The sequence below is a fragment of the Altererythrobacter sp. Z27 genome (assembly GCF_052683155.1).
Window position 1 is genome coordinate 2,339,459 of sequence record NZ_JBQYMC010000001.1, and the last position, 110,778, is coordinate 2,450,236.

General features: G+C 61.6%; 116 protein-coding genes, 2 tRNA genes and 1 riboswitch (2 of these 119 only partly in view). Of the genes, 57 read left to right on the plus strand and 61 right to left on the minus strand.

What is annotated here, in order from left to right:
- The 7 genes from metH to gcvPB all read left to right on the plus strand — a co-directional run.
- A protein-coding gene (metH, locus tag ACUJ47_RS11380; RefSeq protein ID WP_445538511.1) for a methionine synthase crosses the window boundary here: on the plus strand, positions 1–316 show its 3' portion. It extends 2,312 nt beyond the left edge of the window; only the last 316 of its 2,628 coding nucleotides appear in the window; the start codon falls outside the window, past its left edge; the stop codon is at positions 314–316.
- A 41-nt stretch (positions 317–357) separates the two neighbouring features.
- Entirely contained in the window at positions 358–1,230 is an 873-nt protein-coding gene (locus ACUJ47_RS11385; protein WP_445538512.1) for a sulfite exporter TauE/SafE family protein, read from the plus strand.
- A 44-nt stretch (positions 1,231–1,274) separates the two neighbouring features.
- Entirely contained in the window at positions 1,275–2,459 is a 1,185-nt protein-coding gene (locus tag ACUJ47_RS11390; protein ID WP_445538513.1) for a serine hydrolase domain-containing protein, read from the plus strand.
- Between the two features lie 88 nt (positions 2,460–2,547).
- Positions 2,548–2,648: riboswitch (glycine riboswitch) on the plus strand.
- Between the two features lie 168 nt (positions 2,649–2,816).
- Positions 2,817–3,953 (plus strand): glycine cleavage system aminomethyltransferase GcvT, encoded by a 1,137-nt coding sequence (gcvT, locus tag ACUJ47_RS11395; RefSeq protein WP_445538892.1) that lies wholly within the window; start codon positions 2,817–2,819, stop codon positions 3,951–3,953.
- A 4-nt stretch (positions 3,954–3,957) separates the two neighbouring features.
- Positions 3,958–4,329, plus strand: coding sequence for a glycine cleavage system protein GcvH (gene gcvH, locus ACUJ47_RS11400; RefSeq protein ID WP_354144038.1), 372 nt, complete (start codon positions 3,958–3,960; stop codon positions 4,327–4,329).
- 22 nt (positions 4,330–4,351) lie between these two features.
- Positions 4,352–5,713, plus strand: coding sequence for an aminomethyl-transferring glycine dehydrogenase subunit GcvPA (gene gcvPA / locus ACUJ47_RS11405; protein ID WP_445538514.1), 1,362 nt, complete (start codon positions 4,352–4,354; stop codon positions 5,711–5,713).
- Positions 5,710–7,287, plus strand: coding sequence for an aminomethyl-transferring glycine dehydrogenase subunit GcvPB (gene gcvPB, locus ACUJ47_RS11410; RefSeq protein WP_445538515.1), 1,578 nt, complete (start codon positions 5,710–5,712; stop codon positions 7,285–7,287). The genes gcvPA and gcvPB overlap by 4 nt, the downstream gene beginning before the upstream one ends.
- Positions 7,288–7,302: 15 nt before the next feature.
- Here the strand turns inward: gcvPB and ACUJ47_RS11415 are convergent, their stop codons facing one another.
- Complete coding sequence (locus ACUJ47_RS11415) at positions 7,303–8,604, minus strand: lipopolysaccharide biosynthesis protein (protein ID WP_445538516.1); 1,302 nt, start codon at positions 8,602–8,604, stop codon at positions 7,303–7,305.
- 16 nt (positions 8,605–8,620) lie between these two features.
- Complete coding sequence (locus tag ACUJ47_RS11420; RefSeq protein ID WP_445538517.1) at positions 8,621–9,415, minus strand: NTP transferase domain-containing protein; 795 nt, start codon at positions 9,413–9,415, stop codon at positions 8,621–8,623.
- Positions 9,416–9,491: 76 nt separating this feature from the next.
- Between ACUJ47_RS11420 and ACUJ47_RS11425 the strand changes: the two genes are divergently transcribed.
- Positions 9,492–10,217, plus strand: a complete 726-nt coding sequence (locus ACUJ47_RS11425) for an Nmad3 family putative nucleotide modification protein (RefSeq protein WP_445538518.1) — start codon at positions 9,492–9,494, stop codon at positions 10,215–10,217.
- On the opposite strand, the gene mmsB is transcribed toward ACUJ47_RS11425, so the two are convergent.
- The 10 genes from mmsB to ACUJ47_RS11475 all read right to left on the minus strand — a co-directional run bounded on the left by mmsB (position 10,204) and on the right by ACUJ47_RS11475 (position 19,189).
- Entirely contained in the window at positions 10,204–11,070 is an 867-nt protein-coding gene (gene mmsB, locus ACUJ47_RS11430) for a 3-hydroxyisobutyrate dehydrogenase (RefSeq protein WP_445538519.1), read from the minus strand. The genes ACUJ47_RS11425 and mmsB overlap by 14 nt on opposite strands.
- Positions 11,070–11,417, minus strand: coding sequence for a hypothetical protein (locus ACUJ47_RS11435; protein WP_445538520.1), 348 nt, complete (start codon positions 11,415–11,417; stop codon positions 11,070–11,072). Before ACUJ47_RS11435 ends, mmsB begins: the two co-directional genes overlap by 1 nt.
- A gap of 1 nt (position 11,418) precedes the next feature.
- A complete protein-coding gene (locus ACUJ47_RS11440) occupies positions 11,419–12,213 on the minus strand; it encodes an enoyl-CoA hydratase-related protein (protein ID WP_445538521.1) in 795 nt (264 codons plus the stop codon).
- Positions 12,210–13,262: an enoyl-CoA hydratase/isomerase family protein gene (locus ACUJ47_RS11445; RefSeq protein WP_445538893.1), complete on the minus strand. Its 1,053-nt coding sequence runs from the start codon at positions 13,260–13,262 to the stop codon at positions 12,210–12,212. The genes ACUJ47_RS11440 and ACUJ47_RS11445 overlap by 4 nt, the downstream gene beginning before the upstream one ends.
- A 2-nt stretch (positions 13,263–13,264) precedes the next feature.
- A complete protein-coding gene (locus ACUJ47_RS11450) occupies positions 13,265–14,410 on the minus strand; it encodes an acyl-CoA dehydrogenase family protein (RefSeq protein WP_445538522.1) in 1,146 nt (381 codons plus the stop codon).
- Complete coding sequence (locus tag ACUJ47_RS11455) at positions 14,407–14,814, minus strand: RidA family protein (protein WP_445538523.1); 408 nt, start codon at positions 14,812–14,814, stop codon at positions 14,407–14,409. The genes ACUJ47_RS11450 and ACUJ47_RS11455 overlap by 4 nt, the downstream gene beginning before the upstream one ends.
- A 227-nt stretch (positions 14,815–15,041) precedes the next feature.
- On the minus strand, positions 15,042–15,692 hold the full coding sequence (locus ACUJ47_RS11460) for a PIG-L deacetylase family protein (protein WP_445538524.1): 651 nt from the start codon (positions 15,690–15,692) through the stop codon (positions 15,042–15,044).
- An 8-nt stretch (positions 15,693–15,700) separates the two neighbouring features.
- Positions 15,701–16,474, minus strand: coding sequence for a sugar phosphate nucleotidyltransferase (locus ACUJ47_RS11465; RefSeq protein ID WP_445538525.1), 774 nt, complete (start codon positions 16,472–16,474; stop codon positions 15,701–15,703).
- The gene (locus tag ACUJ47_RS11470) at positions 16,471–17,841 is read right to left on the minus strand and encodes a DUF4910 domain-containing protein (RefSeq protein WP_445538526.1); all 1,371 of its coding nucleotides are present in this window, start codon (positions 17,839–17,841) and stop codon (positions 16,471–16,473) included. Before ACUJ47_RS11470 ends, ACUJ47_RS11465 begins: the two co-directional genes overlap by 4 nt.
- A gap of 61 nt (positions 17,842–17,902) precedes the next feature.
- Positions 17,903–19,189 (minus strand): methyltransferase domain-containing protein, encoded by a 1,287-nt coding sequence (locus tag ACUJ47_RS11475; protein ID WP_445538527.1) that lies wholly within the window; start codon positions 19,187–19,189, stop codon positions 17,903–17,905.
- A gap of 657 nt (positions 19,190–19,846) precedes the next feature.
- On the opposite strand from ACUJ47_RS11475, the gene ACUJ47_RS11480 reads away from it, so the two are divergent.
- A complete protein-coding gene (locus ACUJ47_RS11480; RefSeq protein WP_445538528.1) occupies positions 19,847–20,986 on the plus strand; it encodes a glycosyltransferase family protein in 1,140 nt (379 codons plus the stop codon).
- Positions 20,987–21,104: 118 nt separating this feature from the next.
- Here ACUJ47_RS11480 and rfbC read toward each other — a convergent pair whose 3' ends face one another.
- Genes rfbC through ACUJ47_RS11500 form a run of 4 tightly spaced genes read right to left on the minus strand, consistent with a single transcriptional unit; the run spans position 21,105 to position 24,988 of the window.
- Entirely contained in the window at positions 21,105–21,659 is a 555-nt protein-coding gene (gene rfbC / locus ACUJ47_RS11485; RefSeq protein WP_445538529.1) for a dTDP-4-dehydrorhamnose 3,5-epimerase, read from the minus strand.
- Positions 21,656–22,999: an NAD(P)H-dependent oxidoreductase gene (locus ACUJ47_RS11490; RefSeq protein ID WP_445538530.1), complete on the minus strand. Its 1,344-nt coding sequence runs from the start codon at positions 22,997–22,999 to the stop codon at positions 21,656–21,658. Before ACUJ47_RS11490 ends, rfbC begins: the two co-directional genes overlap by 4 nt.
- Positions 23,000–23,018: 19 nt before the next feature.
- Positions 23,019–23,813: a glucose-1-phosphate cytidylyltransferase gene (rfbF, locus tag ACUJ47_RS11495; protein WP_445538531.1), complete on the minus strand. Its 795-nt coding sequence runs from the start codon at positions 23,811–23,813 to the stop codon at positions 23,019–23,021.
- Entirely contained in the window at positions 23,810–24,988 is a 1,179-nt protein-coding gene (locus ACUJ47_RS11500) for an NAD-dependent epimerase/dehydratase family protein (RefSeq protein WP_445538532.1), read from the minus strand. The genes rfbF and ACUJ47_RS11500 overlap by 4 nt, the downstream gene beginning before the upstream one ends.
- A 261-nt stretch (positions 24,989–25,249) precedes the next feature.
- On the opposite strand from ACUJ47_RS11500, the gene ACUJ47_RS11505 reads away from it, so the two are divergent.
- On the plus strand, positions 25,250–27,862 hold the full coding sequence (locus ACUJ47_RS11505) for an AMP-binding protein (RefSeq protein WP_445538533.1): 2,613 nt from the start codon (positions 25,250–25,252) through the stop codon (positions 27,860–27,862).
- 23 nt (positions 27,863–27,885) lie between these two features.
- On the opposite strand, the gene ACUJ47_RS11510 is transcribed toward ACUJ47_RS11505, so the two are convergent.
- Positions 27,886–28,956 carry a glycoside hydrolase family 5 protein gene (locus ACUJ47_RS11510; RefSeq protein ID WP_445538534.1) on the minus strand — a complete coding sequence of 357 codons (1,071 nt, stop codon included), beginning with the start codon at positions 28,954–28,956 and terminating at the stop codon, positions 27,886–27,888.
- 447 nt (positions 28,957–29,403) lie between these two features.
- Between ACUJ47_RS11510 and ACUJ47_RS11515 the strand changes: the two genes are divergently transcribed.
- Positions 29,404–30,891: an oligosaccharide flippase family protein gene (locus ACUJ47_RS11515; protein ID WP_445538535.1), complete on the plus strand. Its 1,488-nt coding sequence runs from the start codon at positions 29,404–29,406 to the stop codon at positions 30,889–30,891.
- Positions 30,892–31,060: 169 nt separating this feature from the next.
- A complete protein-coding gene (locus ACUJ47_RS11520; protein WP_445538536.1) occupies positions 31,061–31,303 on the plus strand; it encodes a hypothetical protein in 243 nt (80 codons plus the stop codon).
- A 37-nt stretch (positions 31,304–31,340) separates the two neighbouring features.
- Here ACUJ47_RS11520 and ACUJ47_RS11525 read toward each other — a convergent pair whose 3' ends face one another.
- The 4 genes from ACUJ47_RS11525 to ACUJ47_RS11540 all read right to left on the minus strand — a co-directional run bounded on the left by ACUJ47_RS11525 (position 31,341) and on the right by ACUJ47_RS11540 (position 34,827).
- Positions 31,341–31,691, minus strand: a complete 351-nt coding sequence (locus ACUJ47_RS11525) for a hypothetical protein (RefSeq protein WP_445538537.1) — start codon at positions 31,689–31,691, stop codon at positions 31,341–31,343.
- A 135-nt stretch (positions 31,692–31,826) separates the two neighbouring features.
- Complete coding sequence (locus ACUJ47_RS11530; RefSeq protein ID WP_445538538.1) at positions 31,827–32,330, minus strand: PilZ domain-containing protein; 504 nt, start codon at positions 32,328–32,330, stop codon at positions 31,827–31,829.
- 222 nt (positions 32,331–32,552) lie between these two features.
- Positions 32,553–33,872 carry an exopolysaccharide biosynthesis polyprenyl glycosylphosphotransferase gene (locus ACUJ47_RS11535; RefSeq protein WP_445538539.1) on the minus strand — a complete coding sequence of 440 codons (1,320 nt, stop codon included), beginning with the start codon at positions 33,870–33,872 and terminating at the stop codon, positions 32,553–32,555.
- Between the two features lie 247 nt (positions 33,873–34,119).
- Positions 34,120–34,827 carry a polysaccharide biosynthesis/export family protein gene (locus ACUJ47_RS11540; RefSeq protein ID WP_445538540.1) on the minus strand — a complete coding sequence of 236 codons (708 nt, stop codon included), beginning with the start codon at positions 34,825–34,827 and terminating at the stop codon, positions 34,120–34,122.
- A 170-nt stretch (positions 34,828–34,997) separates the two neighbouring features.
- On the opposite strand from ACUJ47_RS11540, the gene ACUJ47_RS11545 reads away from it, so the two are divergent.
- The 8 genes from ACUJ47_RS11545 (at position 34,998) to ACUJ47_RS11580 (ending at position 44,117) form a co-directional block, all read left to right on the plus strand.
- Entirely contained in the window at positions 34,998–36,155 is a 1,158-nt protein-coding gene (locus tag ACUJ47_RS11545) for a glycosyltransferase family 4 protein (protein ID WP_445538541.1), read from the plus strand.
- On the plus strand, positions 36,152–36,919 hold the full coding sequence (locus tag ACUJ47_RS11550; RefSeq protein WP_445538542.1) for a WecB/TagA/CpsF family glycosyltransferase: 768 nt from the start codon (positions 36,152–36,154) through the stop codon (positions 36,917–36,919). The genes ACUJ47_RS11545 and ACUJ47_RS11550 overlap by 4 nt, the downstream gene beginning before the upstream one ends.
- Positions 36,920–37,063: 144 nt before the next feature.
- The gene (locus tag ACUJ47_RS11555; RefSeq protein WP_445538543.1) at positions 37,064–38,527 is read left to right on the plus strand and encodes an AAA family ATPase; all 1,464 of its coding nucleotides are present in this window, start codon (positions 37,064–37,066) and stop codon (positions 38,525–38,527) included.
- Positions 38,520–39,932, plus strand: a complete 1,413-nt coding sequence (locus ACUJ47_RS11560) for a GumC family protein (RefSeq protein ID WP_445538544.1) — start codon at positions 38,520–38,522, stop codon at positions 39,930–39,932. Before ACUJ47_RS11555 ends, ACUJ47_RS11560 begins: the two co-directional genes overlap by 8 nt.
- A complete protein-coding gene (locus ACUJ47_RS11565; protein ID WP_445538545.1) occupies positions 39,929–40,660 on the plus strand; it encodes a tyrosine-protein kinase family protein in 732 nt (243 codons plus the stop codon). The genes ACUJ47_RS11560 and ACUJ47_RS11565 overlap by 4 nt, the downstream gene beginning before the upstream one ends.
- Positions 40,657–42,021, plus strand: a complete 1,365-nt coding sequence (locus tag ACUJ47_RS11570) for a hypothetical protein (RefSeq protein WP_445538546.1) — start codon at positions 40,657–40,659, stop codon at positions 42,019–42,021. Before ACUJ47_RS11565 ends, ACUJ47_RS11570 begins: the two co-directional genes overlap by 4 nt.
- A 12-nt stretch (positions 42,022–42,033) precedes the next feature.
- Positions 42,034–43,176: an NAD(P)/FAD-dependent oxidoreductase gene (locus tag ACUJ47_RS11575; protein ID WP_445538547.1), complete on the plus strand. Its 1,143-nt coding sequence runs from the start codon at positions 42,034–42,036 to the stop codon at positions 43,174–43,176.
- A 137-nt stretch (positions 43,177–43,313) separates the two neighbouring features.
- Positions 43,314–44,117 carry a FadR/GntR family transcriptional regulator gene (locus ACUJ47_RS11580; protein WP_445538548.1) on the plus strand — a complete coding sequence of 268 codons (804 nt, stop codon included), beginning with the start codon at positions 43,314–43,316 and terminating at the stop codon, positions 44,115–44,117.
- Positions 44,118–44,139: 22 nt separating this feature from the next.
- Here ACUJ47_RS11580 and ACUJ47_RS11585 read toward each other — a convergent pair whose 3' ends face one another.
- Positions 44,140–44,379 (minus strand): hypothetical protein, encoded by a 240-nt coding sequence (locus tag ACUJ47_RS11585; RefSeq protein ID WP_445538549.1) that lies wholly within the window; start codon positions 44,377–44,379, stop codon positions 44,140–44,142.
- Positions 44,380–44,569: 190 nt separating this feature from the next.
- Between ACUJ47_RS11585 and ACUJ47_RS11590 the strand changes: the two genes are divergently transcribed.
- The 4 genes from ACUJ47_RS11590 (at position 44,570) to ACUJ47_RS11605 (ending at position 48,313) form a co-directional block, all read left to right on the plus strand.
- A complete protein-coding gene (locus ACUJ47_RS11590; protein WP_445538894.1) occupies positions 44,570–45,712 on the plus strand; it encodes an acyl-CoA dehydrogenase family protein in 1,143 nt (380 codons plus the stop codon).
- Between the two features lie 15 nt (positions 45,713–45,727).
- The gene (locus ACUJ47_RS11595; RefSeq protein ID WP_445538550.1) at positions 45,728–46,474 is read left to right on the plus strand and encodes an SDR family NAD(P)-dependent oxidoreductase; all 747 of its coding nucleotides are present in this window, start codon (positions 45,728–45,730) and stop codon (positions 46,472–46,474) included.
- A 16-nt stretch (positions 46,475–46,490) separates the two neighbouring features.
- On the plus strand, positions 46,491–47,510 hold the full coding sequence (locus tag ACUJ47_RS11600) for an aldo/keto reductase (RefSeq protein ID WP_445538551.1): 1,020 nt from the start codon (positions 46,491–46,493) through the stop codon (positions 47,508–47,510).
- A gap of 101 nt (positions 47,511–47,611) precedes the next feature.
- Positions 47,612–48,313 carry a response regulator transcription factor gene (locus tag ACUJ47_RS11605; RefSeq protein WP_445538552.1) on the plus strand — a complete coding sequence of 234 codons (702 nt, stop codon included), beginning with the start codon at positions 47,612–47,614 and terminating at the stop codon, positions 48,311–48,313.
- A gap of 97 nt (positions 48,314–48,410) precedes the next feature.
- Here the strand turns inward: ACUJ47_RS11605 and ACUJ47_RS11610 are convergent, their stop codons facing one another.
- Together ACUJ47_RS11610 and ACUJ47_RS11615 are read right to left on the minus strand one after the other, a co-directional pair.
- Positions 48,411–51,095: a TonB-dependent receptor domain-containing protein gene (locus ACUJ47_RS11610; protein ID WP_445538553.1), complete on the minus strand. Its 2,685-nt coding sequence runs from the start codon at positions 51,093–51,095 to the stop codon at positions 48,411–48,413.
- Positions 51,096–51,210: 115 nt separating this feature from the next.
- Entirely contained in the window at positions 51,211–52,812 is a 1,602-nt protein-coding gene (locus ACUJ47_RS11615) for a hypothetical protein (protein ID WP_445538554.1), read from the minus strand.
- 349 nt (positions 52,813–53,161) lie between these two features.
- Between ACUJ47_RS11615 and ACUJ47_RS11620 the strand changes: the two genes are divergently transcribed.
- From ACUJ47_RS11620 to ACUJ47_RS11670, 11 genes are all read left to right on the plus strand, one after another.
- The gene (locus ACUJ47_RS11620) at positions 53,162–53,533 is read left to right on the plus strand and encodes a hypothetical protein (RefSeq protein WP_445538555.1); all 372 of its coding nucleotides are present in this window, start codon (positions 53,162–53,164) and stop codon (positions 53,531–53,533) included.
- Between the two features lie 186 nt (positions 53,534–53,719).
- The gene (locus ACUJ47_RS11625) at positions 53,720–54,379 is read left to right on the plus strand and encodes a lytic transglycosylase domain-containing protein (protein ID WP_445538556.1); all 660 of its coding nucleotides are present in this window, start codon (positions 53,720–53,722) and stop codon (positions 54,377–54,379) included.
- Positions 54,380–54,682: a TrbC/VirB2 family protein gene (locus ACUJ47_RS11630; RefSeq protein ID WP_445538557.1), complete on the plus strand. Its 303-nt coding sequence runs from the start codon at positions 54,380–54,382 to the stop codon at positions 54,680–54,682. It abuts the gene before it with no gap.
- Between the two features lie 7 nt (positions 54,683–54,689).
- Positions 54,690–54,974 (plus strand): type IV secretion system protein VirB3, encoded by a 285-nt coding sequence (locus ACUJ47_RS11635; protein WP_445538558.1) that lies wholly within the window; start codon positions 54,690–54,692, stop codon positions 54,972–54,974.
- Between the two features lie 18 nt (positions 54,975–54,992).
- Positions 54,993–57,419 (plus strand): VirB4 family type IV secretion/conjugal transfer ATPase, encoded by a 2,427-nt coding sequence (locus ACUJ47_RS11640; RefSeq protein ID WP_445538559.1) that lies wholly within the window; start codon positions 54,993–54,995, stop codon positions 57,417–57,419.
- Positions 57,416–58,588, plus strand: coding sequence for a type IV secretion system protein (locus ACUJ47_RS11645; protein WP_445538560.1), 1,173 nt, complete (start codon positions 57,416–57,418; stop codon positions 58,586–58,588). The genes ACUJ47_RS11640 and ACUJ47_RS11645 overlap by 4 nt, the downstream gene beginning before the upstream one ends.
- Positions 58,585–59,394 (plus strand): TrbG/VirB9 family P-type conjugative transfer protein, encoded by an 810-nt coding sequence (locus tag ACUJ47_RS11650; RefSeq protein WP_445538561.1) that lies wholly within the window; start codon positions 58,585–58,587, stop codon positions 59,392–59,394. Before ACUJ47_RS11645 ends, ACUJ47_RS11650 begins: the two co-directional genes overlap by 4 nt.
- Complete coding sequence (locus ACUJ47_RS11655) at positions 59,394–60,512, plus strand: TrbI/VirB10 family protein (protein ID WP_445538562.1); 1,119 nt, start codon at positions 59,394–59,396, stop codon at positions 60,510–60,512. The genes ACUJ47_RS11650 and ACUJ47_RS11655 overlap by 1 nt, the downstream gene beginning before the upstream one ends.
- Positions 60,513–60,523: 11 nt before the next feature.
- Complete coding sequence (gene virB11, locus ACUJ47_RS11660; RefSeq protein WP_445538563.1) at positions 60,524–61,522, plus strand: P-type DNA transfer ATPase VirB11; 999 nt, start codon at positions 60,524–60,526, stop codon at positions 61,520–61,522.
- 72 nt (positions 61,523–61,594) lie between these two features.
- The gene (locus ACUJ47_RS11665) at positions 61,595–63,748 is read left to right on the plus strand and encodes an RNA degradosome polyphosphate kinase (protein ID WP_445538564.1); all 2,154 of its coding nucleotides are present in this window, start codon (positions 61,595–61,597) and stop codon (positions 63,746–63,748) included.
- Positions 63,745–65,313: a Ppx/GppA phosphatase family protein gene (locus tag ACUJ47_RS11670; RefSeq protein WP_445538565.1), complete on the plus strand. Its 1,569-nt coding sequence runs from the start codon at positions 63,745–63,747 to the stop codon at positions 65,311–65,313. The genes ACUJ47_RS11665 and ACUJ47_RS11670 overlap by 4 nt, the downstream gene beginning before the upstream one ends.
- Positions 65,314–65,319: 6 nt before the next feature.
- On the opposite strand, the gene ACUJ47_RS11675 is transcribed toward ACUJ47_RS11670, so the two are convergent.
- Entirely contained in the window at positions 65,320–66,096 is a 777-nt protein-coding gene (locus tag ACUJ47_RS11675) for a queuosine precursor transporter (protein ID WP_445538566.1), read from the minus strand.
- Between the two features lie 61 nt (positions 66,097–66,157).
- Between ACUJ47_RS11675 and ACUJ47_RS11680 the strand changes: the two genes are divergently transcribed.
- Positions 66,158–66,234 (plus strand) — tRNA-Arg (locus ACUJ47_RS11680).
- Between the two features lie 173 nt (positions 66,235–66,407).
- On the opposite strand, the gene ACUJ47_RS11685 is transcribed toward ACUJ47_RS11680, so the two are convergent.
- The 10 genes from ACUJ47_RS11685 to leuC all read right to left on the minus strand — a co-directional run bounded on the left by ACUJ47_RS11685 (position 66,408) and on the right by leuC (position 73,147).
- Positions 66,408–67,190 (minus strand): NUDIX hydrolase, encoded by a 783-nt coding sequence (locus tag ACUJ47_RS11685; protein WP_445538567.1) that lies wholly within the window; start codon positions 67,188–67,190, stop codon positions 66,408–66,410.
- A gap of 395 nt (positions 67,191–67,585) precedes the next feature.
- Positions 67,586–67,915, minus strand: a complete 330-nt coding sequence (grxD, locus tag ACUJ47_RS11690; protein ID WP_445538568.1) for a Grx4 family monothiol glutaredoxin — start codon at positions 67,913–67,915, stop codon at positions 67,586–67,588.
- Positions 67,916–67,946: 31 nt separating this feature from the next.
- On the minus strand, positions 67,947–68,186 hold the full coding sequence (locus ACUJ47_RS11695) for a BolA/IbaG family iron-sulfur metabolism protein (protein ID WP_445538569.1): 240 nt from the start codon (positions 68,184–68,186) through the stop codon (positions 67,947–67,949).
- Between the two features lie 4 nt (positions 68,187–68,190).
- Positions 68,191–68,514 (minus strand): DUF1476 domain-containing protein, encoded by a 324-nt coding sequence (locus tag ACUJ47_RS11700; protein WP_445538570.1) that lies wholly within the window; start codon positions 68,512–68,514, stop codon positions 68,191–68,193.
- 27 nt (positions 68,515–68,541) lie between these two features.
- On the minus strand, positions 68,542–69,021 hold the full coding sequence (locus ACUJ47_RS11705; protein ID WP_445538895.1) for a cytochrome c: 480 nt from the start codon (positions 69,019–69,021) through the stop codon (positions 68,542–68,544).
- Between the two features lie 24 nt (positions 69,022–69,045).
- Positions 69,046–70,044, minus strand: a complete 999-nt coding sequence (locus ACUJ47_RS11710; protein WP_445538571.1) for an NADPH:quinone oxidoreductase family protein — start codon at positions 70,042–70,044, stop codon at positions 69,046–69,048.
- A complete protein-coding gene (leuD, locus tag ACUJ47_RS11715) occupies positions 70,041–70,658 on the minus strand; it encodes a 3-isopropylmalate dehydratase small subunit (RefSeq protein ID WP_445538572.1) in 618 nt (205 codons plus the stop codon). Before leuD ends, ACUJ47_RS11710 begins: the two co-directional genes overlap by 4 nt.
- Entirely contained in the window at positions 70,658–71,416 is a 759-nt protein-coding gene (locus ACUJ47_RS11720) for an N-acyl homoserine lactonase family protein (RefSeq protein ID WP_445538573.1), read from the minus strand. The genes leuD and ACUJ47_RS11720 overlap by 1 nt, the downstream gene beginning before the upstream one ends.
- Positions 71,417–71,521: 105 nt before the next feature.
- Entirely contained in the window at positions 71,522–71,674 is a 153-nt protein-coding gene (locus ACUJ47_RS11725) for an isopropylmalate isomerase (RefSeq protein ID WP_445538574.1), read from the minus strand.
- Between the two features lie 39 nt (positions 71,675–71,713).
- Positions 71,714–73,147 carry a 3-isopropylmalate dehydratase large subunit gene (leuC, locus tag ACUJ47_RS11730; protein WP_445538575.1) on the minus strand — a complete coding sequence of 478 codons (1,434 nt, stop codon included), beginning with the start codon at positions 73,145–73,147 and terminating at the stop codon, positions 71,714–71,716.
- A gap of 119 nt (positions 73,148–73,266) precedes the next feature.
- Between leuC and ACUJ47_RS11735 the strand changes: the two genes are divergently transcribed.
- Positions 73,267–73,665: an acyl-CoA thioesterase gene (locus tag ACUJ47_RS11735; RefSeq protein WP_445538576.1), complete on the plus strand. Its 399-nt coding sequence runs from the start codon at positions 73,267–73,269 to the stop codon at positions 73,663–73,665.
- Between the two features lie 32 nt (positions 73,666–73,697).
- The gene (locus ACUJ47_RS11740; RefSeq protein WP_445538577.1) at positions 73,698–74,204 is read left to right on the plus strand and encodes a sterol desaturase family protein; all 507 of its coding nucleotides are present in this window, start codon (positions 73,698–73,700) and stop codon (positions 74,202–74,204) included.
- Between the two features lies 1 nt (position 74,205).
- Here ACUJ47_RS11740 and ACUJ47_RS11745 read toward each other — a convergent pair whose 3' ends face one another.
- From ACUJ47_RS11745 to ACUJ47_RS11795, 11 genes are all read right to left on the minus strand, one after another.
- A complete protein-coding gene (locus tag ACUJ47_RS11745) occupies positions 74,206–74,973 on the minus strand; it encodes a DUF2189 domain-containing protein (protein ID WP_445538578.1) in 768 nt (255 codons plus the stop codon).
- A 108-nt stretch (positions 74,974–75,081) separates the two neighbouring features.
- Positions 75,082–75,429: a YbaN family protein gene (locus tag ACUJ47_RS11750; RefSeq protein ID WP_445538579.1), complete on the minus strand. Its 348-nt coding sequence runs from the start codon at positions 75,427–75,429 to the stop codon at positions 75,082–75,084.
- A 14-nt stretch (positions 75,430–75,443) separates the two neighbouring features.
- A complete protein-coding gene (locus tag ACUJ47_RS11755; RefSeq protein ID WP_445538580.1) occupies positions 75,444–75,851 on the minus strand; it encodes a SufE family protein in 408 nt (135 codons plus the stop codon).
- 24 nt (positions 75,852–75,875) lie between these two features.
- On the minus strand, positions 75,876–76,109 hold the full coding sequence (locus ACUJ47_RS11760; protein ID WP_354143988.1) for a hypothetical protein: 234 nt from the start codon (positions 76,107–76,109) through the stop codon (positions 75,876–75,878).
- A 29-nt stretch (positions 76,110–76,138) separates the two neighbouring features.
- A complete protein-coding gene (locus tag ACUJ47_RS11765) occupies positions 76,139–76,420 on the minus strand; it encodes a hypothetical protein (RefSeq protein WP_445538581.1) in 282 nt (93 codons plus the stop codon).
- Positions 76,417–76,704, minus strand: a complete 288-nt coding sequence (locus tag ACUJ47_RS11770; RefSeq protein ID WP_445538896.1) for a hypothetical protein — start codon at positions 76,702–76,704, stop codon at positions 76,417–76,419. The genes ACUJ47_RS11765 and ACUJ47_RS11770 overlap by 4 nt, the downstream gene beginning before the upstream one ends.
- A gap of 29 nt (positions 76,705–76,733) precedes the next feature.
- Positions 76,734–77,063 (minus strand): hypothetical protein, encoded by a 330-nt coding sequence (locus ACUJ47_RS11775; protein ID WP_445538582.1) that lies wholly within the window; start codon positions 77,061–77,063, stop codon positions 76,734–76,736.
- A 23-nt stretch (positions 77,064–77,086) separates the two neighbouring features.
- Positions 77,087–77,464: an envelope stress response membrane protein PspC gene (pspC, locus tag ACUJ47_RS11780; protein WP_354143985.1), complete on the minus strand. Its 378-nt coding sequence runs from the start codon at positions 77,462–77,464 to the stop codon at positions 77,087–77,089.
- The gene (pspB, locus tag ACUJ47_RS11785) at positions 77,461–77,757 is read right to left on the minus strand and encodes an envelope stress response membrane protein PspB (RefSeq protein WP_445538897.1); all 297 of its coding nucleotides are present in this window, start codon (positions 77,755–77,757) and stop codon (positions 77,461–77,463) included. The genes pspC and pspB overlap by 4 nt, the downstream gene beginning before the upstream one ends.
- 9 nt (positions 77,758–77,766) lie before the next feature.
- Positions 77,767–78,699 carry a phage shock protein PspA gene (gene pspA, locus ACUJ47_RS11790; RefSeq protein WP_445538583.1) on the minus strand — a complete coding sequence of 311 codons (933 nt, stop codon included), beginning with the start codon at positions 78,697–78,699 and terminating at the stop codon, positions 77,767–77,769.
- Positions 78,696–78,854, minus strand: coding sequence for a hypothetical protein (locus ACUJ47_RS11795; RefSeq protein WP_354143984.1), 159 nt, complete (start codon positions 78,852–78,854; stop codon positions 78,696–78,698). The genes pspA and ACUJ47_RS11795 overlap by 4 nt, the downstream gene beginning before the upstream one ends.
- 163 nt (positions 78,855–79,017) lie before the next feature.
- On the opposite strand from ACUJ47_RS11795, the gene pspF reads away from it, so the two are divergent.
- The 9 genes from pspF (at position 79,018) to rbfA (ending at position 88,600) form a co-directional block, all read left to right on the plus strand.
- Positions 79,018–80,085 (plus strand): phage shock protein operon transcriptional activator, encoded by a 1,068-nt coding sequence (gene pspF, locus ACUJ47_RS11800; RefSeq protein WP_445538584.1) that lies wholly within the window; start codon positions 79,018–79,020, stop codon positions 80,083–80,085.
- 142 nt (positions 80,086–80,227) lie between these two features.
- Entirely contained in the window at positions 80,228–81,091 is an 864-nt protein-coding gene (locus ACUJ47_RS11805; RefSeq protein WP_445538585.1) for a hypothetical protein, read from the plus strand.
- Between the two features lie 45 nt (positions 81,092–81,136).
- Positions 81,137–82,081, plus strand: coding sequence for a hypothetical protein (locus ACUJ47_RS11810; RefSeq protein ID WP_445538586.1), 945 nt, complete (start codon positions 81,137–81,139; stop codon positions 82,079–82,081).
- A 195-nt stretch (positions 82,082–82,276) separates the two neighbouring features.
- A complete protein-coding gene (gene rimP / locus ACUJ47_RS11815) occupies positions 82,277–82,837 on the plus strand; it encodes a ribosome maturation protein RimP (RefSeq protein ID WP_445538587.1) in 561 nt (186 codons plus the stop codon).
- Complete coding sequence (gene nusA, locus ACUJ47_RS11820; RefSeq protein ID WP_445538588.1) at positions 82,837–84,501, plus strand: transcription termination factor NusA; 1,665 nt, start codon at positions 82,837–82,839, stop codon at positions 84,499–84,501. The genes rimP and nusA overlap by 1 nt, the downstream gene beginning before the upstream one ends.
- Entirely contained in the window at positions 84,482–85,249 is a 768-nt protein-coding gene (locus ACUJ47_RS11825) for a DUF448 domain-containing protein (RefSeq protein ID WP_445538589.1), read from the plus strand. Before nusA ends, ACUJ47_RS11825 begins: the two co-directional genes overlap by 20 nt.
- Before the next feature lie 16 nt (positions 85,250–85,265).
- Positions 85,266–87,776, plus strand: coding sequence for a translation initiation factor IF-2 (infB, locus tag ACUJ47_RS11830; protein ID WP_445538590.1), 2,511 nt, complete (start codon positions 85,266–85,268; stop codon positions 87,774–87,776).
- Positions 87,773–88,192 (plus strand): PaaI family thioesterase, encoded by a 420-nt coding sequence (locus ACUJ47_RS11835; RefSeq protein ID WP_445538591.1) that lies wholly within the window; start codon positions 87,773–87,775, stop codon positions 88,190–88,192. The genes infB and ACUJ47_RS11835 overlap by 4 nt, the downstream gene beginning before the upstream one ends.
- Before the next feature lie 3 nt (positions 88,193–88,195).
- Entirely contained in the window at positions 88,196–88,600 is a 405-nt protein-coding gene (gene rbfA / locus ACUJ47_RS11840) for a 30S ribosome-binding factor RbfA (RefSeq protein WP_445538592.1), read from the plus strand.
- Between the two features lie 6 nt (positions 88,601–88,606).
- Here the strand turns inward: rbfA and ACUJ47_RS11845 are convergent, their stop codons facing one another.
- The gene (locus ACUJ47_RS11845; protein ID WP_445538593.1) at positions 88,607–89,182 is read right to left on the minus strand and encodes a YceI family protein; all 576 of its coding nucleotides are present in this window, start codon (positions 89,180–89,182) and stop codon (positions 88,607–88,609) included.
- A 161-nt stretch (positions 89,183–89,343) separates the two neighbouring features.
- Between ACUJ47_RS11845 and ACUJ47_RS11850 the strand changes: the two genes are divergently transcribed.
- Positions 89,344–90,183, plus strand: a complete 840-nt coding sequence (locus tag ACUJ47_RS11850; protein WP_445538594.1) for an enoyl-CoA hydratase — start codon at positions 89,344–89,346, stop codon at positions 90,181–90,183.
- On the opposite strand, the gene ACUJ47_RS11855 is transcribed toward ACUJ47_RS11850, so the two are convergent.
- Complete coding sequence (locus ACUJ47_RS11855; RefSeq protein WP_445538595.1) at positions 90,180–91,784, minus strand: AbgT family transporter; 1,605 nt, start codon at positions 91,782–91,784, stop codon at positions 90,180–90,182. The two genes, ACUJ47_RS11850 and ACUJ47_RS11855, sit on opposite strands and share 4 nt — an antisense overlap.
- Before the next feature lie 124 nt (positions 91,785–91,908).
- Here ACUJ47_RS11855 and ACUJ47_RS11860 point away from each other — a divergent pair, with 124 nt between their 5' ends.
- From ACUJ47_RS11860 to ACUJ47_RS11885, 6 genes are all read left to right on the plus strand, one after another.
- Entirely contained in the window at positions 91,909–92,487 is a 579-nt protein-coding gene (locus tag ACUJ47_RS11860) for a thymidine kinase (protein ID WP_445538898.1), read from the plus strand.
- A gap of 24 nt (positions 92,488–92,511) precedes the next feature.
- Positions 92,512–93,195 carry a site-2 protease family protein gene (locus ACUJ47_RS11865; RefSeq protein ID WP_445538596.1) on the plus strand — a complete coding sequence of 228 codons (684 nt, stop codon included), beginning with the start codon at positions 92,512–92,514 and terminating at the stop codon, positions 93,193–93,195.
- Positions 93,195–94,094, plus strand: coding sequence for a tRNA pseudouridine(55) synthase TruB (truB, locus tag ACUJ47_RS11870; RefSeq protein ID WP_445538597.1), 900 nt, complete (start codon positions 93,195–93,197; stop codon positions 94,092–94,094). Before ACUJ47_RS11865 ends, truB begins: the two co-directional genes overlap by 1 nt.
- A gap of 12 nt (positions 94,095–94,106) precedes the next feature.
- On the plus strand, positions 94,107–94,376 hold the full coding sequence (gene rpsO / locus ACUJ47_RS11875; RefSeq protein WP_354143969.1) for a 30S ribosomal protein S15: 270 nt from the start codon (positions 94,107–94,109) through the stop codon (positions 94,374–94,376).
- Between the two features lie 232 nt (positions 94,377–94,608).
- Positions 94,609–96,903 carry a polyribonucleotide nucleotidyltransferase gene (pnp, locus tag ACUJ47_RS11880; RefSeq protein ID WP_445538598.1) on the plus strand — a complete coding sequence of 765 codons (2,295 nt, stop codon included), beginning with the start codon at positions 94,609–94,611 and terminating at the stop codon, positions 96,901–96,903.
- A gap of 68 nt (positions 96,904–96,971) precedes the next feature.
- Positions 96,972–97,661, plus strand: coding sequence for a spermidine synthase (locus tag ACUJ47_RS11885; RefSeq protein ID WP_445538599.1), 690 nt, complete (start codon positions 96,972–96,974; stop codon positions 97,659–97,661).
- Between the two features lie 3 nt (positions 97,662–97,664).
- Here ACUJ47_RS11885 and ACUJ47_RS11890 read toward each other — a convergent pair whose 3' ends face one another.
- The 3 genes from ACUJ47_RS11890 to ACUJ47_RS11900 are packed head-to-tail and all read right to left on the minus strand — an operon-like array spanning position 97,665 to position 99,898.
- Positions 97,665–98,612, minus strand: coding sequence for a DUF481 domain-containing protein (locus ACUJ47_RS11890; RefSeq protein WP_445538600.1), 948 nt, complete (start codon positions 98,610–98,612; stop codon positions 97,665–97,667).
- Between the two features lie 11 nt (positions 98,613–98,623).
- Positions 98,624–99,154 (minus strand): DUF1993 domain-containing protein, encoded by a 531-nt coding sequence (locus ACUJ47_RS11895; RefSeq protein WP_445538601.1) that lies wholly within the window; start codon positions 99,152–99,154, stop codon positions 98,624–98,626.
- A gap of 60 nt (positions 99,155–99,214) precedes the next feature.
- Positions 99,215–99,898, minus strand: a complete 684-nt coding sequence (locus tag ACUJ47_RS11900) for a GcrA family cell cycle regulator (protein ID WP_445538602.1) — start codon at positions 99,896–99,898, stop codon at positions 99,215–99,217.
- Between the two features lie 102 nt (positions 99,899–100,000).
- On the opposite strand from ACUJ47_RS11900, the gene ACUJ47_RS11905 reads away from it, so the two are divergent.
- Positions 100,001–100,894, plus strand: coding sequence for an ABC transporter permease (locus tag ACUJ47_RS11905; protein WP_445538603.1), 894 nt, complete (start codon positions 100,001–100,003; stop codon positions 100,892–100,894).
- A gap of 9 nt (positions 100,895–100,903) precedes the next feature.
- Here ACUJ47_RS11905 and hspQ read toward each other — a convergent pair whose 3' ends face one another.
- Positions 100,904–101,284 (minus strand): heat shock protein HspQ, encoded by a 381-nt coding sequence (gene hspQ, locus ACUJ47_RS11910; protein ID WP_445538604.1) that lies wholly within the window; start codon positions 101,282–101,284, stop codon positions 100,904–100,906.
- Between the two features lie 159 nt (positions 101,285–101,443).
- On the opposite strand from hspQ, the gene ACUJ47_RS11915 reads away from it, so the two are divergent.
- Positions 101,444–101,533, plus strand: a tRNA-Ser gene (locus tag ACUJ47_RS11915).
- Between the two features lie 350 nt (positions 101,534–101,883).
- Here ACUJ47_RS11915 and terL read toward each other — a convergent pair.
- The 3 genes from terL to ACUJ47_RS11930 are packed head-to-tail and all read right to left on the minus strand — an operon-like array spanning position 101,884 to position 105,263.
- Positions 101,884–103,299, minus strand: coding sequence for a phage terminase large subunit (gene terL, locus ACUJ47_RS11920; RefSeq protein WP_445538605.1), 1,416 nt, complete (start codon positions 103,297–103,299; stop codon positions 101,884–101,886).
- Entirely contained in the window at positions 103,292–103,714 is a 423-nt protein-coding gene (locus ACUJ47_RS11925; protein WP_445538606.1) for a DUF5681 domain-containing protein, read from the minus strand. Before ACUJ47_RS11925 ends, terL begins: the two co-directional genes overlap by 8 nt.
- Positions 103,707–105,263: a site-specific DNA-methyltransferase gene (locus ACUJ47_RS11930; protein ID WP_445538607.1), complete on the minus strand. Its 1,557-nt coding sequence runs from the start codon at positions 105,261–105,263 to the stop codon at positions 103,707–103,709. Before ACUJ47_RS11930 ends, ACUJ47_RS11925 begins: the two co-directional genes overlap by 8 nt.
- A gap of 373 nt (positions 105,264–105,636) precedes the next feature.
- Between ACUJ47_RS11930 and ACUJ47_RS11935 the strand changes: the two genes are divergently transcribed.
- Positions 105,637–106,269 carry a tyrosine-type recombinase/integrase gene (locus ACUJ47_RS11935; protein WP_445538899.1) on the plus strand — a complete coding sequence of 211 codons (633 nt, stop codon included), beginning with the start codon at positions 105,637–105,639 and terminating at the stop codon, positions 106,267–106,269.
- A gap of 86 nt (positions 106,270–106,355) precedes the next feature.
- Here ACUJ47_RS11935 and ACUJ47_RS11940 read toward each other — a convergent pair whose 3' ends face one another.
- From ACUJ47_RS11940 to yczR, 6 genes are all read right to left on the minus strand, one after another.
- Complete coding sequence (locus ACUJ47_RS11940; RefSeq protein WP_445538608.1) at positions 106,356–106,838, minus strand: pyridoxamine 5'-phosphate oxidase family protein; 483 nt, start codon at positions 106,836–106,838, stop codon at positions 106,356–106,358.
- A 133-nt stretch (positions 106,839–106,971) separates the two neighbouring features.
- A complete protein-coding gene (locus tag ACUJ47_RS11945) occupies positions 106,972–107,409 on the minus strand; it encodes a DUF983 domain-containing protein (protein WP_445538609.1) in 438 nt (145 codons plus the stop codon).
- A 178-nt stretch (positions 107,410–107,587) separates the two neighbouring features.
- Positions 107,588–108,649 carry an ACR3 family arsenite efflux transporter gene (gene arsB, locus ACUJ47_RS11950; RefSeq protein WP_445538610.1) on the minus strand — a complete coding sequence of 354 codons (1,062 nt, stop codon included), beginning with the start codon at positions 108,647–108,649 and terminating at the stop codon, positions 107,588–107,590.
- Positions 108,650–108,657: 8 nt separating this feature from the next.
- Positions 108,658–109,128: an ArsI/CadI family heavy metal resistance metalloenzyme gene (locus ACUJ47_RS11955; protein WP_445538611.1), complete on the minus strand. Its 471-nt coding sequence runs from the start codon at positions 109,126–109,128 to the stop codon at positions 108,658–108,660.
- Positions 109,128–109,466 (minus strand): ArsR/SmtB family transcription factor, encoded by a 339-nt coding sequence (locus ACUJ47_RS11960; RefSeq protein WP_445538612.1) that lies wholly within the window; start codon positions 109,464–109,466, stop codon positions 109,128–109,130. The genes ACUJ47_RS11955 and ACUJ47_RS11960 overlap by 1 nt, the downstream gene beginning before the upstream one ends.
- A gap of 221 nt (positions 109,467–109,687) precedes the next feature.
- Positions 109,688–110,778, minus strand: partial view of a MocR-like transcription factor YczR gene (gene yczR, locus ACUJ47_RS11965; RefSeq protein ID WP_445538613.1) — the 3' portion only. The gene runs 355 nt beyond the window's last position; 1,091 of the gene's 1,446 nt are visible here — the last part of the coding sequence; the start codon falls outside the window, past its right edge; it ends in the stop codon at positions 109,688–109,690.

The following is a 110,778-nucleotide window of genomic DNA, read 5'->3' on the forward strand; positions in this document are numbered from 1 at the left end:
GCTGACCAATGAGGCCCTGATCAAGGAGCAGTATCGCGGGATCCGCCCCGCGCCGGGCTATCCCGCCTGCCCCGATCATTCGCTCAAGCCGATCCTGTTCGACCTGCTTGATGCGCCTGCCAATGCGGGCCTGACGCTGACCGAGAATTTCGCGATGCTGCCCACGGCGGCGGTGAGCGGCTTCTATTTCGGCCATCCCGAAAGCCAGTATTTCGGCGTGGCGCGGATCGGGCGCGACCAGCTTGAAGATTATGCCGCGCGTCGCGGAGTCGATCTTGCTACGGCGGAACGATGGCTGAGGCCGAATCTCGATTGAGCGCATTGCCGCCTGGGCGGCTGGTATGGTGTGGTGGGGCTTTGCTGCTCGCAGCCTATGCCGTGCTGCGGGGGCTGGTCTCATTCGATGGCGCGCTGCTGCGGCAATTGTGGTTCCTGCCCGGCGTCGGCGTGATCGGCGCGATCATCGCCAACACATCGGGCACAGGCGGCGGCGTGGTGTTCGTCCCGGTGTTCAACGCCTTGCGCGAACATGGGGTGATGACGCTCTCACCGCTCGAAGTGGTAGGCGTTTCCATGGCGATCCAGAGCTTCGGCATGACCATGGGCGCGCTCCGCTGGACCGACCGATTGTATCACCAGCCGCAGCCGGGCCCGCTCGAAGCGCGCGTGCAAGTGCGCGATTTCTTCCTCGTCGCGCTGGCGGTGCTGGCGCTGTCGCTGCCGAGCATGCTGTTCGTGCAGCGTGCGACCGAATTCGACCAGCAGGACGTGCTGCTCGCCTATAAGGGGTTCTCGATCCTGCTCGGCCTCGCGCTGATCGTCTCCACATGGACGGTCAATCTTGCCCGGCCGGAAAAGGGCAAGCTTGAGCGGATCGATCTCGTCGTGCTGCTGCTGCTCGCAGTCCCCGGGGGCGCGATCACCGCGCTGTTCTCGGTCGGGATCGGCGAACTCGTCGCGCTCTATCTCTTCATCCGCCATTATCCGGTGCTGCTTTGCACGGGCGCGGCCTGCCTGATCTCTTCGGTCAGCGTGATTGCGGGGTCGGTCTGGCATATCGAGGCGGGCACGATCCAATGGGAAGTCGTGTTGCTGGCTGCACCCGCAGCCGTGCTCGGCGGCTTCTTCGCACGCCCGATAGCATTGTGGCTCGGCGCGCGGCGGCTCAAGACGCTCGATGGCGCATGGATCGTCCTCTCGGCTTTCTACCTCCTGTGGCTGAACCGCTAGGTCAGGGGATTGACCTTGCGCCCGCTCCGGCGAACAACTGCAACATGATCCGCATCGCTCTCGCCGCTTTATTGGTATGCATGCCGGCAATGGCCAGCGCAGACGATCCACCCGTTCCCGCGACTGTCGTGGTCGCGTTCGACAGCGAGACTATCCGTCCGCTGATCGTCGAGGGCGTGGCTGACCGCGCGAGCGGCCGACAGGTCGAAGCCAACGACCCGGTTCGCATTGCCAGCATTTCCAAGCTGATCATGGCGCTTGCGACCCTGCGACTGGTCAACGACGGCAAGGTCAGCCTCGATGCCGACGTTTCGGACTATCTCGGCTGGAAACTGCGTTCGCCGCATTTCCCCGACGCCAAGGTCACGCTTGCGCAATTGCTGAGCCACCGCTCGGGCCTGCGCGACCGGGTCGATTACATCATCCCGCTGGGCGAGAGCTTGCGGGAGAGGGTTTCCGATCCCGACGCCTGGTTTGCCGATGCGCCGCCGGGCGAAGCTCCGTTCGAATATGCCAATCTCGGCTCGCCGGTGGTGGCGACGGTGCTCGAAGCGGCGACGGGCGAGCGTTACGACCGTCTGGTCGAGCGCACCGTTTTCGCTCCGCTGGGGATCGAGGCCTGCCTCAATTGGGTAGGATGTAGCCCGGAGCGGGTGCAGCGCGCAGTGGTGCTCTATCGCGACACCGGCGAAGTGGCGCGCGATGACGCCGCAGACCTGCCGCCCAATTGCGCGATCCCGGTGGCAGAGGGCGTCGAATGCAGCCTCGACGATTACGTTCCCGGTACCAATGCCTCGATCCTCTCGCCGCAGGGCGGGGTGCGGATCGGGATGATGGACCTCGCCAGGATCGGGCAGGAACTGATGCGCGAGCGATCGCAAGTGTTCCCGAACGAGATGATGCTTCCCGCCGGGGAAGCCCTGTTTGCGGAGCAAAGCCCGGGGCAGGATTTCTTCTGCCGCTACGGCTTCCACATGCAGGTGATCGATGAAAGTGACAGCACCTGCAAGGACACGCTTTTCGGTGACGGGCAGGCGCGGCTTGGCCATGCGGGGGAAGCCTATGGCCTGCGTGCAGGCCTGTGGTTCACCATGGAGGGCAGGCAGGGCGTGGCCTATTTCACCACTGCTGTCCCGCCACGCCCCAGCACCGAGGATGAAGGCGGCTTCGATCCGCGCGAAATCGAGCTGATGGCGCGCGCGCAGGCCCTGCTGGCAGCCAATCGTTGAGAAAGCGCTGCATCGCACCATTGCTTGATTGACGCAGGAGTCTGAATCGCGCAGGGCGAAACGGTCGGCCGGGGAAGCGATTCTGCGGCAGGCGCGCGCGGGAGAGTCCGCGGGGCATGGCAACATGCTCCCGGCGCCGAAGGAGCAACCGCCCCGGAAACTCTCAGGCCACCGGACCGCGCGGGCCATCGACACTCTGGAAAGCGTTCGTGCCGGTTCCCTTGCGGGCCTGTGGGAACCACCGAAGGGGAAGGCTGCGCGGCCCGCCGGGGCGTTCGGCTAAGCTCTCAGGTCACCCGACAGAGGGGGTACGGAACGAGGCTTCACAGCGAAGCTTTGCGCCTTCTGTGCGGGGACATTGATTTGAGCGACGAAGAAACCATCGAAGAACTGCCGCTGGAGCTTTTGCCGCTCGACGCCTGGCATCGCGCGCGCGGCGCGCGCATGGTGCCATTCGCCGGCTATGAAATGCCGATCCAGTATGAGGGCATCGTCGCCGAGCACGAATGGACGCGTAATTCCGCCGGGCTTTTCGACGTCACGCATATGGGCCAGCTGCTGCTGTCCGGCCCCGATCTCGACGCTGCAGTCGAAGCCGTGCTGCCGATCGACCTTTCGACCCTCAAGACCGGCATGCAGCGTTACTCGCTGCTGCTCGACGAGAATGGCGGCGTGCTCGACGATCTGATGGTCTCGCGCTGGCCGGACCAGCTCTATCTCGTCGTCAATGGCGCGACCAAGTGGGACGATATCGGCCATTTGCGCGAGTACCTGCCTGACGAAGTCACCCTCAACCACCTCGACGAACAGGCGCTGCTGGCGCTGCAAGGCCCGAAGGCGGTGGATGCCCTGGCGCGGCATGCAAAGGGCGAGCACCCGCTTGCGGCGCTCACCTTCATGAAGTTCGGCCGCTTCACGATTGCCGGGCACGAGGTAACCATCGCCCGCGCAGGCTACACCGGCGAGGACGGTTTCGAGATTTCGCTTCCGGCCAAGGCGGCGGTCGAAATCGCCGAGCTGCTGTCCGGCGAACCCGAAGTGAAGCCGATCGGCCTTGGCGCGCGCGACAGCCTGCGACTCGAGGCGGGCCTGCCCCTCTACGGGCATGACCTTTCGCCCGAGACCAGCCCGATCGAAGCGGGCCTGCTGTTCGGCATCAACAAGCGTCGGCGACAGGAAGGCGGGTTTCCGGGTGCCGAGCGTATCATCGGCGAGATCGCCGAAGGCACGGCTCGACGCTGGGTCGGCCTTGCGCTCGACGGCCGGCTTCCCGCGCGCGAAGGCGCCGAAGTCTTCGCCGGGAACGACAAGGCCGGTACGGTCACCAGCGGGGGCTTCTCGCCCACGCTCGGCCGCCCGATCGCCATGGCCTATGTCGACAGCGCGCATGCCGCCCAAGGCACGGCGCTAGAAATCGAAGTGCGTGGCAAGCGCCTTGCTGCCACCGTCACGCCGATGCCCTTTGTCCCGCACCGCTACTACCGAGGGAGTTGAAGCAATGCCGCGTTACTTCACCGATGAACACGAATGGATCGATGTCGACGGCGTGACCGCCACAGTCGGCATCACCGATTATGCGCAAGGCCAGCTGGGCGACATCGTTTTCGTCGAACTGCCCGCAATCGGGACGAACCTCGACAAGGGCGGCGATGCCGCGGTGGTCGAGAGCGTCAAGGCGGCGAGCGACGTCTATGCGCCGATCAGCGGCAAGGTGACCGAAGCCAATTCGGATCTCGAGGAAGACCCGGCGCTGGTCAACACCGACCCCGAAGAGGGCGGCTGGTTCTTCAAGATGACCGTGGGCGACGCCAGCGAGCTGGAAGGCCTGATGGACGAGGCGGGCTACAAGGCCTTCGTCGACGGCCTCTAAGTCCAACAGGGAATTCGAACCGATGCGCTACCTGCCCCTGACCGATACCGACCGCGGCGAGATGCTTGGCCGGATCGGCGTCTCATCGATCGACGAGCTGTTCGTCGATGTGCCTGCCGAGGCTCGCCTCGACGGTCCGATTGCCGGCCTGCCCATGCATATGAGCGAGATGGCGGTCGAACGGCACATGCGGGCGCTGTCGAACAAGAATTTGGCGGCGGGAGATGCGCCTTTCTTCATCGGGGCAGGGGCCTATCGCCACCATATCCCGGCGAGCGTCGACCACATCATCCAGCGCGGCGAATTCCTCACTTCCTACACGCCCTACCAGCCCGAAATCGCGCAGGGCACGCTGCAGATGCTGTTCGAGTTCCAGACGCAGGTCGCGCGGCTCTATGGCTGCGCGGTCGCCAATGCTTCGCTTTACGACGGTTCGACCGCGTGCTGGGAAGCGGTGGCGATGGCGGCGCGCATCACCCGGCGCAAGAAGGCGGTGCTTTCCGGCGCGCTGCACCCGCACTACGCCGAAGTGGTCCGGACCATGGCGAAATTCACCGGCGACGAAATTGCCGATGCCGAGCCTGCGATCCAGCCCACGCCCGACAATGACGGCCTGATCGCGCGGATCGACGAGAACACCAGCTGCGTGGTGGTGCAATATCCCGACATACTGGGCCGCATCGCCGATCTTTCCGAGATCGCCGAAGCGGCACACGCCAAGGGCGCGCTATTGGTGGTGGTCAATACCGAGCCGGTGGCGCTGGGCGCGATCAAGTCGCCCGGCGAGTTGGGCGCGGATATCGTGGTGGGCGAAGGCCAGTCGATCGGCGTGGGGCTGCAGTTCGGCGGGCCCTATCTCGGCCTGTTCGCGGTGCGCGATCCCAAGCATGTGCGACAGATGCCGGGGCGGCTCTGTGGCGAGACGGTGGATGCCGAGGGCAAGCGCGGCTTCGTGCTGACGCTTTCGACCCGCGAGCAGCATATTCGCCGCGAGAAGGCGACGAGCAATATCTGCACCAATGCCGGGCTGTGCGCGCTGGCTTTCAATGTCCACATGACCCTGCTTGGCGAGAAGGGCTTGCGACAACTCTCGGCGGAGAACCACCGGCTGGCCTGCCTCGCGGCCGAGCGGCTGGCGCAAGTGCCCGGAGTGCGCGTGCTCAACCAGAGCTTCTTCAACGAATTCACTCTGATGATCGGGCAGGACGCGCGCGCCGCAGTCCATAGGCTGGTGGAGAAGGGCGTGCTCGGCGGCGTGTCGCTGGGGCGGCTCTATCCGGGTGTCGATCGCCTCGCCGAAGGCCTGCTGGTGGCCGTGACTGAAACCACCACTGAAGGGGATATCGAGGCGCTTGCCTCTGCACTCGAGGAGGTGCTGGCATGAGCGCGCCCAACGCATCGGGCTGGAAGCCCGAAATGACCGCGGCATCGGAAGACGGGCTTCACAGCGGCCCTGTCACCGCAACCGGCAACCGCGCGCTGATGCTCGAGGAGCCGCTGCTGTTCGAAATCGGCCGTGCGGATGTGACCGGCGTCGACCTGCCCGAACCGGCGGCGGGCGCGCCCAACCGCCTCGGCGGGCTCGATCGCGCGGAACCGATCGGCCTTCTTGGCCTGACCGAACCCGAAACGGTGCGCCATTACACGCGCCTCAGCCGCCAGAACTATGCGATCGACCTGGGCCTGTTCCCGCTCGGCAGCTGCACGATGAAGCACAACCCGCGCCTCAATGAAAAGGTCGCGCGTATGCCCGGCTTCGCCGATGTCCATCCGCTGCAACCGCAGGAAACGGTGCGCGGCGCCTATGAAGTGATCAACGAGCTGGCCGAATGGCTGATCAGGCTCACCGGCATGCACGGCGTGGCGATGAGCCCCAAGGCGGGCGCGCATGGCGAGTTGTGCGGGATCCTGTGCATCCGCGCTGCGCTCGAAGCGCGCGGCGATGCGCGCGAAGTGATCCTCGTGCCCGAGAGCGCACACGGCACCAATCCTGCCACTGCAGCCTTTGCCGGCTACCGCGTCGAGGACATTCCCGCGACTGCGGACGGGCGCGTCGATCTCGAAGCGCTTAAGGCGCGGCTCGGTCCAGACGTGGCGGCGGTGATGATCACCAATCCCAACACTTGCGGGCTGTTCGAACGCGAGATGAAGGAAATCTCGGACGCGGTCCATGCCGCGGGCGGCTTCGTCTATTGCGACGGGGCAAACTTCAACGCCATCGTCGGCAAGGTTCGCCCCGGCGACCTTGGCGTCGATGCCATGCACATCAACCTCCACAAGACCTTCTCGACCCCGCATGGCGGGGGCGGGCCGGGCTCGGGCCCGGTCGTGCTGTCCGAAGCGCTCAGCCCGTTCGGTCCGCTGCCCTTCACCGCGCGCACCGCCGATGGGGTGGTGCATCTGGTGGAAGAGGATGGCGCGGAGAAGTTTGGCCACACTCAGGCATTCGGCCGGATGGCGGCGTTCCACGGGCAGATGGGCATGTTCACCCGGGCTTTGACCTATATCCTCAGCCACGGAGCCGACGGGCTCAAGCAGGTTGCGGAAGACGCAGTGCTCAACGCCAACTACATCCTGCGCAGCCTTGAGGATCTGCTTGACGCGCCGTTCGGCACGAGCGGCCCCTGCATGCATGAGGCGCTGTTCTCGGACGCGGGTTTCGGCGGGGAGCTGTCGACGCTCGATCTCGCCAAGTCGCTGATCGACGAAGGCTACCATCCGATGACGATGTATTTCCCGCTGGTGGTGCACGGCGCGATGCTGGTCGAACCGACCGAGACCGAAAGCAAAGCCTCGCTCGACCAGTTTATCGGTGCGTTCCGCAGCGTGGCCGAGCGTGCCAAGGCGGGTGACGTGCGCATGAAGCAGGCACCCTATTACGCGCCGCGGCGCCGCCTCGACGAAACGCTGGCCGCGCGCAAGCCCAAGCTGGCGTGGAGCGACGACGCGGAAGGCTGAGCTTGACGGCCGGCGTCAGTCGCGCTGCGGCACGGGCGCCGGCTGGTCTTCCTTGGGTTGCTGCGGATCGATCGGTTCGACCATGATCCGGATCTGCTGCAAATTGAGCATCGCGACATAGAAGCCGATCACGGCCAGCGAGCTTGAACCCAGCACTGCGAAGGCGGCGCCCTTGGCTCCGTTCCAATCGATTGCAGCGTCGAGCAGGACCAGCGCGAGGATGGTCGGCACGGCCCGCACGATGAAGGCGGTATGCGCCTTGCCGGCGGAGACAAGCAGTGATTCAAGGCTTGCGCCAACCAGTTCGACGGCACCTGCAATGGCCAGGATCACCATTGCCCAATAGAAGCCTTCGAATTCGGGCCCGGCCACGAAATTCAGCCCCCAGCGGCCTGCGAACAGCGCCACGAGCACAGCCATGACGCCGCCGATCAGCGCGATATTGGCCATGCGCCGCGCCATCGCCAGGGCTTCGTCGCGCGCATGGACGAGTTCGGGATAGATCGCCTTGGACACGGTCTGCGCCAACTGCACCAGCGCCTGGCCCAGCTGGCTCGCTACTCGGAAGCCGCCTGCCAAAGCTTCGCCCCCCAGCGAGCCGACCATCAGGATCATGACCTGCTTGCCCGCGACATTGAGGCTGCCCGAAAGATTGGTCGACCACACGAAGCGCCATGCGTCGGGATGCGCGCGCGGGATGCGGCGCAGGCTGATGCGCGACAGGTCGATCCGCTCGGTTCTCCCCGCAACGAACCACAGTGCCAGCGCCACTGAAACTTCGGCTGCGGCCCAGGCCATGATGAAGCCAGCTACTGTTGGCATGAACAGCCAGGCGAGCACGGCACCTGCGGCGCGGATCGCGGGCTGCACCGCTTCGGCGGCGGTCGACGTGCCATATTTGAAATGCAGGCGCAGCAGGCCGGTGGGGGTGCTGCGGATCGACAGCACCGATATAAGGCAATAGCCGAAGGCCAGCCACAGCAGGTCTTCGGGCAAGGGAAGCCAAAGCGGTGCGGTCGAGACCAGCACCGCAGCCGCGATCGTCCCCATGATCACCGACAGCATGTCGAGCGCGATGGCGAAGCCAGTGGCATCTGCCGGGCCATCGCCATTCGCGCCCCAGCGCACCACGAATTGCCAGGTCTGGAAATTGGCGAGGCCGGTAACTGCCTGCCCCAGCGCCACGATCAGCGCGAAATAGCCGAAACCTTCAAGCCCCAGCGTGCGCGTGGCGAGCGCCAGGTACAGCAGGCTCATCACGGCGTTGAAGCCGCGCCCCCCGAGCAGCCAGCCGATGTTCTGGAGCAGGCGTTTCATGGCACGACGGCGGGGCTCAGCCTGCGGCTGCCTCGCGCTTGGCCAGCAGGCGCTCGGTCACTGCAAAGGTCCGCTCATTGTCCACGTCGATCGCGAATTCGCCGTTCGACATTTCGATCGGCACCAGCTTGAAGCCGAACCGACGGGAAACCTGTTCGAACAGCTTCTCCTTGCTGCCCCAGCCGAAATAGAAGCGGATCAGATTGATCACGCCGAATGCCTGCGCGATGCGCTTGGGGAATTTCACGAACTGCCCGCCGCTTCGCATGATTTCTGCCGCCTTCAAGGCCTCCTCGCTGCCCATCCAGAACATGTTGCAGTTGGAAAAGGCGCCGTCCTTGAACTCGTAAAAGCGCTTCTGCCCTTCGGGATCGACCGCGTGGATCTGCTCCTTGCGGGCCAGCGCTGCTGCCGCTCCAGCCTCAGCCGCCAGTGCCTTGTCGATGAATTCAGCATAGCCTTCGGGCGTCACCAGGCAATTGTCGGCGGTGGTGATCAGCAGCGGAAAGGTCGCGCCTTCGGCACCCGAGAACACGCTGTCGACGATGTTGAACTTGCCTTCGCGAAAGTGCAGGCGCCCGCTCGCAAGCAGCGGCGCAACGCTCTGCAACCGGGCGATTTCGTCCTGGTCGTGCGCGACGATGTGGATCGCGCCCACAAGGTCGCAGGCCGCCACGGCCTTCACCACATGTTCGATCATGGGAATGCCGCCCACCGGCACGACGCATTTCTGCGAAACCCCCGCACGCTGGGCGAGCGGATCGTGGATGCCGGAACGCTTCCCGGCCATGATCAGGGCAGTGACTTTCATTACGGCGCGATCCCTAGCCCTTGGTGCATTTTGCGCAAGCCTTGTCATGCGACCTCGCTGCGGGCAGTGCAAGGCCATGCGCATTATCTTCAGCCGCAAGGGTTTCGACAGCGCGGCCGGCGGCGGGCCATCGCCGATCGTCGATGAACGCCCGCTGAGCCTGCCTATCCCCGCAGGCGCTGCCTCTCGCACCAGCTATGGCGAGCTGGGGTTGGGCGTGCATGCGGCCCGGGCGAGCCGGGGCAGGCTGGGTGCGCACGATCTGTGCCATCACGATCCGATGTTCCTTGGGGAACATAGCTGCCTGTTCGGGCAATGCGGCGCGGCGCAGACCCATCTTGAACGGCAGGGGGTGTGCGAGGGCGATGTGTTCCTGTTCTTCGGCCTGTTCCGTGACGTTGAGGGTGGTGAACCGCACCACCGGATATTCGCCTATCTCGAAGTGGAGCAAATGATTCCCCTGTCCGGAGGTGCGCCGCGCGAGCTGGTCGAGCTGGGCCATCCGCATGCGCTTGGGATGCATCACAAGAATGACGTGATCTATCGCGGGCCGGGTCGGGTTGCAGCGCGCGCTTCGGACAATTTGCGGCTGACCGTCCCCGGCGGCCCGGTGACCTTGTGGCAACGGCCCGGCTGGCTGCAGCGCGGCGGGTTGACCTATCACGACCGCGCCGATCGCTGGCAGCGGGGCGGAAAGCTCAGGAGCGTGGCGCGCGGGCAGGAATTCGTCGCCGATATCGGGCGGCGGCAGGCCCCGCGCGACTGGCTCGCGGCGATACTGGACGAGATCAGAGCGTCTTGATGATCGCAGAGAAGTCGAGACCGCCATTCTCGGCGGAGAAAGCTTCGTAAAGCTCTTGCGCGTGTTTGCCGAGCGGGGTGGACGCACCCGAACTCGCAGCAGCTTCCATCGCCAGCTTGAGGTCCTTCAGCATCAGCGCCGTGGCAAAACCACCCTGGTAATTGTTGTCGGCGGGCGTGGTCGGCCCGACGCCGGGTACGGGGCAGTATGAAGTCATCGACCAGTTCTGGCCCGAGCTGACGGACGAAATGTCATAGAAGGTCTGCGGGTCGAGCCCCAGCTTCTGCGCCATGGCAAAGGCCTCGCATGTGCCGATCATGTGGATGCCAAGCAGCATGTTGTTGCAGATCTTGGCGGCCTGGCCATTGCCCGCAGCACCGGCATGGATCACCGCCTTGCCCATCGCCTGGAGTATCGGTTCGGCTCGCTTGAAGGCGCTGTCGGGCCCGCCGACCATGAAGGTCAGCGTACCGGCATTGGCGGCGGCGATCCCGCCTGAAACCGGCGCATCGACCATGTCGTATCCTGCGGCTTCCGCCAGCGAAATGACTTCGCGCGCGGTGGCGACATCGATCGTCGAACAGTCGAGCAGCACCGCGCCTGCGGGCGCATTGCCGATCACGTCATTGGTATAGACCGCCTTCACGATCGCCCCGTTGGGCAGCATGGTGACGACCGCGTCCGCGCCGTCGCAGGCTTCCGCCGCGCTGGCGAAAATTGCGCAGCCATGCTCGCGCGCCGCAGCGACCGCCGCTTCGCTCAAGTCGAACGCGTGAACTTCATGGCCCGCTTTCACGAGGTTCGCGGCCATCCCGCCGCCCATATTGCCGAGGCCGATGAATGCGATTTTCATTACTGGCGATCCTTGTGGTTGGCGCCGAGCAAGATGGCGGCGGTGTCGCCCTCATGCTTCCAGGCGAGGTAGGTGAGATAGGGCAGCAGGAAGCCGGCCCCGCCGAGAAATGCGATCAGCGCCAGGATCAGGCCGGGGACTGAGAAGCCGTTGCGCCATGCGGTCCAGCTGGCGGACAGGAACAGCATCATCATGAAGTCGAGATTGAACTGCCCCGGCCAGGTCCATTCCGCCATGTCGCCGAAGAAATAGGGGAACAGGTTCAAGCCGTAATCCGAGGCGACATAGCCGGTATAGAAGGCGAGGATACCCCAAAAGACCATCAGCAAAAGGTAGAACGGCTTCATATCAGCGCCCTTTCCAGTTTCCTTCGCGCTTCTCGATGAAAGCCGCCATGCCTTCCTGCTTGTCTTCGCTCGCGGTGAGGATCTGGAAGATCCGCCGCTCGACGATCAGCCCCTGGTCGAGGCTGGTTTCGAAAGCTTCGTTGACCATTTCCTTGTTCGCGATCGCGGCCATCGGCGGCATCGAAGCGATGGTGGCGGCGGTCTTGAGCGTCTCCGCGATCAGTTCGTCATGCGGCACCACGCGCGCGACGAGGTTGGCGCGCTCTGCCTCTTCGGCGCCCATCATCCGGCCCGTCAGGCACATTTCCATCGACTTGGACTTGCCGATCGCGCGCGTGAGGCGCTGCGATCCGCCCATGCCCGGTGCGACACCCAGCTTGATTTCGGGCTGGCCGAACTTCGCCTTGTCCGAAGCGATGATGAAGTCCGCCATCATGGCGAGCTCGCACCCGCCGCCGAGTGCGAAGCCGTTGACTGCGGCGATCCACGGCTTGCGGGTCTTCTTCACGATTTCGCTGGTCCAGGGCGCAAAGAAATCGTCCAAGTAGAAATCCGCAGCACGCTTGTCGGACATTTCCTTGATGTCGGCGCCTGCGGCGAAGGCCTTGTCGCCCGATCCGGTCAGCACGGCGCACAGCTGGCTGCCGTCAGCCTGGTAGGCCGCGAAGGCTTCGATCAGTTCGGCAAGCACTTGCGAATTGAGCGCGTTCAATGCCTGCGGCCGGTTGAGCGTGATCAGCGTCACGCCCTTGGTGCCCTGTGCATCGGTTTCGACGGTGATGGTTCCAAAGTTCATAGCGGTTTCCATTCCTCATCGGCGGGGAGCGGGGCGAAGATCTGGTCGATCAGTTCATCGCTCACGCCCTCGGGCGTCGCCGGATCCCATTTGGGGTCATTGGTCTTGTCGACGATCACCGCGCGCACGCCCTCGGCAAAATCGGGCCGGGTCAGCACGCGGCTGGCGATGCGGTATTCCATCCGCATATTGTCGGCAAAATCGGTGAGCTTCGCGCTTTCGGCCAGCTGGCGCAGCGCCACCTTGCAGGTTTGCGGGCTCTTGGTCGAAAGCGTAGCGAGCTCCTTCGCGGCCCATTCGCTGTTGTCGGCCTCAAGGCTGGCAAGGATGTCCTCATAGCGGTCCGAAGCGAAATGCTTGCGGATCGCCGCCGCATTGCCTTCGATCCGCGCTTCGGGCGGATGCACCGACAGCGCCGACAGCACACCGCCCGGCTCATGTCCGTGGACTATGCGTTCCTTCGCCTCGGCCAGCGCATCGTGCGGCAGATAGTGCGTCGCAAGCCCCGCCCAGAGGCATTCGGCGCCATCGAGGCGCGCTCCGGTTAGCGCGAGGAATTGCCCAATCCGCCCCTGCAGGCGCGAGAGGTGCCAGCCGCCGCCAACATCGGGGAACAGGCCGATCCCCGTTTCGGGCATGGCAAATCGAGTGTTCTCGGTCGCAACACGGAATTTGGCGGGTTGGCTGATGCCCACCCCGCCGCCCATGGTGATCCCGTCCATGAAGGCGATCACCGGCTTGGGATAGGTCATCAGCAGGTGGTTGAGCTGGTATTCCTCATAGAAGAACCGCCGGCCGGACACACCGCCATCGTTAAGCGCCGAATTGCGCAGGAAGGCAATGTCACCCCCGGCGCAAAAGCCGCGACCTTCCGAATGGTCGATGATCACGGCTTCGACTGCCGGATCGTCCTTCCACGCCAGCAGCGCCTCGGTCATGGCGTGATCCATCGGCTGGGTCAGTGCATGGAGCGCCTTGGGCCTGTTGAGTGTAAGAAAACCCGCCGCACCGTCGCGGCGGATAATCATCTGTTCGGTTCCCGAATCCATCGTCATTGCCGCAGCAAGTCCCTTCCCACGATCATGCGCATAACCTGGTTGGTGCCTTCGAGGATCGAATGCACGCGCAAATCGCGCCAGAAGCGTTCAATCGGGTAATCCCTGAGATAGCCGTAGCCGCCGAACAGCTGCAGCGCATTGTTGGCGACATTCGATCCGCTGTCGCTCGCCAGCCGCTTGGCCATGGCGGAGAAGCGCGACTTGTCGGGCGCGTTGGCAGTGACCTTGCATGCGGCCATGTACAGCAGCGCCCGCGCCGCCTCGAGCTCGGTCGCCATGTCCGCCAGCATGAACTGAGTGTTCTGGAAATCGGCGATCGGCGTGCCGAATTGCTGGCGTTCCTTGGTATATTTGATCGCTTCGTCGAGGCAGCGCTGCGCCCCGCCGAGCGAACAGGCGCCGATGTTGATCCGCCCGCCATCGAGGCCCGCCATGGCGAAGCGGAAACCTTCGCCTTCGGCGCCGACGCGGTTGGCTACCGGCACGCGCGCATCCTCGAAGATCACCTGCGCGGTGGGGCTGGCGTTCCAGCCCAGCTTCTTCTCCGGCGCGCCGAAGGACACGCCGGGCGTATCCTTGTCGATCACGAGGCAAGTAATGCCCTTCGACTTGTGCTCGCTGGTGCGTACCATGGTGACATAGACGTCGTTCACCCCTCCGCCCGAGATGAACTGCTTCGTCCCGTTGAGCACATAGTGGTCGCCATCGAGGCGCGCTGTGGTCTTGAGCGCGGCCGCGTCGGACCCCGAGCCGGGTTCTGTCAGGCAATAGCTCGCGATCTTTTCCATGGTGACGAGGTCGGGCAGGTACTTCGCCTTCACCTCAGCGCCGCCAAAGGTGTCGATCATCCATGCGGCCATGTTGTGGATCGAGACGAAGGCGCTCGTCGCCGGGCAGCCATAGGCCATCGCTTCCATGATCAGCGCGGCCTCGAGCCGGCCAAGCCCGATCCCGCCCGATTCCTCGGACACGTAGATCGCGCCGAAGCCGAGCTCGGCGGTCTGTTTGATGACGTCGCGCGGGAAGTGGTGCTTCTCGTCCCACTCGGCAGCGAAAGGTGTGATGTTGTCCGCAGTAAACCGCTGCGCCATCTCCTGGATGGCGAGCTGGTCTTCGGAGAGCTCGAATTGGTTGGTCATGTGGTTCCAATAACGGCTTCGGCTTCGATTTCCACCATCCATTCCGGCCTGCAAAGCGCCGCCACGCCGACCATGGTTGCGGCCGGTCGAGCCGCTGCGAAATAGCGCGCGTGGACTGCGCCGATCGCGTCCTGCTGGTCGATATCGGTGAGGAACATGCGGGTGCGAACCACGTCTTCGGCGCTGCCGCCGAGGTGCTCGATCGCACGAACGATCAATTCGCAGCACCGCGCCGCCTGCTCGCTCGCCCCGCCGTGGGTTGTCGTCCCGTCCTCCTCGATCGGCCCGGTTCCGGCAACGAGGATGCGATTGCCTTCGCGCACTGCCCGCGAGAAGCCGAACAGGTCTTCATAGGGCGAACCCGACGAAGCACGCTGCCTTGCATCTGCTGGTGTCTGGCTCATCCGGTCTTCTCCCTTTGCGCGTCCGGCGGTGTTTGCGACTGGTGCAGAACGTGGGCCGCGATAAGGCGTTACCGCGCAGTACGCCAGTCGCGGAAGGCGGATATTCTTGGAGGAGGTTGGCCGCCAACGTCGCTTATTGGCATCCAAACTCGGCCGAATGGATTAATTGGCATCAGGCTGACATCATCCTGACGCGTCCTCATGCACCAAGGCATGATCCGTAGCCGTCAGGTGACGACGACTTTCCTTACGTGAAACGCTTCTGCATAACCCGATGGTGAGCGGCACTCCATCCCGCGAAGCCTGGCAAGAGACCGGAAGGTATCTTCTTCAAACCAGTCCTTGTTTCGCTGGCTGCCATAGTGCTCCATCAGCAATTCGATCTTCCGGTCGAGGGCGGGGAGGTCCAGTTGGATGTAAGTGTTGGGCCGGCCCAGGTCCCCGTCGTATTTCGGGATTTCGTATTCGAGCACCAGCTGGTCGCGCCAGGTTTGCCAGGTAAGCTCATTGACCAGGCGATGATCCTGATGGTGATCGTCGCGCGTATGCGTAAAGATCAGGTCAGGGGCAAACTGACCAGCCAAGTTCCTGAACTCCCGTTTCAGGGCCTCACCATTCCATGGCAGGAAACCGTCAGGAAATTCGTGTACGATTATCTTGCTTTTCACGGTCCCGGCCAGAAAGCTTTGTGCCGACTTTTTGGCTTCTTCCGTGCGCTGGCCGCCTGCTGCACAGACCAGCCAAATTACTTCAACCCGCTCGTATGTATTCAGCAGGCGCAGCATCGCCCCGCCACAGCCGATCTCGATGTCGTCTGCATGAGCGCCGATGCAGAGCACGCGCAATCCGTCTTGCAGGTCCAGTTTGGTGCCGAGCACTGCTTTCCTCAGTCCTTCCAGACCATCCAGGGTGTGTGGTTCTGACGCACCATTTCGTCCAACTGCATCTTGTCCTTGAAGGTATCTGCACAGACCCAAAAACCGTCGTAATTGTAAGTGCAGAGCTGGTTCTGTTCGATCAGGCGACTAAACGGCTCTATCACAAGCTCGTCGCCGTCCTCCATGGCATCGAAAATTTCCTGTTTGAGGACGAAATACCCGCTGTTTATGCGCGTTGATTCCGCCACAGGCGCGATTTCGGTAACGGTTCCTTCGGCATTCGACTTGACCACGTGGAAACTTGACGTCGGTCTCGTCGAGACGAAGCATGCGGTCTTGTCTTGCCGCGCGGCAAACTCCAGGTACTCGGGAAGGGGGAGGTCGGACAGCCCGTCACTGTAGTTGGCCAGAAAGCGTTCCTCGCCGTCGAGATACTTTCTCACTGCTACGAGACGCTCGCCAATGTTCGATTCCAGGCCGGTGTCAGCGAAGGTTATGCTCCAGTCGTCGATATCCTTGCTTGCCAGCTCGATATCCGATCCACCCCGCGTCATCACGAAATCGTTCGACAAGGCCTCCTGATAGTTCAGGAAATATTCCTTGATCGCTTCACCGCGATGGCCGAGGCAAAGAATGAAATCCTTGTGGCCGTAGTGAGCGTAGTACTTCATTACGTGCCACAATAGGGGGCGAGTGCCGATGGGCACCATGGGCTTCGGGATGGTTTGCGAATAGTCCCTCAGGCGCAGGCCCAATCCTCCGCAGAACAAGACGACTTTCATGGTCCCTCCCCCTTCAAAGAAACATCTGAAGCGCGCGCAAATGATGACGACACTGCATCGCCCTCTGGTTCGAGCAATTCGTGCTGTTGCAATAGCTTTGCGGTTGCTGCCAGTAGGTCCAGTGGCAATCCCGATCGCTCGGAAATGTCGGCCAATGAATGTTGGCCATCGCTGAAGCCCAATAGCCAGCGCATGGCATCAAGCTGTTGATCAGGAGAAAGATGTCCCCCAATGGCAGCGTAAAGGCCGCGGCGGCCCAGTTGCGGCTCGCAGTGTGGGTTGCAGCTGCGATAGTAGGTTGCCGATTCAAGTTGCGTGATCACATCGATCAGCACCTCGAAAGAAGTTGCCAGCGAATTTTCCGAAATGAAATCCAGATTGTCTCCGGACGTATGGTACTCGGGATATGTGCCATAGGGCGTTCGTGAAAGCCGACCCGCGGCGATCCCGACTCCCAGCGAATTGTACTGACGCTCATCATAGCCGTCAGGCGAATAATCCAACCGCTTGTGTTCGTGCTTGCCATCGCGCAGCACTCGGAGAATGGCCAGGTCAATCTCCGCGTCACCCTGCCGGGAAGCCTTGTAGCTGAACGGCCCCTTGTCTCCCAATCCGGCAAGCACCAACGCATGGCGTACGCGCGGCCAGACGTGTTCGTTTTGGGCAAGCCATGTGATCGCGCCGATTGTGCCCGGGACGAAAAGCAGGCGATAGCTATAGCGGTGTTCTAATCCCTGCAAATATTGAGCAAGCTTGCGCAACAGGACCATGCCGGACAGGTTGTCATTCGCGAGCGAAGGGTGGCATATGTGGGTCGATAGAAGGACTTCTCGCTCGTCCGTTCCCGGTAGGAAGATTTCGCCGTAACTGAGATGGCCGTATTCGAGCGTTGCATCGATATGCGCCCTGTAGGTTCCCGGCAGCAGCGCCTCGCGTTGTCGGTGCGGCAGGCAAAAGCCCCAATGATCGCTGTAGTAGGACGTCTTGTAGGGGATGGCTTCCGGCCGGTCCGGAAGGCTGTGCAAATGCGGTTGAAGCGCCTCAAGAGTCATTTCAGCATCGATCGGCGTGCTGTAATTCACCACATGCAAGTTGGAATTCGCGAAATCGACCACCCGGTTTCCGTCAGGGCCCTCGAGCCATGCCTCGCGGATGTTCCATTCGCGGGGCACCGTCCAGTCGAACACCGTTGTGCCAGTGGGCACTTCGTGCACTTCCATAGGCAGGCCGTCGCCAAGAAGCCTCAAGGTTTCTCGAACACCGTTGCCCGTAATGGATCGGCATATGGGAAACAGCGCACGAGCCATTGAATGCAACTCGACCCCCACCTGGGACTTTTCCTGATCGTTGCACGCAATTCCAGTCATCAAGCGAAACCTCGCCGATGCTCGCATGGATTGACAGTTTCTAGCGTCGCGGCGCGAATGCTCACGGTATCACCGTGACTTCGGGTATAGGCACCACAAACTGGCCGCCCCAATCGCGCACATATGCGTTCTGAGCAATAATCTCGTCTTTGATGTTCCAGGGCAGGATCAAAACATAGTCCGGCTTTGTCTCTGCGATGCGCTCGGGAGGGTAGATCGGAATATGTGTGCCAGGAAGGAGCTTGCCTTGCTTGTAGGGATTGCGATCAACGGTGTAGTCTAAAAAGTCGGTGCGAATACCGCAGTAATTCAGCAACGTGTTGCCCTTGCCGGGCGCTCCATAGCCGACCACGCTCTTGCCAGCCGCCTTTGCTTCGATGAGGAACGAAAGCAATGCGCGCTTGGTAGCCTCGACCTTGTTGGCAAATGACGCATAGGCCTCCCAGTCGCGCAAACCGTAGTCCTCTTCGAACTGAACAATCCGGCTCAAGCGGTCAGTGACCGGAAGGCCCCTGTGTTCATGCCGCGCGTAAATTCGTAGTGACCCACCATGTGTGGTCAGCTCCTCCACATCGAAAATCTGCAGTCCGTTAGCGCCAAATATGTGCTGCATTCCGAGCACCGAAAAGTATGAGAAATGCTCATGGTAGATCGTGTCGAACTGATTTTGATCCATAAGGCGCACGAGGTGAGGGACCTCAATAGTCACAATGCCGTCTGACTTTAGCAGCAGTGCGAGGCCCTGCACAAAGTCATTGATATTATGGATCTGCGCAAGGACGTTGTTGCCGATGATGAGATCGGCCTGCTTGCCTTCATTCCTGAGCCGCTGGGCGCAGTCAGATCCGAAGAACTCCACCAGTGTCGGTACACCCCGTTTCTCGGCATCAGAGGCTACGTTGGCAGCCGGATCGATACCCAGTACCGGAATGGATCGCGCCACGAAGTGCTGCAGCAAATAACCGTCATTGCTTGCGATCTCTACAACGTGGCTGGATTCATCGAGCGCAAGCCGGTCGACGATCATTTCCGTATATTTCCGCCCATGCTCGACCCAGGAGTCAGAGAAGGCGGAAAAATAGGCATATTCCGTGAATATGTTTTCCGGAGGCACGAACTCCTCAAGCTGAACCAGTAGGCACTCCCTGCAGAGATAGACCACAAGTGGGTAGAATGGCTCCATTTCGCGCGCGCGATCCAGGGTTACGACGCTCTGGCACAGCGGCGACATGCCCAGGTCGACAACCACATCTTGCAGGCTCGCGTCACAGAACCGACAATGACCCTGCCTTGGCTGGTGCGGAGTTGCGAATTGTGGCGTGGGCAGAGAGGAAAGCGCTTGTTTCATAAACTGTCCCGCAAACTGAGGGCTGGGAGGAAGACTCGCCGAAGAGCCACTCTTTGCCGAAGCTCAAGAGTCCTGTGAAACTTCGGGTGATCTGGTGGAGGCATGAAGGATATCTCGCGGCCCATTGGGCCGATGCGGACTGCGCCCAGGTCACGGCAACCTGCAAGGACCGCGCGGGTGCTGGCATCGGAGAGCGGGGCTGGTTTCAGCCTACCCGAAGCGTGGATGAACGAAGTCCTGTAAGACGCCAATGATTACCCCCTTAGACTCAGTCGAACGAATCGAGCTGCGGCTAATAGAATGGGGGTATATGACCTTTTGCCGAGCGCAACCGCGATTCATTGCTTGAAAATCAACGTATCAAAATGAAACGTCTCTTACTCAAAGCTTCGAATCGAATGATAAGTCTGCACTGCCTTGGCTCGGTTCAGGATGCCTGGTGGGGATTGTCGGAACGGCATTCAAAATCGGGATGGTCAGAAAAGGCACAATCTCGTGATTGCATTTGCCTGCGGCGACTCTCGGAGGTAGTCTGAGCTGACTGCACCTGGTGCGGTTCAACGTTTTCCGACGAGAACAAAATCTCAGGGTTTGCCAAACGAATTTGACCGGGGTTCACCCGACCGCACAGTGTCAGCGACGAGTTGAGGGAAAAGCATGGCAAATCGGCGAAGTGTTTTACTCTCTTCGAACTGCAATGTTTGGAAAGAGCCCTTCAACAGCCAATCCTATGCGCTGCTCCAAGTGCTTTCGTCGATCGAGGACGCTCAAATTGTGCTGCCGGAGGCAATGCCACATCTTGCCCAGCACGCTGTCAGGCCAAGCATTAGATTTCTCGCCTCGGAGCTAACCCGGCGTTTGCAGTCGCAGTTGCTAGTTGCAGCCGGCAGGATTGGAGCTCGCAGCTGCGTGCCCGTAACGATCGACCGGAACTTCGACCTTCTGTTCTTCTCGTGCCAATTTCCCATCGAGCTTTCGACGCTGGAGAATCTCAAGGGCTGGCGTGAGAGATGTGGCTTTGTGGCCGTCTATCTGATGGAAACGTGGTCATACTCGCTGGAACAGATGGCTCCATACTTGCGGTTGCTGGACAAGGTGGACCATGTATTCGTCTTGCACGGACAAAGTATTCCCAACCTGCGCAAATACACCTCAACGCCAATAAGCAAATTGCCCACTGCGGTCGATTGCCACCAGGCTACTCCGTTGCGTTATCAACCCGATCGATCGATCGATGTGTACAACTTCGGGCGCCGCGCTCCGCTGATTCATGCCGATCTGATCGAACGCGGCAGGAATGATCCGAGTTTTCACTACGTGTTCGATTCGATCCAGGGCGGCATCGTGCAAGATTGGCGTGAGCATAGGAAATTGTGCGCGGAGCAGATGAAACGGGCAAAGTTCTTCCTTGCTTTCAATCCGCGCGACATTGGCGCCGCCAATGGCAAGGCGCATAACGAGCAGGCGCTCGCGACCCGCTATTTCGAAGGGGCCGCCGGCGGTGCGGTAATGCTAGGGACGAAGCCCAGGATCGACGATTTCGAAACTCATTTTGATTGGCCGGACGCGCTTATCGAACTGCGCCCCGACGGAGATGTGTGCGCACTTTTCGACAGTATTATGTCTGACCCGGATCGTATGGCGCGGATAAGCCGCCGGAACGCGGCCGAGTCACTTCGTCGCCATGACTGGGCACATCGGTGGTCACAGGTACTCGATGTACTGGGAATGGACCGGACAGCTCAGCACGATGAAAGGATTGCCGAGTTGGCAGAACTGGCCGACACGGCATCGTAACTCCATCCCGGCATTAGCGCTTTGCAGCGCAAACTGTCCGGCGAAGCTGCTTCCACAAGTTGGGCGATGCTTGTTCGCCAAGCAACGCGCGTTTTCGAAGGTTTGGCGCGGGCCGCGTTCAGCGAGCAAAGAAGACTGGCTTGTCAGACTCGAGCAAGGGCCAATTGCGGTCCTTGTCCGAAAGGTCGGCTACAGGCATCGGCCATTCGATCCCCAGCTTCGGATCATCGAAGCGCAATCCTCTTTCGGACTGGGGCGCGTATGGCGCTGTAATCAGATACGTTACTTCAGTATCGTCGCTCAGGGTCTGGAACCCATGGGCAAAACCCTTGGGGACATAGAGCATGGCTCGGTTCCCTGCCGACAAAGTAAACCCTTCGTGCCGCATGAAAGTTGGCGACTCCGGTCGCAGGTCGACCACTACGTCCTGAATTGCTCCTACCACGCAGCGGATCAGCTTGTCTTCGGCATCTGGGTTGATCTGGAAATGCATTCCCCTGATCGTGCCAGCCCGTCTGGTGAGCGAGGCATTTTGCTGGACGAAGTCGGCATTGAGCCCATGTTGCGCGAGTTCCACGGCGCACATGGTTCGCGCGAAGAACCCTCGCTCGTCTTCGCGAAGTTCCGGCCGGATCAGCATAGCATCGGCAAGCGTGGTCGGTTCGAAGATCATGCGTCCACCTCGATCTGGTCGGCTGAGTTTACGCCAAAGAACAGCTCTTCCTGTTCCGCATAAAGGCGATCGATCACTCTTCCTTCGGGCACATCCACCATGTCAAAGGTGAGCGGCGTGTCCTTAGCGACCGCCACTTTCAGGCGGCAATCGAGCGCGATGCCGATGGGCAGCAATCTGTCCCGCCGCATGACCTCGATGTTTTCGGCGACACCATAGGCCTCGAACCCTCCGAATTCGGAAATGCGGGTGCCGACGCCAAGGTCGGTCTTCGCTACCGCAAAAACGCCAACCTTCGCTTCGGCGCGCGGCGTGAGCGTGGCGTCCCCCAGAAGTACAGCTCGAGCCACGGAGAACGGCACTTCGAAATGGCATAGGTGATAGGGCGTGGAGAAGACATAGTAGGGACCCTCGCCCAGCTTGTAGAGATTGAGGTAATGGCGCTGCTGCGGGTCCGGCGTAGTGCCGATAACGAACACGCCCGGTCCGGGCTTGGCCCCTACGACATAATCGACGAGTGCCGGCCTGGTGGGATCGAGATGTTCGATGAATGGCGCGATCGCCTCCTCAATCGGCACCAGCGGGCTGTTCGGATCGCCGCCTGAGAAATCGGGGCCGAGCATGCCGCGCCGTACCACCCGATAGCCATATGCATTCGCGACGATAGCCTGTTCGAACGATATCTTTGTGCCGTCTGCAAACGACGAGACCATGGCTGCGTTCTGCCCCCATTTGGCGGCGAAGGCCTTTTGTGTCTCGGGGTTGCGGTATGGGTCGTGCAAGCCCTTGATGTTTCCCGACAGCACCGGTGTCACGCCCAGTCCCGTGACGAAACGCAGGAGGTTGCCCTGCACACCAGGCTGGTCGCCATCGCAGAATGTATAGACGACGCCCGCCTTATCAGCCTTCGCTTTCAGGATCGGGCCGACTGTCCCGTCAAGTTCGGCGTTCATCTGGACCACATGGATCCCGCTTTCGATCGCACGCAGAACCACGCCGGCGGCATGTTCGATGCTGCCGGTCACCTCGATGATCGCATCGAGCATACCGCATGAGGCGAGCGCCAGCGCATCCTCTGTGACTGCGGGCCTGTTATCCGAAATCGCAGCAGAGAGGCTCGTCGCATCGTTTGCGATCACAGGTTCGATGCCGCACTGGCGATAGCATTCGATCGCTTTCGGCAGTGTGCGGTTGGCGATCGCGGCCAGCCGCATTCCGGGCACATGATCGATGATCTGCTGGGCGATGCCGCGCCCCTGGAACCCGGCCCCGACAAGGCCGACGCGAATATCTTTCCCTTGCCGGGCGCGCTGTTCCAGAATGCGATCGACAATGATCATCGGCCTCTTGCCCGCTCCTTCATTCCCAGACTTTCCACGGCGGCGAGGTAGACCAGGCTTCCTCGAGCACTTCCTTGTCGCGCAGCGAATCCATGCTTTGCCAATAGCCTTGGTGAACGTAGCTGCCCAACTTCGCCTGATTCACAAGCTGGCCCATCGGCTCGTCTTCCCAGACGGTAGCATCTCCTTCGATCAGGTCGAAGACCTCTGGCTCGCAAACAAAGAAGCCTCCGTTGATCAGGCCTCCGTCGGTGCGGCCTTTTTCCCTGAATCCGTCGACGAGCTTTCCTTCATCTCCAAGGTGGAGCGAACCATAGCGTCCCGGCTGTACAACGGCCGTGAGGGTTGCGTGGCATTTCGACTGTCGATGCTGCTCCAGCAACTTGTCGATGCGGACGTCGCTCAACCCGTCGCCATAGGTAAGGAAGAATGTACCGTCTTCCAGCAAATGTCGCGCACGGCGGATGCGCCCCCCGGTCATGGTGGAATGACCGGTGTCGAGGATCGTCACTTTCCACTTCTCGTCAAGGTCCCCATGGAAGCTGACTTCGCCGCTTGCCAGATCCACAGTTACGTCCGATCGACGGGACCGGTAGTGGAGGAAGTAGTCGCGGATCATTTCCACCTTGTATCCGCCAATCACCACGAATTCTGAACAGCCGTAGTGGCTGTAGATCTTCATGATGTGCCAAAGGATCGGCATGCCTCCGATCTCGACCATCGGCTTGGGCCTGACAGTCGTTTCCTCGCTCAGACGCGTCCCGAAGCCACCCGCCAGAATGGCGACCTTGGGCATCGGCTTGAGCCCGGTCATGCAATCCATTCCAGTTCGGATGACAGCTGGCCAGTGCTTGTCAGTCGCTGCAATTCGTGAAGCCGGATCAGCGGTGAACTGGGTGTCTCCGCTTGGTCAAGACCGGCGCTGCGCATCCCGGCAATCAATTGCTCGATTGAATCGCCAAGCGTGCACAGCGGCTGATGCTGTGGCGCAAGGCGCGCAAAGGTAGAAAAATCGACCTGATAGGACCGGCTGTCTACGGGCGCCTCTGTGTTGATCGAAACCGTTACGCCCGGCAAAGCCTCTTTCACCGCCATGGCGAGATCGCGGACCTGAAAATTGTTCGCGTTATGGCCGGTGTTCACCACAAGCGTGCGGCCGCCTTGTTCCGGGCTGCGCGAAGCAGCCCATTCGATCGCGCGTGCCATGTCACTCACGTCGATTAGCGGTCGCCACGGCGAGCCGTCGCTAAGTACCGTGATCTCGTCATGGCGCAGGGCGCTGGCGACAAAGTCATTGAGCACAAGATCGAGCCTCAAGCGCGGCGAATACCCGCACGCCGTGGCAAAACGCAGCGCGGTGATCGTCATATCGGTGTCGATCTGGGCGAGGAGGTCCTCGGTTTCCACCTTTGAGCGCGCGTAGGCCGTTTCCGGTGCCGTGGGATCCTGCTCGGTGCGGGCGCCACCCTCTGCGATGCCGTAAACACTGCAGCTGGAGGCGAAAACGAAGGACTTGCAACCCGCTTCTGCGGCCAAGCGGGCCAGCCGCTGCGAAGCGTCGCGATTGATCGACAAGGTGGCGCTTTCGAACTTGTTGCCCATAGGGTCATTCGAGACCGCAGCCAGTTCCACCACTACATCGAAGCCGGACAGCAAGCCGGGATGCAGGTCGCGGGCATCGCCGAAGATCTGCCGGTCAAGGAACCGTTCGGGCAAGGTCGAACCGGGCACGAGCGCTTGGCCGAAGTAGGCATTGTCGAACCCAACAAGCGTCGCATGTGGCATAGATTGCCTCAAATGCGGCCCCAGTACGGATCCGACGTATCCCATGTTTCCAACGATCAATACCTTCATCGCCACTCCGATCGGTTGCATGATATCCACTTGAGGCACGGCAACATCAGATGAATGTCCATCGAGATACACCGGCTCACAAATTTGGCTTCTATTGCGCGCCGAGAGTGAGCCAAAACTGCGCCGGTTTGTCACTCAAAATTGGCGGGATGTTCCATAACTGCGCAAGACTCCAAAATTATCGCCCACGATAGTTTGACTGGTCTAGTGTATCCATTGCGCTCCCTGAAGCTGGATAAACGCCCAAGGTAGTGCTCGATCGGGGGGGCAGGTTGCTGAACATGAAGATCAATGCACTGAAGGTCGGACATTGGTTGGCAAAGGTGGCTTCTGGCGCGTTCCGAACCCACCGGTGCGAGCACCTCTAATGCCTTCGTACTGGAGATTATAGGATTCATGGGCGAGCACGAGCTGATCGACTTTGAAAAGCACAGCGAGAATATCGCGCTGCTTTGTGGAGCAGACGGCGAAGCATTGTCCTATGCGAAGCTAGATCGATTGAGCAGGAGGCGGCTGGAAGACTTTGGTACTGCTCGCAAGCTTATCTTCCTCGAAGCGAGCAATTCCATTGAATCAATGATCGACTACGTCGCCGCGCTGAGAGGCGGTCACGTTATCCATCTGATGGAGGCTTGCGACGCGCCGCAGGCCGCGCGGCTGATCGATTCTTATCGCCCCAATTTGATCGTCAGCAAAGGCAGCGTAACATCGCTGCACTCGGATGCATTGGACCTGCACCCCGACCTGGCTGTGTTGCTGTCGACTTCGGGATCGACCGGTTCGCCCAAGTTTGTGAAGCTTTCGTCGGCGGCTATCCACGCCAATGCCCGCTCGATTTGCGAATACCTCGCTATCACTGAACGGGACCGACCGGTCTGCCACCTGCCGCTGTTCTATTCCTTCGGTATGAGTATCGTGAATTCGCATCTTTCCAGTGGGGCGACGCTGGTGCTTACGGATCGGTCGTTCATCGAGCCCGAATTCTGGCACATCCTGCGCGATCATCGGGTAACGAGTTTCTCCGGAGTCCCGCACAATTTCGAGATCCTCCGCCTGCAGGGCTTCGATCCTGCCGAATATCCCGACCTGCGATATGCGGCCCAGGCCGGAGGGCGCCTGGCGCCTGACGATGTGAGCCATTTTGCCCGTTCCTTTGCCGCGTGTGGAAAGCAGTTCTTCGTGATGTACGGCCAGACGGAGGCTGCCCCGCGCATGTCCTACCTTCCGCCGCATCTCGCTTGCGACAATCCGGGCAGCATCGGTTTGGCCATTCCCGGCGGGGAACTCGCGCTGGCAATGGACGACGGGACCTTCAGCACTACCTACGGCGAGACGGGCCAGCTTGCTTACCGCGGTCCGAACGTAATGATGGGCTATGCGTATTCCGAAGCCGAACTGGCGATCGACGAGACGCCCGAGTGGCTGCTCACTGGCGATATCGCGCGCATTGCTCCAGGGGGCCTCTTCGAAATCGTTGGCCGGGCGTCGCGGTTCGTGAAGCCGCTCGGGTTGCGCATCGATCTTGATGAAGTCGAGAGTTTTGTCCGCGAATACGCCCCGGTCGCTGCAGTCACGGGCGACGACAAAGGGATTGTGGTGGCGGTCGAGGCCGAAGACGCGGGCGCAGACGCACTGGCGCAACGCATCGCGACATTCTGCCAGCAGCAATACGGCCTGCCGAACGCAGCAGTAACCGGGGTGAGCTACGCATCGCTGCCGAGGTTGGCGAACGGAAAGCCCGATTACCGGCGGATATTGGCGGCGGCGGACGAACAAGATGCCGATCAGGAACCCGCCGGAGGGGCTCGGTCGCTCGTCGGCGTCGCTCTAGATCGCTTGTTCCAGCGTCATCATCCGTCCGCCACGCTGGAAGAGGAAATCGGCCTGATCCTGGGCAGAGAAATCGATCCGGCCCGGTCGATCATGGAAGCCGGAGCGGATTCACTCAATTATATCGATGTATCGCTGGCGATCGAAAGCCGCATAGGGGAGTTGCCGAAGGACTGGGAAGCCCTGCCGATACGCGACATCGAGGAACTTGCCAGCAACCCACGCACCGACAAACGCGAAGTCAGGGCGCAGACCAGCCCGGATTTCCTGCTTCGCGCAATCGCCATAACCGGGGTGGTAACGACGCATGCGATATTCCCCGCGTTGGAGGGGGGCGCCTATCTGCTGCTCGCACTCGCCGGCACATTTTTTGCTAGGTTTCAGCATACAAAGCTGCTCGATCAGCGGTTTGCGGCCGTACTGACTCCATTGCTGAAGATCCTGTTCGCCTATTACCTCATCCTGGTTCTCTTCCAGCTGACTCGCGGAAATGTCGAGTTCCTTCATTGGGTGCTGTTGGCGAACTTCTCGCCGCGATTGCAGGCCGAGTTTTCGTTATTGCCCTACTACTGGTTCATCAGCGCCTTTGTGCAGATTACCCTCTTCTATACAGCGCTGTTCCTGATCCCGGCCTATCGCCGCGCGTCGGCGAACAACCCGTGGGCGACCGGATTGGCGACACTTGGCCTTTCGTTCGTCGTCGCCCTTGCCGCAAAACTTCTGGTTGCGCATCTTGGTATTGGCGAGGCACTCGCCGAAGGGCATTTCGAAACGCGAACGCCCATTTTCCTGTTCTACATCTTCGCTCTAGGCTGGTGTGCGAATTTCGCCGATACCGTGCAGCGCAAGGCCGCGCTTTCATGCCTCGCGGTCATCATGCTTCCGTTTATCGGGCAAGCGTCGCTGGCGATCTGGCTGGTCTTTGGTATGCTTGGAGCAATGTGGTTGCCACCGCTCCACTTTCCAAAGTTGGTGCGCAACCTGACCACGGCTGTGGCATCGGCAAGCTTCTATATCTTCATTGTCCACATGATCCCGGTCCAAATCCTGCGGTTACTGAACGACCCGCCAATGATCTATGGGGTTGCCGCGATCCTCGCATCGCTGGGCCTCGGGATTGCCCTTGGCAGGTTCGCGGCGACGCCGTCTGCGATCTGGCGAGCGCTCAGGTCGCGCTGACCGGCAAAGTCGGTGGGGACTGTTCACTCGCTGGTTTGCGACAGGTAACGGTCGTGTACAGTCGGCGGGTCATCGCCGAATGTCAGTCGGAACGGATAATCCGCGGGCCACCATGGCCCTCCCCCCCATGCGGCCCAGCCCACGACCGCCTGCGAATTCCCCAGTTTGGCAAGCATCGCGGAATACTCTTCTGGGCAGCGGCTTCCGCCTCCTGCTGCGATTTCGCCAAAGAAGAGTTTGTGTCCGCCGTTTTCAGCCCACTCTATCGCATCATCGACGCGATCGGCCGAGCCGGCGCTGCACTCCCCGGACATGCCGCTCGAATTGTCGTCAAGATATTGGTGCACCTCGAAAACGCTTCTTCTCAGCGGGTCCGAAAGGGCCTCTGCCTTGCCCGAATTGCCCGAAAGTTCCCAGCTCCATGCTCCCGTCCAGCGCGTCCCCGGTACAAGCAAGACATTCTCGACGCCACTCGCACGCAATTGCAGCACGACCGACTGCGCATACCGCCACCAATCATCGGCGGGTATGCCATGTGGCTCGTTCATCAATCCGAACCAAATACCGTCCTGACCCTGATAGCGCACACCGAGTCGCCTCCAGACATCGGCAAGCGCGGGCACCGGCAGGCCCTGCGAGCCGAGCAGTTCCTCGCCTGATCCTGCTTTGCGTCGAGCGTAATTGTGGAGGTCGAGCACAACTACCATTCCAAGCGAGCGGGCATGCCCGACGATCCGGTCAACTTCAGCAATATCGCCTTTTGCCAAGCCGCCCATGAGCCGGGGCTGTATTCGTTCCCAGCGCACAGGGATGCGTACGAGTTCAAAGCCCTTGGCATGGACCAAGTCGATGAGTTCGTTGGAGGGATAGGTGTAATCCCTTCCCCTTATGCCTGGCACCGCGCCGAATTCGCCTCCTGAAAGGTTTACGCCCCGCATGGCGCCAGTGGTCGCAATCCCGCCAGAAGCGGATCCTGCGGCGGTGCCGGCATCGTTCCGGCTCTCTCCAGCACACAATCCACCGAGCGCCAGAAAGACCATCGCCGCAACCAGCGCTGCGAAGTTCGCCGCCGGGCGCGGGATACGCCCAATCATGAAATCAAGACCTTCAACGACCCCGGCAAATTCCGGGTTGAAGCGTAGCGGCGTCGCATGGACGTTCCATGATTTCCAGCGCTGATTGCGTTTCTCCCACTAGACCGGTTTCGAATGCTCTTCCCGATAATCGCCAGCCATTCGCGCCGCCTGAGCACGCGCGGCTTTTGGAGGGCTCGCGTAACCTCTACTATGCCTGCCAATAGGCATATCACAGCTTTCCGCACGTGTCCGACACAAGCGTCCGTAAATCCCGAGACTCGGTTTCTGCCAATTGTACTGGCGTCCAAAAGTGGCACGGCTCTGCAAACGCATTGAAGTTTCGTAGGCGAAGTGTGAAAGAAGGTACTCCGTGCATTCGCGAACTGTGGCTGCCGGTGATTATTTGACAGGCGCTGCCTTGCGAACAGTGCGTGAGCGATCTCAAGCTGAGCTTTCGAGGGTGGCGTGACGACTGAACCCGATCTTGTCACCAGGCAGTTGGGGGCAAATGCTTCTTCCAAGACGGTCGGCAAGGCATTCTTGTGGTCCATGCTCGGCAACGGCTTCGGCCAGGGCATGTCGCTGTTGCTGTTCTTGTTCCTCGCGAATTTCGTCAGCCGCGAAAGCTTCGGCCTGATGGCTGTCAGTCTCATGACAATTGAATTCGCGCGGCAACTGGTCCTGGATCCGGTTGCCATCACGCTGAAATCCAAACCGAATGTGAGCGAGCGTGATCTCGACCATGCGTTCACCTTCGTTTTGATGGCGTCAGTACTGATTGCTATCCTGCTCGCTGCCCTCGCTGTTCCTTTGGCCCGCCTTTTGGGAACGCCGGACAGCGCCAAATACCTGCCATTCATAGCTCCCATCCTAGTCGGCTATGCCCTGACAATGATCCATGACGTCTGGCTTAGCCGGTCCATGAACTATCGCGCGCTGGCGCTGCGGAGCATGCTGGCGGTGTTGTCCGGAGGGGTCGTCGGAGTGTGGATGGCACTGAACGGCTTCGAAATCTGGAGTTTGATTGGCCAGCAGCTGGCGATCAACATAGCGAGCGTTGTGACTTTGTGGCTCGCCACCAGCTGGCGCCCCAAACTGGTTCTCTCGCTCAACTGGATCAGATCGCATAGCAAGCAGGCGATCCATAATTCCATCTGCAACCTATGGAACGCGCTTAGCCAGGACTCGGCGATCTATTTCGTCTCGGCCTTTCTCGGTCCTGTGGCCGCCGGCCTCTACAATGCCGCCCGCAGGATCCTGCTGGCGGCCACGATCACCCTTACCTTCACGATCCAGTCCGTTTCGACGGCGGCGCTGGCCAATATCGGAGACGAGCGGCAGCGGGCGAAATCCATGCTCGCAGGCTTGAGTGCCACATGCCTGGTTACCATGCCGGCCTTTACAGGGCTCTCGCTCGTCAGCTCGGACGTGGTCTCGCTTGTGCTGCCCAGCCAGTGGCAGCTCGCTGGAACGGTGCTCTCCGTCATTTCCTTTGGCGGCATTGCCCTGACTTTGCATACTCTGGGTGGGGCCATCCTGAATGTCGCGCAGCGGGCGGACCTCCATAGTTTGTCTTCAGGGGTTACGGCATTCGTCGCCGTTGCAGCCCTGTTTTTCGTCTCCGAATTCGGGCTCACGGCAATAGCATGGGCTGTTGTGGCCACCAGTTTCGTTACTCTGCCCTTGCGATATTATCTGGTCCAACGACGGACGAGCGTGACCTGGCCCGCGATCGGCGCCGCGATCGCGCCGGGCCTTGCGGCCAGTGCAGTGATGTATGGCGCCACTTCGCTGGCTGCCGTGTCGCTCGGGCTTGGGCAGGGCCTCGTCGCACTTTCTTTTGACGTGCTTTTTGGGATTGCGAGCTATTTGTTCGCTTTGCGGATCTTCTCCCGTCGACATTTCACGATATTGCAGGACTCAATCTTGCAAATTCGGCGACGAGGGAGATAGATGCCACAGGAAGCGACTGCGTGTCGACCAAGGGTTGTCGTGAACCAAAGCCGTGGATTGGTTGCCCATGGATGGTTCACCTGTTCCGCCGCGCGGGCCGCTGAGTGATGCAACATTATTGCCAAATACAGAGGCAATGTGCGGAATTCGAGTGAGGAACTCCTGATAGATGCCGGACGACGTGAATGATAAAAGCCAGTCGCGTATCAAACTCAAGATCGTCAGCGCCACCGGGGAAGAATGGTTTCAGGAAGCCAGTTCGGTCCCGCGCGTGGGCGATCGCTGTTCGGTCTGGACCGACGCTAACCGGATAGCCTGGTCGGGCCCCGTCGAAAGTGTGAACTGGTGCTACGCCAAGGATTTCGACGGCACATTCGTCATCGTACAGCTGGCGCCCAACGAGGCCATCTAGCTGCTTCAGCCGACGCGGGCATGCGACGGGAGAACTCTCAGAGCGTGGAATTTGTCACGTTGCGGAGCCTCGGAGTTTGATCATCGTCCGGCCCGCTTTGCAGGTCGATGATCGAAACTGCCGCCGACTCGTCGAGGTTCAGCACGTCTTCCTGCTCGCTTTGCTGGGCGTGCCAACGGGACCCGGGAGTCGCAACACTTCGCAATTGTGTGACGGCGGCGTCCAGTTCAAGTTGGCAACTGATGATCTTTTCAAGCGCGTTTTCGCGCGCCCTCTTGGCTTTTTTCAGCGCCTCGTCGGCTTCCATGTAATCGGTTTCAGCCTTGAGGAGTTCGCCTTCGATCTCTCCCAAGGGGCGCGCTTTGCGAATTCGTGTGGTCTCGTTCAAGCTTCGCTTCTCCATCAAAGAGACAGGTTCTTTAATAGGCCTTTGCAAGCGATAGGTCCAGCATTCGTGCTAACCAGGGCAAAATCTTGCCTGCTTCGGGGCTCTCGTCCCGACGGTGGTACGGGCTCGCGCGCTTCAAATGAGCGACCGAACCGCCAAGATTGACAGGATTGTAAAGGCCCAGGCGGACAACACCATGCCGGTGAAGATGCGTAGTCGCGCCGTTCTGGAAAACATCCCATCGGCTGCCTCTCGCAGACCCCCCAAGTCCCTTTCGCTATTATTTTGCACGACACCGTTACTCTTTGTTTTATTTGGCGAACCCGTCTCCGCAATCAGCCTGGCTGCGGCAACCTCTCCTTGTGTAAGCCGCTGATCAAATTCTGCTCCTAGCAGACCGTTTGCGACCCAAACAACGCTAACAGGCCTGCTTATACTATCGGAGGCGCGAATATACAATTTTTCACCCTGGCCTGCCGCGAAGTCTTCACCGCGCAATTTGACCATCACGCCCGTGTCCGAAAGATTCACTATCGCCGTATCCAGGCTGGCGTTGCCCTGGATCAACTTGGCGTCGAGAAACAGTTGATATCGCGGGGAAAGGCGATCATCCCAGATCAGTTGCGGCTGCGAAGCCATGATGATTGTTCCTCCGGTAACCTGGTTGGTGAAAGCCCAAATCACCTTTGGTCTGGCACTTCATGGTTAAGGATTCCCTAAGATGACGGGCTAAAAACCGGGATGGAATGTGGAACAATCGGGACAGGTTGAGGCAGCGGGAAAGACCTTGCGACGACAAGGAGCGGTCGCAGTAAGACGCGCGGCAGATGCGCTGCCTCCACAACCCGGACTGGAATGGCTTCAATAGGCGTTGGGGTGAACCATCACCAGGGCAGTGCGCGCGATTATCGAGAAGTCCCTCCAGATCGACCAGCCCTGAATGTATTCCAGGTCGGCCCGCACCCTTGCGCGGAGGTGATCCTTCGTCTCGGTCGCCCCGCGAAAGCCGCGTATTTGCGCAAGACCGGTGATCCCCGGTTTCAGTGCATGGCGATACCAGTACTTGTCGTCGACCTCCCAAAACAGCTCGTTCTCAGCGCGGGAGCCGAGCGCATGCGGCCTTGGGCCAACGATGCTCATGTTGCCGATCAGGACGTTGAACAGCTGCGGTATCTCGTCAATGCTCGACTTACGCAGGAAGTGGCCGAGTTTCGTGATGCGTTTGTCGTCGCGAGAAGCCGAGACATTCCCGTTCGTATCCGTGCTGTCCGCACGCATCGTCCTGAACTTGTATATCTCGAAGATGACGTTGCCTTGCCCAACCCGCGCTTGCCGGAAAAACACGGGTCCCGGGGAATCCAGCTTGATGAAGATTGCCGTCATAATGATGAGCGGTATGCACAAAAGGAGCATGATCGTTCCGATCACCAGATCGAGTGTTCGCTTGGCGAACCTCTGATTGGTATCAAGCGGCCCGGTCGACACAATCAGCGTGGGTTGGTTCATGTGATGGCCCACGCCGATCGGTGAAATGTTATCGTAGTTGGGCAGGAGTATCTCGCCCTGGACGCCGCTCCATCGCAATACATCCGCCCAGCGATCCGCGGATTTGCGTTTGCACGACACGATCACACGGTCAGCGCCATTGATGTACTTGGCAAACTGTATCTGCGTTTCGACGTCGGTGGGCTCCGGACAAGGCGCAACAACCCACTGGGAATCCGGCGCACATGCCATTTCGCAATGCAATTCGCTGTCGAGGATAAACACCCGCTTGACCAGTTTCCTGCCAAACTGCCGGTCCACCCACGAGCGAAAGAGCGTGCGGGACAAAATCAACAGGCAAGCGGATAGGATCAGCGACATGAGGCTCATCGCGCGCGAGAAGTCTGGGCCGACCTTGAGAAGGTAGAAGGTCAGGAACAAGAGACCGAAAGCTGTCAAAAGCGATGACAGCGAGCGTTTCAGCCCGACTTTGATTTCGGTTATCGCTTCGAGCGTATAAGCGCCCCAAGAAAAAGCGCCTAGGACATAGAAGATCGTGATCGAAACGACCAGGCCTCCCCAGCCCTCGGCAGCTGGATAGCCGAACCGGATAAGGCTGGCGATCATGAAGCTGGAAAGGACAACGGCCAAGTCGATGAGCAAGACCAAGAGATAGATCTTATACCGCAGTGCCACGGGGTCAGGACCCCCGCCCAGAGCAAGTGCGCACGGGCACCGGTGCTCTATGTTCTTGGTATTCCACGGTGCCGATCCATTCGCTCTGGTTGTCTGGTTGTTGGGCTAACGGTTCTACGCATAGCTGGCGGATATGGACTGCGAAGTCTCAATTTTGGACTGTCTTGCGGTGATACAGTCCGGAGGGAGCATGCTTCCGGGTCTCCTCGATATCCGGGGCTGGGCGGGTCCGATGATGGCGGCTTCGCTAGAATACGGGGATGAATGAGCCTGGCGTCGGGAAGAGACGTAGGTCGCTGAAGAAGCCTCGAACGGCATTCTCGCCCACTACCACAATGTCGTTAGCGTAAATCTGCGGATCGACCTGCCGACCCGACCGAATATCGTTGAGGCTGAACAAGGCCGCCTGGCGCTGTTGGTTCACGTCGCGAAACACGATGACGGTGTCAAGGTCGGCAATTCGTTCGACGCCGCGTGCCAAGGCGACGGCCTGCTGCAAGGTCATTCGACCCGTCACCGGATACATGCCGGGGCTCTTTACCGCGCCATCGACGGTCACGAGCTGTGAGCGAGCTTCGGTAATGTTGACCGAGACCTGTGGGTCGAGGAGGTAGCCTCCCCGCAATTTGTCCGCGATCATATCGCGTACCTGCGAAGGGGTTTTCCCTCCGACCATTACGTCGCCCACGACAGGAAGCGAAAAGTTTCCCGACGCATCTACGGCCCCCTCTCGCTTGAGCTCCGGTGCCTGAAGCACTTCGACGGTGAGCACATCATTGGGACCGATGCGATAATTCGAAAAATCCTGCGCCACCGTAGTCGCGTCCGGCTCCGGCAAGGAATCGGTCACGTTGACGGCCGTGCTCGAGCGATCGAGGCCGATCGTTGACATGCATCCGGCCAGTGCTGCGCAACTGAAGAGGAGTGCAGTTGCGGGAATAACGCGGTTGCGCATGCTGGAATTCCCTTTTGTGTCTTGGTTAGATTTGCCGACTAATTCTAATCTTATGACACAATCCTCGCTTTTGTGAACCGGAACTAAGAGCTTGTTTCGCCGTGTTCAAGAATGGTACGATCCCTTGTAGGTGATTGTGCGGCGTTAGTTAAATGGCCCATAACTCGACGATGTTGAGCGACGACGATTCTGGCCGCAAGTTGAGCATAGTTCATGCCGTGCGCCAGTTTGCGCCGGCTCATGGCGGCTTGGAAAATTTTGTTGCGCAGTTGGCGCGGCGTCAGGCGGCTGCCGGAAACAGGGTGCGTGTCGTCACGCTCGACCGAATCTTCGCCAGCGAAACGCAAGGTAAATTGCCGGCCCAGGAAGACTATTTCGGAGTAGAAGTCCGGCGCGTCCCTTATTTCGGTTCGACCAGATACCCGATCGCACCTCGCGCTTTGGACTTGGTCAAGGGTTTCGATGTCGTGCACGTTCATGCGGTCGATTTCTTTTGCGATTATCTGGCGCTAAGACGATCTTCGCACTGCACCCGGATGGTTCTCACCACCCACGGCGGTTTCTTTCACACCAGGTTCGCTGCAAGGCTGAAGCAAGTCTACTTCAGATTGGTGACCAGCCGAGCGCTGAAAAGCTATGAATCGGTATTGGCCTGCAGCACGAGCGATGCGGACCAATTCCGAAGGATCGCCGGCGACAAGGTCGTTCTCATCAATAACCCAGTCGACATCGACAAATTTGCCGGTCTGGCGAAGCGTCAAGACAAGCGGATCGTGTACTTTGGCCGGTTCTCGTCGAACAAGCGTCTCGAGAAATTGCTGGCATGGTTCAGCGAGGTGAGAAATGCCGATCCTGACTGGCGACTTGTGGTCGCGGGTCGCGAAATGGACGTCACGCGTGAGCGACTCATGCGCTTCGTCGATGAACTGGGCCTTTCTGGCAGCGTCGACATCCGGGTGTCGCCTAGTGATGACGAATTGTGCGAGATCATCAGCTCTTCCAGTGTCTTCTGTTCCAGTTCCGCATACGAAGGGTTCGGACTGGCAGCAGTTGAGGCCGCAAGTGCGGGCCTCTTTCCCGTGTTGAGTGATATCCCGCCGCACAAGGCCCATGTGGATGCCATTGGTCTGGGAATGCTCGTCGATTTCGAGGACGAGGTTGCCAGTAAGGCAAGCGTCGCTCCCTTTTTCGAAGCGGAGCAGCGTTTCCGGCGGGAAGTCTCAATGGCTGACGTCGAGCAAGCAGTGCAACCGTTTGGCTGGAAGAAGGCCATCGACAAGTTCGATCAGGCTTACCTTCAGGCCGTTGGAGCGGGGGGGCAGGCATGACCGGCCTGGCCCACGAGACCAAGAGAAGGCTTGGCCCAGTCGATGTGGACGTGACCAGTTCCGATTCTGCTTCCAGGGTCATTCTCGACGCCATGCGCGAGCGACGCTCGCTTCTGGTCGCCTTTTCCAACGCAAATACGATCAACATCGCGCGCAAAGACTACCGGCTGCAGCGGAGCCTGGCCTCAGCCATGGTGCTCAATGACGGCGTCGGGGTGGACCTGGCCAGCCGGATCTTGCACGGTCGGTCGTTCCCGGAAAACCTCAATGGCACCGATTTCTGCCCACGTCTGCTTGAACTGGCCGACAACGGGTCGCGGGTGTATCTCCTCGGCGGAGAGAAGGGTGTCGCTCAAAAGGCCGGGGTGGAGATCGAGCGACGCTATCCCGGTGTCCGGGTAGTCGGGACCCGCGACGGTTTTTTCGGCCCGGGCGAAACCGACGAAATACTGGCGGAAGCAATGGATGTGGGGGCTACGCTCATGCTCGTTGGCATGGGGCAGCCGAAACAGGAAATCTGGGCAGCCCGCCATTCGCCGCAGTTTGCCGGCCCTATGATCTGTGTCGGCGCCTGCCTGGACTTCCTCGCCGGGAAGTTTCCGCGGGCTCCTCGGATCATTCGCCAGTTGCGGCTCGAATGGGCGTATCGTCTAATGAAGGAGCCAAGACGCCTGGCGCGACGATATCTCGTCGGCAATTTCGTATTCCTCTTCGGTGTCTTGCGTGAAAAGATGGGTGGAGGGAACAAGGACGGGAGCCACTGATCCGCGCTGCGCCGCGCGGTTTTAGACGTTAAAAAACAAGCAAGTAACGGGTTATCGCAAAACAGATTTCATTGACGTCCAACTCTCGCGAACGCGGGTTCGGCGTCTCCGGTTCGGAAACCGGGTGGAACAATAAGGAACGAGATGCGGCCTGATTCCAACAGGCCTGGCTCGTTTGGTAGAAAAGAGCTCGTTATGGCTAAGAATCGTTGGTTTGCATCTCTGGGATCGCGCAGCAGGCATGAAGAGCTTGAGCCCGATGACTATGGCTGCGAGCAGGAAGATCCGGGCGAAGATAGTGCCTCAGGCGAGGAAAATGCCGAAACGGACGAGCTCGATCAGCCGGAGCCGTGCAAGGAATTGGCTGACGGCGCCAAGGCTGGCGGGCTTGTAACTGAGCAAGGCACCGAAGGCGAGAGTCGGTCGTTGCAAGTTCCAGAGGACCAGGGCCTGGTTTGGGAGCCATCCGCTGAAGACATGATCTACAGTGCTTTTGATGCTTCCCAACCCGCGAACCAGCCTGTTGACCTTCGCGGGCGCGACAATGAACTGCGTACCCTCCTTGGCGCGGTTCTCTATCGACGCAATCACGCGTTCATTGCCGGATTGCGCGGGTCGGGCAAGACTTCGTTACTGCGCGTTTTTGGGCACCTGGCTGACCGTGACGGTGTCGTTGTGGTCAATACGTCCTGCGCCAAGGACACGCAGTTCGGTGCGCTATTTCGTGAACTTCTGGAGCAGATTCCCTATTCGTGCGTCGATCCGGACAAGGCCGATTTATTCGAGAGTCGCGTCGAAGCCTTCGGGCGCGACGGTACGCCGCTCCAGGCGGTCACGATCGCGGCCATGGTCGAATATTCGCAGGTTGTCATGGTCATCGACGAGTTCGACCGGGTGCAGTGCGAAGAGGCGCGTGCCGATATCGCCGCTACCCTGAAACTGATCTCCGATCGGCGCTTGCCCGTAAGGATGGTGCTGGCTGGCGATGAGGCAAGCTTTGTTGACATCATCGATAGCCACCCCTCCTTGCTGCGGCACGTTACTCAGGTGCTCACCAAGCCGCTCGAAGAAAGTGCAATTCTAAGCCTGTTCGATATTTGCTCGTCGCGCAGCGGCATAAGCTTTTCGGACGAGGCCAAGGACCTGCTGGTTCGCACCGCTATGGGCTCCCCCTATCACGCCCGGTTGTTCGGAATGAACGCTGCGATCGTAGCGGCCGGCCGCGGGTCCAAGGTCGTGTCGGAGAAAGACGCCTACACCGGGCTCGCCCACAGCTATCAGGAATGGGCCTCCATTAATCCCGACGATGCAACGGTGTTCCGCCGGATCGTCGATGGCTGGCACGGCAATCCTGCCCGCTTTGTGGAGTTGAGCAAGGCGCTAGTGAGTCCCAAGGGGAGCATGTCCGATGCCCTCGAAAATGCTGTTCCTGAATTGCGTGACCGCGAGGTGACCGAGGAACTCGACGCTTTCGGAGGCGCGCTTGTCCACACAAAGGAAGGCGCGGTCTTCCGCGACGGTACCGCACCGCAATTCCTGGTCGCACTGCAGGCCATCGGCCGCGAGCACACCAGGCGCAAATATGCCAGCGAGGAAGCCGATGTATAGTATCCTGGACGTTCTCGACGCCGTCAGATTCCGCTGGAAAGTGGTGGCCATCGTCTTCGGTGCCGCAATCTTGGCGGCGCTTGCCTATTTGCTGGTCGTCACTCCAAAATACGAGGCGCGCGCCAGTCTCATTGTTGATGTTGATCAGCCCGACCCGGTCGACGAGCAAGCCCAGCGCTCCGAAATAAAGACTGTCATGGCAACGCAGGCGGAGCTGGTGACATCGCCAGGCGTTGCAAGCCAGGCAGCCGTGAAGGCTGGGTTCGACAAGGACGATGAGGTGAAGGGTGCCTGGAAGCGCTCTGGGGGCGACAAGCCCTATGCCGAGTGGTTGACGGTCTGGATACTGGACCAAGTCAATGTGAATATCGGGAAAGACACCAACATCGTCGCGATAAACGCCTCTGCTCGGTCGCCCGAAGATGCCGCGCGCATCGCCAATGGTTTTGCTGACGCGGCAGTGGACTCGCGCTATGAACTGCGCACCGAACCGGCCAAGGCCTACGCAGCGTGGCTTGAAAAGCAGGTCGATCTGGCCCGCGTTGAAGTGGAAGCGCGCGAAAAGACCCTCAGCGAACTGGTAAGCCGGACCGGTCTTGCCCAAGGCAATGATCTGAGTTCTGAAGGCACGCAACTGGCGGACATTGCCGGCCAGCTGGCAATTGCCGAAGCGCGTGCGGCTTCGGCAAGGCAGTCTGCGTTCGCTGACGAACAGGGTGTCGGCGATGCCGAAAACAGCGAGGCGATCCAGCGTCTTCGTACGGAAATCGCGCAGGCCACTGCGTTGCTTTCGCAGCTAAAGGCCGTTTACGGGCCAACCCATCCTGAGGTGATGAAAACGACCGCGCAGGTAAGAACGCTCAACGAGCGACTTGAAACAGAGCTTGCGACAGTGCGTGGCGCTTATTCCGGTGCGCGGCAGGCTTCTGCGAACGCGGAGCGCGCAGCGGCGATCGCCAGCGAGGCGAGACTTCGGACACTGGAAGCCGAGCAGCGGAGGAGGTTGCAAAGCCAGGGTGAGAACGTTGCGCGCTACAACACCTTGCAAAACGAATTCGTGGCTGCGCAGCAAAATTTCAACGCGTTGAGTGAGCGCCTTTCCAAGATGCGGCTGCAAAGCGAAGTGCCACAGACCGAAGTTCAGGTTCTCGATCGCGCTTCGCCGTTCCTGACTTCGCGCGTGCCCAGCATCCCATTGACTGTGGCTCTAGCCGGATTGCTCGGAGGGTTGATCGGAGTGTGCCTTGCCATCCTCCTCGAATACCTCAATCCGCGTGTCCGCAGCTGGCGCGGAGTAGAGCGGTTGCTGGGTGCCCGCGTCATCGGCCGCGTTGCGCTGCCAGCGCCGGGCCCCCTCTCTATCGGCAAAGGCGATGGTCCGAGGTTGTTGGGAGGACCGGCATGACCATGGAATTTCTTCGCCCTCTGACGCGGATTTTCAGGCGTGGATTGGATGCCGAGACCGGCTCTGAGATGTCGCCCTATGCGGACCCTCAGGAATCCGGTGATCTCGACGCCGACCAATTGGCAAGCAGGGCAGCCTGGCGCGAGGCCTATGCTGTGCAGATCAAGGAGATACTGGCATCGCTGATCGACAACCGCTCGCATGACAGGAATCCGCAAAAAGTGGTCATGGGCGGAATCAACTGTGCGAGAGCCGTCACTCCAACATGCGTAAGCCTTGCAATGGCCTGCGCCAGCAACGGGCTGCGCGTGTTGTTGGTCGATGCCAACTTCGTGGCACCGCGGTTGCACGAAGATTTCGGGGTCGACAACGAAATTGGCATGTCCACACTGCTTTGCAGTTCAGACCCCCCGCACCGCATGATCCAGCGAACCGAGTTTGCAAACCTTGACCTATTGACCAGTGGTCCGTCCCTGCCGGGTGTTTCGAGCAGCATGGCGCGCCAACGCCTGTTCCATCGCCTGCAGCCGATCGGCAAGCGCTACGATTTCGTGTTTGTCGATGCGGGGCAGCTTGAGCAGTACCATCTGGCAAATATTGCGATCGGCGCCGACAACCTGGTTGTCGCGGTGCAGGAGCATGTTGCCTCGTTGCGTGAGCTTGAGCGCGTGTGCCAGTTCCTGCGTGGCGAAAGCGTTCCTCCTCCGTCGGTCCTGATCGTCGAATGAACGAAACGTCTCGCCTGACGGGCACACCGGCCGATAGTTTGGCGAGGAAATGGAAGAGCGCACGCCAACAGCGACCGACGCAGGACCTGTCGGTCGAACCGATGCCCTTGCCGACCGAAAACCCGCCGGTCTCGAAAGGTGCGTTCGAATGGCATTCGCTGATCTGGCCGGCCCTGGGATTGGCACCGCTGGTCCTGAACGGTTTGCTCGCGATCATCAGCGCGCATGTGTTCCGGCTTGGTTTTAACCAAGTCGCTCTGGCTGAATTGCTTCTGCTTTCCTCGGCAATCGTCGCTTTCCTGCTGACGCCCAAGGGCCCCAAGGACCTGGCGCCCGTCGCCCTGCTTGTCGTTTTCATTTTGATCGCCCTGTGGGTCTCTTTGCTTGAGAACTCGCTTCAGGTCGGGATGATAAGAAATATCGTGATCGTCACCGCTTTCACGCTGGTTGGATTGCGATATTCCCAGCAACAACTGCGAATGACGATGAATGCCGCTGTCTTCATTGTCACGGCCATACTCGTTATCGAGATCCTGTCGGTCGGCACCTACGTTGCCATTTTCCAGCCCGCCGAATATTTCGCTGCGACCCGCGGCCTCGACGTTCCCGATTACGACGAGAGTGGCCTTTTTGGTAACGCGCTGGGCTGGGAAGGCCGCTTTTCCTTGTTCAACATCATGGATCACCGCGGTTCGTCGGTGTTTCTCGAACAGGTTTCCCTTGGCAATTTCGCGATGATTTCCACGCTGTATGTCTACACTTTCTGGACCGACCTTTCGAAGCAAGAAAGGATCTGGCTTCTCGCTGCGGTCGCCCTGATGTGCATTGCGACTGCATCGCGGACGGCCTCGGCCCTGTTCGTGCTTGCTCCCCTGATCGCAATTACCGGCCCCAAATTGCCGCGCCTCACACCGCTCACGGTGCTTCCCCTGTGCCTCATCGTGGCGGTCGGGCTGTATAACTTCCTTCCTCCGACGACCGAGGACAATCTTGCCGGACGCATCGGCTATACCATGCGCAGCCTGTCGGGACTGGAGCTGTCGGAATATCTCGGCACCGCAGCGAGCACAGCAAGCGACTACGTCGATAGCGGCTACGTCTATATTATCACAGCAAGTACCGTGTTCGGTTTGATTGCCTATTGGCTGTTCGCCTCGCTGTTCTCCGCTGGCGAAACGCCCAGGTCCAAGGTGTGCGCGCAGTTGACCGCGACCTATGTCTTCATGAACATGCTGGTTAGCGGGACTTCCATTTTCTCGGTGAAGACCGCACCGTTTCTATGGCTCATTGTCGGGTGCGTGGCGGCCAGCATGTCGGCTCCACGCAGCAGCACCGCCCTTGTCGCAGGGCGGCGTCTCTAGGGGAACCAGCGGATGCAGGGGGAATCCGATTTTGATGTCGTGATAATCGGTGGCGGCGTTGTCGGCCTTGCTTGCGCCGCTTACCTTGGCGAACTCGGAAAATCCGTTGTCGTGCTCGAGAGTGAAGGCAGGATCGGGACGGGCATCTCATCTCGCAACAGCGGCGTTATTCACGCTGGCATCTACTATCCTACCGGGAGCCTCAAACACCGCCTTTGCCTTCGAGGAGCAACGCTCCTTTATGAGCACTTGCCGAAGTTTGGCGTCCCCTTCCTTAAATGCGGCAAGGTCATCGTTGCCGCCAGTGGACAAGAACTGGAAGCAATCGAGAGGCTTTATGAGCGCGCGTGTGAAAATGAAGTTCCAAATGTGGCACTGGCAACGTCTGACCAGATCGCCGCGCTTGAATCGGCTGTCCATTGTGTAGGAGGAATGCTGTCGCCCGAAACCGGCATAGTGGATGTCCACGCCTATATGCTTTCATTGCTGGTACGCATCGAAGAATCCCGAGGCGTTGTGGCACTGAACACGCCCTTCATCGGTTCTCAGAGCGACGGCAGCGCCCATGTGGTGACGACAGGCGGAGCCGATGAAGCAATCCTGCGGACGGATTGGCTCATCAATTGTGGAGGCTTGTCGGCGCCGCAGATTGCGCGGCGAATTTCGGGGTTTCCCGAATCCAAGATTCCACGTCAATGGATGGCCAAGGGGCATTACTTCAGCTTATCGGGCCCTTCACCGTTCAAGCGCCTTGTCTACCCTGTCCCCGGCAACGGGGGCCTCGGTGTTCATGCCACGCTGGATCTGGCTGGATCGGTACGGTTCGGGCCGGACATTGATTGGTCTACGGGCGATTTGGCCGCCGACGCACTGGATTATGGCGTTCCCGATGAGCTGCGGGACTCGTTCGCGGCTTCTATCCGCACCTATTGGCCGGACTTGCCCGTGGAGAAACTGGTGCCGGATTTTGCCGGTTACAGGCCAAAGATTTCAGCACCCGGCGAAAGTGCGGCAGATTTCTCGCTTCAGTTCGAGGCCGATCATGGCCTCCCACGACTCATCAACATGTTTGGGATCGAGAGCCCCGGCGTAACGTCCTCTCTGGCGATTGCAGAACTCGTCTCGAACCATGTTGGCTCGGACGGCGAACGCTAGTCGCAGTCAGGCGCAAGTGATCCTGCAAGCGCTGGAGCGATTTGTCGTCCATCGCGTCAAAGGGATGGCACCTCGCGCGCCAGTTCGCTAACTAGGTAAGACAAGGACAGTCACGGCGCGGGGACGACACAGGTATCATGGCACGGGCGGACTATACGGGGCGGGGCGAAGGCACGCGAGCGGTGATGCCCGATCTCGGCCAGTCGGAAGCCTTGCGTGTACCCAAGACCGCCGAGATTGTCGCCGACCGCATTCGAAAACGCATCATCTCGGGCGAACTGGCGGAGGGGGCGTCGTTGCCGCCCGAAGGCCAGCTGATGGAGCAGTTCGGGATCTCGCGCCCCACATTGCGCGAGGCGTTTCGTATCCTCGAGGCGGAACGGCTGATCTCGGTCTCGCGCGGATCGCGCAGCGGCGCGCGGGTCAGCCAGCCACAAGTGAGCGGCGTGTCGCGCTATGCCAGCTTCGTCCTGCAGGCCAATGAAGTGACCGTGCCCGATATTTTCGAAGCGCGCCTTGCGATCGAGCTGTTTGCGGTGCGCCGCCTTTCGCGCCGTGGCGGCAAGGCGGCGGTCAAGCCGCTGCGCCTTGAAGTCGACCGGCTCGAAGCGCTCGACCGTGCAGGCGACACGCGCGGTTTCATTGCGGCGCTGACCGAATTCCACGAGCACTTGGTCGAGCAGGGCGGCAACCGCACGCTGCATTTCATGATCCAGATGCTGCACGAGCTGATGGATGAAGTGAAATTGCGGCTGATCCGGCGCGATGCCGAGGGAAGGGTGGCCGAAAGCACCACCGCGCTCAAGAGCCTGCGCAAGCTGCTCGACCTGATCGAAGCGGGGGATGGAGAGGCGGCGGCGAAACATTGGCGCCTGCACCTGATCAATGCCAACAAGAGCTGGGCCTATGACGGAAGCCTGCGCGACATATTGGCGGATTGAGGCACCAGCCTCGTCGGCGGGTTCAGTTCCCGAACAGCGTCTGCAGCAGGCTGCGCCGCTTTGGGCGCGACTGGCCGGTTATTTCATAGAGATAGTTGGCCAGCAGCACGGCCTGGTTGCGATCGAGCAGCACGGCGCGTTCGCGCAGTTCCTTTTCGCTTTCTTCGGTCCGGTGCATCGTCTGCAGGCGAAGCACCATGCGCGGGCCAAGATCATTGACCTTCCAGCCGACCAGTGCGCCGGTATCGAGTGGATCCGTCATACGTCCCCCAGTGCTTGCGACCCTGGTATGGCTGAACAGGATAACTCCGATGGCCGCGCACGCCAAGCTGGCGCGATGCTGTCACATTCGCCAAGTCCATTGTTTCGCCTGTGCTGGCATGGCACTGTTTCGGGCCCATGCCGCAGGCATGGTGCCGCAGCGTCCAACTGAGCCGAGGAAAGCCGCAACCATGCTCGATACCAGTCATCGCACCGCCTATAACGAAGACCATGAAGCGTTCCGCGACACGGTGCGCAAGGTATTCGCCCAGCATCTTACGCCTCATCTCGACGAGCACGAGGCGAACGGCATCGTCCCGCGCGAGACGTGGAAAGCGATGGGTGAGGCGGGGCTGCTGTGCCCGACCGTGAAGCCCGAGAATGGCGGGCTTGGGCTCGATTTCGGCTTCAACTGCGTGCTGTGCGAAGAGCTGTCCTATCTCGGTTCGTCGGCCGGCTTCACGCTGCAGAACGACATTACCGCCAATTATATCGAGCGGCTCGGCACCGAGGAGCAGCGCCAGAAATATTTGCCGGGCATGGTGTCGGGCGACGTCATCACTGCGATCGCCATGACTGAGCCGGGTGCGGGCAGCGACTTGCAGGGGATCCGCACCACCGCGGTCGCGGATGGCAACCACCTCGTCGTCAATGGCTCGAAAACCTACATCACCAATGGCCAGAACGCCGATTGCGTGATCGTGGTCGCCAAGACCGATCCGAGCCAGGGCGCCAAGGGCACCACGCTGGTGCTGGTCGATGCCGATACGCCGGGCTTCGAACGCGGTCGCAACCTCGACAAGATCGGCCAGCACTCGGCCGACACATCGGAGCTGTTCTTCACCGATTGCCGTGTGCCCAAGACCAATATCCTTGGCGGCGAAGGCCGCGGGTTCATCCATCTGATGGAAGAACTGCCGCAGGAACGGCTCGGTATCGCCGTGGGCGCGCAAGCCGCGGCGCAGCGCGCCTTTGACGAGGCGGTCAAGTTCACCAAGGACCGCAAGGCTTTCGGCAAGACCGTGTTCGAATTCCAGAACACAAAATTCACGCTGGCCGATCTCAAGGCCAAGATCCAGGTCGGCTGGGCGCATCTCGATTGGGCGATCCGCAAGCACCTCGCGGGCGAACTTACCACCGATGAAGCGAGCGCAGCCAAGCTGTGGCACACCGATCTGCAATGGGAAGCTTGCGACACCGCGCTGCAGTTGCATGGCGGCGCAGGCTATATGAACGAATATGCCATCGCCCGACTGTGGCGCGATGCGCGCGTCACGCGTATCTTCGGCGGCACCAACGAGATCATGAAGGAAGTGATCAGCCGCTCGATCTAACGGAGAGTTTGCCCAATGTCCCTACCGTCCGATCCGCTCGATTTCACCGGCAAGCGCGTACTCATCGTGGGCGGTTCGAGCGGGATCGGCAATGGCATAGCGCATGGCTTTCGCGAGCGCGGTGCCGAAGTGCATGTAACTGGCACAAGGCATGACGAAGGCGATTATCTCGAGTCCGAGGATAGCGACTTCACCGGGCTCGCCTATCACCAACTCGACGTGACCGATCGCAATGCCGCCGACGGATTGGCGGCGGCGATGGGCGCCATCGACGTGCTGGTGCTGTGCCAGGGCGCGGTCCGATATGGTCGCAAGGAGTTCGAGCGCGAAGGCTGGGACGCGGTGATCGAAGTCAACCTCCACTCAGTGATGGACTGCGCGCGCGCCTTCCATCCGGGCCTCGCCGAACGGCATGGCTCGATCATCGTCGTCAGCTCGACGGGGGCGTTCCACGCGATGATCGGCAATCCGGCCTATGGCGCCAGCAAGGCCGCTGCGGTCAGCCTGGTCGGCTCGCTTGCGCAGGCCTGGGCGGCGGAAGGGATCAGAGTCAACGGGATAGCCCCCGGCTTTGTCCCGACCAAGATGACCAAGGTCACGACCGAGAGCGAGAAACGCCGCGAGGGAGTGATTGCACGCGTCCCACTGGGCCGGATGGGATCGCCAGACGACATGGCGGGCGCGGCGCTCTATCTCGCTTCGCCACTGTCGAGTTACGTGACCGGCCAGACGCTGATCGTCGACGGCGGCCTGTCCTTGTGACGAAGGGAACCACGCGATGAAATTCACCCGTCTCGGCAAATCGGGCCTGATGGTCTCGCGCCTGTGCCTTGGCTGCATGAGCTATGGCGATACCAACAAGGGTTGGCATGGTGATTGGCTGCTCGACGAGGAACATAGCCGCCCCTTCTTCCGCAAGGCGCTCGAATCCGGCATAAATTTCTTCGACACTGCCAATATCTATGCTGGCGGTACGTCGGAGGAAATCACCGGCAAGCTGCTCAATGAGATGGCACGGCGCGATGAGATCGTGGTCGCCACCAAGGCCTACTTCCCATGGCGCAGCGCGCCCAATGCCGGCGGGCTGTCACGCAAGAGCCTGATGCATGCCATCGACGACAGCCTGCGGCGGCTCGGCATGGATTATGTCGACCTGTTCCAGATCCACCGGTGGGACCACGAGGTGCCGGTTGAAGAAGTGATGGAAGCGCTGCACGACATCGTGAAGGCGGGCAAGGCGCGCTACATCGGCGCTTCCTCCATGTATGCGTGGCAATTCGCCAAGGCGCAGGAGGCTGCGCGCGCCAATGGCTGGACGCGCTTCATTTCGATGCAGAACCAGCTCAACCTCATCTACCGCGAGGAAGAGCGCGAAATGCTGCCCTTGTGCGAGGACGAAGGCGTGGGAGTGATCCCGTGGAGCCCGCTCGCCCGTGGGCGGCTGGCGCGCGCTGCAGAGGAAGAGACGGTCCGCAGCAAGACCGACGGAGTGGGCAAGGCGCTCTACAAGGAAGGCGAGGCCGCCGATCGCGCGGTGATCGACGCCGTGGGCAAGATTGCCGAAGCGCGCGGAGCCACGCGAGCCAGCGTGGCGCTGGCCTGGCACTTCACCAAGCCTGCCGTGACGGCACCGATCATCGGCGCGACCAGGCAGCACCATATCGACGCAGCTGTGTCCGCGCTTGAGATCGAGCTGACGGCTGACGAGATTGCCGCGCTCGAAGCGCCCTACCGGCCAAAATGGCCCACCGGAATGGGCCTGGCATTGCCTCCGATGGACCAGGTCAGCCTTCTCTGAAGCAGGCCAAAAGCTGAAGCTGCAAAAAACCGCGCAATAGGGCGCGTCCAAGTCACGAACCCGTCACACGGCTGAGTCATTCCACCTGCAGCAACAGGTGGATGATTGTGGGCGTCATCAATATCTTCCTTACAGGTGAACTGGGCGAAACGCTTGACGATTTCGTCCATAACGAACTGCGCTTCACCTTCGACAGGATCGGGTCCGAGGGGCCGCGCCGCCTGATCGAAGGGCAGGTCTGGGCCTTCATCGACTGGGTAACCGACGATATGGCCGGGCTGGAGATGTGCCGCCGGTTGCGCGCCGATCCGCGCACTGCCGAAGCGCATATCACCATCGTGCTCGAAGCGGATGACGTCGAGGACCGGCGCCGCGCGCTTCGGGCCGGAGCAGATGATTACATGGTGGGCCCGCTCGATCGGATCGGCGTGCTCGACCGGGTTCTTGCGCTCCAGTCGCAACGCCTGGCTGCGTCCGCTCCCGTGCCCGAACTGCGGCGCATGCCGACGATCGAAGTCGGCCCGCTGGTGATCGATACGATTGCCTATCAGGCGCGCTGGGCGGGGCATCCGATCGAGCTTAGCCCCAACGAGTTTCGCCTGCTGCGCTTCCTTGCCGAAAACCCTGACCGGGTCATGGCGCGCGCTGACCTGATCGAAGGGCTTGGCAAGCGCGAACCAGCAATCGACGAACGCACCGTCGATGTCTGGATCGGGCGCTTGCGCCGCGCGATCAAGGCGGCAGGCGGCGGTGACCCTGTGCGCACAGTGCGCGCGCTCGGATACGTCTTCGACAGCTATTGAAGACTAGACTCGGCACGACCTGCCTTTCGATCCGCCATAGCAAAAGGCCGCCCCGCATTGCGGAGCGGCCTTCGCTATCCGACCCGGGGAGGACAGGTCAGAACTCGGCCGAAATCCCGATCGAGAACGAAGTCCCGACATCGTAGCTGTTGATCTCGATGCGGTTGGCGTCGTTTTGGAGGTATTCGAAATTGCCTCTGCCAAAGATGTTGCGTGCTTCGAGCTTCAGCTCGAGCGGCTGCTTGAACAGCTTCACTTCCTGGCGGGCGACGAAGTCCAGCGTCAGGCCGGGATCTTCGACGATGTCGGGCAGGCCGGCGGTTCCGCGCCGCGTGACCCGCTTGCTCGCATAGTTCAGCAGGAAGGTGAACTGCTGCAGCTTGTCCTGGTCTTCGATCCCGAACTGCAAATTGACGAGGTGATCCGATTGGCCCGTCAGCGGGTCGCCGTCGTTGAAGAACAATGCGGCATCGGCTTCGATTGCGCCAACACCCGCAGTGAAGATCCGCGTGGTGTCGCCTGCTGCAACTTTGAGCTCGGACTGAGTGTAGGTGTAGTTGGCGACGAAGATCAGCTGCTTGGTTTCAAGCCAGCCGGTGGCACCCCAATCGAACAGCGGCTTGGTCCACTGAAAGTCTGCTTCGGCACCAAACAGCTGGGCCTTTGGCGCATTGGCAAAGCGGGTAGTGAAGCTGGTGTCCGCGCCGATCGAGACATAGGGTTCGATCGGGTTGTCGATTTCCTTGTAGAAGCCGGTCAGCGAAACGCGATTGCCGCGGCCGAAGTAATATTCGGCGCGCGCTTCGGCATTGAACAGTTCCGAGTCCTGCAAGGCAGGGTTGCCGATGTACTGACGCTGATTGTCAGGATCGGTATAGGGCTGGAAAATCAGCTCGCGGAACTGGGGCCGCGCGATGGTTTTCGAAGCGCTTGCCCGGACCTGCAGCGAGTCCGTGACTTCCCAGGTGAGCGTGGCGCCCGGCAGGAAGTAGTCATTGTCGATCTGCGTCGTGGCCAGCGAAATGAAGGGATTTTCGAACCGCTGGACCGTTGCCACCGACTGGCTTGCATCTTCATAGCGGACGCCGACATCGAGGCTGACGCCGACGATCGGCGAAAGATTGACCTTGGCGTAGGCCGCCTGAATCTCGAGATCGGCCTGGAACGCCGGGTCCGTCTGGGTCGGTTCGCTCAAACCGATGCCATAGAAGTCGATGATTGCGTCACCCAGCAAGAGATCGGGGCGGAGTGCGCCGACGGCCGGCTCAAGCGAGCCCCCGTCGATAAGAAACTGGCGCCGCTCTGAGAGGCGGCTGGTGTCCGTATAGGCATAGCCGACGGTCGCGCTCAGCCAGTCGGCCAGCGGATAGCTCAGATCGATGCCGCCGTAATACAGATCCTCGGTCAGGTCGGAGAAGGCGACCGATGCGCTCCCGCGTTGGCGGTCGAGCACGTTGATGTAGATGTCGCCCGTATCCTCATTGTCCTGGTTGGTGCGGACATAGACGAACTCATATTCGAACGGGGCCTGGCGCTGAGTCTGTGCATAGCCGCCCCGCAGGTCTACCGAAAGGTCGGCAAACTTGAGCTCGGCAACCATCTGGGTGTCGAACAATTGCCTTTCATACCACCCGGTATTCTGAGTGATCGTGCTGTCGCCATCGAGCAGCAATTCGCTGAAGCCCAGCCCCGATTGCTTGATCGTGTCGCGGATGAAGAGGTTGGTCCAGCGCAGCTTGTGTTCGCCCAGCTCAAGCCCGAATCCGAGCATGGCGTTTGCGAGCATGCGATTGTCGGTCACGAAATTGCGGGAATCGCGGTCAAGTTCGAGATCGGCATTCAGCGGGTTCTGTGAAGTGACGACCTTGGTCCGCAGCTTGTTGCTGAGCGATGCGGTCCCGATGATGCCGAGCCGTCCGTCGGAACCGATGTCAAACGCGGTCCCCGCAGTTATCCCGCCCGAGAAATTCGGACGCGTGCTGCCAACTTCCTGAAGCAGGATGAGGTTGGGATTGCCCAGCTGCTTGACGATGGCCTGCTGGTCGACTTCGGGATCGTTGATCCGCAGCCCGCTGTCGAAGAACGCCTGCAGGGCGGGCGGGACGTCGCGCGTGCCATCGTCGAAGCCCGACCAGTCATAGCCCGACCCGTAATAGTCGAGGCCATTGCTGAAGGTGGTTTCGGTATCGCCGCTCATCCCCAGGCTGATCTTCACGAAGCCTTCGTCAGGAACGGCGCGCGTGGTCAGGTTGATGACGCCGCCGCCGAATTCGCCGGGGAAGTTGGTGGAGTATGTCTTCTGCACCAGCGAGGAGGCAATGACATTGGTGGGGAAGATATCGAGTGGAACGACCCTGCTGAGCGGCTCGGGCGAAGGCAAGGGCAAGCCGTTGAGCAGCGCCAGCGAATAGCGATCGCCAAGGCCGCGTACGAAAACGAAGCCGTTGCCGACAACCGAAAGGCCGGTAACGCGGCCAAGCGCGCCGGCAATGTCGCCTTCACCGGTCCGCGCGATTTCCTCGCTGGAAAGTACCGAGACGACCTGGGTCGAACTGCGCGTCACATCGCGGAAGCGCCGCCCAGTCACGATGATCCCGCCTCCGGGTACCGAGATGTCCGGCTCTGCGACCTCGTCCTCGACGGGCGGCTGGGCCGATTGGTCGCCTGCAGGTTCCTGCTCGCTCGGTTCGGGCGGCGATTGGTCCTGGGCATAGGCCTGCACCGGAAATGTCAGTGCGGTTGTGAGCAGGAGCAGCCCCGCCAACTGCTTGCCAGTTTTCATTCTTTGAGACCCTTTCAGTTAGGTCTGTTGAATTCCGAATTCAGGGCCCGGGCCCTGCATGCGTAAAAGGGGAGGCGGCCACGCGGATTGCATGGCCACCTCCCCCTTTCTCCAATCAGGAAGTGTAGACAGGCAGCGAGGTACAGGCCCCGCTGTTGCTGCCGAACGTGATCGTCGACGAGTCGCAGGTCCATCCCTGGAAGCGCGTGTCGCCCGATCGGGCAGCGCCGACGAAGCCTGCGTTCTCGAAGAAGTTCGCGACGCCGGCAGGGTTGGTAAGCCCGCTCACATCGAAGAACGGAATCCCGTTCTCGTTCGCACCGTTGATGTAGGTCATCGTCAGCGTACTCACGAGGTTCGAATTGTTGTTCGAACCCGCGTTGAACTGCGTCTGGACCTGCGCTGCGGTGGTGCCGCTGCCATCACGGAACGGGGTTGCACAGGAAAGGCCGACTGATTCGAAGCGAACCGGACCCGTCTCGTCGAGGCCGGCATCGGCTGCCCGGGTCAAGGCGTCGATGCCGTCAACGCGCACGCAAGCCGTGCCGTTGGATGAACCATCGACGACGATCGTGTTGAACAGCGAATAGTCCGTCTTGCCGCGGAAGCGGATCACCTGGTCGCCATTTCGACGCTGGATGAATGTCGCGTTGGAAATCAGCGTGTTCTGACGTGGGGTGTTCTCTTCGAGCGTGTTCGATGAGTCAGCTTCGATGATCGTATCGCCTGCGCCTGCGCGCTGGACGGCCACGACATATTGCAGCGATGCTTTCACACCGGTGTCGGTATCGATCGAGTCATCCTCTGCGCCGACCACGACCAGCCCCTTGATGTTCACGCGGCCACCGAAGAATTCGACCCCGTCATCCGAACTGTTGAACGACATGATATTGTTGAAGACGGTGCCCGAACCGACACCGCCGGTGGTGAGCGACTGCAGTTCGTCGCCATTGGCGAGAACCGAACCCGAATAGCGCAGCTGGACAAAGCTGATGCTGCCCGAGCTGTCGGCGGCATCATTGCCGCCGTAGCGCGGCGGGGTGGTCGTGCCTTCCACCTCGCGCTCGCAATTGACCGAGCCGGGGGTTGCCGTGTTGGAAAGGCAGTCCGTCACCGGGGCTCGCCCGTTGAGGATCAGGCCGCCCCACTGGCCGGACGAAGTATCCGAGTTTTCGCCGCGCACGTTCTGGGTGCTGGTGAAGATGATCGGGCGAGCGGCCGTGCCGTTGGCCTGGATCTCGTTGCCGCGGTTGACGTTGAGATAGGACGCATCGAGGCCGGCCAGGGTCACGCCCGGCTCGATCGTCAGCACGACGTTGGTGTCGCTTAGGCCATCCGAAGCATCAGCGGCGGGGCCGCCGTCAGTGCCAACGTCAACCTGACCATCGATCAAATAGATCACGGCGGCGTTCGACGGGGTGAACTGGAGCTGCGAGGAACGATTGAACCGCGCGGGCAGCTGGCACAGGCGATAGGTGCCGGTCGGCCCCGAAATGGTCCCGCGGTTGGTCAGGCCCTGCGGGTCCGAGATGAAGGGGCAATCGGTTGCCGCGACTGCACCCGTCTGTCCGGGAGTCGGGGTGGGCGTGGGCGTCGGCGACGGGTTGTTGATGATGACGTTGCCGCCCGTACCGGGCGAGACGATTTCGTCTGCGCCACAGCCCGCCAGGGCAACCAGGCTGCAGCCGAGAATGAGCGTGCGGTGGAAATTTTTCACAGCGAGCGGTCCCCTCAAGAGATTCCGAGAATCGGGAATTGGTAAGCGCGGTGTTGCGCAGGGGTTCGCTAGGCAGCTTGCGTGACAGTTTCTTGGCCAACATTGCGGGTTTGCGACAATCCACAAACTATGACTGAAATACGACGAATGTGACCATGGAGGGGCGCGATCCGAGATCAGGGGATGGGCAGCAGGCGTGAAATATTACATATGTAAATCAAGATGATGATGCCATTTGATTGCGCATTTATGACAATGTTACATTTTTATTGCGCGTAGTGGGGTGCTGGCGCATTCTTCCAGCATAAACGGGAGAATAGGCATGCTTGCAGCATCACTTGTTACTGCAATGATATGGGCCCAAGCGGTCGCAATTGCCCCGGCCGAATCGGCGGAGATCGAAGTTACGGCCACTGAGTCGCGGGTCGGCTACGAAGCCCTGATGGCGGGAGACAATTTGCGTGCCATCGCTGAAATCGAAGCCAATCGCTCGCTTGCCGCGAATGATCCGGTGCGGCTGATCAACCTCGGCATTGCCTATGCGCGGCAGGGCGACGAGGCGCGCGCCCGGTCACTGTTCGAAGGGGCGGTCGCAAGTTCGGACCAGATGGAGCTCGAAACCGCAACCGGCGACTGGGTCTATTCGCGTGCATTGGCACGGCAGGCCCTGCGCATGCTGGACGGCGGCGACCTGCACATGGCACGGATGGCCGCTCGCTGATTCTGAACAGCCGACTTCCACTGGTAGGTTCTATATTCCACTGATCTGACACCGGGCGGCATGATCCGCTCGCGTCCATGCACCCTGCGAAAAAGGTGGGGTGTGGACAGCCTGTGCACGACTCCGCTCAATCGGCCTTCGCTTCTTTGTCACCGCATTGTCATGTGAGCTAAGCATGGGGGCCTGATGAAGGTTCGCATGCCGATTCTCTCGCAATCGCTATACTGGCCCGGCGCGGTTGCGCTGGCGCTTGCTTCGGTGCCTGCGCAGGCCGACGTGCTTGAGCTTGGCGCAGATGGCGCGCGCTGGATAGCTGGCGGCCCGGCAGAGGCGAGCGCTGCGCCGGATACGCCGGCGGCATCTATCGTGATCGCGGACGCGCCGAGGCCTGAACCCGCGCAGCGCGATCCGCAGCTGGTAGCCTCTGTCGAGGCCAGCGCACGCGGCGTTCCCGCTCCTTATGCCGCAAAGGTCGCAGAACTGGCGGCTCGCTATGATCTCAGCCCGGCGCTGATCGAGGCGCTGGTCTGGCAGGAGAGCCGCTGGCAACATGGCGCCGTCTCACCCAAGGGCGCTCGCGGGCTGGCCCAATTGATGCCGGGGACCGCGCGCGATCTTGGCGTCGACCCTGCCGATCCCTTCGCCAATCTCGAAGGCGGGGCGCGCTACCTGCGCGAACAGCTCAACCGGTTCGATGGCGATCTCGAAAAGGCTTTGGCCGCCTATAACGCGGGGCCAGGCCGGGTCGAGCGCGCCGGAGGCGTCCCGCGCATCGCGGAGACGCGCCAATATGTCGCGGCGATCATGGGCCGCCTCAACAACCACAGCAACAAGGAAGCCCGATAAATGCCTTCGATTACCCGCCTGCTTGCCATGGCGATGCTCATGCTGAGCCCCACCGCCGCGCTGGCCCAGCAAGCCGCGGACCCGCAAGGGTCGGGCCCGGTCGTCGCGGCCCTGGCATGGCTGCAAGGCACGATGATGGGCACCGTGGCCACCACGGTCGCCGTCATGGCGGTCGCTGCGATCGGCTTCATGATGCTCACTGGCCGGATGAACTGGCGCTTTGGCGTGACGGTAATCGTCGGCGTGTTCATCCTGTTCGGGGCCACAACCATCGTGGCCGGCATCCAGGCAGCGGCGGGATAGAACGCACATGCCTGATCTCGTCCGCCATCCCGTGCACCGTGCACTCACCCGGCCGCAGATGTTCGCGGGCGTGACGATGAATTTCTTCATCATCAACTTGATGGTGACGACGATCGCTTTCCTGATCCTGAAAAGCTTCTGGATCATACCAGTACCCATCATCACCCATGTGATCGGCTATGTGGTCAGTTTGCGCGAACCGCGCATCTTCGACCTGTGGATCACCAGGGTTTCGCAGTGCCCGCGCGTAAGGAATTACAAGCGCTGGGGCTGCAACAGCTACACGCCCTGACGCAGGAAGCCCGGAACGATGAGCAAATGGATCGGAATGGCGGCCTGGGGTGAAAAGGAAGCCCGCGCGGGCGACAGGCTGCCCTATGCCCGGCTGATCGACGAAAGCACGCTGCTGCTGCGCGACGGATCGGTGATGACATCGATCCAGGTGCACGGGCTGCTGTTCGAGACCGAGGCTACGGACAGCCTCAACGCGCATGCCGCGACGCGCGAAGTGGTGCTGCGCTCGACGCTCGATTCGCGTTTCGTGCTCTATCACCATGTCATACGGCGGCGGGTCGAAGTCGAACTGGACGCCGACTTCGACGACCCGCTGTGCCGCCATATCGACGCACGCTGGAAGGAACGGCTGGCAGGCGGCTCGCTGTTCATCAACGACCAGTTCGTCACGCTGATCCGTCGTCCTGCGCGCGGGCGCGCCGGACTTGCTGAGCGCGCATCGCGTTTCTTCAGCCGCACCGGCCGCAGCGAGGTCGAGGCCGACCCGCGCGATGTGCGCACGCTGAAGGCTGCGGTGACCGGCCTCGTCGCCTCGCTTCAGCCCTATGGGGCGCAAGTGCTGGGCGATTACGAAGCGCCCGGCGGCGGCACCAATTCGGAAATGCTCGAATTGCTGTCGGCGCTCTACAATGGCGAGATGCGCCCGGTACGCCGCCCGTCTGAAGAGACGGATATCGGCCAGATGCTGCCCTATCGCCGGGCCTCCTTCGGGCTCGATGCGATGGAACTGCGCGGTTCGGGCCGTCCTGAATTCGCGGCCTTGCTGGGCCTAAAGGACTATCCTGAGGCGACATCGCCTGGCCTGCTCGACGGATTGCTGCGCCAGCCATTTGAGATGATCGTGACCGAGAGCTACGCTCCGGCTGAACGGACCACGGCGCGCGAGCGGATCGACCTGGCCTTGCGGCGCCTGCGTTCGGTTGACGAGGAAGCCGCCGCTGAGCGTGCCGATATGCTGGCTGCGCGCGATGCGCTGGGCAATGGCGTAGTCGGGTTCGGCGATCATCATTTGACCGTGTTGGTGCGCGAAAGCGACCTCGCGCGGCTCGACGAAGCGACTGCCGCCTGTGCCGCCGCACTGGCAGATACCGGCGCGATCGCAGTGCGCGAGGACATCAATCTCGAACCCGGCTTCTGGGCGCAATTCCCCGGCAACGAACAATATGTCGTGCGCCGCGCGCTGATCTCCAGCGCCAACATGGCGAGCTTTGGCTCGATGCACGGATTCGCACTGGGGCGGGCGAGCGGCAACCATTGGGGCGATGCGGTCACGCTGCTGCAGACCACCAGTTCAACGCCGTTCTTCTTCAATTTCCACCACGGCGACCTGGGCAATTTCTCGGTCATCGGGCCTTCGGGCTCGGGCAAGACCGTAGTGATGAATTTCCTCGCCGCGCAGGCGCAGAAGTTCAATCCGCGCACGATCCTGTTCGACAAGGATCGCGGCGCCGAGCTGTTCATTCGCGGGATCGGCGGGCGTTACGACCGGATCACGGCGGGCGAACCGACCGGGTTCAATCCGCTGGCTCTGCCTGACAGCGCGGCCAACCGCGCCTTCCTGCGCGACTGGCTGGGCGTGCTGCTCAGCGCAGAGGGCCCGGAAGAACTGGCGACCGTCGCCGCAGCGGTCGACGCGGCTTATGAGAATGATGCGGGCCTGCGCCGGCTGCGCCATTTCAGGGAATTGCTGGCCGGGGCCCGGCGGCCCGAGCGCGGCGATCTGGCAGACCGGCTTTCGGCCTGGATCTACTCTGGCGAGCATGCCTGGCTGTTCGACAATGAGCGCGACGAGCTCGACCTCGAGAACCGCGTGCTTGGCTTCGACATGACCGCGCTGCTCGAGAACCCGCGGCTGCGCACGCCGGTGATGATGTACCTGTTCCATCGGATCGATGAGCGGCTCGACGGCAAGCCGACGATGATCCTGATCGACGAAGGCTGGAAGGCGCTCGACGATGCGGTCTTTGCGGCGCGCATTCGCGATTGGCTCAAGACGCTGCGCAAGCGCAACGCGCTGGTCGGTTTCGCCACGCAAAGCGCGCGCGACGCGCTCGAAAGCCGCATTTCAGCGGCGCTGGTTGAACAGACCGCGACGATGATCTTCATGCCCAATTCGCGCGCGCGGCCAGAGGACTATTGCGATGGCTTCGGGCTGACCGAGCATGAATTCGCACTGATCCGCTCGTTGCCCGCGCACAGCCGCTGTTTCCTCGTTCGCCAGCCGGATGCCAGCGTGGTGGTACGGCTCGACCTGTCGGGGGCGCCTGAAGTGCTCACCATACTGTCGGGTCGCGAGGCTTCGGTTCGCCGATTGGACCTGCTGCGCGCGGCAGTGGGTGACGATCCGGCGGACTGGTTCCCGCCGCTTACAGGGCGGGTCTGGCCCGGCCATTCGGATAGCGATGCACTGGGCGAATTGCCCGTCTGGCAGGCGGCAGAATGAACCCCGCTTGCGACAGCGCGCTTGAGCAGATGGGCGGCGGCATCGCCGCGGCGCTGCAAGCGGTCGATTGCGTCGCTGCAGGCGGCACTGCGAGCGCCTTCGGCCAGCTGTTCGCGCCCGGTGGCACGCTTGAGACCGCGCTCGTCATCCTGCTGACGCTCTATGTCGGCTTCTTCGCGATCAGCCTCATGCTGGGCCGGTCGAACCTGTCGATCCGCGCACTGCTGCCGCGCATGATCCTGGTCGGCATGGTGCTGGCATTCTCGACCAGCTGGGTCGCTTTCCGCAGTTTCATCTGGCCGCTCTTCGTCGAGACGCCCGATTATCTCGCGACGATCCTGACCGGAAGCGACGGTTCGGCTACCCGCGTCTTTGCCGAGAAGCTCGACGTGGTGTTCGCCGCCGTCGAGCAAGCGAGCCAGGGGCAGCAGAATTTCGAGGCATTCTCGCCCGCCGGGCTGATGTGGCTTGGCTCGGTGATGCTGTTGCTGGGCACGGTTGGCGTGCTGGTCACTTCGCGCATCGCGCTGGCGCTGCTGGTCGCGCTCGGGCCTATTTTCGTCGTGATGGCATTGTTCAACGGTACGCGCGGGCTGTTCACTGGCTGGCTCAAGGGGCTGGTCATGCTGGCGCTGACGCCTTTGTTCGCTGTGCTGGGCGGCACGATCATGCTCGAACTGGCGGTTCCAGTGCTTTCGGCACTGGTGCAGGCGCCGGGCCAGATCGATCCGCGCGCGGCGATGGCATTCTTCCTCGTCGGTGCAGTGCATGTCGCGCTGATGCTGATGGTGCTCAAGGTGGCGGGAACGATGGTCGCCGGATGGCAAGTGTTCGGCAAAGCGCCCGATGCCGGTGAAGCGGCAGGCGGTGCGGGCGTTTATGGTGCGAACCCGACCACCCATCGCCAACCCGATCCGCGCTATGCCGCTGCCGGTGGAGCCTCGACCCGCCGGGTCGATCTTGTTTCCGGCGGTTCGACAGCTCCGGCGAATGATCCGGGGGCTGCCGGTGCAAGCTCGCGCGTTCGCGAGACGCGCGTCTATGCCACAAGCGCCGCCACACCTGCCGGAGGAAACACCGCCGCACCCTCGCGCACGCGCGGAATCGGCAACCGCTTCCGGCCGGTGCAATCGCGCGCGCTGTCGCGCTCAATGGAGACATCGTCATGATCCGCGCCGCCTTGCCCGCGCTTGCGCTTGCGCTCTCTACCGTTGCCGCCGGTCCCGCCTGGGCCGACGATCCGCGCCTTGTCGAACGCCTCTACGATCCCGGCGAAGTCGTGCGGATCGATGGCAAGGCGCGTGTGCAGGCCACGATCATGTTCGGCGAGGACGAAGTGATCGAGAATGTTGCGATCGGCGATTCGCAGGCGTGGCAGGTCACACCCAACAAGCGCGCCAATCTGCTGTTCGTGAAGCCGCTCGATCCAACCGCCGTCACGAACATGACCGTGGTGACGAGCAAGCGCACCTATCTGTTCGACCTCGTTGCAAACCCGCGCAGCCGCCCGGTCTACGTGCTCAGCTTCACCTATCCGGCGCCGCCCGCGCCAAGCGAAGCGGAAGCTGCGCTGGCCGCCCGCGAGGCCGCCAATGCCGAAGAGATGGCGGCGGCGACCGATCCTTATGCGGTGGTCGATCCGGCGGCGCTGAACTTCGCCTGGAGCAAGAGCGGCGACGCCGGGCTGCATCCTGCGCGCGCCTATGACGATGGCCGCGCGACTTTCCTTGCCTGGCCGGCCGATCGCGCGGTGCCCGCAATCCTGATCAAGGATTCGGAAGGGACGGAAGGCCCGGTCAATTTCACCGTCCGCGGCGACACCATCGTGGTGCAGGGCGTGCCGCGCGAGATCGTGCTGCGTTCCGGCGATGAATCGGCGGTGCTGGTCAACAACGGGCCTGAGCGCCCCGACAGATCGCTCCGCGACGATCCTGCCCTGGCGCAGGGCCGCGCACAAACGGTGGAGGCAAACTGATGCGCCTTGCTATGCGACTTCCCGGCAAACGCGATGGCAACACCTCCGATGGGGGCGATCCGCGCGAACAGGAATCGGCGGAGATCATCGATCTCGCCAGCCGCACCGCCTATCCCGCCGTCGCGCAACAGGCAGGCAAGTCTGACGCATTGGGCCTTGCAGCAGGCGTCGCGATCGTCGCGGGGCTTGGCGCCGTCGCCTTCTGGGCGATGAATTCGGCGCGGCTTGAGGATCGCTCGCCGCCGCTCGCGGCCGACCCCACGCCGATCGAGGCAGTGGCACCGGCGGATTCGGCTGTCGTGCTCGAACCCGCGCCGGAGGGGCTTGAAGAAGTGCCTTTCACAGTGCCGGAGCCAATCGACGAAGGCCTGCCGGTTGGTTCGGTTGCGCCCGCAATCAACCCCTATTCCAGCCCGACCATGGTGTTCGATGCCAGCGCGTCGAGCCAGCGGTTGGAGGCGCCCGCAGGACCAGGCGCTGGTGCGGAAGTGGCGGCACCCGGCGCCACGGGCAATTCCGCATCCGACTTCGCCAGCCGCATCGGCGGCGTTGGTGGGGCCCCGGCGCAAGCGCGCGCGATGAGCAATCCTTCGACCACGGTCACTCAGGGCACGCTGATCCCGGCCGTGCTCGAAACCGCGATCGACACCGACGTGCCCGGCTTCGTGCGCGCGGTGGTGAGCGAAGACGTGCGCAGCTTCGACGGCACGCGCATCCTTGTGCCGCGCTCGTCGCGGCTGATCGGGCAATACCAGTCGGGCCTGCAGGGCGGGCAAAAGCGCGCCTATGTGATCTGGACGCGGCTGATCCGTCCCGATGGCGCTTCGGTCAATCTCGCTTCGCCGGCAGTCGGGTTCGACGGCACAACCGGGCTCAAGGGTGAGGTCAAATCGCACTTCTTCCAGCGCTTCGGTTCGGCGCTGCTGCTCTCGGTCGTGGGTGGGCTTTCCGCGATAGCCTCGGGCGGCACATCGGTGGTGCTCGGCGGCGGGCAGTCGGCTGCTGCTGCTGCGGTCGAGCAGGACGGCAAGGTCGGCCCAACTGTGCGCGTGCGCCAAGGCGAACCGATCCGCGTGTTCACCGCGCGTGATCTCGATTTCTCGCAGGTCAGTGGCTGAGCGCGCATCGCATGAGCGCGGAAATCCATCCCTTGCCTTCCGATGGCCCCGGCCCGGGTGAGCGCAGCGTCTACCTCGATGCCTATCTCGCGCCGTTCCGTCGCTGGCTCGACCTGGATACGGTCACCGAAATCATGGTGAACCGGCCGGGCGAAGTGTGGATCGAGGATGCCGCCGATCCCGGCATGAAGCGGATCGAAACGCCGGAAATCGACGATGCGCTGGTTCAGCGGCTGGCCGAGCAGGTCGCGCGGGTCAGCCACCAGGGGATCAATCGCGAGCATCCCTTGCTCGGGGCGACCCTGCCCGATGGCGCGCGCGTGCAGTTCTGCGGGCCACCAGCGGCGCGCAAGCATTGGGTCATGGCGATCCGCCGCCACCGCCGGCTCGACCTGCCGCTCGATGCCTATGACGCCGGTCCGCTCTCAAAACCTGCGGCGCCTGCAATGCCTGACCCCGAGGCCGAACCGATCGCTTACCTGCGCGAAGCGATCCGGCAGCGCCGCACGATCCTGATCTCGGGTGGTACCAGCACTGGCAAGACGACTTTCCTCAATGCCATGCTGCAGGAAATTCCGCGCAGTGAGCGCGTCGTGCTCGTCGAGGACACACCCGAACTCAAGCTGCCCGGCGCCAATGGCGTGGGCCTGGTGGCGGTGAAGGGCGAACTGGGCGAAGCGAAGGTCTCCGCCAATGAGCTGCTGCAGGCTGCGCTTCGCCTGAGGCCGGACCGGATCGTGCTGGGCGAATTGCGCGGAGCGGAGAGCGTCAGCTTCCTGCGTGCGATCAACACCGGCCATCCTGGCAGCTTTTCGACTATCCACGCCAACAGCCTGCGCGGTGCGCTGGAGCAGCTTTCGCTGATGGTGATGCAGACCGGGATCGGCCTCTCGCGCAGCGACACGATCGCCTATGCCGCCTCGGTGATCGACGTGATTGTCCAGCTTGGTCGCGATGGAGTGGGCAAGCGCGGGATCACCGCAATCGCCGACAGCCGCGATCTGGTTTAGATCACACATAAACCCGCAGATGAAACCGGCTTCGACTCTGGCGCGGGCACAAGTTACACTGGCCAACCGATCATGAGCAGCCATCCGATCATCGAACTGCCGCAGGCGGCCCCGCGCGACGCGAATGAGCTCTATTTCAACCGCGAACTGAGCTGGCTTGCCTTCAACGAGCGCGTGCTGGCCGAAGCATCAAACACCAGCTATCCGCTGCTCGAACGGCTGCGCTTCCTTGCGATTTCGGGCAGCAATCTCGATGAATTCGTGATGATCCGCGTGGCCGGCCTTGCAGGCCAGGTGCAGCGCGGGATCGACCGGCCTGCGATCGACGGGCGCACTCCATCGCAGCAATTGAGCGCGGTGCGCGAGCGCGTGGCGAGCGTGGCAGCGCGTCAGCAACTGGTTTGGGGCGAGCTATACGACCTGTTGGGCGAGGCGGGCATCCATGTCGCCGACGAGCGACGCGTCGATCCCGAAGCACTTGAATGGCTGCGCGAATATTTCCTCGAGGAGATCCTGCCGGTTATCACCCCGCAGGCGCTCGACCCTGCGCATCCCTTTCCGTTCGTGGCCAATCGCGGGCTGGGATTGCTGTTCACGCTCACGCGCGACGCGGACCAGGAACAGCTGATCGAGATGATCCTGATCCCTTCTGCCCTGCCGCGCTTCGTGCGCGTTCCGGGCGGGAACTCGATCTACATCAGCATAACCAGCCTGATCTGTCGCTTTGCAGACCATGTTTTCCCGGGCTTCACGATCCATGGCGATGGCCTGTTCCGCGTGCTGCGCGATAGCGATATCGAAATCGAGGAAGAGGCCGAGGATCTGGTGCGGACTTTCCGCAGCGCGATCCAGCGTCGCCGCCGCGGGCGAGTGATCCAGCTCGAACTCGAAGCCGATTTCGATCAGGTCGCCGAGCAGGTGCTGCTCGAGCAATTGGGCGTGAGCAACGCGCTGGTGCTCAAGAGCAAGGGGATCATCGGGCTCGATTGCCTCTATGAGATCGTCGATGCGGACCGGCCGGACCTGAAGTTCCTCAGCTATACGCCGCGCTACCCCGAGCGCATTCGCGAACACGATGGCGATTGTTTCGCCGCGATCCGCGAGAAGGATATCGTGATCCACCACCCCTACGAAAGCTTCGAAGTGGTGGTGGACTTCCTGCGCCAGGCGGCGAGCGATCCCGATGTCGTGGCGATCAAGCAGACGCTCTATCGCGCGGGCAACCAGTCTGCGATCATCAACGCGCTGATCGCGGCTGCAGAAGAGGGCAAGTCTGTCACAGCGGTGGTCGAGATCAAGGCACGCTTCGACGAAGAGCAAAATTTGATGTGGGCGGCGAAGCTCGAGCGCGCCGGCGTGCAGGTGATCTATGGCTTCGTCGACTGGAAAACGCACGCCAAGGTGGCGATGGTGGTGCGGCGCGAGGAAGACGGTTTCCGCACCTATTGCCACTTCGGCACCGGCAACTACCACCCGGTCACTGCGCGCATCTATACCGATTTGAGCTTCTTCACCGCAGCTCCGGAATTCGGACGGGATGCGGCCAAGCTGTTCAATTTCGTCAGCGGCTATGTCGAACCGCGCAGCACCGAGGCGCTGGTGATTTCGCCGCTCAACTTACGTGACGAGCTTTGCGCCGCGATTGAACGGGAAATCGCGAATGCCCGAGCCGGTCGGCCTGCGGCGATCTGGATCAAGTGCAACCAGATCACCGACCAGGCCATGATCGACCGGCTCTACGAAGCGAGCCAGGCAGGGGTCGAGATCGATCTGGTCGTCCGTGGCATCTGCTGCCTCAGGCCCGGCGTAGAGGGCCTGAGCGAGAACATAAGGGTCAAATCGATCATCGGCCGCTTCCTCGAACACGGGCGGATCTATGCCTTCGGCAATGGCCATCCGATGCCCAGCGGCGAAGCGAAGGTCTATATTTCCTCGGCCGATCTGATGGAGCGCAATCTCGACCGGCGGGTCGAAGCGATGATCCCGATCCTCAACCACACGGTGCATGACCAGGTGCTGCAACAGGTGCTGCTCGCCAATATGCTCGACACCGAGCAAAGCTGGCTCCTCGCGCCGGACGGCAGCTATGCGCGCATGGTGGCGGAGGACCGGCCGTTCAACTGCCATCACTACTTCATGACCAACCCTTCCCTGTCGGGCCGCGGCGAAGCGCTCGATCCCGATGCCATTCCCAAGCTCGCCATGCGCAAGGGTCGCGCGGCATGACGGCACGCCGGCGGCGGGGGGACCGGGCAGGGAGCTTTTCCGGCAGTGCGGCGGAGCGGGCGATCATCGACATCGGCTCGAATTCGGTGCGCCTCGTCGTCTATGGCGGGACGATGCGCGCACCGATGGTGCTGCTCAACGAAAAGGTAGTCGCGCAACTCGGGCGTGAGATCGCCATTACAGGGCGCATGCCCGAGGATTCGATCGCGCTTGCCATGCGCGGCATCAGGCGCTTCGCGCTGCTGCTCGAAGACCTTGAGGTCGACGATGTCGAGACAGTGGCGACTGCGGCGGTACGTGACGCGGAGAATGGAACCGAATTCCTCGACCTGGTGCGCGCGGCGGGGTTCGAGCCGCGGCTGCTTTCGGGTGAAGAGGAAGCCGGTGTCAGTGCGGACGGCGTGATCGGCGCCTTTCCCGGCGCCAGCGGCGTGGTGGCCGACCTCGGCGGGGGCAGCCTGGAACTGGTGCGGATTGCCGACGGGATGAGCGATACTGCGACTTCGCTGCCGCTCGGGACTTTGCGGCTCGGCGAATATCGCGGTGAAGGAGACGATTCAAAGCCGGGCGCAATGCGCAAGAGATTGGGGGCCGCGATCAAGCGGAGCGGGTGGGGCAGGCCCACCGGCGTGCCGCTCTACCTTGTCGGCGGGACATGGCGCGCGCTGGCGACTTACGCGATGGAAGCGAGCAAATACCCGCTTACCGACCCGCATGCGCTCGACCTGGCTCCGGCAGAAGCCTTGGCCTTTGCGCGTCAACTCTTGCGCGCCGATCCCGAGGCGCTGCGCAACAACCCGCGCGTCACGGCTACTCGCGCTGCGGTTCTTCCCGACGCCGCAGTGCTGCTGCAGGCGCTGCTTCGGCAGATCGCGCCATCGCGCGTCGTATTCTCTTCATGGGGCCTGCGCGAAGGGCTGCTCTATGGCCGGTTGCAGCCGCACCAGAAGGCACAAGATCCGCTGCTTGCAGGGATGGCGCATTTTGCCAACCATCGCGGGGCGCCCCCGCAATTGGCGACCCGCGTTGCCGGATGGACGGTCGAGGCGGTGCCGACCGGTGCCGCCGGGACCGAGCGTGTGCGCCTTGCCGCCACTATGCTCGCGCTGGCCTCTATGCAGATCGAACCGAACCTGCGGATGGATCTAGCGATCGACTGGGCGCTGCAAAAGCGCTGGCTCGCGCTGGATGCCGCGGGCCGCGCGCAGATGGCAGCGACCATTGCGGGAAATGGCAACCAGCTTGATCTGCCGCGCGAACTCAAGCTGCTGGCTCCGCCAGAGGCGCTGGACGAAGCGATTGGCTGGGGGCTCGCGATCCGCCTCGCGCGGCGGGTTGGCGCGCGTTCGCGCAAGTCGCTGCAGGTCAGTCGTTTGCTGCGCGATGAGGAGCGGCTGGTGCTGCGGCTGCAGCATAGCCACCGCGATCTGTACGGCACTCCCGTCGAGAAGGACCTCGCCTTGCTCGCCGGGAGGCTGGGGCTTGAGCCGGCGGTTGAAATCGTGCCTGACGATACGGTTTGGGCACTGCCCGAAGCAGACGTTCTCTTCGAGCCGATCAAATAGAGCGGGTCAGCCTGCGCGGGTCGTGGTGGCGAAGGGCGAGAAGTCGGTCTCTGTGTCATAGAGATCGATCCCTTCGCGCCGCTTGAGTGCACCCACCACCGCATAGGTTACTGGCGTAAGCAAAGCTTCCCATGCGGTCTTGATCAGCCATTGCGATATCACGACCTGCACCAGCGTTTCGGGCGGCCAACCGGCCAGGCCCCAGAAGGCGAGCGGGTAGAAGATCAGGCTGTCGAGCCCTTGCCCTACCACGGTCGAACCGATCGTGCGCATCCAGAGGAAGCGCCCCTTGGTCCAGACCTTCATCCTGGCGAGGACATAGGAATTGGCGAATTCGCCGACCCAGAACGCGGTCATCGACGCCAGCACGATGCGCCAGCTATTGCCGAACACGTTCTCGTAATCGCTCTGGAACGGCCAGCCATCGGCGGGCGGTAGCGCCACCACAACCCAGGCCATGAAGGCCATGAACAAAAGTGCCGCAAAGCCGGTCCAGATCACGCGCCGCGCGCGGGCATAGCCATAGACCTCGGTCAGTACGTCGCCGATGATGTAGCTGATCGGGAAGAACAGCACGCCCGCGCCAAAAATCCATGTTTCGCCGCCGGGCAGCGAGATATAGCTCGGCTTGCTTGCGCCGATCAGGTTCGACAACAGCAGGATCGCAACGAAAGCCGCCATGACCAGGTCGTAATAGCGGAAGCTCGCTGGTGCGCGGCTGGTCGCCTGGATCCCATCGTTCGGGTCGGTATCAAATGCGGCGGCGGGATCTGGTTTTTCCATCGCTGTGGGCTTTAGCTCGATTTGATTGCACCGCAAAGCACGCTAATGCGGGCATCGGCGCGCGCCCGTAGCTCATCTGGATAGAGCGCGAGACTTCTAATCTTGAGGCAGCAGGTTCGAGTCCTGCCGGGCGCGCCAGCCACCAGGCATCCCGCAGGGGTGCATGGCGGCTGATGTGGTCGCGGGCTCGAACAGAGTTCGGAATCGAAGCGCCGCAGGCGCGTAGATGAACGAGCCGCGCAGCGGCGAGGACAGTCCTGCCGGGCGCGCCAGCTATCTCTTCGCCGCTGCGCTAAAATGGCCGGGCGGGGCTATCCCCGCGCGACGCTTTCGAGCGGTTCGCCCGTCACCGGATAGCCCAAATCCTCGCCAATATTGAGCCAGGTTTTGCCGCCAACCTCTTCCATGAAGGGAGTAATCGTGCGTACCGGGATCGCTTCGGCTTGCGCCCGCGCTTCTTCGAAAGTGGCGAATTGCGCCAGCCGCTCAAGATTGCGGCGAGTGGGAAAGATGACCTTGATGTCGCCGCTCTCGGCCGCGTCGAGTGCGCCTTGCGCCGTGGTCCAGAACAGGTGCGTGTTCTCGGACAAATCGGCTTCGATTTCGACTGCACCGGTACCCAGATTGGCAAGGTAGAAGCGCGTGTCATAGACGCGGGGGATGCGCTCGTTCTTGGGGAACCAGCGCGCGAAGGGGGTGAGCTGGGCAAGGTCGAGCGACCATCCGAATTGCTCCAGCACCGGTGCCAGCGCGCCCGTTTCGAGCAGCAGCTCGCGCGCGGCGCGGGCGCGATCGGCATCGATCTGGCCGATGAGCCCGATCGCAAGGCCGGTCTCTTCAAGCGTTTCGCGCACCACGGCGACCTGGTGCGCGGCTTCGTCCGGATCGAGCGAGCCCGCAAATTGCTGGCCCAGCTCGTAATCGGCGGGATCCACCCGCCCGCCGGGAAACACCGCCATGCCGCCCGCGAAGACCATGTTGCGCGAACGGATCGTCATGAGGATTTCGGGATGGCCGCCAGTCGGTCCGTTGCGGAAGATAACGACAGTGGCGGCCGGGATGCCGTCGGGCGATTGCGGGGTCGATTCAGTCATCACGGGTCTTATGCGGGGAGTTGGCGGCGCTTGCCAACCGGCAAATGAGCGAGGTGTCGGGATTCTTGACAAGGTTAGCGAGACCTTGCTGCGCATTAACCATCGTGTTCCGCGGCAATCCTGGCTTCACCGATTCTGGCACGCTTGGTGCAATGAGGAGTTTACCCGAACAGTCTTCGATGAAAGAGGCCGCGCCCCCAGTCTCCTGGCAACGCCTCCCCGAAACAGAAAGCCGCCCCACAGGTACCCCCGGGGCGGTTTTTTTGTGCATGATCCAAAAACTGGCGGGATCGGCGAGCCAATAGCGAGCCGCAAGGGCGACCGCCCGTCCGCAGCGATGCGGCCTTTAGGCCGTATGAGCGAGGAAATCGCGCGCCCGGATGGGCGTGCGAAAATTATGAAGCTTTGGCGACTTGCTGTTCGTCCAGCATTTGTTGGAGTTCGCCCGCTTCGAACATCTCCATCATGATGTCGCTGCCGCCGACGAATTCGCCCTTCACATAAAGCTGCGGGATGGTCGGCCAGTCGGAAAAGGCCTTGATCCCCTGGCGGATCTCCATGTCCTGGAGCACGTCCACGCTTTCATAGGCGATGCCGCAATGATCGAGGATCGCCACCGCCCGGCTCGAAAAGCCGCACTGCGGAAACAGCGGAGTGCCCTTCATGAACAGCACGACATCATTGTCGTTCACGAGGGAAGAGATGCGCGAGTTGACGTCGGTCATGATGCTTGGGACCTGCAGATGGTGGGTTTCGTCAGTCGGAAGTGGGTATGGCGGTGGTGAGTTGCAAGGCATGCAGCACACCACCCATGCGCCCGCTGAGCGCTTCATAGACCATCTTGTGCTGCTGAACCCGGTTCTTGCCCGCAAATTGCGGGGCAATAACCCGGGCCGCCCAATGATCGTTATCGCCGGCGAGGTCGGTCATTTCGACTTCGGCGCCGGGCAGGGCGGCCTTGATCATGGTTTCGATTTCGGCAGCCGACATCGGCATCGGGTCAGGCTCCGCCCATCAGCTGGCGGCGCGCCTCGACCGTCTTTTCCTCAAGCTTGGTGCGGATATCGACTTCGCTGACGTCGCAGCCGGCAGCCGTGAGATCGCCCAACAGTTTGCGTACGACGTCTTCGTCGCCAGCCTCTTCGAAATCGGCCTGCACCACGGCCTTCTTGTAGGCGTCGGTTTCTTCCTCGGTCAGCCCCATCAGCGCTGCGGCCCATTCGCCCACCAGGCGGTTGCGCCGCGCGGCGATCTTGAAGGCGGTTTCCTCGTCGAATGCGAACTTGGCTTCTTCGCCGCGTTCACGATCGTTGAAATTGGTCATCTTGAGATCCTTGTTTTCTGCAAAGTTTCAGCCCTGTGGCTTTGCACGGAAAGCGTCGTGGCACGCTTGGCATGCGGCCTTCGTGCTCGCAAGGGCTGTGTTGAAGGCTTCGCGATTATCGCTGCGTGCTGCATCCGCCAGCGCGGCTGTTGCTGCCTGATAGTCGGCAATCCGGGCTGCGAAAGCCTCCTCGTCCTGCCACACCGCTGGCAGGGCTTCCGTGCCTTCAATGCCAGCCGTCTCCGGCGCAAAGAGAGTTGGAAGCGCCTGAGCGAACCGCGCAAGGCCTTTGGTTGGCAGGGCAGCTTGAGTCCGAGGAGCGTCGGCATTGGCTGCTGCGCTCAACCGCGCGAGTGTGAAGACCGACATTGCCATGCCGCCCTGGCGGGCGGCCACGAGGTCGCCGGGCGAAACGTTGGCCGGTTCGCTTGCTCGCGACTGTGGCGCCATCGCCGCCGCCATCAGCGCGGCGCATGCGCTGCCCAGGAAAACTGCCTTGCCCAGCATCGCCAACTCCCTTCGTTGCAGTCCTCAGTCCATCGTCACCACGAGCTTGCCCACCGCCTGGCGGCTTTCGAGCTTGGCGATCGCTTCGCCGCCGCGTTCGAGCGGGAAAGTCTCCGACACCAGCGGGTCGATCTTGCCGTCCTTCATGAGCTGGAACAGTTCTTCGACCTGCTGCCGGAACTTGACCGGCTCGCGCGCGGTGAACGCACCCCAGAATACGCCTGCGATGTCGCAGCTTTTCAGCAGCGTGAGGTTGAGCGGCATTTTGGCGATCCCTGCCGGGAAGCCGACCACCAGGAATTTGCCTTCCCATGCGATCGACCGCAGTGCCGGTTCGGAATATTGCCCGCCGACGATGTCATAGACGATGTTCGCGCCTTCGGGCCCGCAAGCCGCCTTGAAGGCGTTGGCGAGGTCCTTGGACGCATCCTTGTCCATCTCGCCCTTGGGATAGATCACCACTTCGTCGGCGCCTGCCTGGCGCGCGATCTCGCCCTTTTCCTTGGACGAAACCGCAGCGACGACGCGTGCGCCGAACGCCTTGGCCAGTTCGACCGCCGAAAGGCCGACGCCGCCTGCCGCGCCGAGAACCAGGACCGTGTCGCCGGCCTTGATATGGCCGCGATCCTTGAGCCCGTGGATGGTCGTGCCATAGGTCATCAGCAGGCTCGCCGCTTTTTCGAAGGGCACGCCTTCGGGAACGGGGAACATGCGCCCGGCATTGACCACGACTTTTTCCGCAAGGCCTCCATTGCCGATCCCGGCCATGACCTTGTCGCCGACCTTGTAGCCTTCAACGCCTTCGCCGATCGCTTCGATCACGCCGGCGATCTCGCCGCCCGGCGCAAAGGGGCGCGGAGGCTTGAACTGGTAGAGGTCGCGGATGATCAGCGTATCGGGAAAGTTGATCGCACAGGCCTTCACGTCCACCAGCACTTCGCCCTTGCCGGGGACGGGCGCTTCAACCTCGTCCAGAGTGAGCGTTTCGGGTCCGCCGACTGCGTGCGTTCTCAGGGCCTTCATGCCTGTTTCTCCATTGCCATGTTTTCCGTACCTCTTTCGATCCAGGGCATAGCTTCGCCCCGGCGTTGTTCGAATGCGCCGATCGCCTCGTCGCGCGCCAGCGTCAGGCCGATTTCGTCGAGACCGTTCAGCAGGCAATGCTTGCGGAACGGGTCGATCTCGAAAGTGAAGCGGTCCTGGAACGGCGTCGTCACAGTCTGGCTTTCGAGGTCGATCGTGATCTCATCCGTTTGCGCGACTTCCATCAGCCGATCGACGGCCTCTTGCGGAAGCACCACGGTGAGAATGCCGTTCTTGAAAGCATTGCCTGAGAAGATGTCTGAGAAGCTGGGGGCGATCACCGCTTGTATGCCCAGGTCGCCCAGCGCCCATGCGGCGTGTTCGCGGCTCGACCCGCAGCCGAAATTGTCGCCCGCGATCAGGATCGGCGAGCCCTTGTAGTGCGGGTCGTCGAACACATTGCCTTCCTGCGCGCGCAAGGTTTCGAAGGCGCCGCGGCCCAGCCCTTCGCGGGTGATCGTCTTGAGCCATGCGGCCGGGATGATCACGTCGGTGTCGACGTTCTTCGCCCCGAACGGATAGGCGCGACCTTCGATATTGCGGATCTTGTCCATTACTTCGCAGACTCCGGGAAAGCGGGCAGGCGATCCAAATGGCGTGGATCGTGCTGGATGATCACAGTAGCGTCGAGCGCTTTCGCCATCGCGTTGAACCGTTCGAACGAGGCAAGTGTGTCGGCGCGGCTGGTGTTGAATTCCGGCACGCCGCGGTTCGTGATCTGCTCTTCGAAATGGTAGAGGTCGCCGGTCAGTAGAACATCGCCCTTTTCGGGCAAACGCACCAACAAGCTCGTATGGCCAGGCGTATGGCCCGGCATGGCTTTGATCAGTACGGTGCCGTCGCCAAATACGTCATGGTCGTGCGCAATGGCGGTGACTGCTGCAGGCTCCGCCCCCAGCCAGGGCGCGAAGGGGCGCGGATCGACCAGCTGATTGGGTTTGGCTGTCGCATTGACCACGTCCCAGTCGGCGGCTCCAATCAGCAAGTTTGCCGCAGGAAAGTCTGCCAGCTGGCCGGTATGGTCGAAGTGGTAATGGCTGGCCGCAACATGCGTCACGTCGGCAGGGCTGATTTCCAGCTGCGCCAACTGATCGATGATTGTTCGTTCCAGCGAAACGGTGAACGGGCCATCGCTAAAACTCGTGCCCAAAAGTTGCGATGACAGCCCTGTATCCCAAAGCAGGTATTTGTTTCCATTGCGGATGAGATAGCAGCTGACCGCCAAAGTGCGCGGTTCGCCATCATAGAGGTGCGCATCTGAGAAAGAGGCGGCGTCGCTCAGGTCGATCTTTCCGCAATCGAGCCGCCACATTTCGAGATCGGGAGAGTCTTTCGCCGCCAGCGGCGCTGCGAACAGAACGGCCGCAATTGCTGGTATCATGGCTCTCATTCAACTCTCCCCTGCTTCGATTCCCGGTCAGTCGGTTTCCGGTTGCTCGCCCGAAGGAACGGTCGGCTTGGGCTCGTCCTTCTTTTTGCGCTTGTTGGCGTAGAGCAGCGCCGCAGCAATCGCGGCGGAGCCGATGGCGGCAGCACCGATGGCTGCCTTGGTCTTGGACTTCTTGTTCATGGCTTCTCTATGGTGCCGCCCCGCCGCGGGGGCAAGGGATCATGCGGTGAACTGGCGCACATCGACGAGATGCCCGGCCACTGCCGCTGCGGCTGCCATTGCGGGCGAGACGAGATGCGTGCGCGCACCGGGGCCCTGACGGCCCACGAAGTTGCGGTTGCTGGTCGAAGCGCAGCGTTCGCCCGGCGGCACCTTGTCCGGGTTCATGCCAAGGCAGGCCGAACAGCCGGGCTCGCGCCATTCGAAGCCAGCATCAAGGAAGATCCGGTCTAGCCCTTCCTCTTCCGCCTGCGCCTTCACCAGGCCCGAGCCCGGTACAACGATTGCCCACTTTACGTTCTGAGCCTTGGTACGACCTTGCAGCACGGCGGCGGCGGCGCGCAAATCTTCGATCCGGCTGTTGGTGCAGCTGCCGATGAAAATGTTCTCGACCGCGATGTCCTGCACGCGCTGGCCGGGCGTAAGGCCCATGTAATCGAGGCTCTTCTGCGCCGCGACCTGCTTCGACGGATCGGCAAAGCTTGCCGGATCGGGCACCACGCCGCCGATCGCGACCGTGTCCTCGGGGCTGGTGCCCCAGGTTACGGTCGGCTCGACTTCCCCGGCATCGATCGTGACCGACTTGTCGAAACTGGCGCCTTCGTCGCTGCGCAAGGTTTTCCAATAGGCGAGCGCCGCGTCCCATTCCGCGCCCTTGGGGGCGAGTGGGCGGCCCTTCAGATAGCGGAACACCGTTTCGTCGGGCGCGATCAGCCCGGCACGCGCGCCCGCCTCGATGCTCATGTTGCAGACGGTGAGCCGTTCCTCGACGCTCATCGCTTCGAACACGGGTCCGCGATACTCGATCACATATCCGGTGCCGCCAGCGGCTCCGATCCGCCCGATGATATGCAGGATGAGGTCCTTGGCGGTAACGCCGGGGCCTAGGCTTCCCGTGACCTTGATTTCGAACGTCTTCGATTTCTTCAGTTGCAGCGTCTGCGTCGCCAACACATGCTCGACTTCGCTGGTGCCGATGCCGAATGCCAGTGCGCCGATCCCGCCGTGGCTGGCGGTGTGCGAATCCCCGCAGACGATGGTGGTGCCGGGCAGCGAGAAGCCCTGTTCCGGCCCGACGACATGTACGATCCCCTGCGCAGGCGCGGCGGCATCGATATAGCGGATGCCGAAAGCCGGGGCATTTGCTTCGAGCGCGGCGAGCTGCTGCGCGCTTTCGGGATCGGCGATCGGGATGCGCTTGCCTGCGGCATCGACCCGCGGCGTGGTCGGCAAATTGTGATCGGGCACTGCCAGCGTCAGGTCGGGGCGGCGCACCTTGCGTCCGGCGAGGCGGAGCGCTTCGAAGGCTTGCGGGCTGGTCACTTCATGGACCAGGTGCCGGTCGATATAGATCAGCGAAGTGCCGTCATCTCGAGTCTCGACGACATGCGCGTCCCAGATTTTTTCGTAGAGCGTGCGTGGTTTGCTGGCCATGGCTTCTCGTTCCCTTGCGAGGGGCGATTAGCGACACATAAGCAACACTGGCAAGCCGAATAGGCTCCACGAAATCGATAGTCATGGAAAGGAAAGCTTTGCATGCTTAACTGACACACATGTCAGCAACGCCATTTGCCTTTCCGATCAAAGTCCTGCCCGAAGATATCGACTTCATGGGGCATGTGAACAATGCCCGCTACCTGAATTGGGTGCAGGATGCGGTGCTGGCGCATTGGCGCAAGCTGGCGCCGGCCGAGGAAGTGGCGAGCAAGGCGTGGGTCGCGCTGAAGCACGAGATCACCTATCGCAAGCCCGCCTTTCTCGAGGATGATGTGATTGCGCAGACGGTGCTGGAGCATTTCCAGGGCGCGCGCGCATTCTATCTCACTGTGATCCGGCGCGGAGAGGAAGTGCTGGCCGAAGTCAAATCGAGCTGGTGCTGCATCGATGCGCAGACGCTGCGACCGGCGCGGATCGGTGATCACCTGCGCGGGTTCTTTTTCCCCGACGTCTGATCGACTATAGTTCGGCTATGCCCAACTGGTTGATGCCTGCCCTGATCGTTCTTGCCACCGTCGTCGCGATGGAATGGGTCGCATGGTCGAGCCACAAATACATCATGCACGGCTGGGCGTGGGGTTGGCACCGCGACCATCACGAGCCGCATGACAAGGCGCTCGAGAAGAACGACCTCTTCGCGGTAGTCGGTGCAGCGATGAGCATTTCGATGTTCGCGCTCGGATCGCCGATGGTGATGGGCGCCAGCGCATGGTGGCCGGGCACGTGGATCGGGCTCGGCATCCTCTTCTACGGGATCATCTACACGCTGGTGCACGACGGGCTGGTCCACCAGCGCTATTTCCGCTGGGTGCCGAAGCGCGGCTATGCCAAGCGGCTGGTCCAGGCGCACAAGCTCCACCATGCCACCATCGGCAAGGAAGGCGGGGTCAGCTTCGGCTTCGTCTTTGCGCGCGATCCGGCGAGGCTGAAGGCGGAGCTCAAGGCCCAGCGCGAGGCGGGGATCGCCAAGGTTCGCGAGGCCGAGATCGGCTGAATCAGGGCCCGACCGCGCGCCGATATAGGTGCCAGGTTGCATGTCCGAGCACCGGCAGCGCCACGAGCAGCCCCAGGAACAGCGGGATCATCGCGACAAACAGCGCCACTGCGATCCACGCCGCCCAAGCCAGCATGACGAAGGTGTTCGAGCGCACTGTGGCGAGGCTCATGATGATCGCGGTGAGGAAATCGACTTCGCGGTCGACCAGCATCGGCAGGCTGATAACGGTGATCGAATAGAAGGCCAGCGCCATCAGCGCGCCCACCGCGCTCCCTACCACCAGCATCATCATTCCTGCTTGCGTCTGGAACAGCTCGAGCGATTCGGAGCCGATCCCGGATTCCGCAAGGAAGATCGCAAAAATGCCGTGCGCCACCATCAGCCAGAAGCCGAAGGCCACAAACACGATCACCCCCATGCTCAAGATCTGTTCGTCGCCGCGCCCGCGCAATGCTCCCAATACGGCGCGCCAACTCATCGGCAGCCCCGCCTCGCGGCGCCTGCTGACTTCATAAAGCCCGACTGCGACGAATGGCGCGATCAGCGGGAAACCCGCTGCTGCGGGGATCAGCCAGGCGGCCTCGCCCCATGTGAAGAGCGCGTAGCAAACGAAGATGCCTGCCGCGACATAGATGCCCGCGAAAAACAGCCCGAATGCCGGCTGCGCGATAAAGTCGCGCCACCCGGCGGCTAGCGCGGCCCGAAGGTCGGCGAGTTCGAGATTGTTTGCCACGGTCGCGGGTGCGACCGGGGCCTGGCCCGTCATGCCCATGCGAGTTTCTCCCCTACCCTGCATGAATGCGTGAGCGGGAAGGTGCATCAACTTGCCGGAACCATCAAGTCCTTGCGATTCAACGCGCTGGACGGCCGGGCGCTATTCGTTGCGGGTCGCGATCCAGCCGCCCGCGACCACCAGGATCGCGATCGAAATCAAGTACCACGGGTGGCCAAGCGTGGCCCAGGTGAAGACCACGCCCGCCGACATCGCGGTCAGCGCAGCCAGCTTGGCCGGGCGCGCGATCGCGCGGCGTTCCTGCCAGTCCTTTACCTGTGGGCCCCAATAGGGGTGGTCGAGGATCTTCTTCTCCCACGCCGGATTGCTCCGCGCAAAGCAGAACACCGCAACCAGAAGGAAAGGGACGGTGGGCATGATCGGCAGGAACGCGCCCAGCGCCGCCAATCCCACTGCGATGATGCCCCCCGCCGCGTAAAGCGGGCGCATGTCAGCCCTCCCGCCTAGGCATTGGCGAGCCGTGCGGCATGTTCGCGGACCAGCGCGATCATGTTGGGCACGCCCTGTGTGCGGTTGGACGACAGCTGGTTGCGCAAGTCGAAAGGCTCAAGCGCGGCGGTGACGTCCGTCGCGGCGATTTCGCGGGCAGGCCTGTCCTGGACCGCGGCAATCACCAGTGCAACGATCCCCTTGGTGATCGCGGCATTGCTGTCGGCCAGAAAATGCAGGCGGCCTTCGCGCTCGGTGGGATAGACCCATACGCTTGCCGAACAGCCGCGCACCAGCGTGGCATCGGTCTTGAGCGCATCGGGCATGGGATCGAGCGTGCGGCCAAGCTCGATCAGGAGGCGATAGCGTTCGTCGCCTTCAAGAAACTCGTATTCTTCGTAAATGTCGGAGAGGCTGCGCATGCGGGGGCATCTAGGCGCTTTGGCTCACAAATCCACCCCGCTTGCGATCGCTTCAAGCTTCTTGATGCGTTCCTTGAGGTCGGCAATCTCGATCCGGGCAGCGCTATTGCCCACGCCTGCTTCGATTTCGCGCGGATTTGCATCGAGCTCGCGCTGCTTGAGCGCCAGCCAGCCCTGCCATGCCTTGAGCAAGGCGAAGGCGACCACGCACAGGCCCACCAAAGATGCGGCGGCGATGATCAGTGTCGGTTCGAACATTTCCCTCATGTCCTCCTTGAACCTGCGGCCTATTCGGCCTGCCCGCTACGCAGGGCTTCGATTTCGGCGGCAATCCGCCGCGTTTCCTGTGCATCGATCGAATTGCCATCGGTGGCGATCCGCTCGAGTACTTTGATCCGTTCGCGCAAGTCATCGACTTCGCGCTCCAGCTGCTTCTCGCGTGCGCTGGGCAGCAGCGGTTGGTCCTGCTCGTCGCGGCGGAGACGGCGGCTGCCGCCATGGCGGGCGCGCAGGACGCGGGACATCGCCACGATCAGCACGATCAGGACGATTGCCGACCACATGCTCATTGCACCTTTCCTTCGTCACGCAGGCGCTCGATCTCATGGGTCAGCTGGTAGCCGCTGTCGGTCACGATGCGTTCGACATTGGCAAGCCGGTCCTTCATCGAGCCGAGTTCGGCGCGCAGCTGTGCATTTTCCTGGCTGATGAGCCTGACGCGCTCGACCGCATCTTCATTCTTCTGCGGGTAAACCGCCTTGCCCCAGCTGTTCTCAAGCGGGTAGCCGTGCTTCACCCTGATCCAGGTGTTGATGACCCAGGCAAACGACATGGCGACCACGCCAATGCCCATCACTGCGGGAGTGATCACTCCAAAATCCATTATACCTTCTCCCTGTTCCGATCGAGGCCCAGCGGTACGCCTGCATCGGCTTCGTCTACCCGGCGCGTGTCGCGCAACGCTTCGATCTGGGTCGCGATGTCATAGCCGCGGTCGGTGACGATGCGTTCGAGCACCTGCACCCGATCTTCGAGCCGCTGGACCTGGCTGGCATATTGCGCCGCCCGTTCTGCAGTGTTCTGCGCGGTCGTGTCGATCTGCAGCCGGGCGATCTTTTCCTTGTGCTTGGTCCAAACTCCCATGATCGCGACGCTGCAACCCATGAAGATTGCGACGACCGGGATCATGGCTCCTACAACTCCAGCGTCCATTTGCTGTCCCTCCCTTGCAGCGCTTAGCGCAGGCGCTCGATTTCGGCGGTGAGGCGCGGGTTGCTGCTGACGTAATAGGTTTCGACATCGGCCAGCCGACGGTCGACATCGCGGAAGCGGGCGCGGATCTCACGAGCGGTGCGCTGCGGGCTCTGCCGCACGCGCTGCCAGTATTGCTGTTCTTCGCGGTCGACATAGAGATGCGGCGGCTTCTTGCTCAGCACCAGGCCGGCCACGAAATAGGCGGGCAGCAGGATCGGAGCGACCGTGAACAGCAGCAGGAGGAAACCGAGCCGCACCCACAGCGCGTTCACACCAGTATAGTCCGCGATCCCGGCGCACACGCCCATAAGCTTGGCATTGTGCTTGTCGCGATACAGCGTCGTGCGGGGGCTGTTCATTTTGAACTTCCTTTCTTCTCGGCGAGCAGGTTCTCGAGCTCGCGCAGCTGCTGGTTGTCGATTTCGCGGTCATGGCTGAGCCGGGCCGGCTGGAAATCGGGGTTGTCGCTGGCGACCAGGCGTTCGACCGTGTCCATCCGTTCGTCGAGGCGCTTGGCGAGCTGGTACAGCTCTTCCAGCAGCACTTCGTCATCGGCGGTGATGGTCGCGGCGGTTTTCCAGCGGGTAATGTAGTGCAGGATGATCCAGGGAAGTCCGACGAACAGCGTCGTCATGACAATAACAAGATCCATATCCACGGCTCAGTCCTCCTTGTTCGCGCCGTCCTTGCCCAGCGCACGTTTCATTTCTTCGAGTTCTTCATCGATCTTGTCCGAGCCCGCGAGCGCGGCGATCTCGTCGGCCAGCGAAGGCGTGCCCGACTGGTCGGCGATGCTCAGAGCTTCGGCGCGGCCTTCGGCATAGTCGACCCGGCGCTCAAGCTGGTCGAAGCGGGCGAGCGCTTCATCGGTGCGCTCGGTGCTCATCAGCGTGCGCAGCTTGACGCGGTTTTCGGCGCTTTCGAGGCGGGCCGCGATCGCGGTCTGGCGGCTGCGGGCTTCGCGCAGGCGATGCTGCAGCTTCTGGATGTCGTCTTCATAGGCGCGCAGCGCGTCGTCCAGCACGGCGATTTCCTGCTTGAGCTGGTCGGCCATGTCGCCGGCCTTCTTCTTTTCGACCAGCGCGGCACGGGCCAGGTCTTCGCGGTCCTTGCTCAGCGCCAGCTGCGCCTTTTCGCCCCAATCGGCCTGGAGCCGGTCAAGCTTTACGACGTGGCGATGCATTTCCTTCTGGTCTGCGATCGTGCGGGCGGCGCTCGCGCGAACTTCCACCAGCGTCTCCTCCATCTCGAGGATGATCATGCGGATCATCTTGGCCGGGTCGTCGGCCTTGTCGAGCATGTCGTTGAAGTTGGCGGCGATGATATCGCGGGTCCGGCTGAAAATGCCCATGAAGGCTACTCCGTTGAAGAAATTCGTCTCGTCGTTCGAACGCGTGGTCGACTGGGTCGGGGTCGGGCTCTGGCGCAGGCGCTCGATCTCGGCATCGAGCCGCGAACGCCGCTGGGGGCGTTCGGGCGAAAGGTGTTGGGCCGGAGCATTGGCGCCGCGACTGGAATTGGCGCCAGTGGGGTTGCTCGCGGGGGGGACTGAGCGCTCCGGCCCGAACGGGGAATTTTCAGGTGGCTTGGTCATGCCATCTCGACCAGCACGCTCTGGTCGCCAGTGGTGGCGGCGAAAGCGGGCGTTGCATGCATCTGCGTGCTGAGAGCGACGAAAGCGACCATCGCTGCGATGCTCGCCAGCGCAGCCTGTCCCAGCTTGGTCTGGAAGAAGCGGCGATCGTACATGGTTCATAACCTCCCTTGTGGTACCCTCGCGGTACGTCCACCAATGAGCAAAAGGCGTGCCAAACCAATAAAAAGACTCAAAAACAGATAGTTGTGAGTTCCCCCAAAAAGTCGCATTGGTTTTGATTGCCAATGATTGGGAAATTTCACTATAGGTTGGCGCATGGAGCGCGAAAACCAGTTCATCGGCCAGTCCAGCGCCTTCTTCGACGCGGTCGAACGCGCCAGCCGTGCCGCGCCGATGAGCCGCCCCGTGCTGGTCATCGGCGAGCGCGGGACCGGCAAGGAACTCATCGCCGAACGCCTCCATCGCCTGTCGACAAGGTGGGATGAACCGCTGGTCATCATGAACTGCGCTGCGCTGCCCGAAACGCTGATCGAAGCCGAGCTTTTCGGGCATGAAGCAGGGGCTTTCACTGGCGCTACCAGAGCGCGCGCGGGAAGGTTCGAGGAAGCCGACAAAGGCACGCTATTCCTCGACGAACTGGGCACGCTGTCGATGGCGGCGCAGGAGCGGCTCCTGCGCGCGGTCGAATATGGCGAAGTGACGCGCATCGGCTCGTCGCGCCCGATCAGGGTCGACGTGCGGATCGTCGCTGCGACCAATGACGATTTGCCTGCGCTGGCAGAACGCGGCGAATTCCGCGCCGACCTGCTCGACCGGCTCAGCTTCGAAGTGATCACTCTGCCGCCTTTGCGCGTGCGCGACGGCGACGTACCGGTGCTCGCCGACTATTTCGGGCGGCGTATGGCGGCCGAGCTCGAATGGCATGCCTGGCCCGGTTTCGCGCCACATGTGCATCGCCAGCTCGACGAATACCAGTGGCCGGGCAATGTGCGCGAATTGCGCAATGTGATCGAGCGCGCGGTCTATCGCTGGGACGACCCATCCGAACCGATCGCGCATGTCCAGTTCGATCCGTTTGATTCCCCGTGGAAGCCGTTCACACCCAGCCATCGCAAGTCGGATGCAGGGGCAGTTCCACCAAGTCCTGCGAGTTCAAATGGATCGGGCGGGGTCGCTGCGGCAGCCCCGACCGAGCTTGACGCGGTCGACGATCTGCGTGCTGCGGTCGATGCGCATGAGCGCGCGATCCTGGAGCATGCGCTGGGCAAGCATCGCTGGAACCAGCGCCAGACAGCAAAAGCATTGGGCCTCAGCTATGACCAGTTGCGCCACGCCATCAAGAAGCATGGCCTGATGCAGGAAACCGACGACACTTCCGGCTGACACACGCCTCCACCGATAGTCAGCGCGGCCGCCTTTCGAAATTAGGCATGTTTGTCGATCACATCGCTAAGCCAGTTTCCTTCGCCTGAAATTACCGCTGCCCCGGGCAATCAACCCGGAACAGTTTCGGGAAGGGAACGGGATGATGTCACACTCTTTCACTAGCAAGGCGGCAATTGTGGCTTGCTGCTCGGCTGCTGCGATTGCCGGCGCACCGCTGTTCGCCAATCATTCATGGGGCAGCTATGCGTGGAGCTTCGACGGGGTGAACCCGGTCAGCGCACCGGTGGTCAACAACACTGACTCGGGCTGGAGCGGCTATGTCGAGACTGCTGTGGCCGACTGGAACGCGTCGCCAATGATCGAGGCTCCGCTCGAATATGGCAACAATTCCTCGTGCAGTTTCATCACCGGCACGATCCAGGTCTGCAACGGGAATTATGGCAGCAATGGCTGGCTGGGGCTCGCCAGTATCGCCATTTCCGGCGGCAAGATCGTGGCCGGCACCACCAAGCTCAATGATTACTACTTCGACCAGGATCGCTACAACACATACAGCTGGCGGCAGCTCGTGACCTGCCAGGAGATCGGCCATGATTACGGCCTGGCGCACCAGAACGAGAACTTCTCTACCGATGCAACCACGAGCTGCATGGAATATACCAGCAAGCCACAGGACAATGAGCATCCGGACTTCCATGACTATGACCAATTGCTGCTGATCTATCCTGCAGGGGGCGGTTCGGGCGGCGATAGCGGCGGCACGGGCGGTGGCGGCAAAGGCAAGGGAGGCGGCAACGGCGGCGGGGGCAAGGGCAAGAACCGCGTCGTCTTGCCCGCAGTAGGCAATACGCCTTCGACCTGGGGGCGCCCGACCGAATTCCTTCCCAACGGCCGCCCACATGTGTTCGAGCGCGAAGCCAGCGGAATCAAATTCGTCGCGCACGTAACCTGGACGCCGGAAGAGGCGGGCGATCACGAGCATGACCTTTTTGACCTGCCTTGACTGATCGGGGCGCGCCGCATTTTGCCCTGAGCGGGAGATTATAGTATGACCTCTCTGGGGATAGAGGGCGGCGCATGCCCTGCACAATGCGGGCGAACAGGCGGCGATCTCTTCGGCAAGGAAGGGAGTGATCCGATGAAAACCAGGGTGAAGCTGGGGATGGTGGCGACTGTGTCGGCAATCGCCATGCTAGCGACCGTTGCGGATGCGCGGCATCAATGGCGCAAATATGAATGGGCCTATGATGGCACTGAAATAGATGCTCCGGTCATCGACAATACAAGCGGCGGCGGTTGGTCCACGCGTGTGGGCCAAGCCGTCAACGATTGGAACAAGTCCAGCCGGATCAAGGCCGGGGTTCCTGTGCCGAAGGGCACCAATACCAACTGCAATTTTGTCCTTGGCCAGATCCATGTCTGCAATGCAGACTATGGATCCACCGGTTGGTTGGGCATCGCCAGCATTTCGATCAATGGAAACGAGATCATCGCGGGCTACACCAAGCTGAATGATTACTATTTCAATCAGCCAAATTACAACACCGAAGACTGGAAACAGCTCGTTACCTGCCAGGAAATCGGCCATGATTATGGCCTGGCGCACCAGAACGAGAATTTCATGACCGACGCCACGACGTCGTGCATGGAATATACCAGTTGGCCTGCGGGCAATACGACCCCCGATCAGCACGACTACGATCAGCTTGAGGCGATGTACGCAGTCAGCGATGGCACGACAGGCGGCGGCGGTAAGGGCGGCAGGCCCGGCGGCAAACCGGCCAAACTCCCGTCGGTCGGAAACACGCCTGATAGCTGGGGCAACCCGATCGAGTTCCTGCCGAATGGCAAGCCGCATGTGTATGAGCGCCAGTTCAAAGGCTACCGCGTCATTACGCATGTGACCTGGACGATAGAGGCGGCGGCCGAGCAAGGCGACCACTACGATCCGGGCCCTCGCCAACACAGCGGGGATCGCCACTTCGATTTCTAACTGCTCAGGCGGCAAACTTAAGCACGAAGGGCTCGGCACAATTGCCGGGCCCTTTGCTTTGGTGCTTGCGTTTTCCCCTTCGCGCTCCTATCTGGCCGTCATCCCGACATTGTCAAACAAGGTTTGGATGCTGGCGCCGCGAGGGGCCGGCACGAAACGCCTTTGCAGTCAATGTCATGCAGGAATGGAGACCACGTGGCGGATATCGCGCGCCTGACCGAGATTATCGAGCCCGAAGCGAAAGCTCTCGGCTTCGATCTCGTTCGCGTGAAGATGATGCCGTCGGAGGCCGGTGACGGTGGCATGGCGCTGCAGATCATGGCCGAGGATCCCGCGACCGGCCAGCTGATCATCGATCAATGCGCTGCGCTGTCGCGCCGCGTGTCGGACGTGATCGACGCTGCGGAAGAAAGCGGCGAAGTGCTGATCGAAGGGGCCTATCACCTCGAAGTCAGCTCGCCGGGGATCGACCGCCCGCTGACCCGCCCTAAGGACTTTGCCAATTGGGCCGGGCACGAAGCCAAGCTTAGCATGGACAAGGCCTGGGACGGCCAGCGTAGCCTGCGGGGCATCCTGCGTGGTATAGAGGGCGAAGCCGTCACTCTCGAAGACCGCAAGGCAGGCGCAATTTCCGTGCCGCTCGGCATGATACATTCGGCAAAGCTGGTCTTGACCGACGAGCTGATTGCCGCCACCCGCCCGCTCGACACGAGCGGTGCTGAAGACATCGTTGAAGAAGAAGAGGCTGAAGACTGATGGCCACTGCAATTTCCGCCAACAAGGCCGAGCTGCTCGCGATTGCGAACTCGGTCGCTTCGGAAAAGATGATCGACAAGTCGATCGTGATCGAAGCGATGGAAGAAGCGATCCAGAAAGCTGCGCGTGCGCGCTATGGTGCAGAGAACGACATTCGCGCCAAGCTCGACCCGCAGACCGGCGACCTGCGCCTGTGGCGCGTCGTCGAAGTGGTCGAGGAAGTGGACGACTACTTCAAGCAGGTCGACCTGAAGCAGGCGCAGAAGCTCGACAAGGACGCCAAGGTCGGTGACTTCATCGTCGACCCGCTGCCCCCGGTCGACCTTGGCCGTATCGACGCGCAGAGCGCAAAGCAGGTGATCTTCCAGAAGGTCCGCGATGCCGAGCGCGAGCGCCAGTACGAAGAGTTCAAGGACCGCGCGGGCGAAATCATCACCGGCGTGATTAAGTCGGTCGAATTCGGCCATGTGATCGTCAACCTCGGCCGCGCCGAGGGCGTGATCCGCCGCGACCAGCAGATCCCGCGCGAAGCGGCCCGCGTCGGCGAGCGCGTGCGCGCGCTGATCACCAAGGTCGAGCGCAACAATCGCGGCCAGCAGATTTTCCTCAGCCGCGCACACCCTGACTTCATGAAGAAGCTGTTCGCGCAGGAAGTGCCCGAAATCTACGACGGCATCATCGAGATCAAGGCCGCCGCCCGCGATCCGGGCAGCCGCGCCAAGATCGGCGTGATCAGCCACGACAGCTCGATCGACCCGGTCGGCGCCTGCGTCGGCATGAAGGGCAGCCGCGTACAGGCGGTGGTGCAGGAGCTGCAGGGCGAAAAGATCGACATCATCCCCTGGAGCCAGGACACCGCTACCTTCGTCGTCAACGCGCTGCAGCCGGCCACGGTCAGCCGCGTCGTGCTCGACGAGGAAGACGGCCGCATCGAAGTCGTCGTGCCCGATGACCAGCTGAGCCTGGCAATCGGACGCCGCGGCCAGAACGTGCGCCTCGCCAGCCAGCTCACCGGTCACCAGATCGATATCATGACCGAGGAAGAGGCGAGCGAGAAGCGGCAGAAGGAATTCGCCGAGCGCTCGAAGATGTTCGAGGAAGAACTCGACGTCGATGAAACCCTCTCGCAGCTGCTGGTGGCCGAGGGCTTCGCCGAACTCGAGGAAGTCGCCTATGTCGAACTCGAGGAACTGGCTTCGATCGAAGGCTTCGACGAGGACCTGGCCGAAGAACTCCAGAACCGCGCCAAGGAAGCGCTCGAGCGCCACGAGGAAACCGCGCGCGCCGAACGCCGCGAGCTGGGCGTCGAAGACGATCTGGCCGATATGCCGCACCTCACCGAAGGCATGCTGGTGACGCTCGGCAAGGCCGGCATCAAGACGCTCGACGATCTGGCCGATCTCTCGACCGACGAACTGATCGCGAAGAGGCGCGAAGCGCCCCGCCGTCGCGGCAATGCCGATGGCCCGCCGATGCGGCGCCCCTCGGTGCGCGAGCAGGACAAGGGCGGCGTGCTGGGCGAATACGGCCTGACCGAAGAGCAGGGCAACGAGATCATCATGGCTGCCCGCGCGCACTGGTTCGAAGACGAAGAGGAAGCGGCGCCCGCTGCGACCCAAGAGGCACCAACCCAGGAGGCCGCCGATGCGGACTCCGAACAATGAGCGCCTGACGCCCGACATCGTTGGCGCGCCCAAGGCACGGAACGCTTCCGAGCCTGCGAAGTCCTGCGCCGAGCGCCGCTGCATCCTTTCAGGTGAGCACGGCGCGCGCGACGCGCTGCTGCGCCTTGCGATTTCGCCTGCGGATAGCGCGGGTGTGTGCCACGTGCTGCCCGATCCGAATGCCAAAGCGCCCGGACGCGGTGCATGGATTGGCGTTTCACGGGCCGAACTCGAGACGGCGCTGGCAAAGGGGCGCTTGAAACGCGCGCTGGCACGCGCCTTCAAGGGCGCAAAGCTGGAAATTCCGGCCGACCTGCCTGAACTGGTGGCACGCGCATTGACCCATGCGCTGACCCAGCGGCTGGGGCTCGAACTGCGCGCCGGGCACGTGGTGCTCGGCGGCGAGCGCATTGCCGAGCAGGCACGACAGGGGCGGCTCGCGCTGCTGCTCCATGCAGCCGACGCCAGCGAAGACGGGCGCAAGAAACTCGACCAGGCATGGCGCGTGGGGCGCGATGCCGAAGGCTCCGGTGAACGTGGCATTGTCTTGCCACTGGACCGGGCGGCTTTGTCTGTGGCATTGGGCCGCGACAATGTCGTCCACCTGGCGCTGAACAACGGCGCTGCGGCAGGGCGGGTCCAGGGGGCCCTGGCACGCCTGCTGCATTATATGGGGGGCAATTCGCCCGCCTTGGAAGATGGCGATCCGGCTTTTTCAGGTCGCCAGGACGAACAATTGAACGCGTGAAGGACGTACGAGCTAGATGAGCGACGAAGACAACAAACCTGCCCGTAAACCGCTTGGCCTGAAGCGGTCGGTCGATGCTGGCGAGGTCAAGCAGACCTTCAGCCACGGCCGCACCAACAAGGTTGTGGTTGAGGTGAAGCAGCGTCGCCGCCTGGTCGGCAAGCCCGGCGATGTTGCGCCTCCGCCGCCGCCGCCCCCGCCGCCGCCCCCGCCGCCGGTGGCCGCAGCTCCCAAGCCTGCGCCCAAGAAGGCCGTCTCGGCTTCGGAAACTCCGCAGGAGCGCGTCGCACGCCTTCAGCGCGAGGCCGAGGAAGAGCGCCTGCGCCTGACGGAAGAAAACCGCAAGCGCGAGGAAGAGGAAGCTCGCCGTTCCGCCGAGGACGAAAAGCGCCGTGCGGAAGAGAACCGCAAGGCCGAGGAAGAGGCTGCCAAGCGCCGCGTCGAGCAAGCCGAAGCGGCTGTCGAGGAAGCGCCCGAGCCTGCCGAAGCTGGCGACGAATCCACGCCCACGCCTGCGCCGCGCAAGTTCACTCCGGTCGAACGGCCCGAGGCGAAGCGCCCTGAAAAGGTCGAGGTCAAGAAGAAGAAGGACGACAAGCCCGCGCGCCACGAACGCGGCGATCGCGGCGCCGACAAGCGCCGTTCGGGCAAGCTGACCGTTACTCGCGCTCTCAACGATGACGAGGGCCGCCGCGCCCGCTCGCTCGCCGCGCTCAAGCGCGCCCGCGAGAAGGAACGTCGCTTGCATGGCGGGCCTTCCGCGCCGCGCGAAAAGCAGGTGCGCGACGTGGTCGTGCCTGAAGCGATCACGGTGCAGGAACTCGCCAACCGCATGGCCGAGAAGGGCGCCGACCTGGTGAAGGCGCTGTTCAACATGGGCATGATGGTCACCGTCAACCAGACGATCGACCAGGATACGGCCGAACTGCTGGTCGAGGAATTCGGCCACAACATCACCCGCGTTTCGGAAAGCGATGTCGATATCGACACGTCGGTCGACGTCGATGCGGATGCAACGCTGAAGCCGCGTCCACCGGTCGTGACGATCATGGGCCATGTCGATCACGGCAAGACCAGCCTGCTCGATGCGCTGCGCGGCACCGATGTTGTCAAGGGCGAAGCCGGCGGCATCACCCAGCATATCGGTGCGTACCAGATCACCACCAAAGGCAAGGACAAGGTCACTTTCCTCGACACGCCCGGCCACGCTGCATTCACCGAAATGCGCGCGCGCGGTGCCAATGTCACCGACATCGTGGTGCTGGTGGTGGCAGGCGACGATGCGATCATGCCGCAGACGATCGAGGCCATCAATCACACCAAGGCTGCTGGCGTGCCGATGATCGTGGCGATCACCAAGGCCGACAAGCCGGAGTACAACGCCCAGAAGGTGCGCGAACGCCTGCTCGAACATGAAGTGATCGTGGAAGAGATGTCGGGCGACGTGCAGGATGTCGAGGTTTCGGCCAAGACCGGCGCGGGCCTCGACGATCTGATCGAGAAGATCCTGCTCCAGGCCGAACTGCTCGAACTCAAGGCGAACCCCGATCGCGATGCCGAAGGCACGGTGATTGAAGCCCAGCTCGACAAGGGCCGCGGCCCGGTTGCCACCGTGCTCGTCACTCGCGGCACGCTCAAGCGTGGCGATACCTTCGTGGTTGGCACCGAAAGCGGCCGCGTGCGCGCGCTGATCGATGACAAGGGCAAGCAGGTGAAGGAAGCCGGTCCGGCAGTTCCGGTCGAGGTCCTCGGCCTTGGCGGCGTGCCGATGGCAGGCGACCAGCTGACCGTTGTCGAGAACGAGCAACGTGCCCGCGAGGTCGCTGCGTTCCGCCAGCAAAAGGCGACCGAGAAGCGTACTACGCTTGCCCCGACCAATTTCGACACGATGTTCTCGAACCTCAAGAGCGACGTGATCGAATTCCCGGTGGTGGTGAAGGCCGACGTGCAAGGCTCGGTCGAAGCGATCGTCAACGCGCTGCACAACCTCTCGAACGACGAGATCAAGGTGCGCGTGCTGCATGCAGGCGTCGGCGCGATCACCGAAAGCGACGTTACGCTGGCATCGGCATCGAATGCGCCGATCATCGGCTTCAACGTGCGCCCCAATCCCAAGGCGCGCCAGCTGGTCGAACGCGAGAAGGTGCGGATGATGTATTACGATGTCATCTACCACCTGACCGAAGAGATCGCGAAGGAAATGGCGGGGGAACTCGGTCCGGAGCGGATCGAAACGGTCGTGGGTCGTGCCGAAGTCAAGCAGGTGTTCCCTGCAGGCAAGAAGGACAAGGCCGCCGGCCTGCTGGTGCTCGATGGGGTTATCCGCAAGGGGCTGCACGCACGCCTCACCCGCGAAGACGTCATCGTGTCGAAGACCACGATTGCGTCGCTGCGGCGCTTCAAGGACGACGTGGACGAAGTCCGCGCCGGCCTCGAATGCGGTGTGGTGCTGCAGGATACCAACGACATCAAGGCGGGCGACCACCTCGAAGTGTTCGAAGTCGAGGAGCGTGAACGGACGCTGTGACCGACGCCGCCCACGCCCCAAAGCATGCACTTGGCGCCCTCCATGCGGAACTGCTGGGCGTCGAGTTCGACAACTTCGATCGGGAGCGCGAGGAGATAACCTTGCGCTTCCGCGCGCCCGACAGCTTCATCACTCCGCGCGGCAGCGTGCAGGGCGGGTTGATCGCTGGGTTTCTCGACGAAGTGATGGGCTGGGCGCATGTCTGGGCGACCGATCATGCCGAGGCTCCGCTCAATCTCGACATTAACATGACCATTCTCAAGCCGGTCCTCGCCGGCGCGCTGGTGGGCAAGGGCAGGGTGATCCGGCGCGGGCGGCGCGCGATCTTCCTCGAAGGCGAGTTGTTCGACCCGGCCGGTAATTTGCTGGCCCGCGCGACCAGCACCGCCATCCCTACTCCGCGACCGGGGAGCTAGGCCATGGCGCGCCAGCAATTCACGCCTGAACAACACTCGGTCCGTGTGCTCAAAGTGGGCGAGCGGGTGCGGCACATCCTGTCGGAATTGCTCGCGCGGCAGGAAGTGCATGACGAGCGCGTTTCGGCTGCCAATATCGCGGTCACCGAAGTGCGCATGACGCCGGACCTGAGGAACGCGACCGCCTATGTGAAATCGCTCCTTGGCAAGGATGAAAGCGAGATCGTCACGGCGCTGCGGCAGAACACCGCCTATCTCCAGCGCGAGGTGGCGAAGCGGCTGGGGCTCAAATTTGCGCCCAAGCTCAAGTTCCGCACCGATGAGAGCTTCGACGAGGCCGACCGGATCGAGCGCTTGCTGCGCGATCCCAAAGTCGCGCGCGACCTTTCCGATCACGGCGAGGACTAAGCCGCGTCAGGCCTGGGGTACAAGGCGTGCCTTGAGCTGTATATTGACCCACTTGCCCACGATCAGGCGATAGGACTTCATTCCGTACTCGTAGCGGTTGATCTTCGTCTCCCCGGTCAATGTGATCGCTTCCCCGGGAAGCGCCTGCATCGGCGGACGGTCGAACGTGACCTGCAGCGTGACGGGCTGAGTCACACCGCGCGCAGTCAGTTCGCCCCTCACGCTTCCGCTCGTGGGCGAAGTGAATGAAATCTCGCGGCCAATGAAACGCACCGCCGGATATTTCTCGACCCAGAAGAACTTCTCCCCCCTTAGCCTGCTGAGCGTAAGCTTGTCGGGTGCCGTCAGCGCGCGCGCGTCGATCGCCACGTCGAGCGAAATGTCCTTCGGATGCGCTTGGTCGAGCCGGATCGAGCCGGAAACGGCCGGAAAGCCGGCGCTGCGGCTGCCGATGCCGAAAAACGGCACTTTGGCGGAAAGGCTGCTGGCTGCGCCATCGACCGCATAAAGCAGCCCTCCCGGCGTCGCAGCGCCGAGCATCAGAGCGGCGATCAGAGCCAGCGCGGAGCGGGCCAGTTTCATGCGTGCCGATATACGCCTTGCACAGCCCGTCGCGCAATCGGCTTGCGGCAAATGGCGCGGGGCCTGGGGCGGTAAGCGGCTGGACCGTGTGACCTCTATCGCGAGGATTGACGAAGCGACCCTTCGCGCTCGATAGTCGCGCGAATTGGAAGGGGGCCTGAATGAATTTTGAGCGCATCCGATACGAACAGCCGGCGCCCGGCGTAGCGCGGATCATGCTGGCACGGGCCGACAAGGCAAACGCCCAGGACAAAGCGATGCTCTACGAAATCGATGCGGCGCTTTCGAAAGCCGCGCGCGATGACGCGATCCGCTGCATCGTGATCGGGGCCGATGGAAAGAACTTCTCATCGGGCCACGATTTGAAGGACGAAAGCTCGCTCGCCGAATTTCCGACGGTGACGCAATGGGCGCAATTCGACGATCCGGGGCAGGCGGGCCAGATGAACGCCGAGCATGAGATGTACTTCGGGCTGTGCATGCGCTGGCGGAACTTGCCCAAGCCCACGATCGTGCAGGTGCATGGCCGGTGCATGGCAGGTGGCCTGATGCTCGTTTGGCCGTTCGATATCGTTATCGCCGCTGACGATGCCGTGTTCTCTGATCCGACGGTCGGTTTTGGCGTGAACGGCGTCGAATATTTCGCGCATGTGTGGGAACTGGGCCATCGCAAGGCCAGGGAACTGCTGTTTACCGGCGGCGACCTGAGTGCCGAAGCCGCGTGTGGGCTGGGCATGGTCAATCACGTCGTGCCAAAGCAAGACCTCGAGACTTTCACGCTGGCGATGGCGGAACGCATCGCCAAACGCCCGATGATGGGTCTGCGGCTGGCGAAGCTCGCATGCAACCAAAGCCTCGACGCCCAGGGTTATTCCGTTGCGCTAAGTGCGGCGATGGGCTGGCAACAGCTGGGGCATGCCAATGCCCGCCTCCTGCATGGATCGCCAGTCGATCCGGCAGGGGCGGGGCTTATCAGGGATGACCTCAGCGGCGAGAGCTAGCTGGTAGCTGCCGCACTCGCCGCTTCGGCACCCACTGGCAGCGGCGCAAAGACCTGCGCACCCGGCCCCAGCGGCAGGTCCAGCACGACCCAGCCGATCGTGAGCGCAACGCCGACGACCAGCAGCCCCGCCGAATAGGGCAGCATGGTCGCGGCCAGGCTGCCGAGCCCGAAGTCCTTTTGCCAGCGCTGGCAGAAGATCAGGATCAGCGGGAAATAGACCATCAACGGTGTGATGATGTTGGTCGCCCCGTCGCCGACGCGATAGGCGGCTGTCGACATCTCGGGAGTGATCCCCAACAACATCAACATCGGTACCATCACCGGTGCGAGCAACGCCCATTTGGCGCTGGCCGAACCCACGAACAGGTTGAGCAAGCCCGTCAGGACGATGATGCCCGCGAGCAGCGCCCAGGCCGGCAGGCCGGACGAACGCAGCGCATCGGCGCCCTCGACCGCCATGATCAAGCCAAGGTTCGACCAGGTGAACATCGCCACGAAATGCGCCGCGGCAAAGGCCAGCACGAGGTAATAGGCCAGGTCTTCCATCGAGCCTGACATCATCTTCACAAGGTCGCGATGGTTGCCGATCGTTCCGGCCGCGCGGCCATAGGCCCATGCGGCGAGCAGGAAGAGCAGGAAGAAGCCGCCCACCAGGCTCTGGTAGAGCGGGGTCAATTGTGCCTCTGGTGTGGCATCCTCATTGATCAGCGGCGTGCCCGGGCCGAAGGTGAAGACCAGCCACAGGGCGACAACCGCCAGCACGGCCAGGCCCGCATCGCGCAAGCCGCGGCGCTCCCCGTCTGTCAGCGGGCGATCGCTCGGCTCTTCATCGGCGGGGCGACCTGCCTTAGCCGGATCCCATGTTCCCAAGCGCGGCTCGATGATCTTGTCGGTGACATACCAGATCACAGGCAGGAAGATCACGAACATGGCCGCGATGAAGTACCAATTGCCAGCGATATTGGCGGTGAAGTCACCAAACACCGTTTCGACTGCCGCCTCGGTAATCCCGAACAACAGCGCGTCGAGTTGGCCAGGCAGCAAATTGGCCGAGAATCCGCCCGAAACACCGGCAAATGCCGCGGCAATGCCTGCTATAGGATGGCGGCCTGCAGCGTGGAAGATGATGCCTGCAAGCGGAATCAACACGACATAGGCCGCATCCGCAGCAAGGTTGCCCATCATCCCTACAGCAACGATGATCGGGGTGAGCAGTGCCTTGGGCGCGTCGCGCACACCTGCGCGCATCGCGGTGCCGAAAAGGCCGGCGCGTTCGGCCACGCCGGCACCCAGCATCACCACCAGCACATAGCCCAGCGGGTGGAAATGGGTGAAAGTCTTGGGCATTTCGACCCAGAGTTTCTGGATGTTGTCTGCCGCCAGAAGGCTCTTGGCGGCGATTACTTGGCCCGCCCCCGTGTCGGGATCGATCTCGGTCGGGTGCGCGGCGGACCAGCCCAGCAGCGACGCGACGATCGAGATGACGACCAGGCCGCCTATCAGCCAGAAAAACAGGAATACCGGATCGGGCAGCCTGTTGCCGGTGCGCTCGATCCAACCCAAGATGCCGCGCTGTTGCGCAGTCGCCGATTCCCCCATGAAACTCCCCTAAATCGATCCGGTATTCGAACAGGCTCCGGATTGCCGGTGTTTGTGTTCTGCCCTGTGAATGGAAAAGCCGTCAACGCTGGTCTGGTTCCCGCGGCTCGCCTATCACCGGCGAATGGCCAAGCTTTATTTCTATTATGCCAGCATGAACGCGGGGAAAAGCACGACCTTGCTCCAGGCTGCCTTCAACTATGGCGAGCGCGGAATGCGGGTCTCGCTCTGGACCGCTGCGCTTGACGATCGCCCGGGATTCGGCGCGATCAGCAGCCGGATCGGGCTCGCCAGCGATGCCCACCGCTTCTCGCCCGAGACCGACATTCTCGAATGCGTGCTGCAGGAACACGCCGAAGGGAGGGTCGACTGCGTGCTGATCGACGAAGCGCAATTCCTTACCGATGAGCAGGTCTGGCAATGCGCCCGGCTGGCCGATGAAACCGGCACGCCGGTGGTCTGCTATGGCCTGCGCACCGATTTCCAGGGCAAGCTGTTCCCAGGATCTGCGGCCTTGCTGGGGATCGCGGACTCGCTCGTCGAGCTGAAGGGCATCTGCCATTGCGGCCGCAAGGCGACGATGAACATGCGCGTCGATGAAAGCGGCAAGGCGGTGAAGCATGGCGCGCAGACCGAGATTGGCGGCAATGACCGCTATGTTGCGCTGTGCCGCAAGCATTTCAGCGAGGCTCTGGCGGGCTGACCCGCCGCACCCTATCTACAGGCGATGACAGAGACGTTCACACTCGCGCTGGTGCTCATCCCATCGCTGGTTATCGCTATCGTGTTCCACGAAGTCGCGCATGGCTATGCCGCATTGCTGCTCGGCGACACCACTGCGCGCGACCAGCGGCGGCTGACCTTGAACCCGATCCGCCATGTCGATCCCGTAGGCACGCTGCTGGTTCCGGGCAGCCTCGCGCTGATGGGTGCGCCGGTCTTCGGATGGGCGAAGCCTGTGCCGGTACGGCAGGACCGGCTCGACAACCCGCGCTACGGGATGATGGCCGTGGCGGCGGCGGGGCCGGGCACCAATTTCGTGCTGGCTGCGCTGGGTGCGATCGCGCTGGGACTTCTGGCGCCCACACTTGCCCCTGCGCTGGGTGAACATCCGCCGCTGCTGGCGCAGGGCTTGTTCTATTTCATCCTGATCAACGTCTTCCTCGGCATGTTCAACCTGCTGCCGATCCCGCCGTTTGACGGGTCGCACATCGTCGAAGGCCTGCTCCCGCGTCGATACGTCCACCTCTACGCGCGCCTGCGGCCGTATGGCATGCTGCTGTTCGTGGGGCTGGTCGCGGTGACGTGGTTCGCGCCGCAGTGGGGCGTACTGGAAAACACGATCGGCCCGCCGGTAAACTGGGCGCTTGAGAAATATTTGCACCTCGCCAGCGCCGTCTCGGGCAAGTGATGCCGCACGGCTGGCTGATTCTCGACAAGCCCCGCGGGCTTGGTTCGACACAGGCAGTCGGCATGGTCAAGCGCGTGCTGCGCCAAGGTGGGCACGGCAAGGCCAAGGTTGGCCATGGCGGCACGCTCGATCCGCTGGCCGAAGGCGTGCTGCCGATTGCGCTGGGCGAAGCGACCAAGCTGGCCGGGCGGATGCTCGATGCGAGCAAGATCTACGATTTCACGATTCGCTTTGGCGAGGAGACCGACACGCTCGATACCGAGGGTCAGGTTGTGGCGACCAGCGATGTGATGCCATCGCGGGCCGAGGCCGAAGCCATCCTGCCGCGCTTCACCGGCCCGATCGAGCAGGCCCCGCCTGCCTATTCCGCGATCAAGGTTGAGGGCAAGCGCGCCTATGACTTGGCGCGGGCGGGCGAAGAAGTGGAAATGAAGACCCGCGCTGTAACGATCCATTCGCTCGAACTGGTCGAGGCTGGCGCAAGCTCGGTTACCCTGCGCGCTCATGTCTCGAAAGGCACCTATATCCGCTCGCTGGCGCGCGATATTGCGCATGCGCTTGGAACGGTCGGTCACGTCACCTATCTCAGGCGAACCAAGGCCGGTCCGTTCCTTGAGGAATCGGCGATTTCGCTGGACAAGCTGGAGGAAATCGCTAAGGGCGCGAGCCTTCAAGACCTCCTCCTGCCGCTCGAGGCGGGGCTGGACGACATCCCGGCCTTGCAACTCGATTCCGTTAGCGCGCAGGCGGTCCGCCAGGGCCGGGTGCTAACGGAGATGCCCCAAAGCGACGGGCTCTATCTGGCAAGGCTGGGCGATGTACCGGTGGCGCTGATGGAACTCACCGCTGGCACGGCCAAGGTCGTCAGGGGTTTCAACCTGCCAGATGTCGCTGAGTAAGAGAGAACAGACATGTCGGTTACCGCCGAAAAGAAGCAAGAGATCATCAAGGACAACGCCCGCGACAACAAGGACACGGGCAGCCCCGAAGTGCAGGTCGCGATCCTCACCGAGCGCATCCGCAACCTCACCGATCACTTCAAGGATCATCACAAGGACAACCACTCGCGTCGTGGCCTGCTGATGATGGTCAACAAGCGTCGCACCCTGCTCGCCTATCTCAAGAAGAAGGACGTCGAGCGGTACAACGCACTGATCCAGAAGCTGGGTCTTCGTAAGTAAGAGTTTCTCGAGGGGCGGCTCAAGGGTCGCCCTTCGTCTATTTGGGGCATGCGGGCATTCGGTCCGTTCGCCTTGGGGCAGGAAAACGCCCCGCACCGGGCCGGGACGGCTTTCCCGGAATTTGGAAGTATCGCAGCAGAAAGTGGAAACCGGTTTCTGCGCCCGCGATACGGCCAGACAATATAGGCCCCGCACCGCAATATGGCGCTGCGGGAACACGTAAGGAAAATCAATGTTCGACACGAAAACCGTATCGCTGGAGTGGGGCGGAAAGACCCTCACTCTGGAAACCGGCCGCATTGCCCGCCAGGCTGATGGCGCTGTGCTGGCCACCTATGGCGAAACCGTGGTGCTGTGCGCCGTGACCGCCGCCAAGAGCGTCAAGGAAGGCCAGGACTTCTTCCCGCTCACCGTCCACTACCAGGAAAAATTCTCGTCGGCCGGCCGGATCCCCGGTGGCTTCTTCAAGCGCGAACGCGGCGCGACCGAAAAGGAAACGCTGACCAGCCGCCTGATCGACCGCCCTGTGCGTCCGCTCTTCCCCGAAGGCTTCTATAACGAAATCAACGTTATCGCGCAGGTCTTCAGCTATGATGGCGAGTGCGAGCCCGATGTGCTGGCGATGATCGCTGCTTCGGCTGCGCTGACCATTTCGGGCGTTCCCTTCATGGGCCCGATCGGCGCCTGCCGCGTCGGCTTCGTCAATGGCGAATACGTGCTCAACCCGAAGCAGACGACCTCGCTTTCCGACGATGGCCGTCTCGACCTCGTCGTTGCCGCCACGCATGACGCGGTGATGATGGTCGAATCCGAAGCCAAGGAGCTCACCGAGCAGGAAATGCTCGGCGCGGTTGCCTTCGCCCACGACAACATTCGTCCGGTGGTCAAGGCGATCATCGAGCTGGCCGAAAAGGCTGCGAAGGATCCGTGGGAAGTCGCTTCGCAGGATGGCAATGACGACATGAAGTCGGCGATCAAGGCCATGATCGGCAACGATATCGCTGCCGCCTACAAGCTGACCGACAAGTCGGCCCGTTCGGACGCGCTCAACGCCGCCCGCGACAAGGTCAAGGCGCATTACGCTTCGGAAGAATTCGACGGCCAGCAGCGCATGACCGCGATCAAGCTGACCAAAAAGCTCGAAGCTGAAATCGTCCGCGGCGCCATCCTGAAGGACGGCACCCGCATCGACGGTCGCAAGCTCGACCAGGTTCGCCCGATCGAAGCAATGGTCGGCGTGTTGCCGCGCGCTCACGGTTCGTCGCTGTTCACGCGCGGCGAGACCCAGGCGCTGTGCTCGACCACGCTCGGCACCAAGGACGCCGAGCAGATGATCGACGGCCTCGAAGGGCTGAGCTACGAACGCTTCATGCTGCACTACAACTTCCCGCCCTATTCGGTCGGTGAAGTGGGCCGCTTTGGCGCGCCGTCGCGTCGCGACACCGGACACGGCAAGCTGGCATGGCGCGCGCTGCACAATGTGCTGCCGAGCCATGAGGACTTCCCCTACACGATCCGCGTCCTGTCGGACATCACCGAGTCCAACGGCTCGAGCTCGATGGCGACCGTGTGCGGCGGCTGCCTCAGCATGATGGACGCCGGCGTTCCGGTCGTGCGCCCGGTTTCGGGCATCGCAATGGGCCTGATCCTCGAAGGCAAGGACTTTGCGGTCCTGTCGGACATCCTGGGTGACGAAGACCACCTCGGCGACATGGACTTCAAGGTGGCCGGCACCGAAGCGGGCATCACCACGATGCAGATGGACATCAAGGTTGCCGGCATCACGCAGGAAATCATGGCGAAGGCGCTCGAGCAGGCGAAGGCCGGCCGCACGCATATCCTTGGTGAAATGCAGAAGGCTCTTGGTTCCGCTCGTACCGAAGTCAGCAAGCATGCTCCGCGCATCGAGACGATCCAGATCGACAAGTCGAAGATCCGTGACGTCATCGGCACCGGCGGCAAGGTGATCCGCGAGATCGTGGCCGAAACCGGCGCGAAGGTGGACATCGACGACGAAGGCGTGATCAAGATCAGCTCGTCGGACCTCGACCAGATCGAAGCCGCGAAGAAGTGGATCCTCGGCATCGTCGAGGAACCCGAAGTCGGCAAGATCTACAACGGCAAGGTCGTCAACATCGTCGACTTCGGCGCTTTCGTGAACTTCATGGGTGGCAAGGACGGCCTCGTCCACGTCAGCGAAATGAAGAACGAGCGGGTTGAGAAGCCGACCGACGTCGTGTCCGAAGGCCAAGAAGTGAAGGTCAAGGTGCTCGAGATCGACAATCGCGGCAAGGTCCGCCTGTCGATGCGCGTCGTTGACCAGGAAACCGGCGAAGAGCTGGAAGATACGCGCCCGCCGCGCGAACCGCGTGAACCGCGCGGAGATCGTGGCGACCGCGGTGACCGGGGTGATCGTCGGGGCCCGCGCGGCAACCGCGACCGTGGCCGGGGCGGCGACCGTGGCGGCCGTCGCGAACGCGGCGGTGACGACGGTGCGGCACACGTGCCCGACTTCCTGAAGGACTGATCGTCCTTCTGGCGTAACATGAAGGGGCCGCGGGTTCGCCTGCGGCCCTTTTGCTTTGGAGAATTGCCATGCTTCCGCGCGAGACCCTTGCCACGGCCGAGATTCCCGGCGGCGACAGGCTGACGCTGGTCAGCCACGGGCGCGATTTCATCATCATGCTTGGCCGTGACGAACTGATGGGCACGCGGATGCAGTTCAGCGAGGAGCAGCTGGCGGAGCTGACGCTCGATCGCGTCACTGCGCCCGCGCCGCGCGTGCTGGTCGGCGGATATGGCATGGGCTTCACCTTCCGCGCGGCACTTGCCAAGCTCGGCGGGAGAGGCTGGGTGGTCGTGGCCGAAGTCGTGCCCGAGATCCTCGACTGGGCGAAAGGTCCGCTGGCGCATCTGACCGGCGACACGCTCGACGATCCTGCGGGTGAGATTGTGATCGCCGACGTTGCCGCGCTGATCGACGACGCGGTGGACGGCACCACGCCGCGCTATGACGCGATCCTGCTTGATGTCGACAACGGCCCCGACGGGATCGTGCGCGAAGGAAACGAGCGGCTTTATACTCGCACCGGGATCGCGCGCATGCGCGACGCGCTCAATCCGGGCGGCGTGCTGGCGGTGTGGTCGGCGGCGCCCGACAACAAGTTCACCGTGCGATTGAAGGATGCGGGCTTCGCGGTCGACGTGCAGACGGTTCGCGCCCGCCCCAACAACAAGGGTCCGCGCCACACGATCTGGTTCGCGGAGCGCCGTGCGGGCGGTTAGCGACTAGAAGTCGTAGATCAGCGTCATCCGGCTGAGCGTGTCGGTCTGGACCGCGCCCGCGGGTGGATTGCTGTCATAATCGATCGCATAGGCAAAGCGCGCAGTCAGCTTGTCGCTGACCTTGGCGTTGAGGCCGGTGACGAGATTGATGCTGGTATTGCCCGCATCGACAATCACCGTTGCCGAGCCGCCGGTTTCCGCGACGGCATTGGTGTCATGCGTCAATTTCAGCCGGTCGGTAATGTTCCAGTCGAAATCCACGCCCAACAGGCCGGCGATCCGATCTTCGCTTTCGCCATTCACGAATTCAGTGACGCGATAGGCCGGGCCAATCTTCGCCGAGAGTTGTAGATCGGCCTGCTTGATGAACTGGTATCCGATGCCGCCTGACACTGCGTAACGCGCTGAAAAGCCCTGGATCCGATCACGTTCGTACTGCGTGAGCCCGTAAACGAACAGCTTGTCCGAGATGTTGTAGTTGGGCTCATAGGCGAACAAATACTGCTCGCGCGTCGTGCTGCCATTCGTGCGCTGGTAGTCGGCGCGGCCGCGCAGCTTGTGGCGCCAGTCGATCCCCGTGCGGGTCAGCGCCAGGCTGCCGGTGAGCCCCGTATTCGAGCTGTTTCCGGTGGCACGAAACCCGCCCAATTCGCCCTTGCCGTCCCAATTGTCGAACAGGCCCGCGTGGCGGATTTCTTCCTCTTTCGCCGCCTTCTTTTCCTCTGCCAGCCGGGCCTGGTCGGCTTCGAAGCCGGCAAGGATGGCGTCGACTTCTTCGCTGTCGCCCGGATTGGTCTGGCGCGCGAGGGCAATCACCGCCCGCACCGTCTCCGGATCGCCCTTCTCGATTGCCGCATCGATCATGGCTCTGACCGGCGCGGGAAGCTCCGCTGCGGTGGCAACCGGGGACATCAGGCAAACGAGCGCGAGGCTCGCACGGAAAACAGTCATCGCAAATCTCTTCAGCCGTTGAAGCGCGGTACGCCCATATAGTCGCGCTTGCCGATCGGCACACCTTTCATCCGCAGGATGTCGTAGAAGGTGGTGGCGTGGAAATAGAAATTTGGCTGGCTGAAGCTCAGCAGGAAGTTCTGTCCAGTGAATTCCATCAGCCGCTTTCCGCCCAGTACGAAGCCAACGGTCTGGTCGGCCACAGCTTCGAGCTGTTCGGGCGTCACGCTGGCGAGGCCCTGCTGCGCTGCGGCGATTTGCGCGCGCATCGCATCCCAGCTGCCCGGGATGTCGGTGAAATCGGGTGAGAACTCGCCGGTCGGAAGCAGGTCGATGACGAAGGCCGAATGGACCCAGCAGCTGCGCACGTGCCACGGCAGCGGCCACATGGTTTCGGCCAGCCGCGCCTCGATCAGTTCGGCATCGTCCAGCCCCTGCTCCTTGGCATGGGCTTCGGCCTTGTCGATGAGATTGGCGACGCCGCCAAGGATCTGCTGGCAGCTGGGAACGAATGCGTCGTAAAGCGAAAGGGCCATGGTCATTCTCTCCGGTTGCAAGAAGGCCCGGCAATCGCGCGACTGCCGGGCCCTTTGTTCTTTGTATCAGCGTACTCGCGGACCGCCGAAGGGCAGCGGCGGAGGTGGTCTGCGCGCGCCACGCGGCAGCTGCGCCTGGTAGGCGCGCCCGCAATGGTCGACGCAATAAGGATAGCCGGGGTTCACCTGCTCGCCGCAGAAATGGAAGTCAGGCTCTCCCGGATGGCCCATCGGCCAGCGGCAGACCTTGTCTGACAGATCGAGCAGGCTCGTCTTGTCGGCGATTTCCGGGCTCGGCTTGGCCGGCACCAGCCGGCGCGGCGGGGCCGGCGGGATCGGCGCCTGCTGTTCGCCGGGGCCTTGGCGCAGGAAGCCGCCCGGGCCGACCGAAACGATCTTGGGCAGGTCGGCTGTCGGATTGGGGATCGGCTGCGACGGGATCGCTGCCTGGCTCGCGCTCGCGGTCGAAGCGGGCGCGCTCGCAACCGGCTTGGCCACAGGCTTGGGCGCCGCGGGTTTGGCCGCCGGCTTCTTTGCGACTGCAGCCTTGGCCGCAGGCTTGCTCGCAGCCGCCTTGGGCTGTTCATTGGCCTTCACCGGCGACGGGCGCGATTTCAGGCCCAGGCGGTGCGCCTTGCCGATCACCGCATTGCGGCTCACGCCACCAAGTTCGTCGGCAATCTGGCTGGCGGTGGCGCCGCCTTCCCACATCTTCTTCAGCGTTGCGATACGCTCGTCAGTCCAACTCATCGAAATTCCATTTCCTGTTCGCCTGCCCCCGCATCGTCTAACAGCGGGGCGATCGCATCGCCCGACTTGTCACAGCCGCCGCATCGCACTAGTCGCCCATGCATGGCCGATCAAGCACCTGCAGCCAGCCCCGTTCCGGAGGCACCCCTCGATAGCGAAGTCTCGGGCGAAGGGACCCGTTTTCAGCCCCGCGGCGAACCGGTGATCACCGGTATCAACCGCATCGGGCTGTGGAGCCTCTATATGAAGGAGGTGCGCCGGTTTCTCAAGGTCCAGACGCAGACAATCTGGGCTCCGGCGGTCACCACGCTGCTGTTTCTCGTGATCTTCACCGTGGCGCTGGGCCGCGAAGGGCGCATGGTGCTCGGCGTGCCCTTCGCCAGCTTCGTCGCGCCGGGGCTGATCGTGATGGGCATGATGCAGAATGCCTTCGCCAATTCGTCCTTCTCGCTGCTTTCGGGCAAGATCCAGGGGACCATTATCGACCTGCTGATGCCGCCGCTCTCGCCCGGAGAATTGATGACCGGAATCGTGGCCGCGGCGGTGACCCGTGCGGTGATGGTCGGTTGCACCGTGGCCGCGGCGATGCTGCTGTGGCCGGGCGTGCATCTTGGGGTCGAGCACTGGTGGGCGGTGATCTGGTTCGGCCTGATGGGCGCGATCATGCTCAGCGTGATGGGCCTCGCCACTTCCATCTGGTCCGAGAAATTCGATCACAACGCAGCGATCACCAATTTCGTGATCGCTCCGCTGTCGCTGCTGTCGGGCACTTTCTACGTGATCGACAACCTCCACGGCGTGTTCCAGGGGATCAGCCGCACCAACCCCTTCTTCTACGTGATTTCGGGCTTCCGCTATGGCTTCCTGGGCGAAAGCGATATCGGCGAAGGTAGCGGCGCAATCGTGCAGGCCGCGCTTGGCTTGGGCGTGCTCAACCTGGCGATGGCCTATGTGGTGTATCGCGTGCTCAAGTCCGGCTGGAAGCTGAAGGACTGAGCCTCAGACCTAGTGGGTCAAGGCGCGCCGCATGCGGTAGCGCCCGCCATCGAACTGTTCGAACAGCTGCGCGATATGCGGATGGTCAATCGGGCCGCCGCTCGTATCGCGCAGCAGGTTCTGCTGGCTGACATAGGCGACGTAGGAACAGTCCTCGTTCTCTGCCAGCAAGTGATAGAACGGCTGGTCGCGATCCGGGCGGATCTCTTCGGGGATAGCCTGGTACCATTCTTCGCTATTGGCGAAGACCGGGTCGATGTCGAAGATTACCCCGCGAAAATCGAACATGCGGTGGCGCACGATCTCACCGATCCCGAAGCGGGTTTTGACGTGGCGCGGGGCATCAATGTTGCGGCCCGCCTGGCTGGAAAAGAACACAGCGCGATCCATAGTTCGCAGGATATGGGTTTTTGCAGGTGCGAAACAAGATGCGTGCGATGCATCGTCCCCAGTTTTGGCGCGAATTGGGGCTTGGCAAGGAGCGGGGCTTCGGCTAACCGGCGCGCTCGCTTCGACCTGGGCCCATGCCCGCAAGCGCACCCGACATGCGGAGAGGTGGCAGAGTGGTCGAATGCGCCGCACTCGAAATGCGGTATAGGGGTAACTCTATCGAGGGTTCGAATCCCTCCCTCTCCGCCACCTAGTCTTGTCTTTTCCCGACCTTTGAGAATTGACCCCTCAGAACCTCGCAGTTCTGCGGGATTGCGGCTGCGAACCCGTACCACAGAGAGCGGAATGCGGAGAGATTTTCAGCCCGTTCGGCCGGTTTTCTCTGTGGGCCATTTGCGTGGTACCGGATTGGGATCTTTCCGTGTTAACGGCCTAAAAACACGGAAAATCACAAAAAGAACACGGAAAGCGAGCACTGGCGGCTCCCTTTCACCAGAGAGAACAGTTGGTTGGCGGGAGATGGGTATGCGCCAGAACACGAAAAAGCCGGCCTGCGCTTGCAGATCGGGCTAACGAGGGCTTGGCTTTTCAGGCGAAGGTCAGAGGTGTTTCAGGAGCATTTTGAACTTGTGATAATCGGTCGCGGCAAGGAACTGGACGGTTGAGTCGACCTGGTCCTTGAACTTGCAGTGGGGAAAACTGAAGAGCTCGGCTTCAAAAGCAGGAAGCCAGGGGGCCTCTTCAGGTAACCAGACCTTTCCCTGCTCGAACTTCACAGCCTGCTGCTCGGTACGTTCAACCTTGCCTTTGGACGGCAAGAGATTGACCAGCCACTTTTGACCATCAAGATCATGGATAGTCTCGACGAGGCTGATGCCACTGGCCTTCTGTTCTACGATCACGAGCCTTGCCTTGTGCTTTGCCTTGAGCTTGTAGACCGCCTTTACGAGGTCAGGAAAGCTGGGCCGTTCCCGCCAGACATCGAGCAAATAGAAGCCGTCTGGACACATCGCCCAAGTGGTGCATACGCTCCAGGCACTTTCCTCATCGCCTTCATAGGCCGTATCCCAGCTCTGGACGATGGCCATGGTTTGGGACGGCTTGGGCGGCTTATCGTAGCGCCGGATCCACTGCTCCTTGATGATCGCTCCTCCCGGCGGCAGTGGGCTCTGGTTGAACTGGGCCTCGAAGTCGAACTCGCCCATGTCCTTCTTGAGCTGCTCAAGATCCTTCAAGTCGTGGCGCTCGGGCTGAAGGACGCGGCCGGCCTTGAAGCGGACCTTGAGGCCACCCTCAACAATGTCGAAAACCTGGGTTGTCGGCTGGATCGCCGGCAGGATCAGCTCGGTCCAGCCTCCGGTCTCGATGATGTGACCGGGCAGGTCCTCCTGGTGGAGCCTCTGCGCCACGACGATCAACCTGCCCTTCTTGGGGTGATTGAAGCGCGTGTGGATGGTCGATTTGAACCACTCGATGCACTTGGCGCGGGCGGTAGGCGAGTGACCCTCGCTCGCCTTGATCGGATCATCGATGATGATCACGTCGGCACCTCGGCCAGTTAGCGTTGCCCCGGTCGATGTGGCAAAGCGGTAGCCGCCCATCGTGGTCCCTATCTCGGTCTTGTTCTGCTGCTTGGGATCGAGATGGGTGTTGGGGAATACGCGTTTGTAGAATGGTGATTTCATGAGCTTTAGGCAGTCACCACTGAACTTCTCGGCGAGGTCTGTGCCGTAGGAAGCACAGATGATCCGCGTCTTGGGATCCTGGCCGAGCAGCCAGGCTGGATAGGCAATCGAGATCAGGTAGGTCTTGAGATAGCGCGGCGGGATGCAGACGAGCGCTCGTCTGACATCGCCTCTGAAGATTTTCATCAGAAGGAAGCAGATGATCGCGATATGCGGGTCCATATAGAGCTTGCCAGGCTCGAGGATCGGGAAGGCGCGAATGGCAAAGGCAAAGAAGTCCTTGCGGCAAAGGTCATCGACGATCCGGCGCAGTTCGAACGGATCAGCCATTGTTTTCCTCCTCGTCTGATTGTTTGAAGACTTTGAATGTCTCTCGCAGTTTGAACCACTGATCGAAGGTATCGAAGTCGGCAGCGGATTCCGCCTTGGTTGGAGGGATATTCTCACCAGGGTCGAACTTCTCATCGAGGCTCATCTGCATGGCGATAGCCTTGAGGTCGCCGGATGCGGCCTTCTGGGCGAGCTGATGATAGGTCAGCTCCTGCTTGGTCATCTTCTGGGTCTCACCGTCGAAATTGACGGTGATCTTCTTCTGGACCGCCTCCTTCCATAGTGTCTTCTGGTTCTTCGAACCCTTCGGGCGTCCCTTGGGATTGGGGGAGGGCTCGCCCTTCTTCCACCAGCTGTCAGGGTCGGTCTTGCCCTTGGCCCATTTGGATGGCTTCTTGTAGGGGCCCTTAGCCATGGCTTTTCTCCCCTTCCGACAGGCGAACCCTTGTAAGTTCGTCGAAAGTCAGCCCGGTCTCGATGTGAATGGCTGGTATACCCGTCTCGCGCTCCCAGCGGCGGATCGTCCGGTCCACATATTTGGGATCGAGTTCGATGCCGCGACAGATACGCCCGGTGTTCTCGGCAGCAAGGATGGTGGTGCCTGATCCCATGAACGGATCCAGCACGATATCTCCGCGATTGGTGACATCGAGCAGGGCATCCTCAACCAACGGAATTGGCTTGGGTGTGGGGTGGTCAGCCAATGCCTTGGCCGAGGAAGACCCCGGCCGGTTTGCGCCAGGATAGCGCCAGATGTTGCAGCGATCGCGCCCATGCCTGCCGAGCCGGATGTTGTTGGTGGCAGGGGTCTTGCCATTGCAGAAGACCGCAACGAACTCATGCGCGTTGCGGTAGAGGCCACCCATACCGCCAGAACCCTTGTCCCATACAACAATGTTGTTGCGCGTAAGGCCAATATCCATCGCGGCGAGCAGAAGCGGGTCAATCTGCCGCCAGTCCATGCACGCGAAGGTAATAGCGCCGGTTGAGCTGTTCGCTTTGCAGTGGCCCAGATAGTTCTTGAAGAATTCCTGGAGCTCCCCGCGATCCATATCGCCAGCACCCATCAGGAAGTCCTCATGCTTGTGCTGGCCAAGCCCGCTCACAAAGCCTTCGATCCCGCAGCCGTAAGGCGGGTCGCTGAAGATGCACTGGACAAGCTCGCCGGCGAGGAGGCGCACATACGAGTCCATCTCCAGTGCGTCGGCGCAATGCAGGCGATGGACGCCCAGCTGGTAGATATCGCCGAGCAGTGAAACGACCGGCGCACTGCCTTCATCATACTCAAGTTCGTCCTCACCGCTATCACTCCCTGGGGGTTCGGACAGGGTCGTGATCTGGTCGATCTCGGGCAGGGTGAAGCCGGTGTTTGTGAGCTCGATACCGGCTGACTCGAGCCTGATCATCTGTTCGCGCAGCAGGTCCGTGTCCCACGCGCCTGTCTCACCGACGCGATTGAGGGCAAGTGCGAGTGCCTCGATCTCTGCCTCGTCTAGATGTTCGACCGAGATGCAGGGAACACTTTCGAAACCGAGCCGCTCTGCCGCCTCGCACAGGATGTGGCCGGATACGACCACATCATTCTGATCGATCAGCACGGGCATCACCAAACCGAATGTACGGATCGACGAAATCACTTTCTCGAGTTGGTCGGGCAAAGTGATGCGCGTTCGATTTGGCGAGGGCCGAAGGTCGGAAAGGGGCTTTTCAATGACGACAAGACTAGGCTGGATGTCGTTGCGCGCGGGGCGGGACGCAGCACCAACGACCCTTGCCTTCGCCGCCTGTCCCTTTCGCCGGGCGCGAGACTTTTCCTGCAGCTGCTCTTTCATCCTGTCAGTTAACATCTTGCGCTTGGCAGCAGGCTTCTTGCTGCCGCCGGAGGGTGTTTTGCTTGTTGTCGAAATGTCGCTGGCCTTTGCGGCCGACGGGCTGGCTTTCTTGGGATGGTCCTGGCTATTCATAATTTCCTCCGTCCGTTGGTTCCGGCGGAGGAGGAGCTGAGTGCACAGTTGGTCCTGCCTCCACGCGGGAGTTTCAGGACCTGACCCCATGACTTAGGGGCCTACATCCATTTGCGATTGAGCTGGAAGCTCAGTGACAAATACCGTCTCAGGTCGATGTACTACTAACGAGCCACAAGTGCCTGCCGCTTGCAAGTGGTTTTTACAGCCTCAGGCTCAGCGCATCAGTTTAACGGCTTTCGAGCGCTGCATCGGAGGTGGTGAGCATAGCGACAAGGTCGGCTTTGCGTCCCAATCCAAGACGTAGGCTTCCGATTTCTTAGTTCCCAAAAGCGGACCGTCTCTGCGGCCATTCCGGCCAAGGAGAATGAAGATGACATACTCACAATATGACCCAGCGGCGCAGAACCGTGTACCATGGAACTTTGGTGCCAAGATCGGCCCAAAGCGTCCCTTCAATCAGAAACAGATCTGGGCGATCCGGTTCTTCCTCGATCGCGAGAAACGTATTCGGGATCGAGCCCTCTTTGATTTGGCGATCGACAGCAAGTTGAGAGGCTGCGATCTCGTCGCGCTCAAGATCGGGGATCTGGTTGTTGGCCCGGAAGTCAGGACGCGGGCGACGATCACTCAGCAAAAGACCGGCCGGCCAGTTCAATTTGAAATCGCATCAGACGCCAGGGCCAGCTTGTTTGCTTGGCTTGAACGCCGAGCAGGTGGGGTCGAAGACTTTGTCTTTCCGAGCCGCATCGATCACGCGCGACATCTCAGCACCCGCCAATATGCTCGACTGGTCGATGAGTGGGTTGATGCGATAGGTTTGCGGCCGGAAGAATACGGAACCCATTCGCTTCGTAGAACCAAAGCCTCGATTATCTACAAAGCGACAGGCAACATCAGGGCGATACAGATCCTGCTCGGGCACTCCAAGATCGAGAATACCGTCCGCTACCTGGGCGTCGACATAGAAGATGCCCTCACCTTAGCCGAGAAGACTGAAATCTGACTGTTGTTGGGCGCCAGCTCGTTATGGGCTGGCGTCCGCTCTTGGGTGGAGAGCGGACATTGCCCATTTGTATTGATCGATACAGTTTAGCTGGCGCTGCGCGCCACGCCATAGCGAACGTAGGCCCGCTCGATTTGCTCTTCGATGCTACGTTCTGGGAAAATGGAATAGCTTGGCGCACGTATTGGCGCAGCTGATTCCACATCGATCTTGATTAAGGCGTGGACCGGAAAGTTGGGGCCCGCCATGCGAAGCAGTGGCGGCGAGAGAAGTCCAAACTCGGGATCTGACGAACGAACTATCCGCGCACGTCCAACGAATTTCGCACCAAGTTGCGCGAACACATCAATCATGCTCACACATACCAATGGGTTAGATCGGATGTTTGCGACAGACATGGGAGACGCGACATTTGCAATCAACAGCGACATGTCACCAGCCCGACAGAACAGCTCCTTTGGACTGACATTGGGCTGTCCTTCCGTGTTCACTGTTGCAAGCCAGCACAGCACAGACGATCGGAGTGCAGAGTCTAGCATGGATGAGATTTTTTGCGTTTCTCGGATCATGACAGAGTTGGCCTTCTAGACTGACATGTCAGACAATCGATTATAGCATTTCCAAATTGCCATGCCGTAAGTGTCGAGGACACAAATGGCAGCAACGCCCACCAATGGGTGGAAAGCGGAGGCTTGCTGCGCATTATTCTTCAGGTTTGTTGCGCCTAATCTCGTCCTCTCTCTTATGCATATCCGCCCAAAGCTTCTCAGTTCCAGCCTCAACCGATCGATTTATGAACTGCGATGCAACTAACCACCCTTTGATGGGGCGAAGCGGAAGCAAGCAGCCTAAGCTCATGAGTGGAATCGCGATTGCGAGCAAGGCAGCTAGTGGCGGCTCCCACAGAACCTGAAGCCAGACAACTAGGAACAGCAGAGGAAACGCTACGAACGTCAATGAAAAGAACGCCGGACCGTCATCTGGCGATGCAAATCTATAGTCGAGGCCACAAACCTCACATTCATCGCTTACCTTCAGCCAGGATTTGAACATTTTTCCTTCGCTGCACCGCGGGCACAGACCTTTCCAGCCAGACTTGAAAATCCACGCCGCCTTCTCGCCTTCTTCAAGTTGCACCATTTACCTCCAAACAGCAGTGTCACGGCCATAAACCGCAAAATAAGGCACGGCCCCTCCTGCCTCCCATTGTTCCTGCAAAAGTGGGGCGCAAACGGATTATTTTTCACTAGGGTTGCAAAAAGCACATGCTAGTACGAGCGACCGCTATTGGGTGGAAAGCTGACATTCTGCTTCTAGGTTAGTTCGACTGGAAGCTGCCCCGTGTCCGGTTTGCGATCGCCACCAACGACAGCATGACCGGCACTTCGACGAGCACTCCGACGACCGTCGCCAGCGCCGCTCCGCTGCCGAGACCAAACAGGCCAATCGCCACAGCGACTGCAAGCTCGAAGAAGTTCGACGTCCCAATGAGTGCGCAAGGCGCAGCTACCGAGTGTGGCACCTTCCAAGCCTTTGCAGCTCCATAGGCGATCAGGAAGATGCCGTAGCTCTGGATGATGATCGGCGCAGCGATCAGCGCAATCAGCAGAGGGCGCGCTACGATGGTTTCGGCCTGGAATCCGAACAGGAGCAGCACCGTCATTAGCAGGCCGATGATGGAGAGCGGCTTCATTCGCGCCGTAAAGTCCGAAACCGCAATTTCGCTGCCGCCATGGTTGGCCAGCAATCGATGGCGCACGAATACGCCGGCGACGAGCGGTATCACTACATAGAGTGCAACCGAGAGCAGCAGCGTTTCCCACGGCACGGTGATATCGGCAACGCCGAGCAGCAGCGCGACTATGGGGGCAAAGGCGACGATCATTATGAGATCGTTCGCCGCGACCTGGACCAGAGTATAAGCTGGATCGCCTTTGGTCAGTTGCGACCACACGAACACCATCGCGGTGCACGGAGCCGCACCCAGCAGGATCAGCCCTGCGATATACTGCTGCGCGTCGGCGGGAGCGATCAGATCGGCGAACACGAGCTCGAAGAACAGCACGCCCAGCGCTGCCATAGTGAAGGGCTTGATCAGCCAGTTGACGACCAATGTGATGATGAGGCCCTTCGGCTTGTCGCCGACCCGGCGCACCGCGCCGAAATCGACTGCGACCATCATCGGGAAGATCATCGCCCAGATCAGTATCGCAACGACAAGATTGACCGAGGCATACTCGATCGAAGCCAGCGAAGCGAAGATATCAGGGGCGATATTGCCCAGCGTGATTCCGCCGAGGATCGCCGCGCCGACCCAAACCGAAAGCCACTTTTCGAACAGGCCAAGACCCGCCGCGCGGGCACCAACTTCGGCGGACATCGGCGCCCTCAGCAGCAGGCAGGCTGTGGCGCGGCGGCTTGTGGTTCCTGACAGGCACCAGAAGCGGATCCGTCCTCGACGAATTGCTCGAAATCGGGGCTGCCGCCGTAGACCGTGCTTTCGCCTTCGGTCAGAAACGCTTCCCACACAACGCCATCGGGATCGGCAATCCAGCTCTTCTCCGATTGCGCATAACAGCAGGTGGTTGCCCCTTCCTCAAGCACGGGGCGATCGGCGGCCTTTAGCTGGCCATAGACCTCTTCGAGTTCGGCCTTGTCCTCGACCTGTAAACCGAGATGCCTGATGCCCCTTCTGGCGTCGTCGCGCATCGAGATCGCGAAGTTGATGCGTGGATCGTCGAGCATCCACTTTGCGTAGTCGGCCTTCACCACAGCGGGTTCGGCACCGAACAGACTCGAATAAAATGCAACAGACTTGTCGAGGTCAGTCACACCGACATGCACATGGAAACGTTTCATCAGGCGCTCTTTCGTTCAGGGGAAGGAAGGCATGCGGCATCCTCGGAACAGGAAACGCCGCCGCAGCAATTCTCGGTAAGGAAGCCCATCAGGCAATTCATCGCGGCATAGTCCGCCGAATAGATGATCGAGCGGCTTTCGCGCCGCTGGGTAATCAGCCCGGCATTGGCGAGCTGGGCGAGGTGGAAGCTCATCGAGGAAGGGGGCACGTCCAGCTTTTCAGCAAGCACGCCCGCGGCCACTCCCCGCTCCCCAGCCTGCACCAGCAGGCGAAATGCAGCGAGGCGATGCTCCTGTGCCAGGGCAGACAGGGCACGGATCACGCGATCGGCTTCCATTTCTTACTCCTATGATTCGATAAATATTAAAATATCGAAGCATTGTTGGCGAGTCAATAGTGGAAATCCGCTCAATGAGGTGATGCACAATAAGGTTCCGCAATTAGGTCGCTAGCGGGCATTCCCCATTCTCAGTGCCCTAATGTCAGAAATTGGGTGGAATGCGGGCGAAGAGCCAACTCTGTTTGATGCCTGCTTTAATGACGATCGCCACCTGACGCCTAAATGGCGGATGTCAGATTATCCGGATCAAGCTTGGTCGTCCGACACTTGCCATTTGCCACATTGTCCCATGCGCAGGATAGCCGTTCGACTGCGACATCGATACTGCTCTCAGGCAGGGAATATGGTAAGCGCAGGAAGCGATTGAGTGCGCCATCGACACCGAACCTGCTGCCGGGTGCAATTCGTAGCCCTTGCTCACGCGCCGCAGCGGTCAGCGCGATAGCGACAGGGACTGGCAACTCCACCCAGACTGACAGGCCGCCCTGCGGGTTTTCGAAGTTCCAATCTGGGAATTTCCTTCCTAACAGAGCGAGCAGGTGATCGCGCTGACGCCGGATTTGATCCCGCTTATCGGGAAGACTTGATTCTTCGTTGCGCAGCAAGGACATCGCGGCCAACTGCTCCAGAACCGGTCCCCCCATGTCGTGGCTCGATCGATGCAAAGCCATGGCACGAATTATGTCGCGGTCTGCTCGCACCCAGCCGATCCGCATGCCGCCCCAATAGCTTTTGCTCATCGAACCGAGGCTGATGATCTTGCCCCCTCGATCGAAATGGGCGACGGGAGACGGAGGCCCTTGGTCGAGCCAGAGGTCGGCCATGGTTTCATCGACAATGAGATTGCAACCGCGATCGACCATGATCTTCGCAAGCGCCGCTCGGCTGAACTCATTCATGCATCGGCCCGATGGATTATGGAAATCAGGGATGAGATAACTGATGCGTGCGCCGGTCTGCCTAAGTGTTGCGTCTAACATTTCGATGTCCCAGCCAGACGGCGGCAACGGCACAGGAATTGCCTGGCAGGAGGCATTGGCGATGGCGTCGAGCGCCTTTGGGTAGGTCGGCTGGTCGACGACAACCTGGTCGCCCGGACGAGACAAAAGACTGAGAGCCAATACCAGTCCATGCTGCGCGCCCTGCGTGACGAGAATTTCGTCAGGTGCTGTTGGCACCCCACGACGGACATAGCGGTCGGCGATCACCTGCCTGAGCCCAACAAGACCCGCCGGCTCATAGCCTAGTGCAGGCAGATAGATCGGTAGCTCGGCAAGGGCGCTCGTGTAGGCAGCATGGATTTCCTTTG

Coding starts and splice junctions, on each gene's coding strand:
- ACUJ47_RS11390 (WP_445538513.1), top strand. CDS start 1,275: ATGATCCGCATCGCTCTCGCCGCTTTATTGGTATGCATGCCGGCAATG.
- gcvH (WP_354144038.1), top strand. CDS start 3,958: ATGCCGCGTTACTTCACCGATGAACACGAATGGATCGATGTCGACGGC.
- gcvPA (WP_445538514.1), top strand. CDS start 4,352: ATGCGCTACCTGCCCCTGACCGATACCGACCGCGGCGAGATGCTTGGC.
- gcvPB (WP_445538515.1), top strand. CDS start 5,710: ATGAGCGCGCCCAACGCATCGGGCTGGAAGCCCGAAATGACCGCGGCA.
- ACUJ47_RS11415 (WP_445538516.1), bottom strand. CDS start 8,604: ATGAAACGCCTGCTCCAGAACATCGGCTGGCTGCTCGGGGGGCGCGGC.
- ACUJ47_RS11420 (WP_445538517.1), bottom strand. CDS start 9,415: ATGAAAGTCACTGCCCTGATCATGGCCGGGAAGCGTTCCGGCATCCAC.
- ACUJ47_RS11425 (WP_445538518.1), top strand. CDS start 9,492: ATGCGCATTATCTTCAGCCGCAAGGGTTTCGACAGCGCGGCCGGCGGC.
- mmsB (WP_445538519.1), bottom strand. CDS start 11,070: ATGAAAATCGCATTCATCGGCCTCGGCAATATGGGCGGCGGGATGGCC.
- ACUJ47_RS11435 (WP_445538520.1), bottom strand. CDS start 11,417: ATGAAGCCGTTCTACCTTTTGCTGATGGTCTTTTGGGGTATCCTCGCC.
- ACUJ47_RS11440 (WP_445538521.1), bottom strand. CDS start 12,213: ATGAACTTTGGAACCATCACCGTCGAAACCGATGCACAGGGCACCAAG.
- ACUJ47_RS11445 (WP_445538893.1), bottom strand. CDS start 13,262: ATGGATTCGGGAACCGAACAGATGATTATCCGCCGCGACGGTGCGGCG.
- ACUJ47_RS11450 (WP_445538522.1), bottom strand. CDS start 14,410: ATGACCAACCAATTCGAGCTCTCCGAAGACCAGCTCGCCATCCAGGAG.
- ACUJ47_RS11455 (WP_445538523.1), bottom strand. CDS start 14,814: ATGAGCCAGACACCAGCAGATGCAAGGCAGCGTGCTTCGTCGGGTTCG.
- ACUJ47_RS11465 (WP_445538525.1), bottom strand. CDS start 16,474: ATGAAAGTCGTCTTGTTCTGCGGAGGATTGGGCCTGCGCCTGAGGGAC.
- ACUJ47_RS11470 (WP_445538526.1), bottom strand. CDS start 17,841: ATGACTGGAATTGCGTGCAACGATCAGGAAAAGTCCCAGGTGGGGGTC.
- ACUJ47_RS11475 (WP_445538527.1), bottom strand. CDS start 19,189: ATGAAACAAGCGCTTTCCTCTCTGCCCACGCCACAATTCGCAACTCCG.
- ACUJ47_RS11480 (WP_445538528.1), top strand. CDS start 19,847: ATGGCAAATCGGCGAAGTGTTTTACTCTCTTCGAACTGCAATGTTTGG.
- rfbC (WP_445538529.1), bottom strand. CDS start 21,659: ATGATCTTCGAACCGACCACGCTTGCCGATGCTATGCTGATCCGGCCG.
- ACUJ47_RS11490 (WP_445538530.1), bottom strand. CDS start 22,999: ATGATCATTGTCGATCGCATTCTGGAACAGCGCGCCCGGCAAGGGAAA.
- rfbF (WP_445538531.1), bottom strand. CDS start 23,813: ATGACCGGGCTCAAGCCGATGCCCAAGGTCGCCATTCTGGCGGGTGGC.
- ACUJ47_RS11505 (WP_445538533.1), top strand. CDS start 25,250: ATGGGCGAGCACGAGCTGATCGACTTTGAAAAGCACAGCGAGAATATC.
- ACUJ47_RS11510 (WP_445538534.1), bottom strand. CDS start 28,956: ATGATTGGGCGTATCCCGCGCCCGGCGGCGAACTTCGCAGCGCTGGTT.
- ACUJ47_RS11520 (WP_445538536.1), top strand. CDS start 31,061: ATGCCGGACGACGTGAATGATAAAAGCCAGTCGCGTATCAAACTCAAG.
- ACUJ47_RS11530 (WP_445538538.1), bottom strand. CDS start 32,330: ATGGCTTCGCAGCCGCAACTGATCTGGGATGATCGCCTTTCCCCGCGA.
- ACUJ47_RS11540 (WP_445538540.1), bottom strand. CDS start 34,827: ATGCGCAACCGCGTTATTCCCGCAACTGCACTCCTCTTCAGTTGCGCA.
- ACUJ47_RS11545 (WP_445538541.1), top strand. CDS start 34,998: ATGTTGAGCGACGACGATTCTGGCCGCAAGTTGAGCATAGTTCATGCC.
- ACUJ47_RS11550 (WP_445538542.1), top strand. CDS start 36,152: ATGACCGGCCTGGCCCACGAGACCAAGAGAAGGCTTGGCCCAGTCGAT.
- ACUJ47_RS11555 (WP_445538543.1), top strand. CDS start 37,064: ATGCGGCCTGATTCCAACAGGCCTGGCTCGTTTGGTAGAAAAGAGCTC.
- ACUJ47_RS11560 (WP_445538544.1), top strand. CDS start 38,520: ATGTATAGTATCCTGGACGTTCTCGACGCCGTCAGATTCCGCTGGAAA.
- ACUJ47_RS11565 (WP_445538545.1), top strand. CDS start 39,929: ATGACCATGGAATTTCTTCGCCCTCTGACGCGGATTTTCAGGCGTGGA.
- ACUJ47_RS11570 (WP_445538546.1), top strand. CDS start 40,657: ATGAACGAAACGTCTCGCCTGACGGGCACACCGGCCGATAGTTTGGCG.
- ACUJ47_RS11575 (WP_445538547.1), top strand. CDS start 42,034: ATGCAGGGGGAATCCGATTTTGATGTCGTGATAATCGGTGGCGGCGTT.
- ACUJ47_RS11580 (WP_445538548.1), top strand. CDS start 43,314: ATGGCACGGGCGGACTATACGGGGCGGGGCGAAGGCACGCGAGCGGTG.
- ACUJ47_RS11585 (WP_445538549.1), bottom strand. CDS start 44,379: ATGACGGATCCACTCGATACCGGCGCACTGGTCGGCTGGAAGGTCAAT.
- ACUJ47_RS11590 (WP_445538894.1), top strand. CDS start 44,570: ATGCTCGATACCAGTCATCGCACCGCCTATAACGAAGACCATGAAGCG.
- ACUJ47_RS11595 (WP_445538550.1), top strand. CDS start 45,728: ATGTCCCTACCGTCCGATCCGCTCGATTTCACCGGCAAGCGCGTACTC.
- ACUJ47_RS11600 (WP_445538551.1), top strand. CDS start 46,491: ATGAAATTCACCCGTCTCGGCAAATCGGGCCTGATGGTCTCGCGCCTG.
- ACUJ47_RS11605 (WP_445538552.1), top strand. CDS start 47,612: ATGATTGTGGGCGTCATCAATATCTTCCTTACAGGTGAACTGGGCGAA.
- ACUJ47_RS11610 (WP_445538553.1), bottom strand. CDS start 51,095: ATGAAAACTGGCAAGCAGTTGGCGGGGCTGCTCCTGCTCACAACCGCA.
- ACUJ47_RS11620 (WP_445538555.1), top strand. CDS start 53,162: ATGATATGGGCCCAAGCGGTCGCAATTGCCCCGGCCGAATCGGCGGAG.
- ACUJ47_RS11625 (WP_445538556.1), top strand. CDS start 53,720: ATGAAGGTTCGCATGCCGATTCTCTCGCAATCGCTATACTGGCCCGGC.
- ACUJ47_RS11630 (WP_445538557.1), top strand. CDS start 54,380: ATGCCTTCGATTACCCGCCTGCTTGCCATGGCGATGCTCATGCTGAGC.
- ACUJ47_RS11635 (WP_445538558.1), top strand. CDS start 54,690: ATGCCTGATCTCGTCCGCCATCCCGTGCACCGTGCACTCACCCGGCCG.
- ACUJ47_RS11640 (WP_445538559.1), top strand. CDS start 54,993: ATGAGCAAATGGATCGGAATGGCGGCCTGGGGTGAAAAGGAAGCCCGC.
- ACUJ47_RS11645 (WP_445538560.1), top strand. CDS start 57,416: ATGAACCCCGCTTGCGACAGCGCGCTTGAGCAGATGGGCGGCGGCATC.
- ACUJ47_RS11650 (WP_445538561.1), top strand. CDS start 58,585: ATGATCCGCGCCGCCTTGCCCGCGCTTGCGCTTGCGCTCTCTACCGTT.
- ACUJ47_RS11655 (WP_445538562.1), top strand. CDS start 59,394: ATGCGCCTTGCTATGCGACTTCCCGGCAAACGCGATGGCAACACCTCC.
- virB11 (WP_445538563.1), top strand. CDS start 60,524: ATGAGCGCGGAAATCCATCCCTTGCCTTCCGATGGCCCCGGCCCGGGT.
- ACUJ47_RS11665 (WP_445538564.1), top strand. CDS start 61,595: ATGAGCAGCCATCCGATCATCGAACTGCCGCAGGCGGCCCCGCGCGAC.
- ACUJ47_RS11670 (WP_445538565.1), top strand. CDS start 63,745: ATGACGGCACGCCGGCGGCGGGGGGACCGGGCAGGGAGCTTTTCCGGC.
- ACUJ47_RS11675 (WP_445538566.1), bottom strand. CDS start 66,096: ATGGAAAAACCAGATCCCGCCGCCGCATTTGATACCGACCCGAACGAT.
- ACUJ47_RS11685 (WP_445538567.1), bottom strand. CDS start 67,190: ATGACTGAATCGACCCCGCAATCGCCCGACGGCATCCCGGCCGCCACT.
- grxD (WP_445538568.1), bottom strand. CDS start 67,915: ATGACCGACGTCAACTCGCGCATCTCTTCCCTCGTGAACGACAATGAT.
- ACUJ47_RS11695 (WP_445538569.1), bottom strand. CDS start 68,186: ATGCCGATGTCGGCTGCCGAAATCGAAACCATGATCAAGGCCGCCCTG.
- ACUJ47_RS11700 (WP_445538570.1), bottom strand. CDS start 68,514: ATGACCAATTTCAACGATCGTGAACGCGGCGAAGAAGCCAAGTTCGCA.
- ACUJ47_RS11705 (WP_445538895.1), bottom strand. CDS start 69,021: ATGCTGGGCAAGGCAGTTTTCCTGGGCAGCGCATGCGCCGCGCTGATG.
- ACUJ47_RS11710 (WP_445538571.1), bottom strand. CDS start 70,044: ATGAAGGCCCTGAGAACGCACGCAGTCGGCGGACCCGAAACGCTCACT.
- leuD (WP_445538572.1), bottom strand. CDS start 70,658: ATGGACAAGATCCGCAATATCGAAGGTCGCGCCTATCCGTTCGGGGCG.
- ACUJ47_RS11720 (WP_445538573.1), bottom strand. CDS start 71,416: ATGTGGCGGCTCGATTGCGGAAAGATCGACCTGAGCGACGCCGCCTCT.
- ACUJ47_RS11725 (WP_445538574.1), bottom strand. CDS start 71,674: ATGAACAAGAAGTCCAAGACCAAGGCAGCCATCGGTGCTGCCGCCATC.
- leuC (WP_445538575.1), bottom strand. CDS start 73,147: ATGGCCAGCAAACCACGCACGCTCTACGAAAAAATCTGGGACGCGCAT.
- ACUJ47_RS11735 (WP_445538576.1), top strand. CDS start 73,267: ATGTCAGCAACGCCATTTGCCTTTCCGATCAAAGTCCTGCCCGAAGAT.
- ACUJ47_RS11740 (WP_445538577.1), top strand. CDS start 73,698: ATGCCTGCCCTGATCGTTCTTGCCACCGTCGTCGCGATGGAATGGGTC.
- ACUJ47_RS11745 (WP_445538578.1), bottom strand. CDS start 74,973: ATGACGGGCCAGGCCCCGGTCGCACCCGCGACCGTGGCAAACAATCTC.
- ACUJ47_RS11750 (WP_445538579.1), bottom strand. CDS start 75,429: ATGCGCCCGCTTTACGCGGCGGGGGGCATCATCGCAGTGGGATTGGCG.
- ACUJ47_RS11755 (WP_445538580.1), bottom strand. CDS start 75,851: ATGCGCAGCCTCTCCGACATTTACGAAGAATACGAGTTTCTTGAAGGC.
- ACUJ47_RS11760 (WP_354143988.1), bottom strand. CDS start 76,109: ATGTTCGAACCGACACTGATCATCGCCGCCGCATCTTTGGTGGGCCTG.
- ACUJ47_RS11765 (WP_445538581.1), bottom strand. CDS start 76,420: ATGAGCATGTGGTCGGCAATCGTCCTGATCGTGCTGATCGTGGCGATG.
- ACUJ47_RS11770 (WP_445538896.1), bottom strand. CDS start 76,704: ATGGGCATTGGCGTGGTCGCCATGTCGTTTGCCTGGGTCATCAACACC.
- ACUJ47_RS11775 (WP_445538582.1), bottom strand. CDS start 77,063: ATGGACGCTGGAGTTGTAGGAGCCATGATCCCGGTCGTCGCAATCTTC.
- pspC (WP_354143985.1), bottom strand. CDS start 77,464: ATGAACAGCCCCCGCACGACGCTGTATCGCGACAAGCACAATGCCAAG.
- pspB (WP_445538897.1), bottom strand. CDS start 77,757: ATGGATCTTGTTATTGTCATGACGACGCTGTTCGTCGGACTTCCCTGG.
- pspA (WP_445538583.1), bottom strand. CDS start 78,699: ATGACCAAGCCACCTGAAAATTCCCCGTTCGGGCCGGAGCGCTCAGTC.
- ACUJ47_RS11795 (WP_354143984.1), bottom strand. CDS start 78,854: ATGTACGATCGCCGCTTCTTCCAGACCAAGCTGGGACAGGCTGCGCTG.
- pspF (WP_445538584.1), top strand. CDS start 79,018: ATGGAGCGCGAAAACCAGTTCATCGGCCAGTCCAGCGCCTTCTTCGAC.
- ACUJ47_RS11805 (WP_445538585.1), top strand. CDS start 80,228: ATGATGTCACACTCTTTCACTAGCAAGGCGGCAATTGTGGCTTGCTGC.
- ACUJ47_RS11810 (WP_445538586.1), top strand. CDS start 81,137: ATGACCTCTCTGGGGATAGAGGGCGGCGCATGCCCTGCACAATGCGGG.
- nusA (WP_445538588.1), top strand. CDS start 82,837: ATGGCCACTGCAATTTCCGCCAACAAGGCCGAGCTGCTCGCGATTGCG.
- ACUJ47_RS11825 (WP_445538589.1), top strand. CDS start 84,482: ATGCGGACTCCGAACAATGAGCGCCTGACGCCCGACATCGTTGGCGCG.
- infB (WP_445538590.1), top strand. CDS start 85,266: ATGAGCGACGAAGACAACAAACCTGCCCGTAAACCGCTTGGCCTGAAG.
- rbfA (WP_445538592.1), top strand. CDS start 88,196: ATGGCGCGCCAGCAATTCACGCCTGAACAACACTCGGTCCGTGTGCTC.
- ACUJ47_RS11845 (WP_445538593.1), bottom strand. CDS start 89,182: ATGAAACTGGCCCGCTCCGCGCTGGCTCTGATCGCCGCTCTGATGCTC.
- ACUJ47_RS11850 (WP_445538594.1), top strand. CDS start 89,344: ATGAATTTTGAGCGCATCCGATACGAACAGCCGGCGCCCGGCGTAGCG.
- ACUJ47_RS11855 (WP_445538595.1), bottom strand. CDS start 91,784: ATGGGGGAATCGGCGACTGCGCAACAGCGCGGCATCTTGGGTTGGATC.
- ACUJ47_RS11860 (WP_445538898.1), top strand. CDS start 91,909: ATGGCCAAGCTTTATTTCTATTATGCCAGCATGAACGCGGGGAAAAGC.
- ACUJ47_RS11865 (WP_445538596.1), top strand. CDS start 92,512: ATGACAGAGACGTTCACACTCGCGCTGGTGCTCATCCCATCGCTGGTT.
- truB (WP_445538597.1), top strand. CDS start 93,195: ATGCCGCACGGCTGGCTGATTCTCGACAAGCCCCGCGGGCTTGGTTCG.
- rpsO (WP_354143969.1), top strand. CDS start 94,107: ATGTCGGTTACCGCCGAAAAGAAGCAAGAGATCATCAAGGACAACGCC.
- pnp (WP_445538598.1), top strand. CDS start 94,609: ATGTTCGACACGAAAACCGTATCGCTGGAGTGGGGCGGAAAGACCCTC.
- ACUJ47_RS11885 (WP_445538599.1), top strand. CDS start 96,972: ATGCTTCCGCGCGAGACCCTTGCCACGGCCGAGATTCCCGGCGGCGAC.
- ACUJ47_RS11890 (WP_445538600.1), bottom strand. CDS start 98,612: ATGACTGTTTTCCGTGCGAGCCTCGCGCTCGTTTGCCTGATGTCCCCG.
- ACUJ47_RS11895 (WP_445538601.1), bottom strand. CDS start 99,154: ATGACCATGGCCCTTTCGCTTTACGACGCATTCGTTCCCAGCTGCCAG.
- ACUJ47_RS11900 (WP_445538602.1), bottom strand. CDS start 99,898: ATGAGTTGGACTGACGAGCGTATCGCAACGCTGAAGAAGATGTGGGAA.
- ACUJ47_RS11905 (WP_445538603.1), top strand. CDS start 100,001: ATGGCCGATCAAGCACCTGCAGCCAGCCCCGTTCCGGAGGCACCCCTC.
- hspQ (WP_445538604.1), bottom strand. CDS start 101,284: ATGGATCGCGCTGTGTTCTTTTCCAGCCAGGCGGGCCGCAACATTGAT.
- terL (WP_445538605.1), bottom strand. CDS start 103,299: ATGGCTGATCCGTTCGAACTGCGCCGGATCGTCGATGACCTTTGCCGC.
- ACUJ47_RS11925 (WP_445538606.1), bottom strand. CDS start 103,714: ATGGCTAAGGGCCCCTACAAGAAGCCATCCAAATGGGCCAAGGGCAAG.
- ACUJ47_RS11930 (WP_445538607.1), bottom strand. CDS start 105,263: ATGAATAGCCAGGACCATCCCAAGAAAGCCAGCCCGTCGGCCGCAAAG.
- ACUJ47_RS11935 (WP_445538899.1), top strand. CDS start 105,637: ATGACATACTCACAATATGACCCAGCGGCGCAGAACCGTGTACCATGG.
- ACUJ47_RS11940 (WP_445538608.1), bottom strand. CDS start 106,838: ATGATCCGAGAAACGCAAAAAATCTCATCCATGCTAGACTCTGCACTC.
- ACUJ47_RS11945 (WP_445538609.1), bottom strand. CDS start 107,409: ATGGTGCAACTTGAAGAAGGCGAGAAGGCGGCGTGGATTTTCAAGTCT.
- arsB (WP_445538610.1), bottom strand. CDS start 108,649: ATGTCCGCCGAAGTTGGTGCCCGCGCGGCGGGTCTTGGCCTGTTCGAA.
- ACUJ47_RS11955 (WP_445538611.1), bottom strand. CDS start 109,128: ATGAAACGTTTCCATGTGCATGTCGGTGTGACTGACCTCGACAAGTCT.
- ACUJ47_RS11960 (WP_445538612.1), bottom strand. CDS start 109,466: ATGGAAGCCGATCGCGTGATCCGTGCCCTGTCTGCCCTGGCACAGGAG.